The sequence below is a fragment of the Rhodococcus tibetensis genome, assembly GCF_024438035.1.
Lineage (GTDB): Bacteria > Actinomycetota > Actinomycetes > Mycobacteriales > Mycobacteriaceae > Rhodococcus_F > Rhodococcus_F tibetensis.
On the sequence record NZ_JANFQF010000017.1, the window covers coordinates 1 to 115,343 of the forward strand.

At 66.1% G+C, this 115,343-nt stretch carries 99 protein-coding genes and 6 pseudogenes; 66 read left to right on the plus strand and 39 right to left on the minus strand.

The genetic code is table 11. The features are described 5' to 3' along the window. From NOF53_RS19135 to NOF53_RS19170, 8 genes are all read left to right on the plus strand, one after another. Positions 1-642 (plus strand): MCE family protein (locus NOF53_RS19135; protein ID WP_255971599.1); only part of this gene is annotated, 642 nt, incomplete at its 5' end. Further along, the gene (locus NOF53_RS19140) at positions 639-1,718 is read left to right on the plus strand and encodes an MCE family protein (protein ID WP_255971601.1); all 1,080 of its coding nucleotides are present in this window, start codon (positions 639-641) and stop codon (positions 1,716-1,718) included. The genes NOF53_RS19135 and NOF53_RS19140, both read left to right, overlap by 4 nt. Beyond that, positions 1,715-2,710, plus strand: a complete 996-nt coding sequence (locus NOF53_RS19145) for an MCE family protein (RefSeq protein WP_255971603.1) — start codon at positions 1,715-1,717, stop codon at positions 2,708-2,710. Before NOF53_RS19140 ends, NOF53_RS19145 begins: the two co-directional genes overlap by 4 nt. Further along, complete coding sequence (locus NOF53_RS19150) at positions 2,710-3,969, plus strand: MCE family protein (protein WP_255971605.1); 1,260 nt, start codon at positions 2,710-2,712, stop codon at positions 3,967-3,969. The genes NOF53_RS19145 and NOF53_RS19150 overlap by 1 nt, the downstream gene beginning before the upstream one ends. Further along, entirely contained in the window at positions 3,966-5,249 is a 1,284-nt protein-coding gene (locus NOF53_RS19155) for an MCE family protein (protein WP_255971607.1), read from the plus strand. Before NOF53_RS19150 ends, NOF53_RS19155 begins: the two co-directional genes overlap by 4 nt. Continuing rightward, the gene (locus NOF53_RS19160) at positions 5,246-6,493 is read left to right on the plus strand and encodes an MCE family protein (protein ID WP_255971609.1); all 1,248 of its coding nucleotides are present in this window, start codon (positions 5,246-5,248) and stop codon (positions 6,491-6,493) included. Before NOF53_RS19155 ends, NOF53_RS19160 begins: the two co-directional genes overlap by 4 nt. A gap of 134 nt (positions 6,494-6,627) precedes the next feature. After that, the gene (locus NOF53_RS19165) at positions 6,628-7,245 is read left to right on the plus strand and encodes a hypothetical protein (RefSeq protein ID WP_255971821.1); all 618 of its coding nucleotides are present in this window, start codon (positions 6,628-6,630) and stop codon (positions 7,243-7,245) included. 78 nt (positions 7,246-7,323) lie between these two features. Continuing rightward, entirely contained in the window at positions 7,324-8,313 is a 990-nt protein-coding gene (locus tag NOF53_RS19170; RefSeq protein ID WP_255971611.1) for a hypothetical protein, read from the plus strand. A 263-nt stretch (positions 8,314-8,576) separates the two neighbouring features. On the opposite strand, the gene NOF53_RS19175 is transcribed toward NOF53_RS19170, so the two are convergent. Beyond that, entirely contained in the window at positions 8,577-10,748 is a 2,172-nt protein-coding gene (locus NOF53_RS19175; protein ID WP_255971613.1) for an MMPL family transporter, read from the minus strand. Between the two features lie 431 nt (positions 10,749-11,179). On the opposite strand from NOF53_RS19175, the gene rpoB reads away from it, so the two are divergent. Next, positions 11,180-14,686 carry a DNA-directed RNA polymerase subunit beta gene (gene rpoB, locus NOF53_RS19180; RefSeq protein WP_255971615.1) on the plus strand — a complete coding sequence of 1,169 codons (3,507 nt, stop codon included), beginning with the start codon at positions 11,180-11,182 and terminating at the stop codon, positions 14,684-14,686. Positions 14,687-14,805: 119 nt separating this feature from the next. Further along, entirely contained in the window at positions 14,806-18,762 is a 3,957-nt protein-coding gene (locus NOF53_RS19185) for a DNA-directed RNA polymerase subunit beta' (RefSeq protein ID WP_255971617.1), read from the plus strand. Positions 18,763-19,034: 272 nt separating this feature from the next. Here NOF53_RS19185 and NOF53_RS19190 read toward each other — a convergent pair whose 3' ends face one another. Together NOF53_RS19190 and NOF53_RS19195 are read right to left on the minus strand one after the other, a co-directional pair. Further along, positions 19,035-19,547 (minus strand): SixA phosphatase family protein, encoded by a 513-nt coding sequence (locus NOF53_RS19190; RefSeq protein ID WP_255971619.1) that lies wholly within the window; start codon positions 19,545-19,547, stop codon positions 19,035-19,037. Positions 19,548-19,717: 170 nt separating this feature from the next. Further along, positions 19,718-20,734, minus strand: a pseudogene (locus NOF53_RS19195) (aldo/keto reductase). A 135-nt stretch (positions 20,735-20,869) separates the two neighbouring features. Between NOF53_RS19195 and NOF53_RS19200 the strand changes: the two are divergent. Beyond that, positions 20,870-21,702, plus strand: a pseudogene (locus NOF53_RS19200) (helix-turn-helix transcriptional regulator). Here the strand turns inward: NOF53_RS19200 and NOF53_RS19205 are convergent. After that, positions 21,703-22,482 carry an acyl-[acyl-carrier-protein] thioesterase gene (locus NOF53_RS19205; protein ID WP_255971621.1) on the minus strand — a complete coding sequence of 260 codons (780 nt, stop codon included), beginning with the start codon at positions 22,480-22,482 and terminating at the stop codon, positions 21,703-21,705. It abuts the pseudogene before it with no gap. A 187-nt stretch (positions 22,483-22,669) separates the two neighbouring features. Here NOF53_RS19205 and NOF53_RS19210 point away from each other — a divergent pair, with 187 nt between their 5' ends. The 6 genes from NOF53_RS19210 (at position 22,670) to NOF53_RS19235 (ending at position 29,748) form a co-directional block, all read left to right on the plus strand. Next, complete coding sequence (locus NOF53_RS19210) at positions 22,670-24,331, plus strand: FAD-dependent oxidoreductase (protein WP_255971623.1); 1,662 nt, start codon at positions 22,670-22,672, stop codon at positions 24,329-24,331. 36 nt (positions 24,332-24,367) lie between these two features. Beyond that, complete coding sequence (locus NOF53_RS19215; RefSeq protein WP_255971625.1) at positions 24,368-25,342, plus strand: NADPH:quinone oxidoreductase family protein; 975 nt, start codon at positions 24,368-24,370, stop codon at positions 25,340-25,342. 84 nt (positions 25,343-25,426) lie between these two features. Further along, positions 25,427-25,897 carry a MarR family winged helix-turn-helix transcriptional regulator gene (locus tag NOF53_RS19220; RefSeq protein WP_255971627.1) on the plus strand — a complete coding sequence of 157 codons (471 nt, stop codon included), beginning with the start codon at positions 25,427-25,429 and terminating at the stop codon, positions 25,895-25,897. Next, positions 25,894-27,423, plus strand: coding sequence for a DHA2 family efflux MFS transporter permease subunit (locus NOF53_RS19225; RefSeq protein ID WP_255971629.1), 1,530 nt, complete (start codon positions 25,894-25,896; stop codon positions 27,421-27,423). Before NOF53_RS19220 ends, NOF53_RS19225 begins: the two co-directional genes overlap by 4 nt. 161 nt (positions 27,424-27,584) lie before the next feature. Continuing rightward, on the plus strand, positions 27,585-28,682 hold the full coding sequence (locus NOF53_RS19230; protein ID WP_255971631.1) for an LLM class flavin-dependent oxidoreductase: 1,098 nt from the start codon (positions 27,585-27,587) through the stop codon (positions 28,680-28,682). Positions 28,683-28,770: 88 nt separating this feature from the next. Next, a complete protein-coding gene (locus NOF53_RS19235) occupies positions 28,771-29,748 on the plus strand; it encodes a pirin family protein (RefSeq protein WP_255971633.1) in 978 nt (325 codons plus the stop codon). Between the two features lie 10 nt (positions 29,749-29,758). Here NOF53_RS19235 and NOF53_RS19240 read toward each other — a convergent pair whose 3' ends face one another. Further along, on the minus strand, positions 29,759-30,703 hold the full coding sequence (locus NOF53_RS19240; RefSeq protein ID WP_255971634.1) for a serine/threonine dehydratase: 945 nt from the start codon (positions 30,701-30,703) through the stop codon (positions 29,759-29,761). Between the two features lie 30 nt (positions 30,704-30,733). Further along, positions 30,734-30,925, minus strand: a pseudogene (locus tag NOF53_RS19245) (hotdog family protein); the annotation flags it as partial. Positions 30,926-31,004: 79 nt separating this feature from the next. On the opposite strand from NOF53_RS19245, the gene NOF53_RS19250 reads away from it, so the two are divergent. Continuing rightward, positions 31,005-32,231 carry an adenylate/guanylate cyclase domain-containing protein gene (locus NOF53_RS19250; RefSeq protein WP_374212638.1) on the plus strand — a complete coding sequence of 409 codons (1,227 nt, stop codon included), beginning with the start codon at positions 31,005-31,007 and terminating at the stop codon, positions 32,229-32,231. Between the two features lie 195 nt (positions 32,232-32,426). Here NOF53_RS19250 and NOF53_RS19255 read toward each other — a convergent pair whose 3' ends face one another. Continuing rightward, positions 32,427-33,656 (minus strand): PQQ-dependent sugar dehydrogenase, encoded by a 1,230-nt coding sequence (locus tag NOF53_RS19255; RefSeq protein ID WP_255971638.1) that lies wholly within the window; start codon positions 33,654-33,656, stop codon positions 32,427-32,429. A 307-nt stretch (positions 33,657-33,963) separates the two neighbouring features. Here NOF53_RS19255 and NOF53_RS19260 point away from each other — a divergent pair, with 307 nt between their 5' ends. Next, positions 33,964-37,017 (plus strand): UPF0182 family protein, encoded by a 3,054-nt coding sequence (locus NOF53_RS19260; RefSeq protein WP_255971640.1) that lies wholly within the window; start codon positions 33,964-33,966, stop codon positions 37,015-37,017. 100 nt (positions 37,018-37,117) lie between these two features. Beyond that, on the plus strand, positions 37,118-38,776 hold the full coding sequence (locus tag NOF53_RS19265; RefSeq protein WP_308213842.1) for a cation:proton antiporter: 1,659 nt from the start codon (positions 37,118-37,120) through the stop codon (positions 38,774-38,776). A gap of 24 nt (positions 38,777-38,800) precedes the next feature. On the opposite strand, the gene NOF53_RS19270 is transcribed toward NOF53_RS19265, so the two are convergent. From NOF53_RS19270 to NOF53_RS19285, 4 genes are all read right to left on the minus strand, one after another. Further along, positions 38,801-38,974, minus strand: coding sequence for a hypothetical protein (locus NOF53_RS19270; RefSeq protein WP_255971843.1), 174 nt, complete (start codon positions 38,972-38,974; stop codon positions 38,801-38,803). Then, positions 38,971-39,951, minus strand: a complete 981-nt coding sequence (locus NOF53_RS19275) for an alpha/beta fold hydrolase (RefSeq protein ID WP_255971642.1) — start codon at positions 39,949-39,951, stop codon at positions 38,971-38,973. Before NOF53_RS19275 ends, NOF53_RS19270 begins: the two co-directional genes overlap by 4 nt. A gap of 113 nt (positions 39,952-40,064) precedes the next feature. Further along, positions 40,065-42,119 carry an acyltransferase family protein gene (locus NOF53_RS19280; RefSeq protein WP_255971827.1) on the minus strand — a complete coding sequence of 685 codons (2,055 nt, stop codon included), beginning with the start codon at positions 42,117-42,119 and terminating at the stop codon, positions 40,065-40,067. Between the two features lie 86 nt (positions 42,120-42,205). Further along, a complete protein-coding gene (locus NOF53_RS19285) occupies positions 42,206-43,528 on the minus strand; it encodes a glycosyltransferase family 87 protein (protein ID WP_255971644.1) in 1,323 nt (440 codons plus the stop codon). Between the two features lie 284 nt (positions 43,529-43,812). Between NOF53_RS19285 and NOF53_RS19290 the strand changes: the two genes are divergently transcribed. From NOF53_RS19290 to NOF53_RS19345, 12 genes are all read left to right on the plus strand, one after another. Further along, entirely contained in the window at positions 43,813-44,181 is a 369-nt protein-coding gene (locus NOF53_RS19290) for a hypothetical protein (RefSeq protein WP_255971646.1), read from the plus strand. Between the two features lie 106 nt (positions 44,182-44,287). Further along, entirely contained in the window at positions 44,288-45,574 is a 1,287-nt protein-coding gene (locus tag NOF53_RS19295) for an ATP-grasp domain-containing protein (RefSeq protein ID WP_255971677.1), read from the plus strand. Further along, positions 45,571-46,410: a hypothetical protein gene (locus tag NOF53_RS19300; protein ID WP_255971679.1), complete on the plus strand. Its 840-nt coding sequence runs from the start codon at positions 45,571-45,573 to the stop codon at positions 46,408-46,410. The genes NOF53_RS19295 and NOF53_RS19300 overlap by 4 nt, the downstream gene beginning before the upstream one ends. Further along, entirely contained in the window at positions 46,407-47,480 is a 1,074-nt protein-coding gene (locus NOF53_RS19305) for a PLP-dependent cysteine synthase family protein (RefSeq protein WP_374212641.1), read from the plus strand. The genes NOF53_RS19300 and NOF53_RS19305 overlap by 4 nt, the downstream gene beginning before the upstream one ends. Then, the gene (locus tag NOF53_RS19310; RefSeq protein ID WP_255971683.1) at positions 47,477-48,502 is read left to right on the plus strand and encodes an enolase C-terminal domain-like protein; all 1,026 of its coding nucleotides are present in this window, start codon (positions 47,477-47,479) and stop codon (positions 48,500-48,502) included. The genes NOF53_RS19305 and NOF53_RS19310 overlap by 4 nt, the downstream gene beginning before the upstream one ends. Continuing rightward, positions 48,502-49,758: an MFS transporter gene (locus tag NOF53_RS19315; RefSeq protein WP_255971685.1), complete on the plus strand. Its 1,257-nt coding sequence runs from the start codon at positions 48,502-48,504 to the stop codon at positions 49,756-49,758. Before NOF53_RS19310 ends, NOF53_RS19315 begins: the two co-directional genes overlap by 1 nt. After that, positions 49,755-50,582, plus strand: coding sequence for a class I SAM-dependent DNA methyltransferase (locus NOF53_RS19320; RefSeq protein WP_255971687.1), 828 nt, complete (start codon positions 49,755-49,757; stop codon positions 50,580-50,582). The genes NOF53_RS19315 and NOF53_RS19320 overlap by 4 nt, the downstream gene beginning before the upstream one ends. A 50-nt stretch (positions 50,583-50,632) precedes the next feature. Next, the gene (locus tag NOF53_RS19325; protein ID WP_255971689.1) at positions 50,633-52,213 is read left to right on the plus strand and encodes an ABC transporter substrate-binding protein; all 1,581 of its coding nucleotides are present in this window, start codon (positions 50,633-50,635) and stop codon (positions 52,211-52,213) included. After that, positions 52,210-53,160 carry an ABC transporter permease gene (locus NOF53_RS19330; protein ID WP_255971692.1) on the plus strand — a complete coding sequence of 317 codons (951 nt, stop codon included), beginning with the start codon at positions 52,210-52,212 and terminating at the stop codon, positions 53,158-53,160. The genes NOF53_RS19325 and NOF53_RS19330 overlap by 4 nt, the downstream gene beginning before the upstream one ends. Further along, complete coding sequence (locus NOF53_RS19335) at positions 53,157-54,002, plus strand: ABC transporter permease subunit (protein ID WP_255971694.1); 846 nt, start codon at positions 53,157-53,159, stop codon at positions 54,000-54,002. The genes NOF53_RS19330 and NOF53_RS19335 overlap by 4 nt, the downstream gene beginning before the upstream one ends. Then, positions 53,999-55,453, plus strand: a complete 1,455-nt coding sequence (locus NOF53_RS19340; protein WP_255971697.1) for an ABC transporter ATP-binding protein — start codon at positions 53,999-54,001, stop codon at positions 55,451-55,453. The genes NOF53_RS19335 and NOF53_RS19340 overlap by 4 nt, the downstream gene beginning before the upstream one ends. 559 nt (positions 55,454-56,012) lie before the next feature. Beyond that, a complete protein-coding gene (locus tag NOF53_RS19345) occupies positions 56,013-56,726 on the plus strand; it encodes a polyamine aminopropyltransferase (protein ID WP_255971700.1) in 714 nt (237 codons plus the stop codon). A 261-nt stretch (positions 56,727-56,987) separates the two neighbouring features. Here NOF53_RS19345 and NOF53_RS19350 read toward each other — a convergent pair whose 3' ends face one another. Next, positions 56,988-57,878, minus strand: coding sequence for an acyltransferase family protein (locus NOF53_RS19350; protein ID WP_255971702.1), 891 nt, complete (start codon positions 57,876-57,878; stop codon positions 56,988-56,990). 127 nt (positions 57,879-58,005) lie between these two features. After that, positions 58,006-58,260: pseudogene (locus NOF53_RS19355) on the minus strand (MerR family transcriptional regulator); the annotation flags it as partial. Positions 58,261-58,489: 229 nt separating this feature from the next. Here NOF53_RS19355 and NOF53_RS19360 point away from each other — a divergent pair. Further along, positions 58,490-60,031 carry a SulP family inorganic anion transporter gene (locus tag NOF53_RS19360; protein ID WP_255971704.1) on the plus strand — a complete coding sequence of 514 codons (1,542 nt, stop codon included), beginning with the start codon at positions 58,490-58,492 and terminating at the stop codon, positions 60,029-60,031. A gap of 29 nt (positions 60,032-60,060) precedes the next feature. Here the strand turns inward: NOF53_RS19360 and NOF53_RS19365 are convergent, their stop codons facing one another. After that, positions 60,061-61,272, minus strand: coding sequence for a glycosyltransferase family 87 protein (locus NOF53_RS19365; RefSeq protein WP_374212640.1), 1,212 nt, complete (start codon positions 61,270-61,272; stop codon positions 60,061-60,063). Positions 61,273-61,479: 207 nt separating this feature from the next. Here NOF53_RS19365 and NOF53_RS19370 point away from each other — a divergent pair, with 207 nt between their 5' ends. Next, the gene (locus NOF53_RS19370; RefSeq protein ID WP_255971706.1) at positions 61,480-61,896 is read left to right on the plus strand and encodes a MerR family transcriptional regulator; all 417 of its coding nucleotides are present in this window, start codon (positions 61,480-61,482) and stop codon (positions 61,894-61,896) included. Between the two features lie 14 nt (positions 61,897-61,910). On the opposite strand, the gene NOF53_RS19375 is transcribed toward NOF53_RS19370, so the two are convergent. Further along, positions 61,911-62,072, minus strand: a complete 162-nt coding sequence (locus NOF53_RS19375) for a hypothetical protein (RefSeq protein WP_255971708.1) — start codon at positions 62,070-62,072, stop codon at positions 61,911-61,913. Between the two features lie 122 nt (positions 62,073-62,194). On the opposite strand from NOF53_RS19375, the gene NOF53_RS19380 reads away from it, so the two are divergent. From NOF53_RS19380 to NOF53_RS19400, 5 genes are all read left to right on the plus strand, one after another. Beyond that, entirely contained in the window at positions 62,195-62,455 is a 261-nt protein-coding gene (locus NOF53_RS19380; RefSeq protein WP_255971710.1) for a hypothetical protein, read from the plus strand. Positions 62,456-62,588: 133 nt separating this feature from the next. Beyond that, complete coding sequence (locus tag NOF53_RS19385) at positions 62,589-62,804, plus strand: hypothetical protein (protein WP_255971712.1); 216 nt, start codon at positions 62,589-62,591, stop codon at positions 62,802-62,804. Between the two features lie 164 nt (positions 62,805-62,968). Further along, complete coding sequence (nhaA, locus tag NOF53_RS19390; RefSeq protein ID WP_255971832.1) at positions 62,969-64,264, plus strand: Na+/H+ antiporter NhaA; 1,296 nt, start codon at positions 62,969-62,971, stop codon at positions 64,262-64,264. Between the two features lie 139 nt (positions 64,265-64,403). After that, positions 64,404-64,955 carry a TetR/AcrR family transcriptional regulator gene (locus NOF53_RS19395; protein WP_255971714.1) on the plus strand — a complete coding sequence of 184 codons (552 nt, stop codon included), beginning with the start codon at positions 64,404-64,406 and terminating at the stop codon, positions 64,953-64,955. A 226-nt stretch (positions 64,956-65,181) separates the two neighbouring features. Further along, on the plus strand, positions 65,182-66,777 hold the full coding sequence (locus NOF53_RS19400; protein WP_255971716.1) for a GMC oxidoreductase: 1,596 nt from the start codon (positions 65,182-65,184) through the stop codon (positions 66,775-66,777). A 21-nt stretch (positions 66,778-66,798) separates the two neighbouring features. Here NOF53_RS19400 and NOF53_RS19405 read toward each other — a convergent pair whose 3' ends face one another. The 3 genes from NOF53_RS19405 to NOF53_RS19415 form a co-directional block, all read right to left on the minus strand. Further along, entirely contained in the window at positions 66,799-67,653 is an 855-nt protein-coding gene (locus NOF53_RS19405) for an EamA family transporter (protein WP_255971718.1), read from the minus strand. A 61-nt stretch (positions 67,654-67,714) separates the two neighbouring features. After that, entirely contained in the window at positions 67,715-68,515 is an 801-nt protein-coding gene (locus NOF53_RS19410; protein WP_255971720.1) for a crotonase/enoyl-CoA hydratase family protein, read from the minus strand. Between the two features lie 58 nt (positions 68,516-68,573). After that, positions 68,574-69,428 carry an SDR family oxidoreductase gene (locus NOF53_RS19415; RefSeq protein WP_255971722.1) on the minus strand — a complete coding sequence of 285 codons (855 nt, stop codon included), beginning with the start codon at positions 69,426-69,428 and terminating at the stop codon, positions 68,574-68,576. 107 nt (positions 69,429-69,535) lie between these two features. On the opposite strand from NOF53_RS19415, the gene NOF53_RS19420 reads away from it, so the two are divergent. From NOF53_RS19420 to tuf, 14 genes are all read left to right on the plus strand, one after another. Further along, positions 69,536-70,327: a TIGR03084 family metal-binding protein gene (locus tag NOF53_RS19420; RefSeq protein WP_255971724.1), complete on the plus strand. Its 792-nt coding sequence runs from the start codon at positions 69,536-69,538 to the stop codon at positions 70,325-70,327. Next, a complete protein-coding gene (locus tag NOF53_RS19425) occupies positions 70,324-72,030 on the plus strand; it encodes an acyclic terpene utilization AtuA family protein (protein WP_255971726.1) in 1,707 nt (568 codons plus the stop codon). The genes NOF53_RS19420 and NOF53_RS19425 overlap by 4 nt, the downstream gene beginning before the upstream one ends. Further along, positions 72,027-73,175, plus strand: a complete 1,149-nt coding sequence (locus NOF53_RS19430) for an acyl-CoA dehydrogenase family protein (RefSeq protein ID WP_255971728.1) — start codon at positions 72,027-72,029, stop codon at positions 73,173-73,175. The genes NOF53_RS19425 and NOF53_RS19430 overlap by 4 nt, the downstream gene beginning before the upstream one ends. Then, positions 73,172-74,770: an acyl-CoA carboxylase subunit beta gene (locus NOF53_RS19435; protein WP_255971730.1), complete on the plus strand. Its 1,599-nt coding sequence runs from the start codon at positions 73,172-73,174 to the stop codon at positions 74,768-74,770. The genes NOF53_RS19430 and NOF53_RS19435 overlap by 4 nt, the downstream gene beginning before the upstream one ends. A gap of 8 nt (positions 74,771-74,778) precedes the next feature. Continuing rightward, entirely contained in the window at positions 74,779-76,788 is a 2,010-nt protein-coding gene (locus NOF53_RS19440) for an ATP-binding protein (protein ID WP_255971731.1), read from the plus strand. After that, positions 76,785-77,975, plus strand: coding sequence for an acyl-CoA dehydrogenase family protein (locus tag NOF53_RS19445; protein WP_255971733.1), 1,191 nt, complete (start codon positions 76,785-76,787; stop codon positions 77,973-77,975). The genes NOF53_RS19440 and NOF53_RS19445 overlap by 4 nt, the downstream gene beginning before the upstream one ends. Then, entirely contained in the window at positions 77,975-78,775 is an 801-nt protein-coding gene (locus tag NOF53_RS19450; RefSeq protein ID WP_255971735.1) for an enoyl-CoA hydratase family protein, read from the plus strand. The genes NOF53_RS19445 and NOF53_RS19450 overlap by 1 nt, the downstream gene beginning before the upstream one ends. Positions 78,776-78,834: 59 nt before the next feature. After that, on the plus strand, positions 78,835-79,473 hold the full coding sequence (locus NOF53_RS19455) for a TetR/AcrR family transcriptional regulator (RefSeq protein WP_255971737.1): 639 nt from the start codon (positions 78,835-78,837) through the stop codon (positions 79,471-79,473). A gap of 38 nt (positions 79,474-79,511) precedes the next feature. Then, positions 79,512-80,036 (plus strand): DUF3558 domain-containing protein, encoded by a 525-nt coding sequence (locus tag NOF53_RS19460; RefSeq protein ID WP_255971739.1) that lies wholly within the window; start codon positions 79,512-79,514, stop codon positions 80,034-80,036. After that, entirely contained in the window at positions 80,033-80,590 is a 558-nt protein-coding gene (locus NOF53_RS19465; protein WP_255971741.1) for a DUF3558 domain-containing protein, read from the plus strand. The genes NOF53_RS19460 and NOF53_RS19465 overlap by 4 nt, the downstream gene beginning before the upstream one ends. Positions 80,591-80,954: 364 nt before the next feature. Then, complete coding sequence (rpsL, locus tag NOF53_RS19470; protein ID WP_005252198.1) at positions 80,955-81,329, plus strand: 30S ribosomal protein S12; 375 nt, start codon at positions 80,955-80,957, stop codon at positions 81,327-81,329. Next, positions 81,329-81,799 (plus strand): 30S ribosomal protein S7, encoded by a 471-nt coding sequence (gene rpsG, locus NOF53_RS19475; RefSeq protein WP_255971743.1) that lies wholly within the window; start codon positions 81,329-81,331, stop codon positions 81,797-81,799. Before rpsL ends, rpsG begins: the two co-directional genes overlap by 1 nt. 162 nt (positions 81,800-81,961) lie before the next feature. Continuing rightward, complete coding sequence (gene fusA / locus NOF53_RS19480; RefSeq protein ID WP_255971746.1) at positions 81,962-84,064, plus strand: elongation factor G; 2,103 nt, start codon at positions 81,962-81,964, stop codon at positions 84,062-84,064. A 90-nt stretch (positions 84,065-84,154) separates the two neighbouring features. Beyond that, positions 84,155-85,345: an elongation factor Tu gene (gene tuf / locus NOF53_RS19485; RefSeq protein WP_255971747.1), complete on the plus strand. Its 1,191-nt coding sequence runs from the start codon at positions 84,155-84,157 to the stop codon at positions 85,343-85,345. Positions 85,346-85,446: 101 nt separating this feature from the next. Here tuf and NOF53_RS19490 read toward each other — a convergent pair whose 3' ends face one another. From NOF53_RS19490 to NOF53_RS19515, 6 genes are read right to left on the minus strand one after another with little or no spacing between them, the layout of a single operon-like run. Further along, on the minus strand, positions 85,447-85,719 hold the full coding sequence (locus tag NOF53_RS19490; protein WP_255971749.1) for a YciI family protein: 273 nt from the start codon (positions 85,717-85,719) through the stop codon (positions 85,447-85,449). A 36-nt stretch (positions 85,720-85,755) separates the two neighbouring features. Beyond that, positions 85,756-86,334 carry an Asp23/Gls24 family envelope stress response protein gene (locus tag NOF53_RS19495; protein ID WP_255971751.1) on the minus strand — a complete coding sequence of 193 codons (579 nt, stop codon included), beginning with the start codon at positions 86,332-86,334 and terminating at the stop codon, positions 85,756-85,758. Then, positions 86,331-87,314: a DUF6286 domain-containing protein gene (locus tag NOF53_RS19500; RefSeq protein WP_255971753.1), complete on the minus strand. Its 984-nt coding sequence runs from the start codon at positions 87,312-87,314 to the stop codon at positions 86,331-86,333. Before NOF53_RS19500 ends, NOF53_RS19495 begins: the two co-directional genes overlap by 4 nt. Then, positions 87,307-87,486: a DUF2273 domain-containing protein gene (locus NOF53_RS19505; protein WP_109328047.1), complete on the minus strand. Its 180-nt coding sequence runs from the start codon at positions 87,484-87,486 to the stop codon at positions 87,307-87,309. The genes NOF53_RS19500 and NOF53_RS19505 overlap by 8 nt, the downstream gene beginning before the upstream one ends. Continuing rightward, on the minus strand, positions 87,483-87,797 hold the full coding sequence (locus NOF53_RS19510; RefSeq protein ID WP_255971755.1) for an Asp23/Gls24 family envelope stress response protein: 315 nt from the start codon (positions 87,795-87,797) through the stop codon (positions 87,483-87,485). Before NOF53_RS19510 ends, NOF53_RS19505 begins: the two co-directional genes overlap by 4 nt. Continuing rightward, positions 87,794-88,255 carry an Asp23/Gls24 family envelope stress response protein gene (locus NOF53_RS19515; RefSeq protein WP_255971757.1) on the minus strand — a complete coding sequence of 154 codons (462 nt, stop codon included), beginning with the start codon at positions 88,253-88,255 and terminating at the stop codon, positions 87,794-87,796. Before NOF53_RS19515 ends, NOF53_RS19510 begins: the two co-directional genes overlap by 4 nt. Positions 88,256-88,439: 184 nt before the next feature. Between NOF53_RS19515 and NOF53_RS19520 the strand changes: the two genes are divergently transcribed. The 6 genes from NOF53_RS19520 to NOF53_RS19545 all read left to right on the plus strand — a co-directional run bounded on the left by NOF53_RS19520 (position 88,440) and on the right by NOF53_RS19545 (position 92,925). Then, positions 88,440-89,045 (plus strand): Rv1363c family protein, encoded by a 606-nt coding sequence (locus NOF53_RS19520; RefSeq protein WP_255971759.1) that lies wholly within the window; start codon positions 88,440-88,442, stop codon positions 89,043-89,045. Further along, positions 89,042-89,620 (plus strand): Rv1363c family protein, encoded by a 579-nt coding sequence (locus NOF53_RS19525; protein ID WP_255971761.1) that lies wholly within the window; start codon positions 89,042-89,044, stop codon positions 89,618-89,620. The genes NOF53_RS19520 and NOF53_RS19525 overlap by 4 nt, the downstream gene beginning before the upstream one ends. Before the next feature lie 24 nt (positions 89,621-89,644). Continuing rightward, positions 89,645-90,088, plus strand: coding sequence for a hypothetical protein (locus NOF53_RS19530; RefSeq protein WP_255971763.1), 444 nt, complete (start codon positions 89,645-89,647; stop codon positions 90,086-90,088). Between the two features lie 126 nt (positions 90,089-90,214). Next, positions 90,215-91,390 (plus strand): acyl-CoA dehydrogenase family protein, encoded by a 1,176-nt coding sequence (locus NOF53_RS19535; protein ID WP_255971765.1) that lies wholly within the window; start codon positions 90,215-90,217, stop codon positions 91,388-91,390. Positions 91,391-91,399: 9 nt separating this feature from the next. Beyond that, the gene (locus tag NOF53_RS19540) at positions 91,400-92,527 is read left to right on the plus strand and encodes an acyl-CoA dehydrogenase family protein (protein ID WP_255971767.1); all 1,128 of its coding nucleotides are present in this window, start codon (positions 91,400-91,402) and stop codon (positions 92,525-92,527) included. Between the two features lie 191 nt (positions 92,528-92,718). Continuing rightward, complete coding sequence (locus NOF53_RS19545) at positions 92,719-92,925, plus strand: hypothetical protein (RefSeq protein ID WP_255971769.1); 207 nt, start codon at positions 92,719-92,721, stop codon at positions 92,923-92,925. 16 nt (positions 92,926-92,941) lie between these two features. Here NOF53_RS19545 and NOF53_RS19550 read toward each other — a convergent pair whose 3' ends face one another. The 7 genes from NOF53_RS19550 to NOF53_RS19580 all read right to left on the minus strand — a co-directional run bounded on the left by NOF53_RS19550 (position 92,942) and on the right by NOF53_RS19580 (position 101,283). Then, positions 92,942-94,102 carry a VWA domain-containing protein gene (locus NOF53_RS19550; protein ID WP_255971771.1) on the minus strand — a complete coding sequence of 387 codons (1,161 nt, stop codon included), beginning with the start codon at positions 94,100-94,102 and terminating at the stop codon, positions 92,942-92,944. Next, positions 94,099-96,267, minus strand: a complete 2,169-nt coding sequence (locus NOF53_RS19555; protein ID WP_255971773.1) for a DUF5682 family protein — start codon at positions 96,265-96,267, stop codon at positions 94,099-94,101. Before NOF53_RS19555 ends, NOF53_RS19550 begins: the two co-directional genes overlap by 4 nt. Then, a complete protein-coding gene (locus NOF53_RS19560) occupies positions 96,264-97,367 on the minus strand; it encodes an ATP-binding protein (protein ID WP_255971775.1) in 1,104 nt (367 codons plus the stop codon). Before NOF53_RS19560 ends, NOF53_RS19555 begins: the two co-directional genes overlap by 4 nt. Continuing rightward, on the minus strand, positions 97,364-98,839 hold the full coding sequence (locus NOF53_RS19565; RefSeq protein ID WP_255971777.1) for a DUF5691 domain-containing protein: 1,476 nt from the start codon (positions 98,837-98,839) through the stop codon (positions 97,364-97,366). The genes NOF53_RS19560 and NOF53_RS19565 overlap by 4 nt, the downstream gene beginning before the upstream one ends. Continuing rightward, positions 98,836-100,176, minus strand: a complete 1,341-nt coding sequence (locus tag NOF53_RS19570; protein ID WP_255971779.1) for an SWIM zinc finger family protein — start codon at positions 100,174-100,176, stop codon at positions 98,836-98,838. Before NOF53_RS19570 ends, NOF53_RS19565 begins: the two co-directional genes overlap by 4 nt. Positions 100,177-100,238: 62 nt before the next feature. Then, positions 100,239-100,634 (minus strand): antibiotic biosynthesis monooxygenase, encoded by a 396-nt coding sequence (locus NOF53_RS19575; protein ID WP_255971781.1) that lies wholly within the window; start codon positions 100,632-100,634, stop codon positions 100,239-100,241. 121 nt (positions 100,635-100,755) lie between these two features. Next, on the minus strand, positions 100,756-101,283 hold the full coding sequence (locus NOF53_RS19580) for a GNAT family N-acetyltransferase (protein ID WP_255971783.1): 528 nt from the start codon (positions 101,281-101,283) through the stop codon (positions 100,756-100,758). 280 nt (positions 101,284-101,563) lie between these two features. Here NOF53_RS19580 and NOF53_RS19585 point away from each other — a divergent pair, with 280 nt between their 5' ends. From NOF53_RS19585 to NOF53_RS19595, 3 genes are all read left to right on the plus strand, one after another. Next, entirely contained in the window at positions 101,564-102,106 is a 543-nt protein-coding gene (locus tag NOF53_RS19585; protein ID WP_255971834.1) for a MarR family winged helix-turn-helix transcriptional regulator, read from the plus strand. Next, positions 102,099-103,898, plus strand: coding sequence for an AMP-dependent synthetase/ligase (locus tag NOF53_RS19590; RefSeq protein WP_255971785.1), 1,800 nt, complete (start codon positions 102,099-102,101; stop codon positions 103,896-103,898). Before NOF53_RS19585 ends, NOF53_RS19590 begins: the two co-directional genes overlap by 8 nt. A gap of 191 nt (positions 103,899-104,089) precedes the next feature. Further along, the gene (locus NOF53_RS19595) at positions 104,090-104,584 is read left to right on the plus strand and encodes a GNAT family N-acetyltransferase (protein WP_255971787.1); all 495 of its coding nucleotides are present in this window, start codon (positions 104,090-104,092) and stop codon (positions 104,582-104,584) included. 4 nt (positions 104,585-104,588) lie between these two features. Here the strand turns inward: NOF53_RS19595 and NOF53_RS19600 are convergent, their stop codons facing one another. From NOF53_RS19600 to NOF53_RS19610, 3 genes are read right to left on the minus strand one after another with little or no spacing between them, the layout of a single operon-like run. After that, a complete protein-coding gene (locus NOF53_RS19600; protein WP_305087060.1) occupies positions 104,589-105,347 on the minus strand; it encodes an amino acid ABC transporter ATP-binding protein in 759 nt (252 codons plus the stop codon). Next, positions 105,344-106,012: an amino acid ABC transporter permease gene (locus NOF53_RS19605; protein WP_308213844.1), complete on the minus strand. Its 669-nt coding sequence runs from the start codon at positions 106,010-106,012 to the stop codon at positions 105,344-105,346. Before NOF53_RS19605 ends, NOF53_RS19600 begins: the two co-directional genes overlap by 4 nt. A 10-nt stretch (positions 106,013-106,022) precedes the next feature. Then, the gene (locus tag NOF53_RS19610; protein WP_255971789.1) at positions 106,023-106,811 is read right to left on the minus strand and encodes an amino acid ABC transporter substrate-binding protein; all 789 of its coding nucleotides are present in this window, start codon (positions 106,809-106,811) and stop codon (positions 106,023-106,025) included. Between the two features lie 94 nt (positions 106,812-106,905). Between NOF53_RS19610 and NOF53_RS19615 the strand changes: the two are divergent. Next, positions 106,906-108,366, plus strand: a pseudogene (locus NOF53_RS19615) (SulP family inorganic anion transporter). Here NOF53_RS19615 and NOF53_RS19620 read toward each other — a convergent pair. After that, positions 108,363-109,136 (minus strand): deoxyribonuclease IV, encoded by a 774-nt coding sequence (locus NOF53_RS19620; protein ID WP_255971791.1) that lies wholly within the window; start codon positions 109,134-109,136, stop codon positions 108,363-108,365. The pseudogene NOF53_RS19615 and the gene NOF53_RS19620 overlap by 4 nt on opposite strands. Positions 109,137-109,635: 499 nt before the next feature. Beyond that, the gene (locus tag NOF53_RS19625) at positions 109,636-110,115 is read right to left on the minus strand and encodes a nucleoside deaminase (RefSeq protein WP_255971793.1); all 480 of its coding nucleotides are present in this window, start codon (positions 110,113-110,115) and stop codon (positions 109,636-109,638) included. A 122-nt stretch (positions 110,116-110,237) separates the two neighbouring features. On the opposite strand from NOF53_RS19625, the gene NOF53_RS19630 reads away from it, so the two are divergent. Both NOF53_RS19630 and NOF53_RS19635 read left to right on the plus strand, forming a co-directional pair. Beyond that, positions 110,238-111,761: an LVIVD repeat-containing protein gene (locus NOF53_RS19630; protein ID WP_255971795.1), complete on the plus strand. Its 1,524-nt coding sequence runs from the start codon at positions 110,238-110,240 to the stop codon at positions 111,759-111,761. Then, on the plus strand, positions 111,758-112,372 hold the full coding sequence (locus tag NOF53_RS19635) for a DUF305 domain-containing protein (RefSeq protein WP_255971797.1): 615 nt from the start codon (positions 111,758-111,760) through the stop codon (positions 112,370-112,372). The genes NOF53_RS19630 and NOF53_RS19635 overlap by 4 nt, the downstream gene beginning before the upstream one ends. Before the next feature lie 142 nt (positions 112,373-112,514). Here NOF53_RS19635 and NOF53_RS19640 read toward each other — a convergent pair whose 3' ends face one another. The 3 genes from NOF53_RS19640 to NOF53_RS19650 all read right to left on the minus strand — a co-directional run bounded on the left by NOF53_RS19640 (position 112,515) and on the right by NOF53_RS19650 (position 114,685). Beyond that, positions 112,515-113,003 carry an FBP domain-containing protein gene (locus tag NOF53_RS19640; protein WP_255971798.1) on the minus strand — a complete coding sequence of 163 codons (489 nt, stop codon included), beginning with the start codon at positions 113,001-113,003 and terminating at the stop codon, positions 112,515-112,517. A 629-nt stretch (positions 113,004-113,632) separates the two neighbouring features. Next, entirely contained in the window at positions 113,633-113,932 is a 300-nt protein-coding gene (locus NOF53_RS19645; RefSeq protein WP_255971800.1) for a hypothetical protein, read from the minus strand. A gap of 405 nt (positions 113,933-114,337) precedes the next feature. Next, positions 114,338-114,685, minus strand: coding sequence for a histone-like nucleoid-structuring protein Lsr2 (locus NOF53_RS19650; protein WP_255971802.1), 348 nt, complete (start codon positions 114,683-114,685; stop codon positions 114,338-114,340). A gap of 296 nt (positions 114,686-114,981) precedes the next feature. Between NOF53_RS19650 and NOF53_RS19655 the strand changes: the two are divergent. Further along, positions 114,982-115,320 (plus strand): annotated as a pseudogene (locus NOF53_RS19655) (methyltransferase family protein); the annotation flags it as partial. Positions 115,321-115,343: the final 23 nt, after the last annotated feature.

Genomic DNA, 115,343 nt, shown 5'->3' on the forward strand with positions numbered 1-115,343 from the left:
AACGAGCTCTCCACACTGCTGGTATCCCTGACCGGGACGGGTGCGAGCACGGCCGACCTCCTGCAGACCAACGCCGAGTCGATCGTGAACATCGCCGCCGATTCCCGTGAAGCACTGCAGATTCTGGGCCGGTATTCGCCGAGCTTCGGCTGCACGTTCGCCGGTTTCGCGAAGACCGCTCCCATCGCGCGTGCACTGCTGGCGCCGGACGACCCGCACCCGGGTGTGCGTGCCAGTGTGCAGTTCGTCAACCCGAAGGGTCGCTACTTGCCCAACCAGGACGAGCCGCGCCTGCTCGACAATCGTGGGCCCGCCTGCTACGACAACGTGACGGCGCCGGGCGGCAAGTTCCCGCAGTATCCGGGTGGGTCGTCGTACAACGACGGTGCCTACCAGGTGCCTTCGCGTAACCCGGGACCGTCCACCATCGACTTCTTCCCGGCGCCCGCCGGCGTCCCCGATCAGGTCCCGGGGTACGGAGCCGAGGTCACCCCCGCCAGCTACGCGGGTTCGAAGATGGAGCAGGACACGCTCGACGTCGTGTACGGCGAGGCAGGGGGCATGGCGCCGGAGGACGTGCCCAGTTGGACGACACTCGTCGGTGCGCCGACCATGAGGGGGACTGAGGTGAGTTTCAAGTGAGGGGCCTCCTTGCGCCGCTGATCAAGCTGATCATCTTTGCCGTGGTCACGATCCTGGCTACCGGTCTGCTCGCGGCCACCATTGCCAACCTCGGTGGTGGTGGCGGTACCAAGTTCAACGCGATTTTCTCTGATGTCACCTCCCTCAACGAGGGTGACGAAGTGCGCATCGCCGGTGTGCGTGTCGGCCAGGTCGAGAAGATCGCGATCGTCGACGATCGCGAGGCCGAGGTGCAGTTCACGGTGGCTGATCGAGACTGGTTGCCTGCGAGCACCACCGCGACCATCCGGTTCCGGAACCTCGTGGGGCAGCGGTACATCTCGCTGCAGCAGGGCGAGGGCCAGCAGGGTATGAAGATCACCGCCGGCGACACGATCCCCCTCGAGCGGACCAAGCCTGCCGTCAACCTGACGACACTGTTCAACGGATTCCGCCCGCTGTTCCAAACGCTCAGCGCCGAGGATGTCAACAAGCTGTCGTACCAGATCATCCAGGTGTTCCAGGGCGAGTCGGGGACCATCACCGAACTCGTGCGGAACACCGCGAGCCTCACCAACACGGTGGCGGACAAGGATCGGGTGATCGGCGCGGTGATCAACAACCTCAACGATGTGCTCGCCACGGTGAATCAGCGTGACGACCAGCTCGATGCCCTGATCGTGAACACGCAGCAGCTCGTCACCGGGTTGTCCGAAGAGCGCGGTACCGTCGGTTCGGCGGTGACGTCCCTCGCCGGCCTCACCGACGCGACCGCGGATCTCCTCGAACCCACGAGGCCGTCCATCCAGGAATCCATCACTTCGCTCAATACGGTGGCGACCACGCTCAACCGCAACTCCGATACGATCAACGGCGTCCTCGAGACCCTCCCGGTGAAGCTCGAGAAGCTGGGGCGGGCAGCCAGTTACGGCTCCTGGTTCCAGTTCTACCTGTGCGGTATCGACATCGTTGCAGGCCCGGGAACGGCACCTCAACTGAACTTGCCCACCGGCCTGCCGACCGTGAATCAGCCGCTGTACACCAACTCGGCGAAACGGTGCTCGCTGGACGGCCTACGGGAGTTGCAAACACGATGAGAAAACGTCGCAGCCCGGCAGTGGCTGGTGCCCTGGGCATCCTCGTGGTGCTCTTGGCGACCCTGTCGGCATTCTTCCTCGACTCGCTGCCCTTGATCGGCGCCGGATCGACCTACACCGCCCAATTCAGCGAGGCGGCAGGCTTGAAGCCCGCCAACGAGGTTCGCATCGCGGGTGTGAAGGTCGGCAAGGTCACCGCCGTCGAACTCGACGGAGACCACGTCAACGTCGACTTCAAGGTCACCGACGCGTGGGTGGGTAACGAAACCTCGGCGTCCATCCAGATCAAGACGATCCTGGGCCAGAAGTACCTGGCCCTCGACCCCCGGGGTTCGGACACGTTGAATCCCAACGACCCGATTCCGCTCGAGCGCACCACCTCTCCCTACGACGTGGTCGAAGCGTTCTCGGCAGCGGCGGAGACGGTGGGCGAAATCGACTCCGATCAGCTGGCCGAAAGTATGGTCACTCTGTCGCAGGCCTTCGAGGGCACACCCTCGGAGATTCGCGCTTCACTCGACGGTGTCAGCAGGTTGTCGGAGACCATCGCGAGCCGCGACCAGGAACTGCGGAAGTTGTTCGATGCCACCGGGACGACGACCAAGGTGCTCGCCGACCGCAACACCGAATTCAACCGGTTGATCAGCGATGCGGGCCTACTGCTCGGCGAACTCAACAGTCGCCAACAGTCGATCTCTCAGCTGCTGACCGGAACCCAGCGGCTGTCGCAGCAGTTGACCGGTCTCGTACGTGACAACGAGGCCACGATCGGTCCTGCTCTCGAACAACTCAACGGGGTCGTCGAAATCCTCAAGGCCAACAACGAGAATCTGGACAGGGCGATGAAACTGTACGAACCATTCGTCCGCCTGTACACGAACGTGGTCGGCAACGGGCGCTGGTTCGACCAGGTCGTGGTCAACCTCCTCCCGCCGGGCCTGCCGGACATTCCCGGACCCCGTGATCCCGTCCGCACGTTGGGGGGCAACTGATGACTGACGCCGACAACGGAGAAGCACAGGGAAGCAATCGCGGTCGGATCGCACTCGTCGCGGGAATCGTCATCGTCGCTCTGGTGATCGCCGGCGCCCTGTGGTGGGTGTTCACCCGCGCCGGCACCACCAAGATCACTGCCTATTTCGACAAGTCGGTGGGCATCTATGAAGGGTCCGACGTACGCATCCTCGGAGTGAAGGTCGGATCGATCAACTCGGTGGAGCCGCAGGGCGATCAGGTGAAGGTCGAGATGCGGGTCGACCGCGGCATCGAGATTCCCGCTGACGCAAAGGCCGCACAGGTCACACCGTCCGTGGTTGCCGACCGCTATGTCCAGCTCACTCCCGTCTACACCGGCGGGGAGACGATGGAGAGCGGCGCCGTGATCCCTCGTGATCGCACCGCGACACCCGTCGAGGTGGACGAGTTGTACGCGAGTATCGAGAAGCTGTCCGCCGCATTGGGTCCGGAGGGTGCAAACAAGGAAGGTGCGCTGACCGAGTTCGTCGAGACCGGAGCTGCGAACCTCGGTGGCAACGGAGAGGCGCTGGGACAGAGCATCAACCAGCTCTCGGACGCCGCTCGGACGCTCAACGAGAGTCGCGGCGATCTGTTCGACACGGTCAAGAACCTCCAGGTGTTCGTCAGTGCCCTGGCTGCCAACGACCAGCAGGTCCGCAACTTCAACGCGCAGCTGTCCGACCTGTCCGGGTTCCTCGCCGGTGAACGCGAGAATCTCGGTGCGGCCCTGAACCAGCTTGCCATCGCCCTCGGTGACGTCTCGAAGTTCGTGGCCGACAACCGGGAGTTGCTCGCCGAGAATCTCGACGACCTAGTTCCGGTCACCCAGACACTGGCAGACAACCGCGACTCGCTGGTGAATTCGCTGACGTTGCTGCCGTTGGCCGTCAGCAACCTGGCCAACTCGTACGACGCGGAGTCCGGGAACCTGGCGTCCCGCCTGGCCTTACCCGATCTCCAGGACCCTGCCGGCGTGATCTGCAAGTTGATCGACCTCGGAAGGCTCGTGCCCGGTGATCCGCGTTTCGAAGCGCTCGGACGCCAGATGCAGCCGTTGATCGACAACTGCAAGAACATCACGTCGCAAATCACGGCATCGGTGACCTCGCCGACGCTCGTTCTTCCGTTCGGAATCCTGAGCGGTGACAACATTCAGCGGACGGTCACTCCCGGCACGGTGCCGGGTGTCGTGTCGCCACGGTTCGACGACGCAGTAGGCGGTGAGGGCGAATGAAGCGGTCGGTAATTCTCGGTGCCGGGGCGTGCGCTGTCGCCTTGGCGGTGAGTTCCTGCTCGTCCGAGGGCATTTACGGTATTCCGCTGCCCGGCGGGCCGGACGTCGGTAGCGACCCCATGCACCTGACAATCCAGTTCGACGACGTGCTCGACCTGGTTCCCCAGTCGGCCGTCAAGGTGGACGGTGTGCCGGTGGGTCGGGTGGAGTCGATCAAGGTAGCTCCGGACGGCTGGTCGGCAGACGTCGAGATCATTCTCGACTCGTCGGTCGACCTTGCCGCCAACGCGGTCGCGGCGATCGAACAGACCAACCTTCTCGGCGAGAAGTTCGTTCAGCTGTCCGAACCGCCGGAAGACAAGGATCCGGATCGGTTGCAGAACGGTGACACGATCAGCCTGGATCGCACACGCCACGCCACCGAGATCGAGCAGGTCCTCGGCGCGCTGTCACTGTTGCTCAACGGCGGCGGCGTCGGGCAGCTCCAGCCGATCGTGCACGAGCTGAGCACTGCCCTCGACGGTCGCGAAGACCGGGTACGCAGCCTGCTGGAGCAGGCCAACACGCTTATCGACGGTCTCAATCAACAGCGTGACGACATCACCCGCGCGCTCGACGGCCTCGACGCCCTCACCACTCGGGTGAACGAGCAGAACGAGAAAATCGGGCTGATACTGGACGACCTGCCGATCGCTGCCCAGGTGCTCAATGAGCAACGCCCGCAGCTCACGCAGATGCTGGTGCAACTCGATCGGCTCGGTGCCGTCGGCACGGATGTGATCACCCGATCGAAGAACGATCTGATCGCCGACCTTCTGGCGCTTCGTCCGACACTCAAGGCCCTGGCCGACGCCGGCGATGATCTGCCCAACTCGCTGGCGTTCATCCCGACGGTTCCGTTCCCGGACGGCGTCGAGCAGATTGCTCTCGGCGGCTCGGTCAACCTGTTCCTTTCGGTCGATCTCCAAATCGGTGACGCGCTGAGCGCACTCGGTGTCGGGCAGGGCAACCCGGTATACGTGCCGCCGAAATTCGGTGAGCCGAAGCCGATCGTCGACCCGACCAACCCGTACTACAACGGCAACGGTCCGCGACCGGGTTGGCCGACGATCTCGCTGCTGCCGGTTCCCCCGATCGTTCCTGCACCGACGTCAGGTCTGCGGCTTCCGGCACTTCCCGGCACCGCGCCGGCCGGCGCGACCCCGGGTGCGGAGACACCGCCCTCGCAGAACCCGATGGGGGGACTGCTCGAGCAGTTCGGAATTGGGGGTGGACAATGAGATCACGACTGGTCAAGATTCAGCTAGTCGCTTTTGCCGTGGTCGCGCTGGTGGGCCTCGTCTACGTGGGCGCCAAGTACGTCCGGCTCGACAATCTGCTCGGGTTCGGCGAGTACGACGTCAATGCACAGTTCAGGGACTCCGGCGGCATCTTCACCAATGCGGAGGTGACCTACCGGGGCGTGCCCGTCGGGCGGGTCGGCGAGCTGTCGCTCACCTCGGACGGCCTGAACGTCGAACTCAAGATCAAGAAGGGTAGCCCCGAGATCCCGGCTTCGGCCAAGGCCGTCGTCGCCAACCGTTCCGCAATCGGTGAGCAGTACGTCGACCTCCAGCCGGAGAGCGCCGAGGGCCCGTATCTCGCCGAGGGCTCGGTGATCACCGAGGCCAACACCTCGACCCCCGTGCCGGTGGAGCAGGTGCTGATGAGCGTCAATGGACTCGTCCGGTCGGTTCCGACGGACGCTCTGCGTACGGTCACCACCGAACTGGGTGCGGCATTGAACGGCAAGGGTGAAGACCTTCAGACGCTGGCGGATGCCCTGTCCACGCTGACCGACGACGGGCTCGACGTCTTGCCGGAGACACTGACGTTGATCCGGGACAGCCAGACCGTCCTCGCAACGCAGTCGGATCAGTCGTCGGCGATCATGCAGTTCAGCGCGGACCTCGACACCGTCGCCGCGCAGCTGCGTACCAGTGACCCCGATGTGCGCGCGGTCATCGACAACGGCATTCCTGCCAGCGACGAACTCGGCCTGCTGGTCAATCGGACGGGGCCCAGTCTCACGACGGATCTGACAAACCTGTCGGCGTTGGGCCGGAAGCTGGCGCCGCAGGCGATCGCACTGCGACCGATCCTGATGTTCCTGCCCGCTATTGCCGCTTCCGCCTCGACCGTCGCGCCGAACGACGGAACGGTGCACCAGGGCATCGTGCTCGAGACGAACAACCCGCCCCCGTGCACTATCGGTTACGAGGGAACGCACGAGATCCTGGCCGAGATGCAGCGCCAGGATCCGAACTTCGACGACACCCAGCAGGACTTCCCCTTCAACACGGAGGCCAATTGTGACGTGCCTCATGGGAGTGTGACCGGTGTGCGAAGTGCAGACCGAATCGTGTTCGCCGATCCGGACACGATTCAGCCCTGGGATTTCAAGCCGAAGGCCATGCCGGACGCCCTCAACTTGAATCCCATCGCAACGCAGCTCGCTCCGCTCCTCGGGGTTACCCCCAAGTAGCATCACGGGTTCCATTCGAGCGAGCCGAAGAAAACAATCAGTAGGGTATTGGTGTGACGCGAACTACCACGCCCCCGGAGTCGAGCTCATCGGCTCCGGGGAAGGACAGAACTCTGAAGGCCTCGTTTGCTGCGGTGACCGCACTGGTGGTGGTCGCGGTGGTTGCGGCCGGATGGTTTGGCTTCGGGTGGGCGCGGGCGCTCTTCGTGGACAAGCCGATCGCCGACGCACGAGACTCGGCATTGAACGGTGCGCAGCAGGCCGCGATCAACCTCAATTCGGTCGACTCCGCCAACCTCGAGGGTTCCTTCGAGAACATGAGGTCGTCCATCACGGGCGAGAAGATGAACCAGGATCTTCAGGCGACGATGGACGGGTTCACCGACCAGATGCGCCAGTCGGGTGCGACGAGCAAAGCCGAATTGATGCAGGGCACTTTGACGGAGCTGAACACGGACGACGGCCTCGCGAAGGCATTGGTCGTCGTGGCGGTCACCACCACGTGGCCCGATCGTTTCGACAAATCGAAGGTCACCATGAGGTTGGACGTGCAGGATGTCGACGGCGTCTGGAAGGCGTCCTCGGTCGAGCCGGTAGGCGCGCGTATCCCCCTCGAGAACGGGTCACTGCCCGCAGACGGCGCGGCCCCGGCACCGACAGAGCAGGCTCCGGCCGCCCCGGCTCCGACCGAGGCCCCGGTCGTACCCGCGCCCGAGCAGGTTCCGGCGCCCGGTGACACCGGCGGTCAGTAGTCCTGATGAGCCGCGCCGGACCTGTCGCCGCGGCGTCCACGTCGACGAGTTCGTCGTGCAATGAGAAAGTGGTGAATTATGCCCCCCAAGCGCCGTAACAACGTGCCGGACAGCGCTGCAAAGGGCAGGCGTCCCCGGGTAGCGGGAACCCGCAATCGTGCCAACGACCCGACGTCGCGAGTGACACCGCAGCCTTCGCCGACCGTGAACCTCCCGAAGAAGTCGTCGACCCCGCCAGGAACGGAGTCGACGCCGGAGAAGCCGGCGGCCGGACAAGACGATACGGCCGCAACCGCTGCCGTGGACACTCCAGAGGCCGCCGACACCAAGGCCGCCGACACGAAGGCCACAGAGACGGCCACGACCGATACTGATACGGCGACGCCCGCAGATTCAGGCAAGCCGGTATCGATGGCGAAGTCGGCGCCGGCGTCAGCGAAGAAGACAGTGCCGGGGGCGAAGACCGCGTCCACGGCCAAGGCGAGTGCCGCAGGAAAAGCGAAGGTTCCCAACCTGCAGCCGCGTATCAGTACCCAGTCGGCCCAGAAGGCGACACCGGAATCCGGCAGCAGCCGTATCACGTGGAAGCTGGTGGGGATTCTGGGTGCTGTCGCAGCGGTGCTGGGCATCTTCGCGGTCGTGGCGGCCTTCGAGCCGGGCGGTCAGGTCACCAATACTGCGTGGGTGGACGAGAGTGGCACCGCAGAGGTGACCAAGGCGGGCACCGAGGCGATCGAGTCGCTGTACACGTACAACTACGAGACCATCGACCAGGACTTCGAGAAGGCCCGCGGTTACTTGAACGAGGCTAAGCGCGCCGAGTTCGATCAGACTGCGGCGACGACAAAAGACGCGGCCATCCAGACCAAGACGGCCACCGAGGCGTCGGTCACCGACATCGGAGTCACATTCCTCGAAAGTGACCGCGCGGAACTCCTGGCGCACATGAACGTCAGCGCGACGGGAGACGCTGTGGCGCAGGGCAGCGCTGCGACCCCGCTGTCGGTCAAGCTGGAGAAGGTCGACGGCAAGTGGGTGTTGTCCGACATCTCGGATAGCGAAGGCTGAGCGCGATCACCGCTCCCCGGAGTGAACAGCTCGGGAAACAGTGCCGCGTCGAGAGTGGAAGTGGCGTAGCGCATCATCGGATGCCGCCTACACGCAAGATTCGGAAATGATTGAGCTAGAGGGGAGTGGGCCGGCGGCTGGTGTTCGTATTGCCGTGTGCGCGCCCTCGACGTGCTCGACGAATGTGGTTCGTCGCTACGTGACCAAGTGGGTTGAAGGGTGAACTAGCTACTGGCACAGTCGGAAATCGCGATCCTTCGCGCCTATCGTCGCGACGAGTCGACGGGAACCGACTGCGATGCAGCGGATTTCGCCCTTCCGGCCGAGCCGAGCGCTGCGCGACGCCGGGTGAGGAATGCGGGAGCCCACCAGTTCGCCTCACCCATCAGTGCGACGAGGGCCGGGACGAGCATCATCCGAATCACGGTGGCGTCGATGATCAAGGCCACGATCATGCCGAGGCCGATGAACCGCATCATCGTCAGGTCCGAGAGAGTGAAGGCTCCCGTGACGACGATCAGAAGCGCCGCCGCGGCTGTGACGATGCGCCCGGTGTGCGCGGTGCCGATCCGGACGGCGTCTTCCGTTGACGCCCCCTGCTCGTGTGCCTCGACCATCCGCGACATCAGGAAGATTTCGTAGTCGGTGGAGAGTCCGAACACCACGGCGATGATGAGGACGACCATCGTCGCGGGCAGTGGTCCCGGCGTCACGCCGAGTAGTTCCGCGCCGTGACCATCCTCGAAGATCCACGTGAGCACCCCGAACGAGGCGGCGAGGCTCAGGGCAGCCATCGCGATCGCCTTCAGGGGGAGGACGACGGAGCCGAAGGCCGGGACCATCAACGCGAAGGTGACGGCCACCATGATTCCGATCATCCACGGCAGTTTGGCGCCCATCGAGTTCAAGCCGTCGGCGGTGAGAGCGTTGAGGCCGCCGATGTGCTTCTCGGTGCCCGGCGGGGCGGGTAGATCGCGAAGAGTGGCTGCTGTCGTCATCGCGCCCTCCGTCCGATCGGCGTGGTCGAAGATTGCGCGGATCGCGGTGAAGTTTTCCGTGGTGCCGACCGGAACCACGCGCCGGACACCGTCCACGGCTGCGGTCGCCTGATAGAACTCTGCCGTCGCAGACGCAGGCGGCGCCTTGCCGTCGGTGCCGAACAGGACGAGAGTCGCTCCGTTGTTGGCGAGCGGGAAGTCGGTGGCCAGATCGTCGACGGCGAGGCGGGCGGGGTGTCCCGCAGGCAGGCCGGTGTGATCCAGGTCGCCCAGCGAGGCGCCTACGAGCGGGGCGGAGAGGACGATCAGCCCGGCGACAATTCCGGTGGCGACGGCGACGGGCCGCTGCATCACCCGGGTGGCGACGCCACCCCAGAATCGGTGCGCCCGGTCCTCGCTGCGTTCGACTACTCCCCGGCGCCAGGTGAGGGAGTTGATCCGGGGCCCGAGCACGGTGAGGGCGGCCGGCAGCGCCGACAGTGAGAGGACGGCAGCGATGCCGATAGCTGCCATGCCGCCGTAGGCGAACGACCGGACCAGCGCCTGCGGGAAGACGAGCATGCCCACGAAACCGCACACGAGCAGAAGTGCGGAGAACCCCACGGTTCGTCCCGCCGTGGCCAGGGTGCGCCGAACGGCGTCCGCGGTCTCGGCGCCCGACCGCAGTTCCTCACGGAAGCGGGTGACGACGAACAGTCCGTAGTCGACGGACATGCCCAGCCCCACCAGGCTGGCGATATTGATCGAGAACGCGCTGACCTCGGTGAAATAGGAGATTCCCCGCAGCGCACCGAGTGCGCCCAGGATGGCGAGGCCGCCGATGCACAGCGGGACCGCGGCCCCCGCCAGACCACCGAAAATGACGAGAAGCAGAACCAGGAGGATCGGGAAGGAAATGGTTTCGGCCGTGATCAGGTCGCTTTCGGACTCCTCGTTGTACGCATTCGCGATCACGCTGAACCCGCTGAACTCGGTGTGGACGCCGTCGATGGCGAGAAGAGGTGCGACATCGTGGAACGCCGCGATCCTGGTGTTCTCGCTGCCGTGCAGGGATACGACGACGAGTCCCTCGGTGCCGTCGGTGGAGCGCAGGAACTCCTTGGCCTGCGCGGGCGCCGTCCAGTACGAGAGCGGTGTATTGGCGAGCACATCCGGATCGATCTGCGCGAGCCGTGCGGACACCTCCTGCCCCAGATCGTCGATCGACTCTCCGGGACGTGCCGTGTAGGTCACCGCGAGGTCGGGAGTCTGGCGGCCGAACTCCTTCTCGATCAGGCTCTCGACACCTGCGGACTCGCTTCCGGGGTCGGTGTAGCCACCCAGGCTGAGCCGCTCGAACACACCCGAGCCCCATGCGCCGCTCGCCAGCACGAGGAGAACCACCGCCATCAGGACCAGCTTGGGGCGGGCAACGACGAGAGAACTCCAGCGCGTCACGGCTCTCCTTCCCCCAAGGTCCTCGGCGATCGCGTGGGCATATTGTTCACCGCTCCCGGGCTGCAGGGAAGGGACAGCGAAAAGGTGCGATGGGCTGTTCCCGACGACGCGATGACGGCGCGATGACGACGCGACACGCACACTGACTCTTGACGCCAGGGTCATCACGCGTCACTCTGATGCGTGAACATGCGCTCGCGGCGCATGGCCGAGCGCCCGGCTGGGTGCTCCTTCGGCTGCCCGACTCGACATCTACTGAGTTTGGGTGTACTTTTGGACGTTGCGCTGGCTGCCTCCTGTCCACCTCTCGTCTCAACTGCTGTGAAGTGTTCTGCTTCTCGCCACTGTGACGGGTTTCGTTCGGGTTGTAACCAGCGAAATTCAAAGCAGATACAGCGGCGGTCGCAACAGCACAGAGCGGCCCGCGTGAGGTGCTGGAAGGACGCATCTTGGCAGTCTCTAGCCAGACCAAGGCAGTTTCCGGAATCCCCGGAGCCCCGAAGAGGGTTTCGTTCGCGAAAATTCGCGAACCCCTCGAAGTTCCCGGGCTTCTTGATGTACAAACCGATTCGTTCGAGTGGTTGATCGGTGCGCAGAGCTGGCGCGAGCGCGCCGCCGCTCGTGGCGACAGCGCAATCTCCGGAGGTCTCGAGGACATTCTCGCGGAGCTTTCTCCGATCGAGGACTTCTCGGGCTCGATGTCTCTGTCCTTCTCGGACCCGCGCTTCGACGAGGTCAAGGCCTCGACGGACGAGTGCAAAGACAAAGACATGACCTACGCGGCTCCATTGTTCGTCACCGCGGAGTTCATCAACAACAACACCGGTGAGATCAAGAGCCAGACGGTCTTCATGGGTGACTTCCCGATGATGACCGACAAGGGCACGTTCATCATCAACGGCACCGAGCGCGTCGTCGTCTCGCAGTTGGTGCGTTCGCCTGGCGTGTACTTCGACCATTCGGTCGACAAGGGCACCGAGAAGGACCTGCACAGCGTCAAGGTCATCCCTGGCCGCGGTGCATGGCTCGAATTCGATGTCGATAAGCGCGACACCGTCGGTGTTCGCATCGACCGCAAGCGTCGTCAGCCCGTCACCGTGCTGCTGAAGGCCCTCGGCTGGACCACCGAGCAGATCACCGAGCGTTTCGGCTTCTCGGAAATCCTCATGGCCACGCTGGAGAAGGACAACACCGCCGGCACCGACGAGGCGCTTCTCGACATCTACCGCAAGCTGCGCCCGGGCGAGCCGCCCACCAAGGAGAGCGCCCAGACGCTCCTGGAGAACCTGTTCTTCAAGGACAAGCGCTACGACCTGGCACGCGTGGGTCGTTACAAGATCAACAAGAAGCTGGGCCTGAACACCGGGCAGCCGATCATCGCGTCGACCCTCACCGAGGAAGACATCGTCGCCACCATCGAATACCTGGTGCGCCTGCACGCCGGTGACACCGAGATGACCGCCCCCGGCGGCGTCACGGTCCCCGTCGAGGTCGACGACATCGACCACTTCGGTAACCGTCGCCTGCGCACGGTCGGTGAGCTCATCCAGAACCAGATCCGCGTGGGCCTGTCCCGCATGGAGCGCGTGGTTCGTGAGCGCATGACCACCCAGGACGTCGAGGCCATCACGCCGCAGACGCTGATCAACATCCGGCCCGTCGTCGCTGCGATCAAGGAGTTCTTCGGAACCTCCCAGCTGTCGCAGTTCATGGACCAGAACAACCCGCTGTCGGGGCTGACGCACAAGCGTCGTCTGTCCGCCCTCGGCCCGGGTGGTCTGTCCCGTGAGCGCGCGGGCCTCGAGGTGCGCGACGTCCACCCGTCGCACTACGGCCGCATGTGCCCGATCGAGACCCCTGAGGGTCCGAACATCGGTCTGATCGGTTCGCTGTCGGTGTACGCCCGGGTCAACCCGTTCGGCTTCATCGAGACGCCGTACCGCAAGGTTGTCGACGGCCAGGTCACCGACCAGGTCGACTACCTGACCGCAGACGAAGAGGACCGCCACGTCGTCGCCCAGGCCAACTCGGCCATCGACGCCAACGGTCACTTCACCGACGACCGCATTCTGGTCCGTCGTAAGGGCGGCGAGGTCGAGTTCGTGTCGTCCGCCGACATCGACTACATGGACGTCTCGCCGCGACAGATGGTGTCCGTCGCTACCGCGATGATCCCGTTCCTCGAGCACGACGACGCCAACCGTGCCCTCATGGGCGCGAACATGCAGCGTCAGGCGGTGCCGCTCGTCCGCAGTGAGGCTCCGCTGGTCGGCACCGGCATGGAGCTGCGTGCTGCTGTCGACGCCGGCGACGTCATCATCACCGAGAAGACCGGTGTCGTGGAAGAGGTTTCCGCGGACTACGTCACGGTGATGGCCGACGACGGAACCCGTAAGACCTACCGGATGCGCAAGTTCGCGCGTTCGAACCAGGGCACCTGCGCCAACCAGCGTCCGATCGTGGACGAGGGACAGCGTGTCGAGACCGGACAGGTCCTCGCCGACGGCCCCTGCACCGAAAACGGTGAGATGGCCCTCGGAAAGAACCTGCTCGTGGCGATCATGCCGTGGGAAGGCCACAACTACGAGGACGCGATCATCCTGTCGCAGCGCCTCGTGGAAGAGGACGTTCTCACCTCGATCCACATCGAGGAGCACGAGATCGATGCCCGCGACACCAAGCTCGGTGCCGAGGAGATCACCCGTGACATCCCGAACGTCTCCGACGAGGTCCTCGCCGACCTCGACGAGCGCGGCATCATCCGTATCGGTGCCGAGGTTCGCGACGGTGACGTGCTGGTCGGAAAGGTCACGCCCAAGGGCGAGACCGAGCTGACCCCCGAGGAGCGCCTGCTGCGCGCCATCTTCGGTGAGAAGGCTCGTGAGGTCCGCGACACGTCGCTCAAGGTTCCGCACGGTGAGACCGGCAAGGTCATCGGCATCCGCGTGTTCTCGCGCGACGACGACGACGATCTGCCCCCCGGTGTCAACGAGCTGGTCCGTGTCTACGTGGCACAGAAGCGCAAGATCCAGGACGGCGACAAGCTCGCCGGCCGCCACGGCAACAAGGGCGTCATCGGCAAGATCCTCCCCCAGGAGGACATGCCGTTCCTGCCCGACGGCACCCCGGTGGACATCATTCTGAACACCCACGGTGTTCCGCGTCGTATGAACATCGGCCAGATCTTGGAGACCCACCTCGGGTGGATCGGCAAGACGGGCTGGAACGTGCAGATCGCCGGCGACGGCTCGCGTCCCGATTGGGCCGAGCAGTTGCCGGAGGAGATGCTGTCCGCGCCCGCCGACTCCAACATCGCCACCCCCGTGTTCGACGGTGCCAAGGAAGACGAGCTCACCGGTCTCCTCGGTTCGACACTGCCGAACCGTGACGGCGAAGTGATGGTCGCGTCCGACGGAAAGGCCACCTTGTTCGACGGCCGTTCCGGCGAGCCGTTCCCGTACCCGGTGTCGGTCGGCTACATGTACATCATCAAGCTGCACCACCTGGTCGACGACAAGATCCACGCTCGCTCGACCGGTCCGTACTCGATGATCACCCAGCAGCCGCTCGGCGGTAAGGCCCAGTTCGGTGGCCAGCGCTTCGGAGAGATGGAGTGCTGGGCGATGCAGGCCTACGGTGCGGCATACACGCTGCAGGAGCTGCTCACCATCAAGTCGGACGACGTGGTGGGTCGAGTCAAGGTGTACGAGGCGATCGTCAAGGGCGAGAACATCCCCGAGCCGGGTATCCCCGAGTCGTTCAAGGTGCTCCTGAAGGAGCTCCAGTCGCTCTGCCTCAACGTGGAGGTGCTGTCCTCGGACGGTGCGGCCATCGCGATGGCGGACGGCGACGACGAGGACCTGGAGCGGGCCGCAGCGAACCTGGGCATCAACTTGTCCCGGAACGAAGCGGCGACGGTCGACGACCTCGCGAACTAGGGTTCCGGTCCCCGGGTCCCTGAGGAATCAGGGCCCGGGGGCGTAGTTCACATTTGAATTGGCAGTCAGGTATCGGCGGCCACCGCTGATCCACAATCCCTCTGGGGAAAGGAAGTTACGTGCTCGACGTCAACTTCTTCGATGAACTCCGCATTGGCCTCGCCAGTGCAGAGGACATCCGCAATTGGTCCTACGGCGAGGTCAAGAAGCCGGAGACCATCAACTACCGCACGCTCAAGCCCGAGAAGGACGGCCTCTTCTGCGAGAAGATCTTCGGCCCCACCCGGGACTGGGAGTGCTACTGCGGTAAGTACAAGCGTGTCCGCTTCAAGGGCATCATCTGTGAGCGTTGCGGCGTCGAGGTCACTCGCGCCAAGGTTCGCCGTGAGCGCATGGGCCACATCGAACTGGCTGCCCCGGTCACCCACATCTGGTACTTCAAGGGTGTGCCCAGCCGCCTCGGCTACCTGCTCGATCTTGCGCCGAAGGATCTCGAAAAGATCATCTACTTCGCTGCGTACGTCATCGTGGGTGTCGACGAGGAGCTGCGTCACAACGAGCTCTCCACGCTCGAAGCCGAGATGCAGGTCGAGAAGAAGGCGGTCGCCGATCAGCGTGACGCCGACCTCGAGGCCCGCGCGCAGAAGCTCGAAGCCGACATCGCAGAGCTCGAGGCCGAGGGTGCGAAGTCCGACGTCCGCCGCAAGGTGAAGGACGGCGGCGAGCGCGAGATGCGTCAGCTCCGTGACCGCGCCCAGCGTGAGCTGGATCGTCTCGACGAGATCTGGACCACCTTCACCAAGCTGAGCGTCAAGCAGCTCATCGTCGACGAGCTGCTCTACCGCGAGCTGGTCGACCGCTACGGCGAGTACTTCACCGGTGCCATGGGCGCCGAGTCGATCCAGAAGTTGATGGAGAATTTCGACATCGACGCCGAAGCGGAGAACCTGCGCGAGACCATTCGCAGCGGCAAGGGCCAGAAGAAGCTCCGTGCGCTGAAGCGTCTCAAGGTTGTCGCAGCGTTCCAGACGAACCAGAACTCGCCGATGGGCATGGTTCTCAATGCCGTTCCGGTGATCCCGCCGGAGCTGCGGCCGATGGTGCAGCTCGATGGTGGACGTTTCGCCACGTCCGACCTGAACGACCTGTACCGCCGCGTCATCAACCGCAACAACCGCCTCAAGCGACTGATCGACCTCGGTGCCCCCGAGATCATCGTCAACAACGAGAAGCGGATGCTGCAGGAGTCGGTGGACGCACTCTTCGACAACGGCCGTCGCGGCCGTCCGGTCACCGGTCCCGGTAACCGCCCGCTGAAGTCCCTGAGTGACCTGCTCAAGGGCAAGCAGGGTCGATTCCGTCAGAACCTGCTCGGTAAGCGCGTCGACTACTCGGGTCGTTCCGTTATCGTCGTCGGTCCCCAGCTGAAGCTGCACCAGTGTGGTCTGCCCAAGCTGATGGCTCTCGAGCTGTTCAAGCCGTTCGTGATGAAGCGCCTGGTCGACCTGAACCACGCGCAGAACATCAAGTCCGCCAAGCGCATGGTGGAGCGTCAGCGCGCCCAGGTGTGGGACGTTCTCGAAGAGGTCATCGCCGAGCACCCGGTTCTGCTGAACCGTGCGCCGACGCTGCACCGCCTGGGCATCCAGGCCTTCGAGCCGCAGCTCGTAGAGGGCAAGGCCATCCAGCTCCACCCGCTCGTGTGTGAGGCGTTCAACGCCGACTTCGACGGTGACCAGATGGCCGTGCACCTTCCGCTGTCCGCGGAGGCGCAGGCCGAGGCGCGCATCCTGATGCTGTCGTCGAACAACATCCTCTCGCCCGCGTCGGGTCGACCGCTCGCCATGCCGCGTCTGGACATGGTCACCGGTCTGTACCACCTGACCCGGTTGGACGAGGGCGCCATCGGCGAGCTGAAGGCTTCCGACGGGGAGGGCGCCGAACAGGGCGTCTACTCCTCGCCTGCCGAAGCTCAGATGGCCGTCGATCGTGGCGCGCTGGTCGTGCAGGCGAAGATCAAGGTGCGGCTCACGCAGCAGCGCCCGTCGCGCGACCTCGAGTCGGAGCTGTTCCCCGAGGGCTGGAACTACGGTGACGGCTGGACCGCGGAGACGACCCTGGGTCGTGTGCTCTTCAACGAGCTGCTCCCGGCCGACTACCCGTTCGTCAACGAGCAGATGCCGAAGAAGCGTCAGGCGACGATCATCAACGACCTCGCCGAGCGTTACCCCATGATCGTGGTCGCGCAGACCGTCGACAAGCTGAAGGACGCCGGCTTCTACTGGGCCACGCGTTCCGGTGTGACGGTCTCCATCTCCGACGTCCTCGTGCCGCCGGAGAAGGCTCAGATCATGGAGTCCTTCGAGGCTCAGGCCGATCAGATCGAGAAGAAGTACCAGCGTGGTGCTCTGAACAAGACCGAGCGCAACAGCGCATTGGTCAAGATCTGGTCCGAGGCCACCGACCAGGTGGGTAAGGCCATGGAGGCGCACTTCCCCGACGACAACCCGATCCCGATGATCGTGAAGTCCGGCGCCGCCGGCAACATGACTCAGGTTCGTTCGCTCGCCGGTATGAAGGGCCTGGTGACCAACCCGAAGGGTGAGTTCATCCCGCGTCCGATCAAGTCTTCCTTCAAGGAAGGCCTGACCGTCCTCGAGTACTTCATCAACACGCACGGTGCCCGTAAAGGTCTGGCAGATACCGCCCTCCGTACCGCCGACTCGGGTTACCTGACCCGTCGTCTGGTGGATGTCTCGCAGGACGTCATCGTCCGCGAGGAGGATTGTGGAACCGAGCGGGGCATCATCACCACGATCGCGGAGAAGCAGGCCGACGGCACGATGATCCGCGACGCGCACGTGGAGACGAGCACGTACGCTCGTACTCTGTCAGCCGATGCGGTGGACGAGAACGGCAACGTGATCGTCGAGCGTGGACATGACCTGGGCGACCCGGCAATCGACGCGCTGCTCGACGCGGGCATCACGAAGGTCAAGGTCCGTTCGGTGCTCACCTGCACCACGGGAACCGGCGTCTGCGCCACCTGCTACGGCCGCAGCATGGCCACCGGCAAGCTGGTCGACATCGGTGAGGCCGTCGGAATCGTCGCCGCGCAGTCCATCGGTGAGCCCGGTACCCAGCTGACCATGCGTACGTTCCACCAGGGTGGTGTCGCCGGAGAAGACATCACCGGTGGTCTGCCGCGTGTTCAGGAGCTGTTCGAGGCCCGCGTCCCCAAGGGCAAGGCCCCGATCGCCGACGTCACCGGCCGTGTCCAGCTCGAGGACGGCGACCGCTTCTACAAGATCACCATCGTCCCGGACGACGGTGGCGAAGAGGTTGTCTACGACAAGCTCTCGAAGCGGCAGCGTCTGCGTGTCTTCAAGCACGAGGACGGCACCGAACGCCTTCTGGCCGACGGTGACCACGTCGAGGTCGGTCAGCAGCTCATGGAAGGTGCTGCCGATCCCCACGAGGTGCTGCGTGTCATGGGTCCCCGCCAGGTGCAGATCCACCTCGTCAACGAGGTCCAGGAGGTGTACCGGAGCCAGGGTGTGTCGATCCACGACAAGCACATCGAGGTCATCGTGCGCCAGATGCTGCGTCGCGTGACGATCATCGACTCGGGTGCCACGGAGTTCCTGCCCGGTTCGCTGACCGAGCGGGCAGATTTCGAGGCGGCCAACCGTCGGGTCGTCTCCGAAGGTGGCGAGCCTGCGGCCGGTCGTCCGGTGCTCATGGGTATCACGAAGGCATCGCTGGCCACCGACTCGTGGTTGTCTGCGGCGTCGTTCCAGGAGACCACTCGCGTGCTGACCGATGCGGCCATCAACTGCCGCTCGGACAAGCTGATCGGTCTGAAGGAAAACGTGATCATCGGAAAGCTGATCCCTGCTGGTACCGGTATCAACCGTTACCGCAACATCCAGGTTCAGCCCACCGAAGAGGCACGCGCTGCGGCGTATGCGGTTCCGTCGTACGACGACCAGTACTACAGCCCGGACGGCTTCGGCCAGAACACCGGTGCTGCAGTGCCGCTGGACGACTACGGGTTCAGCAACGATTACCGGTAGGGGCGCAGCCCCTGTGAGTGGTTGACGAGTCCCAGGACTCGTCGGCGACTCATCCCAGAGTTGGCCCCACCCCTCTCTCTTCGGGGGTGGGGCCTTTTCTGTCTCTTGTCGGCGGAAGTCGGTGCCAGTCGACCATTCCCGGCCGGCCGGCCGGCTAGCGTGGCGCCGGCACGGGTCCGGGGTCCTGGTGGCTGCTCGGGTTCTGGAGTGCCCACCTGCTGATCGTGGTGCTGGGCATTGTTGCCGTCGTGGGCCGAACGGTGTTCCGAGTTCTACCGCGGAACGTGAAACCTGGTCAGTGACGCCGCGCTCGAGGTCAGTTCGGCCCAGCTACACGGCACGGTGAGTACGGCGAGCGCGGACGTCGGAAACTTCTCGCGCATCGACGCAGCGTCCCCGGTATCGGGATTGCCCGCCAGATCGAGTGCGGTCGAGGGCATTCCGGGGTCGTGTCCGACGACGAGCAAAGTGCGCACCGATGCGTCGGTCTGTGCGATCTCGGCCAGCACCTGTGCCGGGTACGCGCCGTAGAGCGCCTCGGTGAAGGTTGTCGGCGCCGCGACCCCGGTTTCGTCGAGGGTGTCGCGGGTGCGCACGGCTGTCGAGCACAACACCGCATCGACGGGTGGTTGCGTCGCCCGCAGCCAGTCGCCGGCCATCGCGGCCTGGCGTCGGCCCCGTGGGGCGAGGGGTCGGTCGTGATCGGCGACTCCCTCGGGGTATGCCGACTTCCCGTGCCGCATGAGGATGAGCGTGCGGCTGCGCGGCGTGTTGTGCGAGGCCATGGCTAGACGCTAGAGCATGCCGGGGAGATGTCGAGACGGCCACGGCACCGGCGATCCGCGGCCAGCCCGATGGCCCCGACGACACAGTTCCCCGGTCTCTCGGATTGCGGTTGATCACCGCGGACCGACCCGGCGTCGGTGGCATCACTCGACCGGCGGGAAGCCGCGCACTAGCCCTGCCCGACCGTGCTCCGTTCACTGTCGAGCTGGGCCATCTGAGCGGGCGCGTAGCGGTCTCCCGCGACCGCGGAATCGGGAACCGCCGCAGCGAGGCTCGCCAGCTCCGCGGCGCTCAAATGCACGTCGAGGGCGCCGAGCGTTTCGGTGAGGCGGACGACCTTGCGCGCGCCGACGACCGGCACGATGTCTTCGCCCTGCGCGAGAACCCAGGCGATCGCGAGCTGTGCGACAGTCACCCCGTGTTGCGCGGCGATCTCGGCCAGGGTCTCGACGAGGCGCAGATTCTGCCGGAGGTTCTCGCCCTGGAAGCGGGGACTGTGCGCGCGGAAGTCATCGAGTGCGAGCGTGGCACCGGCACGCAGCGAGTCGCTGAGCAGACCGCGGGAGAGCACCCCGTACGCGGTGATGCCGATACCGAGGTCGCGGCACAGGGGAAGGATCTCGTTCTCGATGCCGCGGGAGATCAGCGAATACTCGATCTGCAGGTCGGCGATGGGGTGCTCCGCGGCCGCGCGGCGGATCGTCTCGGGGCCCACCTCCGACAGGCCGATGTGCCGAACGTAGCCGGCCTCGACCAGTTCGCCGATCGCGCCGACGGTGTCCTCGATCGGCACGCTGGGATCGAGGCGGGCGGGACGTAGATGTCGATGTGATCGACGCCGAGCCGCTGCAGCGAGTACGCAAGGAAGTTGCGGATCGAGTCGGGCCGGGTGTCGACCCCGCCCCAAGTGCCTCCCGGTCCGCGCAGCCCACCGAATTTCACACTCAACGTCACGCCCTCGCGCCTGCGGCCGGTAAGCGCCTTGCCGATCAGGGTCTCGTTGTGCCCGGACCCGTAGAAGTCGCCGGGTGTCGATGAGGTCGATTCCTGAGTCGAGAGCAGCGTGGATCGTTGCGGTCGATTCCGCGTCATCCGACTGGCCGTACGTCCCGGACATGCCCATGGCGCCGAGTCCGATCCGGCTGACGGTGGGGCCCGTGGTGCCGAGTGAGGTTCTGGTAGTCATCATGTGCTCCTTGTGGTCGGTCTTGTTGTGGAACTGCCACCAGCTTGATCGGGGTGCGGCATGACAACCAGAGACCCTTCATCGGGGGACCGGAGATCCCTGGCAGTGCACCTACGCGTGGGGCACAGTTTGTCCATGGACCGCACCGAATTGGCCGACTTCCTCCGCCGTCGCAGGGAGCAGTTGGTTCCCGCGGATGTGGGCTTGCCGCCGGGTGTTCGGCGCCGGACACCGGGGCTACGGCGCGACGAGGTCGCATTGCTCGCCGGTCCACCGACTACTACACCCGGCTCGAACAGGCGCGCGGACCGCACCCGTCGACTCAGGTACTGGCCCCCCTCGCGCGGGCGCTGCGGCTGACCGATGACCAGCGTGACCACCTCTACCTGTTGTCGGGGCACGTGCCACCGATGCGTGCGGCAGGGGACAAGCACGTCGGGCCGGGCCTGCCGCATTTGCTGGACAAGCTCGACGACACTCCGGCCTGCGTCATCTCCGACCTCGGTGAGGTGCTGATGCAGAACCGCATGCACGTCGCGCTGTTCGGTGATGCGTCCGCGTTTTCCGGTCTCGACCGCTACCTACCGTGGCGGTTCTTCGCGCACCCGGAGGAACGCTTGATGTTTCCTGAGGAGGAACGCGATCGGCTCGCCGCCAACCAGATCGCCGATCTGCGGGCCACGGCGGCCCGCCGGGCGGGGGACGCCGACGTGACGGAGTTGGTGAACCGATTGCACGAGTGCAGTCCAGAGTTCGCGGCGCTGTGGGACCGCCACGACGTGGCGGTCCGGCGCTCCGACACGAAGAGCGTGCTCCACGTGGGGGTCGGACGGGTCGATCTCGTGTGTGAGACGCTGCTGACCCTGAGCGCCTATCAGAATCTGCTGGTGTACCTGCCGCAGCCGGGCTCCGACGCCCGGGCGAAGCTCGACTTGTTGCGGGTGATCGGCACTCAGCAGATGGTCTGATCAGACGGAGAGGGGTCCTACCTTGGCCACTGCCCGCAGGGTGTCGTCGACGAGAAACCACACCGTCAACGACGTGTCGTCGCGGCGGGCGCGGAGAAGGATCTTGTCTGTCGACACGATGGGTGCCAGGTATTCGAGCACGGCGCGGTGTGGGTTGTCGACGAGGCGGCCGCCACCCGGATGCTCGTGATCGGCCAGCAACTCTTCGACGGCCTGCCAGTAGACGGCATTGTTGACGTGGTCGAACGGGTCGATGTCGGTGCGGCGCAGAGTGAATGCCGTCTCCTCGACGCCCTCCTCGTCGGCGGACGGAGCGTTCTCGACCAGCCAACGCTTCCACTTCAACCGTGTTTCGTTCGCGGACTCACCCAGAGCGTCGATGAACCCGTCCTCGATACGCGTCGGCATCCCGGTTTCGGCGCTGATGTGAATCCAGAATCCTTCGGTCTCGATCAGGGCGCCTTTTTCACCTTCGATCTGTACGCGCATGTTCGTCCAGCGGGTCGACAACCCTGAGCACCAGCGGCGAAGGTGCACGCGTTCGGGCCACACCGCCGGACGCACGATGTCGATGACTGTGCGGCGGACGATCCACAAGGGGTGACTGTCGGCAGCGTCGACGGCCTCGAGGTTGTCCAGTCCGGCGTCCTGCAAGTAGCGGGCGATCCCGTCGAGCCGCAGTCGCTTCGCGGCGTCTATGTCCCCGGTGCGTACGGGCCAGGAGGTCTCGAAAACGCGACCGCGATCGGGGAGCACGGCCAGTGGCTGATCGAGTGACAAGGGGCGTTCCTTCGCTCGTGGACAGTCTCCTGATTCTCGCATTTGCCGGCGAGGGTTGTTCGGGGACGCGTTTCTCAGTACAGTTTCTATAACTGTTACTTCGTGTAACACAAACGAGCCTTGCATGACAAACGAGTATGCAAGGCATCCGAGCTCGATGGTCCGAACAGGTGTGAGGAAACCGCAAATGGCATATGTCATCACTCAGGCGTGCTGCAACGACGCGAGCTGTGTCTCCGCTTGCCCCGTGAACTGCATTCATCCGACGCCGGAGGAGCGGGAGTTCGCGCAGACCGAGATGCTCCACATCGACCCCGAAACCTGCATCGACTGTGGCGCGTGTGTCGACGCGTGTCCCGTCGACGCGATCTTCCCGGAAGACAAGCTGCTGGGGTCGCTCGCCCGCTACAAGGACATCAACGCCGATTACTACACGACCAACCCCATGCCGACGGGGTGGATTCCGCTCACTCCCGCCACCCCGCCGCGCCGCGACCTGGGAAAGCTGCGGGTCGCCGTCGTGGGTGCCGGTCCCGCTGCGTGCTACGCCGCCGGTGAGTTGCTCGAGCGCTCCGACGTCGAGGTGGAGATGTTCGAGAAGCTGCCTACGCCGTGGGGCCTCGTCCGTGCGGGCGTCGCGCCGGACCATCCCGGCACCAAGGAAGTGACGCGGATGTTCGAGTGGAGCCTCGACCGCCCGAACTTCGAGTTCCACCTCAACGTCGAGGTCGGCTCCCACATCACCCACGACGAGCTCCTCCAGAACCATCACGCGGTCATCTACGCCGTGGGCGCGTCGAGTGACCGTCGTTTGAACATCCCCGGTGAGGACCTGCCCGGAGTGCACGCCGCCACCGAGTTCGTGGCCTGGTACAACGGCCACCCGGACTACGCGAACCGCACGTTCGACCTCTCCGGGAAGCGAGCAGTGATCGTCGGAAACGGCAACGTCGCGCTCGACGTCGCCCGCATTCTCACGCTGAACGTGGAGGAGCTGGAACGGACGGACATCGCCGACCATGCTCTTGCTGCGCTGCGAAACAGCAACATCGAGGAGGTCGTTCTCCTCGGCCGCCGCGGCCCCGCTCAGGCCGCGTACAGCAATCCCGAGTTCCTTGCGCTCGGCGATCTCGAGAACGTGGACATCGTCATCGACGACGCCGAACTCGAGCTCGATGCGGGCAGTCGCGCGCTGCTCGACGACCCGGCCACCGCCATGAAGGTCCGGCTCGCGCAGGAGTTCGCCGCGCGCACCCCGCGGCCCGGAAACAAGCGCATCGTGTTCCGCTATCTGACGTCTCCGCTCGAGATCACGGGTTCCGAGAGGGCAGAGGCCCTGTGCTACGGACGCAACGAACTCGTCGTCGACGAGTCCGGTGCTCTCATCGCCCGGCCTCTCGGCGAGTCCGGCTCGCTGGACGCCTCTCTCGTGCTCCGCTCCATCGGCTACCGCGGCAAGCCCGTGGGTGGTGTCGCGTTCGACGAGAAGAGGGGCGTGATTCCCAACGAACGCGGACGGGTGTCCGACCGGGTGTATGTCACCGGGTGGATCAAGCGTGGTCCCAGCGGCGTCATCGGGACCAACAAGGCATGCGCCAAGGAAACGGTCGCCGCACTGCTCGCGGACTTCGAGGCGGGCAAGCTTCGCGGCGACGTCGGAACCCGTAAGGACGTCAAGAAGCTCGTCGAGCGCCGGCAACCGGAGCGGATCGGTTTCACCGGCTGGCGGGCGATCGACAAGGTCGAGACCACGCGTGCGGAAGGCTCCGGCCGACCCCGGGTGAAGATGACGGACAAGGTCGAGATGGTGGCCGTCGCCCGCAAGCGGAAGCGTCTGTTTGCTCGTTGATCACTTCCGTCACCACTACGCGTCTAGTCTTCGAGAATGCGCGCAGTGGTGGTAACGGAACTGTCCGGGCCGGACGGCATGACGGTGCGGGAGGTGCCCGAACCGCCGGCTGACGGTGCAGTGCTCATCGACGTCCGAGCTAGTGGGGTGTGTTTCCCCGACCTGCTGATCAGCTACGGCAAGTACCAGATTCGGCCCGAGCCGCCTTTCGTTCCCGGGGCGGAGGTGGCGGGGGTTGTCGTGTCGGCGCCGCCGGACTGTGGGTTGGAACCCGGCAGGCGGGTGCTGGCCGTCTCTCACGTCGGGGGATATGCCGAGCGGGTGGTGGTGCCACCCGCTCAGGTGTTGCCGATCCCCGACTCTTTGAGTTTCGAGGCTGCGGCGTCACTGATCGTCAACTACCAGACGATGGAGTTCGCACTGGAGCGGCGGGCGCAGTTGCGGTCCGGCGAGACGGTCGTGGTGCTGGGAGCGGCGGGCGGTGTCGGTACGTCGACGATCCAGCTGGCGAAGGCGCACGGCGCCCGGGTGATCGCCGTCGTCCGACGCGACGGTGCCGAGGACTTCCTCCGCGAATTGGGGGCGGACGAGGTCGTGCAACTCCAGGAGGGCTGGGGCGAGCATGTGCGCGCGCTGACCGGTGGTGTGGGCGCACAGGTGGTTGTCGATCCGGTCGGCGGTGACGCATTCGACGAAGCGGTGCGGGTGCTGGCTCCGGAAGGCCGGCTGGTGGTCATCGGGTTCGCGGGTGGAGCGATCCCCGAGGTGAAGTTGAATCGTGTGCTCTTCCGCAACATCAGTATCGTCGGAGCTGCGTGGGGCGAGTTTCTCCGTACCGAACCCGGCGCATTGGCGGAGGTACACGCTGCGCTTCTCCGGCACGTCGAGCAAGGGTTGACGCCATTGGTGAAGAGTCGATATTTGCTCGACGATGCCGCTGAGGCCCTCCGCGACCTCGAGGCGGGGCGGGTATTGGGCAAAGCCGTGCTCGTGCAGGACCGCGAGCGCTAGTGCCGGTGTGATTCCCGACACCGAGAATTCGGTTGCGTCATAGTTGCTCTTGGGCAATAGTTGCATAAGCGCTAGCATTTCGGGGTGGCCGAGAACTCTCCTGCTCTTCTCTTCGATGTACTGAACGATTTCTTCTCGCAAGTGTTGAGTGTGGGGGAGTCGGAGTCCATGGACGCCCTGATCGAGCTGGACCTCACGTTCTCTCAGGTACGGATGCTCTTCGCGCTGTCGCAGCACGGTGAGCCACTTCCGATCAACGAGGTGGCGGAACGGTTACGGCTCTCGGTGGCAGCAGCCGGTCGGAACGTCGACCAGCTCGTGAAACTCGGTCTCGTCGTTCGTCAGGAGGACGACCGTGACCGACGGGTCAAGCGAGTGTCCTTGTCGGAGGCAGGAAACAAGGTGGCCAACCAGCACATCGAATGCAAGCGTGATCAGTTGCGACAGTTCGCATGGCGGGTTCCGGAGAATGAGCGGGCTCGACTGATCGAGGCCTTACGACCGATCCTCGCAGGAAACTGCCTGCGAGGACCCAACCAGGAGATACCCCGATGACATCGCCGAACGCCGCGCCCGCGGTGCCCGACAAGCTCGACGGCACGGTCCTCAAGATCGCGTCGGTGGTGGTGCTCGGCGCCATCATGTCGATTCTCGACGTCACGGTGGTCAGCGTGGCGCTGCCTACGTTCGCCTCCGAGTTCGACACCACCTACGCCACCGTGGCGTGGACGATGACCGGGTACACGCTCGCGCTCGCGACCGTCATTCCCCTTACCGGGTGGGCGGCCGACAGGTTCGGCACCAAGCGTCTGTACATGACCGCACTGATCCTGTTCGTCCTCGGCTCGGTGCTGTGTTCCTTCGCCTGGGACATCACGACGCTGATCGGGTTCCGCGTGCTCCAGGGTCTCGGCGGCGGCATGTTGATGCCCCTCGGCATGACGATCATGACGCGGGCAGCCGGGGCGGATCGAGTCGGGCGCGTCATGGCGGTGCTCGGTATCCCGATGCTGCTCGGACCCATCGGCGGCCCGATCCTGGGTGGCTGGCTGATCGAGGCCGCCAGCTGGCACTGGATCTTCCTGATCAACTTGCCCATCGGCATCATCGCCCTGGCTGCTGCGTTCATCATCCTGCCGTCCGACAACGCGTCGCCGTCGGAATCTTTCGACTTTCTGGGGATGCTGTTGCTTTCGCCCGGCCTGGCGCTGTTCCTTTTCGGTGTGTCGTCCATTCCCGAGGTCGGGACCGTTGCCTCGGCGAGAGTGCTGGTGTCCGGCGGGATCGGGCTGGTGCTCATCATCGCGTTCGTGTTCCACGCGCTCCGCAAGGATCACCCGCTCATCGACCTCCGCCTGTTCAAGAACCGGCAGTTGTCGGTTGCGGTCATCACGACGTCGCTGTTCATCGTCGCGTTCATGGGTGCCGGGCTGCTCTTCCCGAGCTACTTCATTCAGGTCGGGGGTCACACCACCCTCGCTGCCGGCTTGCTGATGGCTCCGCAGGGTATCGGTGCAATGCTGACCATGCCGATCGCCGGACGGCTCGTCGACAAGATCGGTCCGGGCAAGATCGTGCTCACGGGTCTTCCGCTGATTCTGATCGGTCTCGGGGTATTCACTCAGGTGTCGGCGGACTCGCCGGCATGGCTGCTGATGGGCGCACTGTTCGTGATGGGCCTCGGCATGGGTTGCACCATGATGCCGCTGATGACCGCAGCCATCGTCACGCTGTCCCACGAGCAGGTGGCGCGCGGTTCGTCGCTGATGAACATCGTTCAGCAGACCGCGGGTTCGATCGGTACCGCCGTCATGTCCGTGGTGTTGACCAACCAGCTGCTCGACCGTGGTCTCGACAACCAGACCGTTGCCATGCAGCACGTTCCCGAGGTGGCCGCGCAGCAGCCCCCCGGCACGGTCGACAGCATTCTGAACGCCGCCGCCGACGCGTTCGGCAACACCTTTATGGTGGCAACAGTGCTCATCGCGCTGACCCTGATCCCGGCGTTCCTGTTGCCGCGCAAGAAGACGGTCAATCCGGCACTCGAAGACGAGAGCGCGCCGCAGGTCATGATGCACTGATCGGCTGCGCAGGCGATTTCGAGGTCTCACGTCGAAGGGCGGCAAGCACTCTGGTGCTTGCCCCCCTTCGGTGTTGCCCGAAGGTTCCGGAATACCCGCACATGGTTGAATGTTGTATCAGATGCAGGTAAGCGCACGACGTTATGGTCGGGAGGACTCTCATGCAGTTCGGAATCTTCACAGTCGGCGATGTGACGACGGACCCCACTACCGGTCGCACTCCCTCCGAGCACGAGCGCATCAAGGCGATGACCACGATCGCCGCGCATGCCGAAGAGGTCGGGCTCGACGTCTTCGCGACCGGCGAGCATCACAATCCGCCCTTCGTCCCGTCGTCTCCGACCACCATGCTGGGCTACCTCGCGGCGAGGACGGAGAAGATCATCCTGTCGACGTCGACAACGCTGATCACCACCAACGATCCGGTGAAGATCGCCGAGGACTACGCCATGCTGCAGCATCTCGCGGAGGGACGCGTGGATCTGATGATGGGCCGTGGCAATACGGCTCCGGTCTATCCGTGGTTCGGTCAGGACATTCGTCAGGGCATTCCGCTGGCGCTCGAGCACTACCGGTTGCTGCGCCGACTCTGGGACGAGGAAGTCGTGGACTGGAAGGGGCAGTTCCGTAGCCCGTTGCAGGGCTTCACCTCGACGCCGCGACCGCTCGACGGTATCGCGCCGTTCGTGTGGCACGGCTCCATCCGCAGCCCGGAAATCGCGGAGATCGCCGCATTTCACGGCGACGGCTTCTTCGCGAACAACATCTTCTGGCCGAAGGAGCACTACATCGCGCTGATCGATCTTTACCGCGAGCGCTATGAGCACTACGGTCACGGGCGCGGCGATCAGGCAATCGTCGGATTGGGTGGGCAGGTGTTCATGCGGAAGAACGCGCAGGACGCCGTCGACGAGTTCCGGCCCTACTTCGACAACGCCCCGGTCTACGGGCACGGTCCGAGCCTCGAGGACTTCGCCGACCAGACGCCCTTGACGGTCGGGACGCCGGAGCAGGTGATCGAAAAGACGCTGACGTTCGCCGACTTCTTCGGTGACTACCAGCGGCAGCTGTTTCTGGTCGACCACGCGGGGCTTCCCTTGAAGACGGTGCTCGAGCAGCTCGACCTGCTCGGAGGCGAGGTGGTTCCGGTGCTGCGCAAGGAGTTCGCGGCGCGCCGTCCGGCTCATGTGCCGGAGAATCCGCCGACACATGCGTCGATGACGGCCGATCGGGCGCTGACCGATGCCGCCCGTCTGTAGAACGGATGTGGCGCCTGTCGGCCGGTCGAGACTCGCAGCGTCACTACACTTCGTACCGCGCTGAGCCGACGAAAGGCACCATGGAACTGTGAGCAATCTGGAATCGAATTCGGTGGAGAAGCGGTGCGAGTCCCGTCCCGGGGACGAGGGGATCGAGGTGTTGAGCGCACGGGAGGTTCCGCTGGGCGGCCCTCGTGCGATGCCGGTCCGGCGCACTCTGCCGCAGCGCGGGCGTTCACTGATCGGGGCGTGGTGCTTTGCCGATCACTACGGCCCGGACGATGTCGGACTCACCGGTGGGATGAACGTCCCCCCACATCCGCACACCGGGTTGCAGACCGTGAGCTGGCTGTTCACCGGGGAGATCGAGCACCGCGACAGCATCGGCTCACACGCCATGGTGAGACCGGGCGAACTGAATCTGATGACGGCGGGGCGGGGCATCGCACATTCGGAGGTGTCGACTCCGCAGACCCGCATTCTGCACGGTGCCCAGCTGTGGGTGGCGTTGCCCGCCTCGGCGCAGGACGCGCCGCCCGCTTTCGAAACCTATGCGCCCGAACCGGTCGAACGGGGCGGCGCAACGGTCCGGGTGTTTCTCGGTACGACGGCGGGGTCGACGTCGCCGGTCCGAACGTTCACGCCGCTGCTCGGGGCGGAGGTCTTGCTGGATCCGGGTGCCGACATCACGCTCGACATCGAACCCGGTTTCGAGGTCGGAGTTCTGGTCGACGAAGGTGATGTGCGGCTACGCGGAACACCGTTGAAGTGGTCGGAACTCGGTTATCAACCGCCGGGTTCATCGGTGGTGGCGTTGCGGAACACGGGGGAGACTCGCGCCCGGCTGCTGCTGCTCGGCGGCGAGCCACTCGGCGAGCAGGTGATCATGTGGTGGAACTTCCTCGGTCGTAGCCATGACGACATCGTCGGCTACCGCCGGGACTGGCAGTCCGAACTCCGTGGCGCCGTGTCCACCGACCACAGGTTCGGGACCGTAGAGGGGTACGACGGACCCCCTCTTTCCGCGCCCGAACTACCGAACAGCCGGTTGAAACCCCGCGGGTGATCCCTCGCCCTCAGTAACTGGTGAGCGCGGTATTGGCACCACAGAGGACGACACAGAGTGGTCGGTCCGAAGGCGGCGCGAGTTCGCCGGTGATGATTGCCGCGAGTGCTGCCGCAGTGCCGTGTTCGACAACGATCCGGAACTCCTCCCACAGGAGCGTCCGGGCGTCGAGCAGTGCACTGTCGTCCACGACGAGGCTTTCGACGGGCCGCGCCGACACCGTGGCCCAGGCGATCGAGCCGATCTGGGTGGCCCCGAGCGAGTCGCCCGCGATGCTGTCGATGTCGATGTCCACGGGACGGCGTGCGGCGACGGCCGTGTGCAGGGTTGCCGCGCCGCGCGGTTCCACTCCGACGATGGCGTCGTCGTCGCGGCTGCCGGCGACGATGCCCGAGAGTAGTCCGCCGCCGCCCACCGCGACCACGTAGGTAACCGGCTCGGGGATATCGTCCTGGACCTCCAGTGCGACCGTGCCCGCTCCCGCGACGATGTCCGGAAGGTCGTAGGCGTGCAGGGCCAATGCGTTCGACGATTCGGCGAGTTCTGCCGCGTACGCTGCGGCTTCCGCGTAACGGTCTCCCACTGTGCGGACATCCGCGCCCAGCGCCCGGAGTTTCTCGATTTTGATGTCGGGTGCGGTGGTCGGTACCACCACGGTGCACGTCACACCGCGGAGCCGTGACGCCCACGCTGCGCCGATCGCGGCGTTCCCGCCGGAGGCGATGACGACGCCCGCTTCCGCGAGCCGGCCCTCCTCCTCCGCGTGGAGCAAGGCGTTGAGACTGCCGCGGACCTTGAACGATCCGCCGTACTGGAGGAATTCGAGTTTGAAGATCACCGGGATGTCACCATGGGCTGTCGGAACGGTGGCACGGAAGGTGGGAGTCCGCCGGATGAGCCCGTCGATGCGCGCGCCGGCGCGGATGACGGAAGCGTGGTCCATCGTGTCTGCCATGACATCCATCGTGTCATCTCGAGGTAGGCGCTAGCGCGACTGCTCGACCGTCGCCGTCCCCTGGGCGGCCGCGCACAGCACCGCCGAACCATCCTCCTGCACTGTGTAGAGGTCGCAGCGGCACAGTGCCTGGCGCCGGGTCGCGGAGTCGGCCCGCGCCTCGGCGCGGAGCGTCACACCCTGCGCGGGACGTAAGTAGGTGATGGTGAATCCCGCTGTCATATGTTCTGTCGGGTGGTCGGAGGAAAGCACTTCATGAAATCTTGGCGCTGACGACCGTGATGCCTGCGACGATGAGAACGTGCTCAATCCCCGCACGAGACGACGGCTTCCGCGGCGACTCGGCGTACGGCTCGTGCCGCGACCGGGAGGGCTGGTGTCGCCGGCGCCTCGCTCGCTGCGCCATCCGGTTCCGCATCGCGCGCGGTGGGAGGATTTCGAACGCGCGGGTCTTCTCGACGGGCTGTCGGGTCCGGATCGTTCTACCCGGATCGGGGTACTCGAAACCCTGGTGGACGAGAACGTGACGATCGATGAACTACGCGCTGCGTCCCGAGACAACCGGCTCGCTCATCTGTTGCTCGAGCGTGCCTTGTCGCCGAAAGGCAGTTACGGCATCGAGGAAATCTCGCAGCTGGCCGGTGTCACCGTCGACGATGCCCGCCGGTGGTTTCGTGCCATCGGTAGAGGAGTGTCCGAGGACAATGCGTACTACAACGAGGGTGATGTGAGCCTTGCGCGGGGGCTGAAGCAGTACCGCGATCTGGGGCTCGACGAAGGCGGGGTGTTCGCGGCCGCGCGCGTTCTCGGCCGCAATATCTGGACTGCGGCCGATGCTGCGGAAGCCCTCCTCCAGGACCGTCTTGCGGCCGCGGGTGATCACCCGGAAGTCGCGCTGCGGTACGCGGTGGAGGTGCGCCGCATCGCAGATTTCGAGGCGCAGATACTCGCGCACATTCTCGCGACGAACCTGCGTCAGCAACTGCGTTCGGACGCGGTGGGTATCGCCGGTGACTCGAACCTGCACATCCGGGGTTCGCAGCAGATCGGGGTCTGTTTCGCAGACCTGGTCGGGTTTACGCTGCTCGGCGAACAGGGCGCGGCGGACGATCTGAGCCGGGTCGCCGAACGGCTCGACCGACTCGCCACTGACGTGGTGGCCTCACCTGTGCGGTTGGTGAAGACGATCGGGGACGCCGTCATGCTGGTGTCGTCGGATGCCACCGCGCTCGCGTGCGCCGCACTCGACCTCGTCGATGCCGCCCGCGTGGAGGGTCTGCCACCGCTTCGGGCAGGCATCGCCTGGGGAACTGCTGTGCCGAGCGCGGGCGACTGGTTCGGTCGGCCGGTCAACATGGCGTCCCGCGTGGTTGCCGTCGCACCGGCCCACGAGGTGGTCGTCACCGGCGAGTTCTACGACGAACTGGAGACCGAGGAGTTCTGGTGCGAACCGGCCGGCAGCCACAGGTTGAAGGGCATCGATTCGCCTCAGAGGCTCTTCGGGATCGGCCGCCGATCCGTCGCGTGAGGGACAGCGGGAGTTCGACCTCGAATCGGTGTTGGTTTCAGAGATGTCGTTCCTGCCTACCGACACCCGGAAGCCGTACCTGAAAGACAGATATGCGGCAGTACGGTGCGCCACAACAACGCCGTGGTGCGCAGTTTCTACGAGTACCGGATCGAACGCGGCGAGGGCCCGTTGCTCAATCGGGCTAAACCCCGCTCATCGCCGGGTTGCGGGTGTCACGCGGAGCACCTTGTCGTCGTCCCCGTTGTCGGTGGTGAGGAGCATCGAGCCGTCGGGCTGGGCGGCAACGGTACGGATGCGACCGTATCGACCGGACAGTTCCGGTGGTGCGCTCTCGGCGCGAACACCGGTGCCGGCGGGGTCGAGTTGTAGGAACAGCACCTGTTGTCCCTTCAGTACGCCGACCGCGAGGGCGTTGTCCCACTCGCCCCAGCGGGGGCCGATGACGACGGCACTGCTGGCGGTGGCGATGGTCGACGGACCCGAACTCCACACCGCCGCAATCGCCGAGGGGACGCGGTCGGGGTCGGTCATCGGGACGGATTCGTCGTAGTGGCCGTCGCCGGTGTCCGGTTTCCATCCGTAGTTTCCGCCGGGGGTCAGGAGGTTGACCTCGTCGTCGCGATGAGTTCCCTGCTCGACGGCATAGATCTCGCCGGTGCCGGGGCGGATCGTCAGCCCTTGGACGTTGCGGTGCCCGAGCGTGTAGACGGCGCTGCCGGGGAACGGGTTGCCGGCCGCGGGTGCCCCGGTGGCGGCGTCAATCCGCAGTACTTTGCCGCCCAGGGACCCGAGATCCTGCGGCGCCGCCGCATCGGTGGCATCGCCGGTGCCGATCAGGAGCGTTCCGTCCTGGTATGGGAGGACACGGCAGCCGCCGTGCCGACCGCGTGTGCTCACCGGCAGGCCGTCGACGAGGACGGCGGTGGGTGTCAGCGCGGTCCACTGCGCGTCCACCGTCCAGGACTGCACCCGAATATCGGTCACCTCACCGGCGACATGGGTGCGGCACACGTACAGGGTACGGGTGAGATCGAAGTCGGGGGCGAGGGCGATTCCCATCAGACCGAGTTCACCGTGGACGACGAGGTCGGACAGATCCGCGGCGAGCACACCGGTGGAACCATCCGGCCGCTTGACTACGAACCGGCCGGAGCGCTCACCGGTCAGTAGGGTGCCGTCCGGCGCGGACACCACGTCCCAAGGATGGTCGAGACCGCCGATCTCGGTCACGACGTCCAACGCCGGGAACGGCGGTGCACTCTCCGGTGACGACGCACCACATCCCGTAGCTGCCACCGCGTAAACGGCGATCAAAGCCAATCGCGCCACCTGCCGCCGCGCTCGTGTCTGCCCTGGACAGTGACTGGGGCGGGGGTGCGGACGGAAAAACGAATCGACGTCGGCGCGCTGCGTGACGGGCATCGCCGTCCGATCCTTCTCGATTGGACGAACCCCGCCCACTCATGGGACGGAGGCGGAGGCTCACTGCTGCACTTGCAGCTGATTGGACGGTAACCCGATCCAGAGTAATGTACAAGTAGATCTAAAGTAATGCTGAAGTAAATTCGCCGCGGGGATGGCCCGGCTCAGCGTTCCGCCGCCGTCGCTGATCCCGAGCTGTGACAGGCGAGTTCGCACTGGCATGGCTATCCATGTGTGTGCGGGCGGCGGCGCCTCTAGAATGGGATTAATCGGACATCGCGAACTGGGCGAGCGCCGGGAGGCGAGCATGGCATCCTCCGAGTCGGAGCGGTTGCTGTCGCGGCGCGCGTCGGTGTCGGTCGTGGTGCTCCTCGCCTTCGCGGCGTTGCTGGTAATCGGGCCACGGTTGGTGGCGGTGTACGTCGATTGGTTGTGGTTCGGGGAGGTCGGGTACCGGACGGTGTGGGGGACCGTCCTGGTGACCCGGTTGATTCTGTTCGTCGTGGTGACGCTCGCCGTGGCCGGTTTGATATTCGCGGTGCTGGTGTGGGCGTATCGGTCCCGGCCGCTGTTCGCCGCCGCGGCGTCGTCGAAGGACCCGATCGAAGAGTACCGGACGGTGGTGATGAGTCGGCCGCGGTTCTTCGCTATCGGTGTTCCGCTGCTGATTGCCGTGCCCTTCGGGTTGAGTGCCCAGGCGAACTGGGCCACGGTGCAGTTGTTTCTGCGCGGCGGCGATTTCGGGACGGTGGACGCGGAGTTCGGCCACGACATCGGCTTCTATGTGTTCGATCTGCCGTTCTACCGGTTGGTGCTGACCTGGCTGTTCGTGGCGACGTTCCTGGCGTTCGTGCTGAGCCTGGCAACGCATTACCTGTTCGGTGGGCTGCGGGTGTCGTTCAAGAACAAGGCCCAGAACCAGGACCAGGACCAGGACGACACCCGGGACAGGAGCCCGGGTCGGGGCCGGGACGGGGCCGGGACGGGCGCGAGTGCGCTGACCCGGGCGGCACGGATTCAGCTCGCGGTCCTGGCCGGGACGTTCATCGCGCTCAAAGCGGTCGCGTACTGGCTGGATCGGTACGCGTTGCTGTGGGGAAGCCGGAAGGAACCCACCTTCACCGGAGCCGGATTCACCGACATCAACGCGGTGCTGCCGGCGCGGCTGATCCTGTTCGCGATCGCCATCCTGTGTGCCGGTGCCTTCTTCGCCGCGATCTGGGTGCGGGATCTGCGCATCCCGGCGATGGCTGCCGCACTGTTGGTGCTGTCCTCGATCCTGGTCGGCGGGATCTTCCCCGCGCTGATGGAACAGTTCTCCGTCCGCCCGAACGCCGCCGACCGCGAGAGCCCGTACATCGAACGCAACATCGACGCCACCCGGCTGGCGTACGGAATCGGCGCCGACCGGGTCGAATACCGGGACTATCCAGGGGTGGGCACCCGACCGCCCCGGGATCTGCCCGCTGATGTCACCACCATCGCCAACGCCCGCCTGCTCGACCCGAACGTGCTCTCCCGCACGTTCACCCAGCAGCAACAATTGAAGAACTTCTACGGCTTCACCCCCACCCTGGACATCGACCGCTACAGGATCGACGGTGAACTCGCCGACTACATCGTCGCGGTCCGCGAGTTGTCACCGAACAGTCTCAGCGGCAATCAAACGCAGTGGATCAACCGGCATCTCGTCTACACCCATGGCAACGGTTTCATCGCGGCACCGGCGAACCGGGTCAATGCCGCGGTGCGCGATGCGGCTGGTCAGAGCGCGAGCAGCGACAGTGGTTACCCCATCTACACCGTCAGCGACATCGCCTCCCAGGGCACCGACCGTCAACTGATCCCGGTCGAGCAACCGCGCATCTACTACGGCGAACTCATCGCGCAGTCCGACAGCCCGGACTATGCCATCGTCGGTGCCGGGGCGGGAGCTACGCCGCGCGAGTACGACACCGACACCGCCACATACACGTACACCGGGACCGGTGGGGTGCCGATCGGGAACTGGGTCAACCGGCTGGCGTTCGCCGCCCAGTATGCAGAGCGGAACATCTTGTTCTCCGGCGCAATCGGGCCCGAGTCGAAGATCATCCTCAACCGCGACCCCGCGACCCGGGTCGAACACGTCGCCCCGTGGCTGACCACCGACGCCAACCCCTACCCGGCCGTCGTCGATGGGCGGATCACTTGGATCGTCGACGCCTACACCACGCTCGAGCACTACCCGTATGCGCAGGCCGGGGCACTGAGTGAACCGGTCGTCACCGACCCCGACACCGGACGGATATTGCCCCGGGAGCAGGTCTCGTACGTCCGTAACTCGGTCAAGGCCACCGTCGACGCCTACGACGGCACCGTCACCCTGTATCAGGTCGATCAGGACGATCCGGTCCTGTCCGCGTGGATGAGCGTATTCCCCGGCACGGTCAGGCCTGACGAGGCGATCTCCGACGACCTCCGCGCCCACTTCCGCTACCCCGAGGACCTGTTCCGGATCCAGCGTGAACGTCTGGCCAAGTACCACGTCAACGAGCCGCGAGAGTTCTTCACCAACAACGCCTTCTGGTCCGTTCCCAGCGACCCGACCACGGACACCGGCGGCCAGCAACCTCCCTACTACATCCTGATCGGGGACCAAGCCACCGCTCAGCCGTCGTTCCGGCTCGCGAGCGCCATGGTCGGATTCAACCGCGAATTCCTCTCCGCCTACCTCTCGGTGCACTCGGATCCCGACAACTACGGCAGAATCGAGGTCCTGCAACTGCCGACGGATACCCTCACGCAGGGGCCGCAGCAGATCCAGAACTCGATGATTTCCGATACCCGGGTCGCGTCCGAGCGCACGCTGCTCGAGCGGTCGAACCGCATCCATTACGGCAATCTGCTGACGTTGCCGATCGCCGACGGCGGCGTCCTCTACATCGAACCCTTGTTCACCGAACGATTGTCGACCGCCGCCGACGGGTCGACGTTTCCACAGCTCTCCCGCGTCCTGGTCAGCTACCGCGAACCCGGCACCGGCGGGGTCCGGGTCGGCTACGCGCCCACCCTCGCCGAAGCCCTCGACCAGGTCTTCGGGGCCGGCACCGGACGCGTCGCGACCGCACCCGGCGGTGACGCGGCCACCGCACCGCCACCACCCGCACCGGAGGCCACACCACCGGCCGACGGTGCGGAACCTGCACCGCCGCCCGCCCTCTCGGAGGAATTGACCACCGCCGTGCTCGAACTCAACGCGGCACTGGGTAGCCTGCGCGAGGCCCAGCACACCGGCGACTTCACCTCCTACGGCACCGCTCTCGACCGCCTCCAGCGGGCCATCGACGGTTACCTGGCCGCTGGAGGAAGCCTGAATTGAACTCCCCGGCGCACTGTGAATCCTGGCGGGCTTCCCGTCCCGCTTTGCCCGCTTCCTCCGCATCCGGCAAGTTACGGTTCGAGTCGCGAAGGGACTAACCGTGGTGGACCTGCACGACTTCGCGTTGATCGCGGTCATCCTGGCCATCGCCGCCGTGGCCGGGTTGCTGGCTACCCGGCTGCGGCAGCCGATGATCGTCGCGTTCATCGGGGTCGGCATCCTGGTCGGGCCCGCGGGCACCGGATGGGTGGTCGCCGACAGCACGATCGAGCTCCTGGCCCGCTTGGGGATCGCCATCCTGCTGTTCCTCGTCGGTCTGAAGCTCGATCTGCATCTGATCCGCAGCACCGGTCCCGTTGCTCTCGCGACCGGTCTGGGGCAGGTCTTGTTCACCTCGGTGGTCGGGTACCTGATCGCGATCGCCTTGGGGATGGACTCGGTGACCGCGGTGTATGTGGCGGTCGCCCTGACGTTCTCGTCGACGATCATCATCGTGAAGTTGCTGTCCGACAAACGCGAACTCGAACAACTCCACGGTCGTATCGCGATCGGATTCCTCATCGTGCAGGACATCGTCGTGGTGCTGGTGATGATCGCGCTCAACGTCTTCGGGCGGCAAACCGGGGACTCTCTGGCCGTGAGCATCACGTTGGTCGTCGCCAAGGGCATCGGCCTGCTCGCCGCCGTCGCCGTGTTGATGCGCTACCTGCTGCCGTGGCTGCTGCACCACATCGCCCGATCTCAGGAGTTGCTGGTGCTGTTCGGGGTGGCCTACGCCGTCTCGATCGCCGCGGTGAGCGATACGCTCGGTTTCAGCTCCGAGGTCGGGGCGTTTCTGGCCGGAGTCTCGTTGGCATCCACGCCGTACCGTGATGCGCTCGGGGCGCGGCTGGTGAGCCTGCGTGATTTCCTGTTGCTGTTCTTCTTCCTGGACCTGGGGTCGCGGCTGGAATTCACCCACGCGGCCGATCAGATCCCCGAGGCGCTGATCTTCTCGCTGTTCGTGCTCATCGGGAACCCACTGATCGTGGTGGTGATCATGGCTGCGATGCGGTACCCGGTGCGGGTCGGGTTCCTGGCCGGTCTGACCGTCGCCCAGATCTCGGAGTTCTCCCTCATTCTCGCGGCGCTCGGGCTCAGCCTCGGCCACATCACCAGCGCCACCGTCAGCCTGATTACCGTCGTCGGGCTGGTCACGATCGGCGGCTCGACCTACCTGATCTTGTACTCGCACCAGATCTACCACCGGATCGAACGGTGGTTGAAAGTGTTCGAGTGGACCGGCAGCCGCGCCACCGCGATTCCCGACACCGATTCCGAGGTGTATGCCATCCTCTACGGGCTCGGCCGGTTCGGCCGGCACGTCGCCGACCACCTCAGCCGCGCCGGTCACCGGGTGCTGGCTGTGGACTTCGACCCTCAGCACGTGGGGGGCAACACCCGGGACGGAGTCACCGCCGTCTATGGCAGCGCGGAAGATGTCCACTTCTTGGAAACGCTGCCACTGAAGCAGGCGCGGTTCGTGATCAGCACCATCCCGTTGCTCGAAACGAACAAGGCACTACTGCACGGTCTCCGGCACCACGAGTACCAGGGGCGGATCGCACTCACGGCACATACCATTCACGACGCCGATCAACTACGGGCGGCGGGTGCCGAGATCGTCCTCGAACCCTTCTCGCTCGCCGCGGAGGCCACGACCGCTGTACTCAACCAACTCGTCGACGGCGACGACCCCCCCGGGGACGCGCCGAACTGACCGCAGGTAACCCCGTCACGCCGTTCACTCCCGAAGATTGATTTGGTAGACGTCGGGGATTCCGTCGTGATTCTGGTCGACCGCTTCCTGTTCGGCGATGCGCCAGTACGCCTGATTCCGCAGCCGCAGGATGGCGGCGGCGAGGACCGCGGCGATCAGCGGGAACAGGGACGCTTTGGCGGTGGGATGGGTGCTCACACGGCTTCTCTCTGATTACTCGGAGCGGAGGTGATCAACTCGGCGACGGCGTCGGGGGACTCACGTAACGCCAGGTGTCCCACCTGGGGGAGGGTGTGTATGTCGACCCCGAGCAGCGACCGCACTCGTGGGCGCAGCAGCTGTGGAGGCACCAGTCGGTCGTGTTCCCCGGTGGCGACGACGACCGGAATACCTGACCAGCGGCGCACGATCCGGGCGGGCAGGCGGCGCGGCAGCCGGCACGGGAAACAGAGGTCGGCGACCATGCTGTACCAGGAGACCAGGCTCATGTCGGGGATGAACCGGGGCGACATCAGATACGACAGCAGTTGTTCGCTGTGCTCGAGTGTCGGGTGGAGTCTCCATTTCGTCCGCAGCCAGGTCAGCTCTCGGGTGCGCCGCATCGTGACGATACCCGCCGGGTTGAGCAGGATCAGCTTCGTGACACGGTCGGACGGCGTGGACGCCAGGGCGATGCCGGCGCCGAGGGAATGGCCGACCAGGGTCACCGGGTCGGGGCACAGCTGGGGGAGCAGCTCGTCGAGCCAGTGCCCATAGACCGGGAGCTGGTGCCGATACCGGTGCGGGCGCCGGGACGAACTCAGGCCCGGCGCACCGGGAATGTCCGGGACCAGTACACGGTGCTGTCCCCGCAGCGCGCACACGGTGGCCAGACTCATGGCCGCATTCAGGTCGGCGCCGGGCAGCAGCACCACCGGCGGACACCCGGTACTCGTTCCGGCCGAGACGACGGTGGTGACGCCCAGGGAGGTGTCGAACCGGTGCAGTGCGTGGGGAACGTGCCATTGCTCGAGCCGGGCCCGGCAGGTGCGGCGCACCGGGACACTGCCCCCGCTCTCGTAGTAAATGCCGTGTGTGGCAAAGGGAAGGTGTTTCATCGCGCTCACCACGCCACCGCTGGCGAAGGGCCGGTCCGGTGTCGGAAGCTGACAGGCTGCAGAGATGATGTGATCCACATGATGCGGTCCTCGTCCGGTCGATAGCAACGACATTCTTTTTGCCGACCAGACTTCCCGGCGCACCACTGTCACCCTATCGCGGCGGACGGCGTGTGCACGAACGCGGACTGCTACCACCAGCGGGTGGCTGCTCCGATCTGCCGGTCGAGTGCGGGGGCGAGGCTGCGCACGTAGGTCGCCGACAGGTGGTGGGAGTCGTGGTAGATGAGGATGTTGCCCTCGACGACACGGCAGATCGTCACGTCGCAGACGGCGTCGGACAGATCGATCAGATGCACGTCGGGGAAGTCCGCGGCAGCGGCCGCGGCGGGATTGTCCGCGGCCAGTACCGCGTCCCGGGGCATGCCACACGTGTCGGCGTCGCCGCCGTCGGCCAGGCAATCGATGGCCCGGTAGGGCACCCCGTCCCGGTGCAGCCAGGGGGTGTCGCGGATCCCCAAGAACGGCAGCCCGAAGTCGGCGTATTTCGTCCACACCTGGATGTAGTCGTCGGGGGTGATGTCGCCGGGCCCGTCGGGGTTGGGGCGGGTTGCGGTGGACAGCACCCAGTCCGGGCGGTCGTCGCGGAGTCGGTCGAGGACCTCGACGGACCAGTCCCGGCAGTCGGGGTAGGGCTGGTCCCCGAGCATCGGCTCACCCAGACTCAGCGGGCAACCCATCTTCAGATACGACACGATCCGGATGCCGCGAGATTTGCCGATGGCGTCGAGAGCGGTGAGCCAGTGTTCGGTGTGGGAACTGCCCACCACCGCCAGTGTCCGCACCGCGTGGGGGTCACCATAGGTGCAGGCGATCACCGCCCGGGTGCTCATGTCCGAGATGCACCCGTCGAAACTCGACGGCGGCAGATCCCCGGGCGCCTCGAGCAGACTGGGCCGCATCTTCGCGTGCGGGGTGAAGGCACCGTCGAGCAGTTTCGCTGCCCCGGGGTAAATCTTCGGGTCGAGTTGACCGACCCGGGACGCGGTTTCCGGATTGTGCCTCAGATACCACTGCCAGGAACCGACCGCGACGATCATCGTGATCCCGACCGCGGTCACCGCCACGACCACGATTCGGGCCCGCCGATGCCGGCTCTGCTCATGCTGCGCGGATGCGGGTGTGGACCGGGCGCGCAAGGGCGTTTCCACCCACACATGGGTCAGCCGCGCAAGGATCAGCGAGACGGTGAGCACGATGAGCCCGCCCACCAGACCTACGGCGGGCCGCTCACGCCAACCGAGATAGAAGATCAGAACCGGCCAATGCCACAGATACAGCGCATAGGCGAGCGCACCGAGTTCGACGAGCGGCCGCGAGGCGAGCAGCCGTGTCGCAGTGGGTGCGCTGCGGGCGCGGGAATCGGCTCCGGCACCGGCCAGGATCAGCGCCACCGCCGCGCCGACCGGGATCAATGCGGCCGGTCCGGGGAACAGGTGCGCCCCGTCCACCATCAGCCCGCAGCCCGCGATCACCGCGAGGCCGGTGGTCGCGAGCACGGCACGAACGCCACGAGGGAGCGAGATCCGGCCGATCATGCACGCCAGCAGGGCACCGGCCAGGGGTTCCCACAGCCGGGCTGCCGTGTCGTAGTATGCCCAACCCTGGTGCCGGTGAGAGACCGCTGTCGCATACAGCAGTGACGCCCCACCGGCGACCACGACCACCATGGTGATGACCGCCTGCAGCGCGGTAGGTCTACCGATCCGCCGGCACCCGGCGGCCAGCACCCCTACGAGCGCGAGAATCAGCAGGTAGAACTGGCCCTGCACGGACATCGACCACAGGTGTTGCATCGGGCTGACCGACGCGTCGGCGGCCTGGTAGTCGGCCGCGGTGCGCGCGAGTTCCCAATTCTGCACATACAGCAGGGAGGTGAGCACCTGATCCGCGGCCGCGCTCCACTGGGTGAACGGGCGCACAATCACGGTCATCGCCACCGTCGCTGCCAACACCACCACCAGGGCAGGCAGCAGCCTCCGCGCGGTGCGGCTGAGCACCTCCCGCACCGCAGGGCCACCGTCGCCGGACCTGCGCAGCAGCATGCCGGTGAAGAAGAACCCGGACAGCACCAGAAACACATCGACCCCGCCGGACACCCGACCGAGCCACAAATGAAAGATGACGACCAGAGCGATGGCCAGTCCCCGCAGCCCATCGAGGTCATATCGGTAGCCGTCGGACACCGGGACAAGCGGCTGGGGCGAAGCGGCCGCCCCGGCAGCGGGGCGGTCGTGCCGAGCGGAGCCGTCACGGGTCTGGTGATCGGTATTCAACGTCCGCCGCCGGGTGTCGTCGACCGAGTCCGCGGTGCGTGGCGGGTCTGGCCAGGTCGGGGGCGCGCCCGAGGACCGAACCGAAACCCTGATCCCGTCACGGGGCCACCCCGTCCCCGGCCCTCGGGCACGCAGACCTCGGTCTGCCGCGCGGCGACCCGGCGGTGCAGCAGCACCCCGAAGATGACGATCAGCAGCAAACTCCACCCGAAGGTGGTCTTCATGTATTCGGCGGCACGCCCGGCCTCGGGGAATCGGACCGAAAGCCAGCTGTCGTAACTGAGGAACCCGTAGGCAGCCAGCCAGGCCGGCCAGTTCCGCATCACCGAGTTCGGCAACACCACCGACAGCAACAGCGGTGCCAGCATCATCGAGTAGTACATCTGCCCGAGCGAGCCGAGCAGGAAAGACCCGGTCAACAGCACCCCGGAGGTGGTGGCGACGAAGAACACCTCATCACCACGGTGATACCGGCACAACAACCACACCGAGCCCATCACCAACAGCGCGAACAACACTCGCAACCCCGTGATCAGCAGCGGCGGAAGCCCGTAGTAGGTGCCGTTGCCGACGATGGCACTGTTGAAGTAGTCCCGCGACTGCATCAGATACGGGGCGGTGTGGGTGACAAACGCCCACGGGTCCGCCGCCAGCGGCCACGCCACCGCGGTCAGCACCAGAGGAATCCCGAGCGCGGTGACGAACACCCGCCACTGTCCCCGTACCAACGGCAGCAGCAGCAACGGCGCCAGGATCGGCTTCACCGCGAAGGTCAGCCCGATCGCCACCCCCGACCAGTAGTCGCGGCGGCGCAGTAACAGGAACAGGAAGGCGATCTCACCGAGCAGCACGAGACCGTTGATGTTGGTGAAGACCAGCGTGTTGGTCACCGCCTCCGAGGAAAAGGCAGCGAACAACAGAACCGGTGCGGCGACCGCTCGCAGGCCGAGGCCGAACATGCGCAACAACAGGTACAAGGCCACCACGATCGCCGCGGTGTTGGCGAGGATGAACGCCCACCTGGACAACTCCGGCGGCAGAACCGCGATCGGGGCGATCAGCAACGTCCCACTCGGCGGATACAGGTAGTGCGGATCGACCGAGGAGAAGTCTGCGGTATAGACCTCCCGGCCGTTCCAGAACTCCACCGCCGCCGCGTAGACCGGGGCGAAGTCGTCGGTGATGTAGCCGTTCACCGCCTTGATCAATACCCGATGCAACGCCGTCATCACCGCGACGGGCCACAACACCACAGCGACTAGTTCGGCCGTGCTCCGCGGGCGAGTAATGGATGGGTGCACCAGAGACGGTGAATACATGAGGAAGTCCTTGCCGTTGCGTCGCCGAATTCACGCCGACCAGACTTCCCGGCACACCGTCGGTCACTCTAACCCGTTCTCCACCCATCCCGAACCCGGGACTCGGCACACACCACCCGTCACCGACGGGGCAATGCGGGCAGGACGCGACACTCGTTTCACCATTTCCGGTCCCGGCTTCGGCTCCGCGCCGATCGTGGTTACCGCGTCAATCCTGTGGCGCCTTGTGGCGTCGTCGACTAGGGCACCGGCGTGTGCACGCGCCCGATGTGAACGGAGCTGTGATGGCAGTACAACTCGACCCACCCGCGGAGACCATGTCGGTCCGGGCGGCGCTGCGGTCACCGCGCCGGTCCACCATGGACACGCTCTCGATCATCGCCCCCTACGCATTGGCGATGGCCTTGGTGGGGCTGCTCGAATCCCTGATGACCGCGAAGCTGGTCGACGACGTCACCGACACCCATTCGGACAAGACCCGCAAGGGCTGGGGCAGGGGTGACAGATCATCGGTGCCCGTGAACCGCAGGCCGCTTTGCCGGTCGTGGTCACCCACTGTGGCGGGCAGGGCGGGCGACGGAGCGGATGCGCCGACGAGCAGCAGAGTGGTGGTCAGGGTCACCGTCGACGCGCGGGCGTGCGGACGAACGTAGAGAGCCGGTTGCCGGTATGTCGGCACTCCGTATTGCAAACGATAACGATTATCAGTAGCTTTTGCGGGGTCGGGAATTGCGGAAGAACGCGAGCGGAAGGTCACCTGTGGCACACCTGTTGCTGGTGGAGAGCTGGGTCGGCGCGATGGGAACGTTGTTGCCGAGGACGGTTGCCGATCAGGGGGTCGAGTTCACGTTCCTGACGCGACGACCGGAGCACTACCCGGAAACCCTGACCGATGGATCTCCGCATCCGTTGCGCCTGGGCCGGGCCGTGGTCACGGCCGAGACCAATGACCCGGTCGCGGCCGTCGATGTGGCGCGCCGGATTCACGCCGAGGCGCCGATCGCTGGGGTTCTGACCAGCTGCGACTATTACCTGCCCACTGCCGCGAGAATCGCGCGGGGGCTGGGGCTTCCCGGTCCTGCGCTGGAGGCGGTAGAGATCGCCTGCGACAAGTCGCGTACCCGGGCGGCGTTGGATCGGATGGGGATCCCGGGGCCGCGCCACGCGACCGCGCCTGTGGCCGACTCGGCTCGGCTCCACGCCGCGGCCGAGGCCGTGGGATACCCCCTGGTGGTCAAGCCGACGGATCTGTGCGCGGGAATGTTCGTGCGACGCGCCGACGACTGGCCGACGGTGAAGGATGCGGTCGATGACTTGCGGGGTTTCGCGGTGAATGCGCGTGGACAGCAGCGCAGTCCGGTGGTGTTGCTCGAGGAATTTCTCGACGGCCGAGAGTTCAGCGTGGAGAGCTGGATTCGGCAGGGCGATATCCACACGGTGGGGGTGACCGACAAGAGTTTGGGCGGGGTGTCGGGTTTCGTAGAGACCGGGCACATGTTCCCGGCCGACCTGGCCGCCGGGGACCGCGCAGTGTTGGTGGCCGCCGCCGAGGCCGCGATCGGTGCGATCGGGCTCGATCACGGGGTAGTGCACACCGAGCTGCGGTTGACGACCTTCGGTCCGCGGATCATCGAGATCAATCCTCGTCCGGCGGGCAATCAGATCACCGAGTTGATCAGGCACGTCACCGGCATCGACCTGCCGCGAGTGGCTGTCGAGCTCGCGCTCGGCCGTGAGCCCGCCACTGTGGCTTCGGAGGCCGAGAACGGTGTCGCGCGACCGCGCAGTGCCGCGGTGCGCATGCTGGTACCCGAAGAGGCGGGAATCGTCGCGGAACTGCACGGGGTGGATGCGGTCGCGGCGCACCCGGCGGTGGCGTCATCGGCGTTCAAGGCGCCCGGACATCACACGGGCGCCGGGGTGGACAACAACAGCTACCTGGGCAGTGTGGTCGTCGTTTCTCCGGATCGGGCCGGGGCCCGGCCACTTGCCGAGGAACTGTTGTCGTCGATCTCGGTCACCTACGGCGAGGTTTCCGCGCGATGACCATGAGCGCAGAGGCGAATACCGGCACCATTGCGTCGCTGCTGGACCGTTATCGCACCGATCCGAGGCTTGTCCCGGCCAGTGATATTGCGGTGTCCGTCGCCTTCACCACTTATCAGGGGGTTCGGCACGGCGGGCGCAGCGGTGGCTACCGCAATCAGGTGCTCAGCCTGCGGGTGGGTGCGGCGACCGGCTCCTGCGCGGTCGAACCGGGGTCGATGGATCCGGAGGTGGTGCACGCCTGTGCGGGGGTGCCGGTCACCGATCTTCTCCACCATGAGGATTCGGCCGTGCGGGTCGCTGCTCTCGACGCATATCTGGCGCATCTGCGTCCCCACACCAGCGATGCCCGCGTGGAGACGATGCAGGTACCCGCGGGCGATTCAGTGCAGCGCTCACTTGCCCGCGCATGGGCTGTTACCGGGTTGGTCAATTCTCCGCAGAACGGACAGGTGCTGGTCATCGGGGTGGTCAACTCGCTGCTCGCCTGCTTACGTGATCGCGGTCTGCGCTATGTGCCGTGCGACCTGAAGGGCGGGGTCACCGAATGGGGCGAGGCGATCGTCACCGACTTCACCGAGGCACTCGACGACTGTGATGCGGTGCTGGCCAGCGGAATGATGCTCGGCAACGGCACCTTCGACCGGCTACTCGCCCTCGTGGCGGCGTCCGGCCGGCCGATTCCGATCGCGGTGTTCGCGCAGAGCGGGGCCGCGGTGGCCCGCGAGCTGCTCGGGCGCGGAGTCGATGCCCTCTCCGCGGAGCCGTATCCGTTCTTCTGGCTCACCGGAGAGGCCAGCCCGGTCCACCTGTATCGCGGGTCATGTCCGCGATGACCGTGATCGGACCGCTGGCACGGGTCGGGCACAGCCCGCTCGTGCGGATCCACACCCCGGTGCCCCGGCCCCATCCAGGCTATTTCGCGAAGATCGAGTCGCTCGGCTTCGGCGGCCTCAAGGCACGGTCGGCGCTGTCGATGCTGGTCGGTGCCCGCCGGCGCGGTGAGCTGCGGGTCGGCGCGCGGATCGTCGAATCCACCAGCGGCACCCTGGGAGTGGGATTGGCGTACGTGGCACAACCACTCGGTCACCCCCTCACCCTGGTGGTCGACCGCGAACTCGAACCCTCTATGCGCAATCTTCTGAAGGCGCTGGGCGCGACCCTCGAGATCGTCGAGACACCCCATCCCACCGGCGGGTGGCAACAAGCCCGACTCGACGCCCTGCACCGCATCCTGGCAGCCGATCCGGGTGCGTACTGGCCCAACCAGTACGACAACCCCGACAACGCCGCCGGCTACCACGGCTTGGCCGACGAAATCGTCGAGGGCCTGGCCAGGCAAGGTATCGATCGGGTCGATGCACTGGTGTGCAGTGTCGGGACCGGCGGTCACAGCAGCGGTGTCGGACTGCGGTTGCGGCAGGTATGGCCGGACCTGCGGATCATCGGGGTCGACGCGGTGGGGTCGGCAATCTTCGGTCAGCCTGCCGCCAGCCGGGTCATGCGTGGTCTCGGCAGCAACGTGCACCCCGGCAACGTGCAGTACGGGATGTTCGACGAGGTCCACTGGGTGGGCCCGCGCGAGGCCGTGCACGCCTGCCGGGCCCTGGCCCGCGGCGGCTTCCACACCGGCGGCTGGTCCACCGGTGCGGCCGCGACCGTCGCCGGGTGGGCCGCCGCCCGGTGGCCCGGCACTGTGGTCACCATCTTCCCGGACGGCCCGGACCGCTACCTGCGCAGCATCTTCGATGACGACTGGTGCCACCGGCACCGTTTCCTCGACCCTCCACGCACATCACCACACGAGATCGACGACTGTCACGACCCCACCGGGTGCTGGACCCGATGCCAATCGGTGCAGCCGCCGCACCCGATCACCGATAAGGCGGAGGTATCGACGGTATGAGGCTGACCTGGACCGTCGGGACCCTCGACCTGGCAACCCCGTTCCGGATCAGCCGCGGGGTGATGTCCACGCGCGAGGCCGTCACGGTCACCGCGACCGATCCCGCGACAGGGTTGTGTGGCCGCGGCGAGGTCGTCACATCGGTATACGCGCGACTGGATGTAGCGCGCATCGACACCGAACTCCGTGCAGTCGACGTGCGGGACGACGACTCCATCAGCCTGGACGACGCTCTCGCCCAGATGCATCCGGCGGTCGCGGCAGCGGTGTGGTCCGCGATCGCCGACCTGCAATCCTGTATGGACGGCGTGGCGGTGGCCACCCACCTCGGGTTGCCGCTGCCCGCTCAGGTGCCGATCGCCCGCACCGTCGGAATCGGGACACCGGAGGAGATGGGCGCAGAGGCGGCCGATCTGGTCGGGCACGGATTCGGCCTGTTGAAGGTCAAGGCGGACAGCGACGCGGCCGAGTCGGTGCGGCGGCTGACGGCGGTGGCTGTGGCAGCGCCCGGCGCTGAACTGATCGTCGACGCGAACGAGGCCTGGACCGTGGGAAGCGCCCTGTCTGTGCTTGCCGACATACGTGGGTTGCCGGTCGTGGCGCTCGAACAACCGCTGCCCGCCCGAGACCGCGACGGGATACGGGAGCTGCGCGGCCGCACCGAGATTCCGATCATCGCGGACGAGGGCCTCCACGCCATGGCCGATCTGGACGGGCTCTGCGGTCTGGCGGATGCGGTGAACATCAAGCTGCCCAAGTGCGGCGGCATCTACCGGGCCCACGAACTCGCCACCGCGGCCCGCGACCGCGGCATGGACGTGATGCTCGGCTGCCTGGTGAGCAGCTCGCTGAGCATAGCGCCCGCGGTGCATTTGGCGTCGCTGGCGCGGTGGTGCGATCTGGATGGGCACCTGCTGCTCGCCCGGGACCCGTGGACCGGGCTGGGCGGCGAAGACGGCGTGTTGCGCCCGAGCGGGCGGCCCGGCCTGGGCGTGCAGCGCCCCGGGAACGGGGGATCTTGATGACCGAAACGCAGTCCGCTACAGGAACACTCGCGCTGCTGCGCAGCTTTCCCCGCTCGGTGCAGCTGCTGGTGCTCAACCAGTACGGCGTCAATACCGGCTTTTACATGCTGGTGCCCTATCTGTCGATGCACCTGACCGGGAATCTGGGCCTGTCCCTGGCGATCACCGGCCTCGTCCTGGGTGTCCGCACCCTCAGCCAGCAAGGATTGTTCCTGATCGGAGGCACCGCCGCCGACCGGCTCGGACCGCATCGGGTCATCATCGCCGGCTGCGCCCTGCGGTCGGTGGGTTTCGCGGTGTTCGCCTTCGGCACCAGCGTGCCGCTGCTACTGCTCGCCTCCGTCCTGTCGGGACTGGCGGGGGCACTGTTCAACCCGGCCGTGCGCTCCTACATCGCGGTCGCCGAACCGACCCGGCGCGCGGAAGCGTTCGCGGTGTTCAACGTTTTTGCCCAAGCCGGGGCGCTGTCCGGGCCGCTGATCGGCAGCGCCCTGCTGGCGGTGGACTTTCGCACCGTCGCGATCGCGGCGGCGGTGATCTTCGCCGCCCTCACGCTGGCGCAGCTGCGGTTCCTGCCCGCCCACCCGGTCGAACGCGCCGACACGACGGTGCTCCGCGGTTGGGGTGCGGTCCTGGCCAACCGCAGGTTCGTGCTGTTCACCGTTGCCATGCTCGGAATGTTCGCCCTGCAGACCCAGATGTATCTGGTGTATCCGGTACTGGCCGGGCGGATCACCGACTGGGGTGGTGCGGTCGCGGTGCTGTTTCTGAGCACCACGGTCTTCAGCCTGCTAGCTCAGGTTCGGCTGACCCGTTGGTTCGATCGCCGCACTCGCCGGGGCACCGCCATCACCGCGGGGCTGGCGTTGATGGGGGCCGCGTTCGTGGCAGTACTGCCAGTCCTGTGGGCCGACCGCGGTCACAGCGTCGGTGAGATCGTCCTGGCGTTGACGCCGTTGGTGCTCTCCGCCCTGATTCTCGAGGCGGGGATCATGATCGCCCAGCCGTTCGTGATGGAACTGATTCCCTCGTACGGGGATTCGAGTATCTCGGGAACCCTGTTCGGAATGTTCTACCTCGTCTCCGGGATCGCCGCCGCCGGCGGCAACGCCCTGATCGGGTACGGCATCGACCTGGGCAACGGGTGGCCCGGCGCACTGGTGTGCATCACCCTTGCCTGGGGATCGGCGGCCGCAGTGTGGTTGCTGCACCGTCGCAATCTGCTCGCCGACCCGGCCGGAGCACCGATATGACCGCAGCCGAGGCGCGGAACCTGCTGACCGACAACCCAGCACTGTACGAGGCCCGCTTTCCCGACCCCGACCACACCGCTGCCAGGTTCGTCGACGACATCCTGCGGGCATATTTGCGCTCCGAGGTGGTCGGCGAGGGGACCCGCCCGACGTCGGTGCTGGACCTGGGCTGCGGCACCGGCCGCGACCTGGGATACCTGGCCCGAAAGGGGTATCGCTGCCACGGCATCGACCAGTCCCCGGCGATGGTGCGCTACGCGCAGCAGAAATACGAGGGCGTCACCGCCGCGGTCGGTGACCTGCGGGACTTCCAGGTCGGTGCACGGTTCGACGCCATCACCTGCCTGGACAGTGCCCTGCTTTACTGCCACACCGACGACGAACTGGAATCGTGCCTGCGCTGCGCCCGGGCTCACCTGCGCGCCGGTGGGCTCCTGATCGCGGAGATGCGCAACGGCGCCTTCTTCCTCGGCAGCACCGAACTCCTCGACGCCCCCACCCACTCTTCCTTCACCTGGCACGGGCACAGCTGGCGGGCGGAGACCACCCTGTGGATCGACCATGCCGCCCAGCTACTGCGCCGCCGCAGGCAGTGGCAGATCCCCGATTCCGTCGAACCGCTCGTCCAGACCTCGGCCTGGCGGTTGCTGTTCCCCGTGGAGCTGACCGGCCACCTGCGCCGCGCCGGATTCGCGGTGCGCGCCGTGTTCGACACACACGGGCCCCGCACCGAGACCGGCTGGCCAGGCCCAACCGCCCTGGCCGATGCCGGTGCGAGCACGTTGTCCGGCGACCGGATGCATGTGATCGCCGAGGCTATCTGACCATTCCGCCGACCCCGCTTTCGAATTCACTGTTCAAGGAGAAACCCCCGATGAATCCGGTCCCCCGATCCGCACTGCCCCCGCTGCCTCACCTGAGTCGGCGTTCGTTCCTCGGCCTCGGCGCCGCCGTCGGCGGCGCCGTGCTGCTCGGGGCCTGCAGCACCGGCGGTGACACCGCGCCCTCGACGACCGAGGTACCCCGGGACGGCGGCCGACTGCGGGCGGTATTCTCCGGCGGCGGCGCACAGGAAGTGCTGGACCCGCACAAAACCAACCTGTACGCCGACGTCGCCCGCGCGAACGCGCTCTACGACAAGCTCGTCGAATATGGCGACGACCTCGGCCCGGTTGCCAGGCTGGCGACCGCCTGGCGACCGAACGCCGACGCCACCATGTGGACCGTGGAGTTGCGCCCGGCGGTGTTCCACGACGGGCGCCCGGTGCGGGCCGCGGACGTGCTGTACTCCTACCAGCGGATCCTGGACCCGAAGAACGCGCTGCGGCCGCGGGCCTCGCTCGAAATGATCGACATCGGCCGCTCCCGTGCCATCGACGAGCGCACCATCGAATTCGTGTGCGCCCGCCCGTGCGGGGACCTGGCGAATGTGCTCGCCGCGTTCGGCGCCTACATCATTCCCGAGGGCACCACCGACTTCACCCGACCGGTCGGCTCCGGGCCGTTCACCTTCGTCTCGTTCGAGCCGGGCCGATCCTTCGTTGCCGCCCGGTTCGGTGATTACTGGGACGGTGCCCCACATCTGGAGGAACTGGAGATCCTCACCGCCCCGGACGAGACCGCGCGGATCAACGCCCTGCTCGGCGGGCAGGTGGAGTACGCCGACGACCTCGGGGTGACCTCGGCCCGCACCTACGCCACCGATGCCCGCGTGCAGATTCTGCGGTCGCCACGCAGTGCGATGTCCGGGTTCGCGATGAAGGTGGACCGGCCGCCCTTCGACAACCTGGATCTGCGGCGGGCGATGTTCGCCCTGGTCGACCGCGACGAGCTGGTGTCCACCGTGCTCGGTAGTACCGGTGTGGTCGGCAACGACCTGTTCGGTAAGGATGCCAAGTACTACGCCGATGATCTGCCCCAGCGCAGCCTGGACCTGGATGAGGCGAAGGCGCTGATCCGCAAGGCCGGCGCCCTGAACACCACCATCGACCTGCAGACCACCGGTGCCACCAACGGTTTCGTCGAGGCCGCGAACATCCTCGCCGAACAGGCCGGACGTGCCGGACTGAAGATCGACGTGAAAGTCGGTGAGGGCTCGACATATTGGACGCGGACCCTCGACGAGGGTGTGCTGTCGAGTTTCCGGTCCGGGGCCATGCCCATCGAAACTCATCTGGCGCAGCGGATGCTCACGTCGTCGTCGAAGAACTACACCCAGTGGCGTCGCCCCGGCTTCGATGCGTTGTTCGCCACCGCGAGTGAAACCACCGACGAGGACGCCCGGGCTGGCGCGTACCAGCAGATGCAGTCGCAACTACACAGCGAGGGTGGCCTGCTGGTGTGGGGGTTCTCCGACGGTCTGCACGGTCTGGCACCGAATCTGGCCGGGATGGCCCAGAATGCTCCCACCAACACCCTCGGGTACGCCCGATTCGACAAGGCCTGGCTGGGGTGATCCTCGCCCGCTACGCCGGCACCCGGCTCGCGGTGGGACTGGCCCAGGTCCTAGGGGTGGTCGTCGTCGTCTTCACCATCGCCGCCGCGCTGCCCGGTGATGCCGCGGTGGTCATCGCCGGTGACGACGCAGACCCGAAGCGGATCGCGCAACTGCGCGAGCTCCTCGGCCTGGACCGGCCGCTGCCGGTGCAATTCGGTCACTGGCTGACCGGGCTACTGCACGGTGACCTGGGCACCTCGGCGGTTTCCGGGCGACCCGTCGCCGACATGCTGGGGGTGGCGCTGGCGCCGACACTGACGCTCGCCGCCCTGGCGTTCGTGGTGCTCGTGCCGCTGGCGCTTCTCCTCGGGGTGGCGGCCGCGGCGCGCCGCGACCGCCCGGTCGACCGAACCATCACCGCCCTGGCCGTAGCCCTCTACGCGGCACCGGAATTCGCGATGGCGATCGTGCTGGTCGCGGTGTTCGCGGTCTGGCTGGGATGGTTCGCCCCCACCGCCGTCGGCGCCGGCGGGTCGCTGCTGCTGCAACCCCAGTTATGGGTGCTGCCGGTGCTGGTGTTGGTGATCCGGCCTGTGTGCTCGCTGACGCGGCTGGTGCGCGCGTCGATGATCACCACGTTGGAATCGGAGTACATCCGGCACACCCTCCGGCTCGGGGTACCGATGCGCCGGGTGATCTGGCGGCACGCCCTGCCCGGCTCCCTGACCCCGGCCTCCCAGCACCTCGCGCGGGTCACGGACTGGCTACTCGGCGGCGTCGTGGTCGTCGAAGCGGTTTTCGCGCTGGGCGGACTCGGCCAGGTGCTGGTCGCTGCGGTCAGTAGCCGCGACCTCCCGTTGTTGATGGGGTTGGTGGCGGTGTTCGCCTTGGTCACGGTGACGGTGAACACGGTCGCGGACATTGTGGCCTACCAGCTCAATCCGGTGGCAGGAGTCGCCGCATGAGCGCCCCCGATCGGTCGCAGCATGTCCGCCGGCCGAAGATCCCGGCACGGATGCTCGTCGGTGTCGGGCTGACCGCGGTCCCGCTCGCGGTCGCGGTACTCGGCCCCCTGATCGCCGGTGACACCAGCCGGGGCCCGGCGTTCACCCAAGGCGAGAAGTGGCTGCTCGGCACCGATTCCGAGGGCCGCGACGTCCTGACGCAGGTACTGCTCGGCGGACGCTCGCTGGTGATGGTGGCCGCGGCCGCGGTAGTGCTGACCTATCTGCTCGCCGTGCCCTGGGGAGTGGCGGCCGCGACCGCCCGCCGCCGGATCGTCGACGAGATGCTGATGCGACCGTTGGATCTGCTGCTGTCGCTGCCGTCGATGATGCTGCTCCTGCTGATCGTCGCGATCACTGACGCCGATCAGGTTGTGCTGGCGGCGGTGGTGGCGGTGCTGCTTTTCCCGGATGCCGCGCGTCTGGTGCGGGCCAGCGCGCTGCACGGCGCGCACACCCCGGCCATGGAAGCGCTGATCCTGCAACGCGAAACCTGGTGGCGCCGCCACCTCGGCTACCTGGGCCGCTCACTGTTGCCGGTCCTCGCCGCGGACGCCGGCCTGCGGTTCGTCGGCGCAATCTATCTGGTCGCCTCCGCCAGCTTCCTCGGTGTGAGCGCGGACTCCGCTGGCACCGACTGGGCGGTGATGATCGACCGCAACCGCGCCGGCCTCACCCTCGTCCCCTGGGGGGTGATCGTGCCCGCGGTGCTGATCATCACCCTCGCAATGGGCGTGAACCTGCTGTTCGACTCCGGGGCCCGCGCGGCCGCCCGCGAACTGCTGACAAGGAAACAGCATTGACCGACATTCTCCCGGCAGCCGCGTCCGCTCCTGCCCGTGACACCGCGATCCGGGTGCGCGGGCTCACCGCCCGCACCCGAGGCCGGATCCTCGTCGACGATATCGACCTCGACATCCCCGCAGGTGTCGTCACCGCCCTCATCGGCGCCTCCGGCAGCGGAAAGACCACCACCGCACTGGCCCTGATCGGTGAGCACCGGCCCGGCGTCGAGGTGAGCACCAACAGCGTGCGCGCGGACGGGGTGCTGTTCGGGTACGTGCCCCAACAACCCTCCTCGGTGCTCAACCCGGCACTGCGGATCGGCACCGTACTCGGTGACATTGCCCGCGCCGCTCAGCGGCAAGGTAACCGGGCGAGCGTCCCCGACGCTCTCGAGCGGGCCGGATTCCCGTCGGATCCGGGCATGCTGCGCCGCTACCCCCACCAACTCTCGGGCGGACAGCAACAACGCCTCGTCATCGCGCAAGCCCTGCTGACCAACCCTACGTGCCTGATCCTCGATGAGCCCACCACTGGACAGGACCCGATCAACCGGGCAGCCATCCTCGACGAAATGCTGCGACTGCGCGGCCAGGGGCTCACGATCGTGCTCGTCACCCACGACCTGGACGCCGTTCACCAGGTAGCCGAGCACGTGATCGTCATGGCCGAGGGGCGCGTGATCAACGCCTGCGACACCACGATCCTGCCCGCCCCGGCCCCGTCACCGGTCCCACGGGCGGGCGCCGCGACGAGGAACCGCACCACCCCGGCCGCCAACCGACTGGAGCTGAACGCTGTCACCGCCGGGTATCGCGCGACCGCCGTACTGCAGGGCTTTTCGCTGTCGATAGAAGCGGGGGAATGCGTGGCCTTGGTCGGCCGGTCGGGGTGCGGCAAGTCCACCGCCGCGCGGGTGGCCGCGGGCCTGCACCCACCCACAGCCGGGGGCGTGTTCCTCGACGGGGTTCCGGTGGCGGGATCGGTGCGTCGGCGTACCCGCGATCAGCTGGCCGATATCGCGTACGTCTTCCAGGACGCCAAGGCCGCGTTCGACCCGTACCGCAGCGTGTGGGGACAGATCGTGCGCGGGCCGAGACGCCTGCGCGGCGACACTGACCGGGAGGCGGCCGCGGCAGCCCGTCGCGCGCTCGATCGGGTCGGCCTTCACGAGCAGATCGCGCACCAGCGCCCCGGAGCCCTCTCCGGCGGCGAGGCGCAGCGCGCCGCGCTCGCCCGTGCCCTGGCAGCGGCACCGACGGTCCTGATCTGCGACGAAATCACTACCGGCCTCGACCCGATCTCCCAGCGGCGGGTGCTTGACGTTTTGGCGGATCTCACGCGCAGCCAACACCTGGCTCTGCTGGTGATCAGCCACGACGCGGCCGTGGTGGACCGGGTCGCCGACCGGGTCGTCGACCTGCACAGCGGCGCCAGCGACCCCGGACGCCTCCGGTTCGTCGAGGAGTGACGACCCTGAGTCGAGGTTGTCGATCCAGTAGCGCGGACATGTTCGATACTGCGTCGTCGAGCATGTGCGGCGGTGACCGGGAGGTGCGGGTCCGCCTCACCCCGAGATCCCCGGCGCGCACTTGTACGGAGTGCTATGGGATTTCGTCCTTGGAACCAGCTTTCGACGACGGCGGGGGTGTCGCGTGCACCGATTCGTCGTGCGGTATCGAGGGCGACCTGGGGTCGGTTGAGGGCAGCTTGGTCGGGGAGCGGGCCGGTGCCGTCCACCCATCCGCGAAGGGTGGCGGTGTCGTGTGCTTCAGCCAGGTATGCAATGAGTTTCGTGCCCAGAAGTGATCTCAGCTCGGTGATAAGGGTGCGTGCTGTGGTTTCAGATCCGGTGTCTGAGTTGATCACTCGCATCTCCTCGGTCAATCCTCGTGTGTGCTTTTCGCCTACTCGGGTTCAGGCCGAGGCCGTCAATTCGCGTTTGCGCACGGTTGCCTGGTCAAGGTTTCTTCCGGTGACCGAGCTGCGTTAGCGTGAAGGAATCGGAGGCTTGGTCTATCCTCGTGGCGATGAGCGCGCACTTCGAGGAGCTCGGTTGGCGGCAGACGCCGACGGGTGTGATCAGCTTGCGGCGCCGGTTCGATTCGACGGTGCGCGCCGACGTGTACGAGGTGAAGCTCGACGACGAGTTCCTGATGTCGAGCCTGTTCACCGTCGCCGAAAAGGAATTGGCGAGACTGGGTCTGGCGCGGACGCCGGGCGCGGATCTCGACGTGCTCGTCGGCGGTCTCGGTCTGGGTTACACGACGCGGGAAGCGCTGGCCGATCCCCGGGTTCGCTCGCTCACCGTCGTCGAATACTCCGACGCGGTGATCGACTGGCACGAACGTAATCTGTTGCCGGACACCACCGGCCTGGCCGCCGACGACCGAGTCGTCATGGTATGCGCGGACTTCTTCGCCGCCGCAGGCACAGCGGGTTTCGATCCGGAGCATCCGGGCCGGGTCTACGACGCAATCCTGCTCGACATCGACCACTCGCCACGGCACGTGCTCGATCAGGCCCACGCCGCGTTCTACACCGGGGACGGCTTGCGGGCGGCGTCCGCGCATCTCACCCCGGGCGGCACCTTCGCCCTGTGGTCCGACGACCCACCGGACGACGAGTTCTGCGCAGTTCTCGACACCGTGTTCGCCGACGTCGAGGCCCGCGAGGTGTCCTTCCACAACCCGTTGACCAAAGGGCGGTCCGCCAACACCGTCTACCTCGCGACACGGCCGTGAGGCGTCGCGCAGCCACGCTGTGTGGGGCCACCTCCCGATCGGTTTCCGCCCGGGAAGGTGTCGCTCGCGCACGGCGATCGACCGGCTCATCGCTCGCCGTGGCATCGGCTGCGCGAGCAGACCCAGCGGCGGATGGTCTACGAAACCTGCTCCCGCACAGAAGAACTGCTCCAGATCAACATCGAAGAACTCGATCAGACCGGGCGGTGCGCCCCGGTGAAGTCCACGGGGTCATTTTCGGCGATTACGACCGGGACCCCGTCAGGCGGGGAGGCGAAACAGCCAGCCTTGCCGTAGGCGGGTGAGCAGGCTGTAGGTCAGCAACGAGCCGCCGATCGCGGCGGCGGTCACCAGGAGCGGGCCGAGCAGTAACCGGTGCCGGTCGGTGAGGTCGGCGCCCAGGTGTGTGGCACCGACGACGCGGATGCCGAGCGCGATCTCGTGGAGCAGGTAGACGGCGGCGAATCCGGTGGCGGCGAGGGCGGCGCGGGCCGCGGTGGAGGCGGCGGCGAGCAGGTGGATCAGGGTGGGCAGGTGTATCCCGAGGATGAAGAACACCAGGAGCGAGACGATGTTGTCCCAGGACCAGCTGAGGATTTCGATCCGGGAAGAGGACACCGCCAGCACGGTCGCTGCCAGTAGCTGTACCGGCGGGGCGATGCTGCGGGCGAGCCGGGTGAGAGCGGTGAAGACGATGAGGGCGTAGAGGAACCACAGACCGTTGTGCGGCACGATCAGGGCCGTCAGCAGATTCCAGGGACTCGATGTCTCACCGGTGCCGGAGGTGGCCGGGAACACCGTGAAGAACGCGAATCGCAGTGCCGTCCAGAGCAGGTACAGGTAGATCAGCGGCAGCAGCCGCCAGCGCAGCACCGTCGACCACGGCAACGCCAGCGTGGAGGCGGCGAACAACCCGGCGGTGAGGAAGAACAGGGGCATCCGGATGGGCTCGAGGGCGGCGTTGACCTCATGCCAGCGACCGTCGGCGAAGCCGCGGACCACCATGAAGTTGGTGCTGTGCAGCAGCACGACCAGCGCGATGCTCGCACCCTTGGCGACATCGACCCAAGGCACCCGCACCGCGGTGGACCGGGCGGCGGGCAGGGAAGGAAGCGGGGGTGGGGTCGGGGCGCCGTTGGTGGCGGAGGGCACAGCTGATCACAGTTCCTTGCCGGGGAAGGGGAGGGGGCGGTTGGCGGGTGTCTTCAGTGCGCGTCGAGGAAGCGGCGGGAGCGGTCGAGTTTGTCCTGCATCCGTTCCAGACGTTCGCGCGCCGACGTCAGCAGATGTCCACGCGGCGGCGTCCGGTGTCCGCGACCTCGGGGTCGGTGGCGGAGCGGCACTGTTCGATCCCGTCGATGATGTCCCCGACTTCGTCGATCCTCAGGCCGAGGAAGCGCAGGCATCGGACCTCCTCGAGTCGGTGCAGGTCGACTTCGGTGTAGAGCCGGAACCTGCCGTCGGATCGGGCGCTGGGGCGCACCAGTTCGACCTCGTCGTAGTGACGCAGTGTCGGCAGCGAGACTTTGGCGCGGGCGGCGGCCGATCTGCATCATGGTGCGGTCCTTCGAGACGAGGTGGTGGGGTGAGGTGCTTCACCCCAACTCGACCCTACCCTCCGGTGAGGGTAGGGTCTCGTGTCGTTGTGCGTCGCAGCGCCCGGTCGGTGCGTGATCGGCCGCGACCCTTCTGCAAACACCCGGCGTAGCAGTACGCCTCGACGCCGCAGGCCGCATTGTGCCCGTGGTCGAATGGAGCTTTCGATGGACAAGAGCACTGACGGTGCCGCGCCGAATGTGCGGGAGGCAGGGGAGGCCGACACCTCGGTGCGGGCGGCGTTGCGGTCCCCGCGCCGACTCAAGACGGAGGTCCTCGCCGGACTGGTCGTCGCGCTGGCGCTGATTCCGGAGGCGATCTCGTTCTCGATCATTGCCGGAGTCGACCCGCGGGTGGGATTGTTCGCCTCGTTCACCATGGCGGTGACCATCGCGTTCGTCGGTGGCCGGCCGGCGATGATTTCCGCGGCCACCGGTGCGATCGCGTTGGTCATCGCCCCGGTTGCCCGCGAGTACGGGCTGGACTACTTCATCGCCACGGTCCTCCTCGCCGGTGTGTTCCAGATCCTGCTCAGCGTGCTCGGGGTGGCGAAGCTGATGCGGTTCATTCCGCGCAGCGTGATGGTCGGGTTCGTCAACGCGCTCGCGATCTTGATCTTCACTTCGCAGCTGCCGCACCTGCTCGGGGTGCCTGCCTTGGTGTACCCGATGGTCGCGGTCGGTCTGCTGATCATGATCTTCCTGCCCCGGCTGACCGCCGTGGTGCCGCCGCCGCTGGTGGCGATCGTGCTGCTGACCGCGGCGGCCATCGTCTTCACGCTGAACGTCCCGAACGTCGGGGACGAGGGCGAGCTGCCGTCGTCGCTGCCGTCGTTGTTCTTCCCCGATGTGCCGCTGAATCTCGAGACGCTCTCGATCATCGCCCCCTACGCGCTGGCGATGGCCCTGGTCGGGCTGCTCGAGTCGCTGATGACCGCCAAGCTGGTCGACGACATCACCGACTCGCATTCGAACAAGACCCGCGAAGGCTGGGGCCAGGGTGTGGCGAATCTGGTGACGGGATTCTTCGGCGGCATGGGCGGCTGCGCCATGATCGGGCAGACCATGATCAACGTCAAGGTCTCCGGTGCCCGCACCCGCATCTCGACCTTCCTGGCCGGGGTGTTCCTGCTGATCCTGGTCGTCGGCCTCGGCGATATGGTCGCGCTGATCCCGATGGCCGCCCTGGTGGCGGTGATGATCATGGTCTCGGTCGGCACCATGGACTGGCACAGCCTGCACCCGAACACCCTGAAGATGATGCCGCGCAGTGAAACCGTGGTCATGTTGGTGACGGTGGCGGCCACGGTGATCACCCATAACCTGGCGATCGGGGTCATCCTCGGTGTGCTGACCGCGATGGTGGCGTTCGCCCGCCGGGTCGCGCACCTGACCAATGTCGAAAAGGTCGCCGAGGCCGACACCGACCACGATGGCGCCGTCGACACCCGCGTTTACCGGGTCACCGGGGAACTGTTCTTCGCCTCCAGCAACGACCTGATCTACCAGTTCGACTACGTCGACGATCCACGCAACGTGATCATCGACCTCACCGCCGCCGACATCTGGGACGCCTCCACCGTGGCCACCCTCGACGCGATCCGGCACAAGTACGAGGCCAAGGGCAAGAACGTGACGATCGTCGGGCTCGACGGCGCCAGCCTGGAACGGCTGGACCGGATGTCTGGCAACCTCGGGGCCGGTCACTGATCTCGCGCCGCCCGCGGCGCCTTGCGCCGTCATCGGGCGGCCGGGGTGTTCTGCGTTCGGACGGGGGTGAGCGGTGTAGGTGTGGCGGCGGGTCCGCGCCGGCGGGCGGCGAGGACCGCCGCTGCCAGCAGGGCGAGCGCGGCCAGGCACTGGGCATTGCCGGCGACCTGCGCCCACACCGCCTCCGCCCACCCGGACGGCTCGCCGGTCAGCGCGAAGTGCGGGCCGACCAGGAAGATCACCAGCGCACAGGTGAGCAGCGGTCGCCAACGGCGATATTGCGGGGCCAGGGTGAGCGGGATCAACAGCACGCAGTAGACCCAGTGGTGGGAGACCGCGAACGGTGCCGCGAGCAGGGCGGCCAGGGCGACCACTCCCAGGGCGGCCATGTGGTCCCCGGAGGCGGTGAACCGGAGCGCCGCCCACCCCGCCGCGGCCACGATCACCACCGCGCTGATCAGCCACGGCAGATCTTTGACCAGTCCGCTCGCACCCCACCTGGCCAGCAGGCCCGTCACCGCCTGATTGCGGGAGAAGTCGTGGCCGCCGGCCCGGTCGGACCGGCAGCACTCGGTCGCCCAGAACCAGATCGAGGCCTGGGGCAACAGCCAGAATCCGATCCCGGCGGTGGCCGCCACCGTCACGACCGCCCGGGCGATCGAGCGCAGGTCGCGGCGTACGAGCAGGACCAGCCCGAACGCGGCGGGGGTGATCTTGATGGCGGCGGCCACCCCGATCCCGATACCCCGAAGCCGGCGTGGCAGTACGCCGGCGCAATCGGCGACCACCAAGGCCATCAGAACGATGTTGATCTGCCCGAAACCGAAATTCGACCGCACCGGTTCGAGCAGCAGTGCAACACCGAGCGCCGCGGCCGCCACCAGTGGTGCCTTGCCGACTCCGAGACGGACGAGGAGCACCCGCAGAATCCACCAGACCAGTGCCGCGTTGAGCACGCTCCACAGCACCTGCAACACGTTCGGCTGCACCCACGCCAGCGGCGCGAACACAATCGCCGCGAAGGGGGCGTAGATGAACCGGAAGCCCGAGGTACTGGGGAAATCTTCCGAGTACAGCGGCAGGCCCTCCGTGAAGGCGACCCCGGCGTCCCGGAAGACCGACAGATCCAGCAGAAACCCGGTGCCCGCCTGCACCAGGTAGGCGGCGGTCACCACCGCCGACAGGACGAGACCGGCACCGAGGAGCACGCCGCCCGATCGAGCGCGCAGGATCTGCAGCAAGAAGTTCTCCTCGTCGACGAAAGGCGTGTGGAAGCGACTAAACGGACAAATCTACTCGGACGTCACAGTAGAGTTCATGAAGGGCTCAAGCGGCCCGTCCGGTGCGGGCAGGCGGTGTGGACGGACCCGATCGCTAGAGTGGACCGAACGGGAGTTGGTGTGTCGCATCAACCCACCGGGGCCGGTATGGAACGCGGAGGTGCACGGATGCAGGTCGACGACGGCTCGCATATGCAGATCGGTGAGGTCGCTCAGCGCACCGAGCTGTCGATCCGCACGGTCCGCCATTACGACGACGTCGGGCTGGTGACTCCGTCGGCGCGCAGCGTGGGCGGTTTCCGGCTCTACACGCAGGCCGACGTCGAGCGGTTGCTGGTGATCCGTCGGATGAAGCCGCTGAACTTCACACTGGCCGAGATGAAGGACCTGCTCGCCGCCCTCGACGTTCTCGACGACCCCGAGGCGAGCGACAGCGCCCGCCGCAGCGCCGCAGAGTTTTTGCGTGAATGTCACGCGAAGGCGGAGCAGAGCTGCGCCACCCTGCGCCGGCATCTGACCTTCGCCGAGGAGCTGACCACCCTGCTCTCCACCCGCGGCGAGGCGATCTCCCACCCCGCGCGCTGATGCGCCCGGGCCGATCACAGGGGAAAGCAGTGCGTTCGCGGGCGTTCCGCCGGCCCGGTTCCGGGGTGGGTGAACAACACGCGCAGCGACTCGACGATCCCGGCGAGGGACACCCACGTGTTCGCGTCGGCGAACGCGACGTTGACCTCGGCGCAGCGGCGTACCTGGGCGATCACCGTGACTTCTCGTGGGCGAAGAACCGGAACGTCCCGTCGAACTGCGGCAGCATCGGCTGGCTCACCAGCTGGTCGTCCTCGTCGGTCGTGGCGAGTAATGCCACAGTAGACGGTGCGAGACAGTGCCACAGCGTATTTCGGTGGCCCACCGCATGGCCGCCGAGTTCAGCTCACCCCTGGAACTCGGGCACCTGAACTACACCCTCGCCCGCCGCACCCACCCCACCGACATCGCATTCCTCGACCAGCAACGGTCCGTCGAGGTCCTCACCCGCACCGACGGAGCCCTCCTGGCACTGTTCTCGGACCAGTGGCGACTGGCCTCGATCGAACGCGAACATCCACACCTGCACCTCGACGAACTCGTCTCCGCCGCGAACTGATCACCCGAACTCGACTGCCACGCCGCACACGGCCACGCCGCAGAAACCACTACGGCCGAGACCTCGGTGCCTCGCGAGCTGGGCCGTCCACACCGATCGACGGGATATAGCGGCGAACCCATAGAATGGGTTCGTGCAGCTCAAGTACGCGACCGCCCGCAACGGCCCGGATGCTGCGCTGATCGACCCCGCCTCACCGGTGGCGACCACGGCGCCGATCAGGTTTCACGAGCCGTCGATGGTGTTCTTGGAGGAGAACCTGCGCCCCGGCGGCACCAACGGATACACCACCTCGTGGGGAACGAACGCGCACGGCAAACTCGCCGGCTGCCCACCCTCGACCCACTGACCCGTCCATACCTGCGAGTGCGCCGAAAACTGTAGCGAGCGTGCAGCTCACCCCCCCGCCCGTCTCGTGGACCCTGGCCTGTCCTCCTGCGAACCGCATACCTACCGCGGTTCGTCGCCTGCGCACCCCCGAAGGGGGACGTGCGCCAACACCGAAAGTCCGTGATGAACTCACCCTTGTCCCGTCTGCCGTTGCTCTCCCGTGGGTCTTGGCCGGAAACGCAGCGGATCGCGGAGATCCTCCGTAAAGAAACCGTCGGTGGCGTCTTGCTGCTGATCGCCGCGGCCGCCGCCCTGATCTGGGCCAACACCCCCTGGTCGGACGCTTACCACTCGCTGCGCGAGGTCACGGTCGGCCCGGCGAGTCTGCACCTGAATCTGACCCTGGGTACCTGGGCCGCGGACGGATTACTCGCGATCTTCTTCTTCGTCGTCGGTCTCGAACTCAAACGTGAATTCGTCGCTGGGGACCTGCGCGATCCGCGCCGGGCTGCGCTGCCGGTGATGGCCGCGATCGGCGGGATGATCGCCCCGGCCCTGATCTACGTCGCGGTCAACACCGGTAGCGGCGGTGGCCTGAACGGATGGGCGATCCCCACCGCCACCGACATCGCGTTCGCCGTCGCGATCCTCGCGGTGATCGGCTCACACCTGCCGACTGCGCTGCGCACCTTTCTGCTCACCCTCGCCGTCGTCGACGATCTGCTCGCGGTGACCGTGATCGCGATCTTCTACACCGACGACCTCGACTTCACCTACCTCGGGCTCGCACTGATCCCGTTGGCCGCGTTCGGATTCGCGGCCCAGAAGCGGATCCGGTCGTTCTGGATTCTGCTGCCCCTGGCGGCAGCGACGTGGTGGCTGGTCCACGAATCCGGGGTGCACGCCACCGTCGCCGGGGTACTGCTCGGGTTCACCGTTCCCGTCATCCGCAGTGCCGCCGCCGGTGGCCCGGACGCCGGACCGGGACTGGCCGAACATTTCGAACACCGCATCCGGCCGCTGTCCGCGGGGTTCGCGGTGCCGGTGTTCGCGTTCTTCGCGGCCGGGGTCACCATCGGCGGGCTGGATGGGTTCGTCGACACTCTCGGGGACCGGGTCGCTCTCGGCATCGTCGCCGGCCTGGTGGTCGGCAAGGTTCTCGGCATCGTCGGGATGAGCCTGTTGACTGCGAAGTTCACCAGAGCCGAACTCGATACCGACCTGACCTGGCTCGACGTGATCGGGGTGGCGATGCTCGGCGGTATCGGGTTCACCGTGTCCCTGCTCATCGGGGAACTCGCCTTCGCCGGCGACATGCTTCGCAGCGACCACGTCAAAGTCGGAGTCCTCACCGGCACCCTCATCGCAGCCCTGCTCGCAGCGATCGTGCTGCGGATACGGAATCGGGCCTACCGGATCATCGCCGAACGCGAAACCGCCGACGCGAACCATGACGGCATCCCTGACGTCTACCAATGAACGGCCCCGGCCACGGTTGGCGCAAACACTTCATCCTCCACTCCCGGAAGAAGGACGAGCTGCACTCGATATCTGAGCACGTCGATCGACCGCTCAGAATGCCAGGAACTGGGCGCCGGCGGTAACTGATAATGGCCGTATGCGGTCGCGGAGAAAGATCCTGGAAGCCACACTCGGGTTGATCAGGAGTGACGGCTTCGACGGGGTCAACATAGCTGCCGCCGCTCAGGCCGCAGGCGTCACGCGACAAACCGTGTACTCCATTTTCGGATCACGCGAGGAACTGGTGTCACAGGCGATTGCCGGCCTTGCGGTGGAGGTGGTGGGCGGTATCCGTTCCCGCTTGGACGCCACTGACACGCCCTTCGAGCTCGTGGTCGAGCTCGTCGTCGCCAGTCGGGCTGCGGTGCACGCAGATCCGGTCCTGGCGGCACTGCTCCACGCTGAGCAGGGAAACCCGCTTTTCGACGCGGGAATGATGGGTCGCGCCAAACCGGTTGCACGTGAGTTGCTTTCCCCTCTGGTGGAGCGCTACCCCGAGGTGGAGACGTGCTTGGACGACATCGCCGAGATCCTGGTTCGCCTCGGCCTGTCTGTCATCATGTTCGACGACGAAGCCGTCCACGCCGACGACGACTTGCGCAAGTTCCTCACCCGCTGGCTCTTGCCGGCGATGCCGTTCAACGCGTGACGCTCCACAACGGTGTTCGCCGCGGGTTCCACCTTCGTGGCGCCGGAGAATCCTATTTCTTGACACATGTTCCCACGGGTGTCTAGTTTTGACCTCGCCCGAGGTACGTCGCTTCGGGCGCTCCGCCCGGACAGTACGTCCGGTTGGCCGGTTTCCGTCTGACGTGATCATGTCAACCCGTCTTGTCGTCTCGCCGAGTACGTCTTCACAGATCTGGGGAAAAGCTGTGTCTGCACTCAATCGCCGGTCCTTTCTGACGGGGGCCGCTGCCGCGGGCGTCGCGCTGGCGAGTCCGCGCATTGCCCAGGCCAGTACAGGTCGCGCGGACCGTGGCGCGAGAACATCTGTCACCCGCGAGGATCACCGGGCGATCGTCGTCGGTTCCGGTTTCGGGGGTGGTGTCGCGGCCCTTCGACTTGCGGAGGCGGGCGTGCCAGTACTCGTGCTCGAGCGCGGAATGCGCTGGCCCACAGGGCCCAACGCAGAAACATTCCCGCGGGCGAGCGCTCCGGACAAACGTATGCTCTGGTACCAGTCCAGCCCGCAACTCTTCGGTAAGCCGGTGGCTGTGGAGCCGTACACCGGTCTCCTCGAGGCAGTGCTCGGTGAGAACATGACCGCGCTGTGCGCAGCGGGCGTCGGCGGTGGGTCCTTGGTATATCAAGGGATGACGCTGCAGCCCGACGAGGCCGTCTTCAATTCGCACTTCCCGGAGGCGCTCGACTGGACCACCATGGACCGAGTTCACTATCCGCGGGTCGCGCGAATGCTGCAACTCGCGGTCGCGCCCGACGAAGTGATAGCAAGTCCGAACTACCGAGCGGCAAGGGTATTCGAGCAGAACGTGAAGCGTGCCGGTCTCCCCGTGTCGAAGATTCCGATGCCGATCGACTGGAACTACGCGCTCGACGAGGTCCACGGGCGGGTTAAAGCGTCGTACACCAACGGCGACGGCGCCTTCGGCGTCAACAACGGCGGCAAACACTCGGTCGATGTCACGTACATCGCCGCCGCCGAAGCGACCGGCCGTGTGACCGTGGAAATTTTGCACCAGGTCACCGACGTCGAGCGGGCCAAGGATGGCCGCTGGACCGTGTACGTCGACCGGATCGACTCCTCCGGCACGGTGCTCGAGAAGAAAATACTCACGACTACGGCCCTGGTGATGGCCGCCGGCAGCGTGAACACCACCAAGCTGCTGATGCGCGCGGCGGCAAAGGGGCAGATTCCGGACCTCCCCGACGAGTTGGGCGCCGGGTGGGGCACCAATGCCGACCGCATCTATGTCTGGACAAGTCTCGAAGAGGAATTCGGTGCTCCGCAGGGTGGCCCGGTCATCTACGGCAGCCTGAACTGGGACGACCCTTCCTCCGCACACACGGTCATCCAGGCGTCGATTCCACCGCTCTCCTTCGACGCACGCAGCACCATGCTGGTCGGGTACGGCGTCAGTGACGGTCGTGGCAGGTTCGTATACGACTCGGCCGATGACGACGCCATTTTGCGTTGGCCGAAGGAGGGTGACGCCGTCATTCAGCAGGGTCATATCGATCCGACCGTGAGGAGAATCGCCGGGCCGGGCAGCATACTCACGGATACCAATTCCGGATTCCCCTCCACCTGGCATCCACTGGGAGGTGCCTGCATGGGTACGGTGTGCGACCTCGAAGGCCGCGTGCACGGCCAGCGCGGGCTGTACGTGCTCGACGGTGCACTGATGCCCGGGAACACCGCCGCGTGCAACCCGTCGATGACCATCGCTGCTGTGGCCGAACGCGCGATGGACCGCATAGTCGCCACCGACGTAGGCACGTTGATCTGAGAGCCGACGGGGTCAGAGGCGTTACCGGGCGCTCAGCACCGACCCGATTCCCGCAGCGACGACGAGCGCGATCGCGGCCAGCGCCTGCAGTCCCAATACCTGTCCGAGGACGACGACCCCGGCGAGTGTCGCCGCAGCCGGCTCGAGGGCGATGAGGACAGCGAACACCTTCTTGCTCATCACTTGCAGCGCACGCAGTTCGAGTGTGTACGGGATGACGGAAGACAGCAGGGCCACCGCCGCGCCCACTGCCAAAATGAGGGGATCGAACAGTGCCGTTCCACCCGAGATCGCGCCCAGAGGAAGCGTGAGCACCGCGGCGACGATGCTTGCACCGGCCAGGCCGTCGGCGCTCGGAACCGTCGCCGCCAGATGGGACCCGGCGATGATGTAACCCGCCCACGCCGCCCCCGCGGTGAGGGCGAAAGCGACACCGACGGCGTCGAGCGCCTCGGCGTCTGCAGTGTCCCGTAATCCGAGGAGAAGGACGCCCGCGAGAGCTGCCAGCACCCACACGCCGTCGCGGATTCGTCGCGACAAGACGGCGGCCAGGGTGAGCGGCCCCAGAAACTCGATCGTCACGGTGGTGCCCAGCGGTAGTCGTGCCAGCGCCTCGTAGAACGCCGAGTTCATTACGGCGAGCGCAATTCCCAAGGCGAGGATGCCCTGTTGTTGCGGCCGCGTCCATCGACGCCATCGCGGGCGAACCAGAAGACCGAGGATGAGTGCCGCGATGGTGAGTCGCAAGGATACGGCACCGGACGCGCCCACCGTGTCGAACAGGGTGCTCCCGAAGGCGGCTCCGAATTGGACGGACAGCACCGATCCGAGGACCCACAGGACAGGTACGAGCCGGCTGGGGGACGTCCCGGTCACAGATGCACGGTCCCCGCAACTACCGCCCGGTGGATGTGAATCCCTGAGCGGTAAGACCGATTCATTGTCCCGTGAAGTTCGGTGCCCGGCGATCGAGCATCGCCTCGACCGCTTCGTGATGATCTGCGGTGTGGTGGGCGAGCGACTGCATCGCGGCCGAGAGCTCCAGCAGGCTTTCGAGGCTGTGGTGGCGTCCTTCGCGGAGCAGCTTCTTGGTCATCCGCAGCACCTGGGGCGGGTTGACCGCCACCCGGTCGGCCAACGCCCGCGCCGCCGGCAGCAAGTGATCGGGCTCGGTCACCTGGGAGACGAGCCCCCATTCGAGGGCCTTTGCGGCGTCGATCGCGTCGCCGGTGAACGCCATCTCGCTGGCGCGCGCCATGCCGATCGCCTGGGGCAGGAACCAGGCGCCTCCGTCGCCCGGGACGAGCCCGACCTTGACGAAACTTTCGGCGAACACGGCGGCCGTGGACGCGATCCGCATGTCGCACATCAACGAGAGGTCACAGCCTGCGCCGATTGCCGGTCCATTGACGGCGGCGATGGTCGGCACCTCGCAGTGGTACAGGGCGAGCGGGATCCGCTGGATACCGTGCCGGTAGCCCTGCCGGATTTCGGCGGGGGAGCCGCCGAACATTCCTGCGCGGTCACGCATGTGCTTGACGTTCCCGCCGGAGGAGAACGCCGAACCGGAACCGGTGACGATGGCGGCGCGCACACTGGGGTCACGGTTCGCCTCGACCACCGCGGTCTCGAGCGCCTCGATCATGTCGGGCTCGGAGATCGGGTTGCGGGCCTCGGGACGGTTGAGCGTCCAGGTGACGATATCGCCCTCGCGGGTAGTGAGCACAGCGTCGGTCATGAACGGCTCCCTCAGGGTGTGTGCGGCTTTCGAAGACGAGCCCAGTGTTTCATTTCGGCTAGATGCCGGCCCGCCGCACCAACGTGTCCGTGACGGTCGGCGCGAAGAAGCCCAGAACCCGGAACAGCTCCCCATATCCTGGGAGCAGCTCCACCGGCCGCGTCCGGACGGCGGTGACGAACCACTCGGCTGCCTGCTCCGGGGACAACGCCGGCATGGAGTCGTAGTCCGTGGTCGGGGCGATCATCGGCGTCCGCACCAGCGGCAGGTCGAGAGTGGTGACAGAGATGCCGCGATCGCGAAGTTCGGCGCCGAGACTGCGGCCGAATGCGCCGACCGCCGCCTTCGACGCGTGGTAGGCGGAGAACTTGGGCATCACACCCGCGGGCACACCCCACGTTGCGACGTTGATGATGTGGCCGTCACCACGCTCGAGCATCGACGGGAGCAACGCGAGAGTCAGGCGCGTCGAGCCGAAGTAATTGATCGCCATGGTGCGCTCGTAGTCGTGGAAACGATCGAGCGAGTCTTCCACCGTCCGGCGGATCGAGCGTCCGGCATTGTTGACGAGGACGTCGACAGGTCCGATGTCGCCGAGCACCCGGGACACCATGGCGTCGATCGAGTCGAGGTCGGTCAGATCGCACGGGACGGCGTGCGCGTCACATCCCGAACGCAGGATGTCGTCGCGGACTGCTTCGAGGGCCTCGGCTCCGCGGGCAACGAGCACGACCTCCGCGCCGAGATGTGCGAGTCGGCGTGCCGCAGCCTCACCGACACCAGAGGAACCCCCCGTGACGAGGATGCGCTTCCCGGCCACGCGGTGGCCCGACTTCGGTATAAGGCGTGCGGCGAGTGCCCGAGGGGAGGGAAGGGGGTTCAGTGCCGCCTGGGTGAGTAACTGTCGGATCACGTCCCCAGGGTGGCAGGAGACCCCTCACATTGCATCCGGCGACACGGTGAAGATCAAAACAATCAATCGCGCTTGCTTTTTTCCAGGCCTGGTGTGATGCTGGTCGCATGGCTGAACTGCAGAGGTTCATCGATGACGTGTGCGCCGAAAGTGAATCGTTGGATGCGCTGGTCGCAGACCTCCCGGACTCCCGATGGGCCGACCCCACACCCGCAGAGGGGTGGACGATCGCTCATCAGATCGGGCATCTGCTCTGGACCGATCGAGCCGCGCTTCTGGCGATCACCGACCCCGACGGCTTCACCGCCCAAGTGACGGACGCCGCTGCCGATCCTGCGGGTTTCGTCGACGCCGGCGCCCAGGAGTGTGCGAGCCTGCCACCGGCCGAGTTGCTCGCGGAGTGGCGGGCGACCCGTGAGAGGCTTGCCGACGCTCTCGGGGCGGTGCCGCCCGACCGGAAGATCCTCTGGTACGGACCGCCGATGAAGGCGGCCTCGATGGCAACTGCCCGGCTGATGGAAACGTGGGCGCACGGACAGGACGTGGCCGACGCCCTGGGAGTGGCACGGACACCGACGGCGAGGCTGAGAAGCATTGCCCACCTCGGTGTCCGCACCCGCGATTTCGCTTACGCCGTCAACGGACTCACACCGCCGGCTGAGGAGTTCCGCGTCGAACTCACCGCCCCCGACGGAGTGTTCGTCTGGACGTGGGGCCCCGAGGACGCCGCGCAGAAGGTCACCGGGCCCGCCGAGGACTTCTGCCTCCTCGTCACCCAGCGCGCGAACCGTGCAGATCTCGCTCTCGTCGCCACCGGACCGAACGCCGACGAATGGCTCGACATTGCACAGGCATTCGCAGGTCCTGCCGGCGATGGACGGAAGGCGGGAACCCGATGACAGTGCGGATCGGCAACTGTTCCGGCTTCTACGGTGACCGCCTGTCGGCGATGCGCGAGATGCTCGAGGGCGGCGAGCTCGACTACCTGACCGGTGACTATCTCGCCGAGCTGACCATGTTGATCCTCGGCCGCGACCGCATGAAGGACCCGATCCGCGGCTACGCCAAAACGTTCCTCCGTCAGGCGGAGGACTGCCTCAGGCTGGCCCTGGACAAGGGCGTCCGCATCGTCGCCAACGCCGGAGGCCTCAACCCGGCCGGTCTCGCGGACGCGTTGCGGGAGGTGAACGACAAGCTGGGGCTGCAGGCGAAGATCGCCCACGTCGAAGGCGACGACCTGATCGGCCGGGCCGCCGAACTGGGGCTGGGCAGCCCGCTGACCGCCAACGCCTACCTCGGGGCGTGGGGCATCGTCGACTGCCTGAACGCCGGCGCCGACGTCGTCGTCACCGGGCGTGTAACCGACGCGTCCGTGATCGTGGGTCCGGCTGCCGCGCACTTCGGCTGGCAGCGAGATGCTTTCGACCAGCTTGCCGGCGCCGTGGTGGCGGGGCACGTCATCGAGTGCGGCACCCAGGCCACCGGGGGCAACTATGCGTTCTTCACGGAGATCGACGACCTCGATCGTCCAGGTTTTCCGATCGCCGAGATCGACGTCGACGGTTCGTCCGTCATCACCAAGCACCCCGGGACCGGCGGCGCCGTGAACGTCGGCACCGTCACCGCACAGCTGCTGTACGAGATCACGGGCGGCCGCTACGCCGGTCCCGACGTGACGGCCCGCATCGACACTGCCGAGCTGTCCGACGACGGCGCCGATCGGGTCCGCATCAGCGGGGTCACGGGTGAGCCGCCGCCGCCGCAGCTGAAGGTTTCGTTGAACACGCTCGCGGGATTCCGCAACGAGGCCGTGTTCGTTCTGACCGGCCTCGACATCGAGGCCAAGGCGGCGCTGGTGAAGCGGCAGCTCGAAGGATGGCTCCCCGCCCGGCCGGCCGAACTCGACTGGTCACTCGCCCGCACCGATCACTCGGACGCCGACACCGAGGAGGCCGCGAGCGCGCTGCTGCGCTGCGTGGTCCGCGATTCCGATGCCAACGCGGTCGGGCGCGGATTCTCCTCCGTCGCAGTCGAAATGGCCCTCGCGAGCTACCCCGGCTTCACGCTGACGGCACCGCCCGGGCAGGGGCAGCCCTACGGGGTGTTCACACCCGGATACGTGTACGCCAAGGAGGTGCCGCACGTCGCGGTGCTGCCGGACGGCACGCGCGTCGACATCGAGCCGTCCACCCAGGTGCGGGAACTCGCGGACGTCGACGAACCCGCGCTCCCGGAGCCGCGGGGCGCCGAACCCACGGTCCGGGTCGCGCTCGGCACCATCGCCGGAGCGCGCAGCGGAGACAAGGGCGGCAACGCGAACGTCGGCGTGTGGGTGCGCACCGACGAACAGTGGCAATGGCTGGTTCACACGCTGACGGTCGACGAAGTGAAGCGGCTTCTCCCGGAGGCTGCCGACCTCCCAGTCATGCGGTATGTGCTGCCGAAACTGCGCGCCGTCAACTTCGTGATCGAGGGAATCCTCGGACAGGGCGTCGCGTCCCAGGCCCGCTTCGACCCGCAGGCCAAGGGTCTCGGCGAATGGCTGAGATCCCGGCACCTCGACATCCCGAAAGCGCTTCTCCCCGAAAGGACAACGTTGTGAGTGTGTGGGACACACCGGAACGGCAGGAGTTGCGCAAGACGGTGCGCAGCTTCGTCGAGAGAGAGATACTTCCGCACCTGGCGGACTGGGAGCGCGACGGTGAAATTCCCCGCGCACTGCACCGCAAGGCAGCCGAACTCGGGCTCATGGGCGCCGGATTCCCTGAGTCCGTCGGCGGCGAGGGCGGAGATCTGGTGGACGCGGTCCTCATCTGCGAGGAGATGCACCAGGCCGGGGCGTCCGGGGGTCTGTTCGCCTCCCTGTTCACCTCGGGCATCGCGCTGCCGCACCTGGCCGCGGCTGGTGACCAGGAGCAGATCGCAAAGTGGGTCCGCCCCACCCTGCGCGGGGAGCTCATCGGCTCGCTCGCCATCACCGAACCGGGCGGTGGTTCCGACGTCGGACATCTGCGGACCACCGCGGTCCGCGACGGCGACCACTACGTCGTCAACGGGTCCAAGACGTTCATCACCTCCGCCGTGCGGGCCGATTTCGTGGTCACCGCCGTCCGCACCGGCGGTCCCGGCGCATCCGGGGTCTCCCTACTCGTGATCGAGAAGGGCACACCGGGATTCGAGGTGGCACGCAAACTCGACAAGATGGGCTGGCGTGCGTCGGACACGGCCGAGTTGTCGTTCGTCGACGCACGGGTGCCCGCCGCCAACCTGGTCGGCGAGGAGAACAGCGGGTTCGCGCAGATCGCCCAGGCGTTCCTTACCGAACGCATCGCGCTTGCGGCCCAGGCATATTCGAGTGCGCAGCGCTGCCTCGACCTCACGCTGCAGTGGGTCCGCGACCGCGAAACCTTCGGGCGACCCCTGATCAGCAGGCAGGCAGTGCAGAACACGGTCACGGAAATGGCCCGGAAGATCGATGTTGCCCGGGTGTATACCCGGGCCCTGGTCGAGCGGTCGCTGGAGTCGAACGAGGACTTCATCGCGGAGGTGTGCTTCGCGAAGAACACCGCGGTCGAGGCCGGCGAGTGGGTGGCCAACCAGGCCGTCCAGCTGTTCGGCGGCCTCGGCTACATGTGCGAGAGCGAAGTGGAACGGCAATACCGCGACATGCGCATCCTCGGAATCGGTGGCGGTACCACCGAAATCCTGACGGGGCTCGCGGCCAAGCGATTGGGGTATCAGTCATGACAACGATGAAGTCCACCCTGGACACCGGTTCCGAAGAGTATGCGGCGGCCGCGAAGGCCATGACGGAGAAGCTCGCCGAGATCGACACCGAGCACGCCAAGGCGCTCGCGGGCGGCGGCGAGAAGTACACCGAGCGCCACAAGAGGCGCGGCAAGCTCCTCGCGCGGGAGCGCATCGAACTGCTCCTCGACCCCGATTCGCCGTTCCTCGAACTGTGCCCGCTCGCGGCGTGGGGCAGCGACTTCCCGGTCGGCGCCAGCACTGTCATGGGCATCGGTGTGGTGGAAGGCGTCGAGTGCCTGATCGTGGCCAACGACCCGACCGTCCGCGGCGGCACCAGCAATCCGTGGACGTTGCGGAAGGGGTTCCGTGCCAACGACATTGCCCGGCAGAATCGGCTCCCCGTCATCTCCCTGGTGGAATCCGGCGGCGCGGACCTGCCCACCCAGAAGGAAGTGTTCATTCCGGGTGGCCGCATGTTCCGCGATCTCACCCAGCTCTCCGCCGCGGGTATCCCCACCATCGCGCTGGTCTTCGGCAATTCGACGGCGGGCGGCGCGTACATCCCGGGTATGTCCGATCACGTCGTCATGATCAAGGAACGGTCCAAGGTGTTCCTCGCCGGTCCGCCGCTCGTGAAAATGGCCACCGGTGAGGAATCGGACGACGAAACGCTCGGCGGTGCCGAGATGCACGCCCGTAAGTCCGGTCTCGCCGATTATTTCGCTGTGGACGAGCAGGATGCGATCCGCATCGGCCGCAGCATCGTCAAACGTTTGAACTGGACGAAGCAGGGCCCGTCCCCGAGGGTCGAGGTGATCGAACCCCTAGAAGATCCCGAGGAACTGCTCGGCATCGTCCCAGCCGACCTCAAGATCCCGTTCGACCCGCGCGAGGTGATCGCCCGCATCGTCGACGGCTCCGACTTCGACGAGTTCAAGCCGATGTACGGGTCTTCCCTCGTCACGGGCTGGGCCGAACTGCACGGGTACCCGATCGGCATCCTCGCCAACGCGCAGGGTGTCCTCTTCAGTGAGGAATCACAGAAGGCCACCCAGTTCATCCAGCTTGCCAACCGCTCGAACACCCCGTTGCTGTTCCTGCACAACACCACCGGCTACATGGTGGGTAAGGAGTACGAGGAGGGCGGGATGATCAAGCACGGCTCGATGATGATCAACGCCGTCTCCAACTCCACCGTCCCGCACATCTCGATCCTCCTCGGAGCGTCGTACGGGGCAGGGCACTACGGCATGTGCGGCCGCGCGTTCGACCCGCGCTTCCTCTTCGCCTGGCCCAGCTCCAAATCCGCCGTCATGGGCGGGGCGCAGCTGGCCGGTGTCATCTCCATCGTCAGCCGTGCCTCCGCCGAGGCCCGCGGGCAGGCGTTCGACGAGGAAGCCGACGCCGGGATGCGGGCAATGATCGAGAACCAGATCGAGGCGGAATCGATACCGATGTTCCTGTCCGGTCGTCTGTACGACGACGGTGTGATCGATCCCCGAGACACCCGCACCGTGGTGGGAATGTGCCTGTCGGCCATTGCCAACGCCCCGATCGAAGGCGCCGAGAACTTCGGCGTCTTCCGGATGTGAGGCCCGACATGATCCAATCCGTATTGGTTGCCAATCGGGGCGAGATCGCCCGCCGCGTCTTCGCCACCTGCCGCCGCGCAGGCATCGGGACCGTCGCCGTGTTCTCGGACGCGGACGCGCTCAGTCCGCACGTCGCCGAGGCCGACACCGCGGTCCGGTTGCCGGGCAACAGTCCCGCCGACACATACCTGCGCGGCGACCTCGTCATCGAGGCGGCACTGCTCGCCGGTGCCGATGCCATCCACCCCGGCTACGGGTTCCTCTCCGAGAACGCGGACTTCGCGCGCGCGGTCCACGACGCGGGGCTGACGTGGATCGGGCCGCCCGCGCCCGCCATCGAGATGATGGGTTCCAAGGTGGAGTCCAAGAAGATGATGGCCGCCGCCGGAGTCCCGGTGCTGGCCGAACTCGACCCCGGCGCTGTCACCGAAGCCGACCTGCCCGTGCTCATCAAGGCGTCCGCCGGCGGCGGCGGACGCGGCATGCGCGTCGTTCGTGAACTCGCGGACCTCCCGGAACAGCTGGAAGGCGCTCGCCGCGAAGCTCAATCGGCCTTCGGCGACCCGACCGTGTTCTGCGAGCGGTACCTGGAAACGGGCAGGCACATCGAAGTCCAGGTGATGGCCGACCGCCATGGAACGGTGTGGGCGGTGGGGGAGCGCGAATGCTCCATCCAGCGTCGGCACCAGAAGGTGGTCGAAGAGGCACCGTCGCCATTGGTCGAAGCCACGCCCGGGATGCGCGAGCGGCTGTTCGAGGCCGCCCGGCTCGCCGCGAAGGCGATCGAATACGAGGGTGCGGGGACCGTCGAGTTCCTGGCTTCCGGTCGAGCGGAGCGAGGGGGAGATGACCCGCACCAGGGAAGCTTCTTCTTCCTCGAAATGAATACCCGGCTGCAGGTGGAACATCCGGTCACCGAGTGCACCACCGGCCTCGACCTCGTCGACCTGCAGTTGCAGGTCGCTGCAGGCGGCAGGCTCGACCCTGAACCGCCCGCCGTGTCCGGCCATTCCATCGAGGTCCGGCTGTACGCCGAGGATCCGGCACAGAACTGGCAGCCGCAGAGCGGACCGGTCCACCGCCTGGACCTGCCCGAGAACGCGGTCGAATTCGACGTGCTGCGCTCCCCGGGCATCCGCCTGGACTCCGGTGTCGTCGCCGGATCCACCGTCGGCGTGCACTACGACCCGATGCTCGCGAAGGTCATCTCGTTCGCGCCCACCCGCACGCAGGCGGCCACCCGGCTGGCGACAGCACTGAGCCGCGCGCAGATTCACGGACTGCGCACCAACCGCGACCTCCTCGTCAACGTGCTCCGCCACCCGGCCTTTCTCGCCGGCGACACGGACACCGCCTTCTTCGACACCCACGGTCTGGACGCGCTGGCGCGTCCGCTGGCCTCGGCCGACACCGAGCGACTGTCGGCGCTGGCCGCCGCACTCGCCGATGCGGCGCACAACCGTGCGGTCGCATCGACGAACGCCACACTGCCCAGCGGGTGGCGGAACCTGCCGTCCGCACCGCAGAGCAAGACGTTCCGCGCAGGCGACCGCGAGATCGAGGTCCGGTATCTACTCACCCGGTACGGGCTGAAGGCCGAGGGCTTCGACGACGTCGCGCTCATGTCGGCCACCGCGCGGCACGTCGCACTGGACGTCGCGGGGCTGCGCCGCTCGTTCGCGGTGTCCCGGTACGGCGGCGACGTGTTCGTCGACTCCGCCCTGGGCCCGGTGAGCCTGCACGCCGCACCGCGATTCACCGATCCGAGCGTCGTCGTCGCCGAGGGTTCGCTACTCGCGCCGATGCCGGGTTCCGTCATCCGCCTCGGCGCCGAGGTCGGCGACTCCGTGACCGCCGGTCAGCCGATCGTGTGGCTCGAGGCGATGAAGATGGAACACACGATCAAGGCGCCGGCCTCTGGTGTCCTCACCGAACTTTCCGTGACCGCCGGTCAGCAGGTCGACGTGGGAACGGTCCTTGCAGTAGTCGAAGCAGCGCAGCCTGGAGGAGAGTCATGAGCTTCATCGAGACCGAAGAACAGAAGGAACTCCGCGCCTCCGTGTCGAGGCTCGGGGAGCGTTTCAACTACCTTGACTACGTGCTGCCACGGGCGCGGCGCAGCGAACCGCTGACCGAATTGTGGAACGAGGCGGGCAAACTCGGCTTCCTCGGCGTCAACCTCCCCGAGGAATACGGGGGCGGCGGCGCAGGCATCTACGAACTCGCCCTCGTCCAGGAAGAACTCGCCGCACACGGTGCCGGGCTCTTGCTCGTGGTGGTGTCGCCGGCCATCTGTGGCACGATCATCGGCAAGTACGGCACCGAGGAGCAGAAGCAGAAATGGCTCCCAGGCCTCGCCGACGGGTCGAAGATCATGGCGTTCGGCATCACCGAGGCCGACGCGGGGTCGAACTCGCACCAGATCACGACCACTGCGCGGCGGGTCCGGCCGAGCGGAGCGAGGGGTGATGATCAAGCCGAGGATTGGCTGCTGTCGGGGAACAAGATCTACATCTCCGGGGTCGACCAGGCCGACGCCGTCCTGATCGTCGCGCGGACCGAGGACTCGAAGACCGGGAAGCTGAAGCCCGCGCTGTTCATCGTCCCCACCGACGCCGAGAACTTCGTGAAGACGCCGATGGAGATGGACATCGTCGAGCCCGACCACCAGTTCATGCTGTTCCTCGACGATGTCCGGCTGCCCGCCGACGCGCTCGTCGGCGAGGCCGATGCGGCGTTGATGCAGCTGTTCGCGGGTCTCAACCCCGAACGCATCCTCGGCGCCGCCATGGCGATCGGCATGGGCCGCTACGCGCTGGACGCGGCGGTGCGGTTCGCGAAGGAACGCACGGTGTGGAAGGAGCCGATCGGCGCGCACCAGGGCATCTCGCATCCGCTGGCGCAGATCAAGATCGAACTCGAACTCGCCAAGCTGATGATGCAGAAGGCGGCCGTCCTCTACGACAGCGGCGACGACTTCGGGGCCGCCGAGGCCGCCAACATGGCCAAATACGCTGCCGCCGAGGCCAGCATCAAGGCACTCGACCAGGCCGTCCAGACGCACGGTGGTGCAGGCCTGACCAAGGAATACGGTCTCGCGGCGATGCTCGGCGCGGCACGCATCGCCCGTGTGGCCCCGGTGAGCCGGGAAATGATCCTGAACTTCGTCTCCCAGCACTCGCTCGGGCTGCCGAAGTCGTACTGATGTCGAACGGACAGCACATGACCGACGTGGAAGCCGACCGGTACGTCCGGTACGCGGTGAATCGGGGGTTCGCCACCCTCACCCTCGATTCGCCTCACAACAGGAACGCGATCTCCGGCCGGCTCGTGGACGAACTGCTGCAGGGATTGCGGGACGCCGCCGCGGACAACGACGTCCGCGGCGTCGTGCTCACCCACACCGGCGGCACGTTCTGCGCCGGGGCCGATCTGAGTGAGACGGGTGGAGACGTCAGCTCTCGGACCCGGCAGATGGCCGCACTGCTACGGGCCATCGTCGAGTTGCCGAAGCCGGTGATCGCCCGGATCGACGGTCACGTCAGGGCCGGGGGCATGGGATTGGTCGGGGCCTGCGACATCGCCGTCGCCGGCCCGCGCAGCACGTTCGCGCTCACGGAGGTCCGGCTCGGACTCGCGGCGTCGATCATCTCGTTGACCGTGCTGCCGCGTATCGATGCGCGCGCGGCGAGCCGCTACCTCCTCACGGGCGAGAAGTTCGGTGCCCACGAGGCGGAGGCCATCGGGCTGATCAGCGAGTCCGCCGAGGATCCCGAGGACACCGTCGAGGAATTACTCGACCAGTTGCGGCAGGCGTCGCCGCAGGGTCTGGCCGAGTCGAAGACCCTGACGACCCGGAGCGTGCTCGCCGATTTCGACCGCTACACCGACGAGCTGACCGCCCAGTCGGCGAGGCTGTTCGAATCCGAGGAGGCGCGGGAGGGCATGATGGCGTTTTTGCAGAAGCGGCCGCCGAGATGGGCCTCCGGCCCCGTGCGTGGTTGACGAGTCTCAGGACTCGTCGAGCGCGCACGGGCGCGCAGCGCAACGAGAGGAAGTGACGCATGACCCGCGAACCGAAGCAGGACCGTAGCCGGGTCACGCGTGAGCACCTCCTCGAAGTCACCATCGACTGCCTCGCCGAACTCGGGTGGGGCGCCACTACCGTCAGCCTGGTCGCGCAGCGCGCCGGGGTGTCGCGTGGTGCGACTCAGCACCATTTCCCCACGCGGGAAGACCTCATCACCGCTGCGCTCGAGGTGATGTTCGACGCGCGGATGGAACAGGCCCGGCGGGAGGCCACCGATTTGCCGTCGGGCGCCGGCCGCACCGAGGCGGTGGTGACGCGTCTCGTCGACTACTACACGGGCACTCTCTTCAAGGCGGCGTTACAGGTGTGGACTGCCGCCGCTGCCGATCCGGAACTGCGGGCGCGGATCGTGCCCCTCGAGGAGCGCTTCGGACGTGTCGCCCACCGCACCGCCGTCGAGCACTTCGGCTTCGACGACTCCGACCCGGTGGCGCACCGCCTCGTGCAGGCAACCTTGGACCTTGCTCGCGGGCTCGGCCTTGCCGACGTACTCACCGACGACTCGAAACGCCGTGCAGAGGTAGTACGTCAGTGGGCCGCACAACTCGATGCCGCGCTCCCGCGGGGCACTGGGGCAGTCGAGCCGACACTCGACGCGGTGGCAGTCGACTGACCGGGCGCACCGCGGCGGGATCGGTAGAGTCAGCGTTCATGGGCAGGAAATGGGGAGTGCTCGCCGCGGTAGGTGTCGTGGCTGCCCTGGCCGGGTGTGGGGGCGGCGACGGCTCCGGGACGGATACTGCTGCCCCGCCTTCCACCGGGCAGATCACGGACCCGGGGCCGTTCTTCGGGCAGTGCGGCTCCGTCACCGACGACGAAGTGTCGAAAGCGTTCGGCATGCCGTCGTTCACGGGCGTCACCCGCAACTCCGTCGGCTGCGAATGGGAAACCGCAGGAATCGGCGGCCCCAGCGTGACGTTCTCCTGGTACCGAGGCAGTCCCATCGGTCGAGAACGAGCAGGATCGGAACTGATCGGCAGGCCGGCCACCGACATCGATGTCCGGGGACACCCCGGCTTCATCGCTTCCTCGGAGGGGATTCTGTGCGAACTCGGTGTGGAGTTCGGCGGCGACTTCATCCACTGGTCGGTGATGTATGCGGACGTCCAACCGGCGGCCGACCCGTGCAAGGTCGCGCGGGACCTCGCCGAACTCAGTGTGTCGAGGGCCAAATGAGCGGGGGAGTGGTGAGCAGCGTACGTCGGCGCTCGGCCAGGGCAACGGCCGCGATCGTGTCGGTGGTCGGGCTGATCGCGGGTTGTGGATCGTCGATCCAAGGCTCACCCAGGCCCGAAGGTGCCTCGTCCACCGGTGACACGGAGAAGTTCACCGCCCTTCTCGAGGAGTGCGACGCGGTCGCCGACGAACAGATCGCCGAGACCGTCGCCGCCGACGCCATCGAGCGCGGCTTCTTCGGCGCAATCTGCCGATGGGACGCCGTCGGGGCCAACGGTCCGGTGAAGATTACCTTCAACTGGTTCGAGACCGGTTCGCTCGACACCGAGAAGGCGACGGGCGAGGACTTGGGTTACAAGGTGGAGTCGTCGACCATCCAGGGCCGCAGAGCCGTGGTGATGCGACCACCGGACGATCCCGGAGCCTGCGGGGTGAGCGTCGGCTCGCCGTCTTCGGGTGTGGTCGGCTGGTGGGTACAGTTCACTGCCGCTGCGGCGGATCCCTGCGCGGCGGCGTCTACCCTCGCCGATCTGACGCTCAACCTGAGCAGCTAGTGTGCTCGCACTCGACCGAAAGCCCTCCCTGTCGCGCCGCAGCCATTACCACCGCCCGCCCACTTTGACCTTCCGGCGCGCCGCCGGGTATCGTTGTGGGTCGTGTCCGGCATGCCCGGACCGATCTGTGTGCCTAGCGAGGTATTGCCGTGCGCGCGTTCGTGCAGTTTCACTGCATGGAACGAGCATCCGGCTGCCTGTGTGGGGGTATGCGACACACCCGACCGTGGGGTGCGTGCACGTCACGCATCGTCGATCGAGTGCGGGGCAGTAGCTTCCTTGCCCCAACTGCTAGATCCCTAATTTCAGAACAGCCAAGGTTGCTTGTCCAGAGCAGTCTGTTCAACACGAAGAAAGCCGGTAAATGCCAACCATCAATCAGTTGGTCCGCAAGGGCCGCCGCGACAAGACCGCCAAGGTCAAGACGGCAGCTCTGAAGGGCAGCCCGCAGCGTCGTGGCGTGTGCACCCGCGTGTACACCACCACCCCGAAGAAGCCGAACTCGGCGCTCCGTAAGGTCGCGCGTGTGCGCTTGACCAGTTCCGTCGAGGTCACCGCTTACATCCCGGGTGAAGGCCACAACCTGCAGGAGCACTCGATGGTGCTCGTCCGCGGTGGTCGTGTGAAGGACCTCCCCGGTGTGCGCTACAAGATCATCCGCGGCTCCCTCGACACCCAGGGTGTCAAGGGTCGCAAGCAGGCACGCAGCCGCTACGGCGCCAAGAAGGAGAAGAGCTAATGCCACGTAAGGGCCCCGCTCCGAAGCGCCCGCTCATCAACGACCCGGTCTACGGTTCGCCCCTGGTGACGCAGCTCGTCAACAAGATCCTTATGGACGGCAAGAAGTCCACCGCCGAGCGCATCGTCTACCAGGCGCTCGAGCAGGCACGCGAGAAGACCGGCACCGATCCGGTCGTCACCCTCAAGCGCGCTCTGGACAACGTCAAGCCTGCCCTCGAGGTTCGCAGCCGCCGTGTCGGTGGCGCCACCTACCAGGTGCCGGTCGAGGTCCGTCCGGGCCGTTCCACCACCCTCGCACTCCGCTGGCTTGTGACCTTCTCGCGGCAGCGTCGTGAGAAGACGATGGTCGAGCGTCTTGCCAACGAGCTCCTCGATGCCAGCAACGGCCTCGGTGCCGCTGTCAAGCGCCGTGAGGACACGCACAAGATGGCTGAAGCCAACAAGGCATTCGCCCACTACCGCTGGTGACGTCACGTCGGAGCAGTCACCTCACCGTGACTGCTCCGGCGCCGTTGCTACGTCGGGCCCTACCCGGGCCCGGCTGATCTACAACTCGAGACAATGGCCCCGCTGGTGGAACACCGGGGAGGCCGACACCCGATACACGAGCTACGAGCGGGGAAGAATCCTGTGGCACAGGAAGTGCTGACCGACCTGAACAAGGTCCGCAACATCGGCATCATGGCGCACATCGATGCCGGCAAGACCACCACCACCGAGCGCATCCTGTTCTACACCGGTGTCAACTACAAGATCGGTGAGACGCACGACGGTGCGTCGACGACGGACTGGATGGAGCAGGAGAAGGAACGCGGCATCACGATCACCTCCGCCGCGGTGACCTGCTTCTGGAACAACAACCAGATCAACATCATCGACACCCCCGGTCACGTCGACTTCACCGTCGAGGTGGAGCGTTCGCTCCGCGTGCTCGACGGCGCTGTTGCCGTGTTCGACGGCAAGGAGGGCGTCGAGCCTCAGTCGGAGCAGGTGTGGCGTCAGGCCGCCAAGTACGACGTTCCGCGCATCTGTTTCGTCAACAAGATGGACAAGATGGGCGCGGACTTCTACTTCACGGTCCAGACCATCATCGATCGTCTCGGTGCGAAGCCGCTCGTCCTTCAGCTGCCGATCGGCGCCGAGGACGACTTCGACGGTGTCGTCGACCTGGTCGAGATGCGGGCCATCACCTGGCGCGGTGTCGTGCCGACCGGTGCCGAGCCCACCATCGAGGAAATCCCCGCGGATCTGGCCGACAAGGCTGCCGAGTACCGCGAGAAGCTGCTCGAGACGGTTGCCGAGTCCGACGAAGCTCTCATGGAGAAGTACTTCGCCGGCGAGGAGCTCTCCGTCGAGGAAATCAAGGCTGCCATCCGCAAGATGACGGTCGCGTCCGAGCTGTACCCGGTGCTGTGTGGTTCCGCGTTCAAGAACAAGGGCGTTCAGCCCATGCTCGACGCAGTCATCGACTACCTGCCGAACCCACTGGACATCGGCGAGGTCCAGGGTCACGCCCTGGGCAACGAAGAAGAGATCCTCACGCGTAAGCCGAGCAAGGAGGAGCCGTTCTCGGCTCTGGCCTTCAAGATTGCTTCGCACCCCTTCTTCGGCAAGTTGACGTTCGTCCGCGTGTACTCCGGCCGGATCGATCCGGGCGCCCAGGTCATGAACGCGACCAAGGGCAAGAAGGAGCGCATCGGAAAGCTCTTCCAGATGCACGCCAACAAGGAGAACCCGGTCGACGAGGCTGTGGCCGGCCACATCTACGCCATGATCGGTCTGAAGGACACCACCACCGGTGACACCCTCTGCGATCAGGGCAGCCCCATCGTGCTCGAGTCCATGAGCTTCCCGGACCCGGTCATCCAGGTCTCGATCGAGCCCAAGACCAAGTCTGACCAGGAGAAGCTGGGCACCGCGATCCAGAAGCTCGCCGAAGAGGACCCGACGTTCTCCGTCGAGCTCGACGAGGAGACCGGCCAGACCGTCATCGGCGGCATGGGCGAGCTCCACCTCGACATCCTCGTCGACCGCATGCGTCGCGAGTTCAAGGTCGAGGCCAACGTCGGCAAGCCGCAGGTCGCCTACCGCGAGACCATCACCAAGAAGGTCGAGAAGCACGACTACACCCACAAGAAGCAGACGGGTGGATCGGGCCAGTTCGCCAAGGTGATCATCGCGCTGGAGCCGTTCGTCGGCGAAGACGGTGCCACCTACGAGTTCGAGAACAAGGTCTCCGGCGGTCGTATCCCGCGCGAGTACATCCCTTCCGTGGATGCAGGCGCGCAGGACGCGATGCAGTACGGCGTCCTTGCCGGCTACCCGCTGGTGAACTTGAAGCTGTCGCTGCTCGACGGTGCATACCACGACGTCGACTCGTCGGAAATGGCCTTCAAGGTTGCCGGTTCGCAGGCACTGAAGGAAGCCGCCCGCAAGGCCGGCCCGGTCATTCTCGAGCCGCTCATGGCTGTCGAGGTCACCACACCCGAGGAATACATGGGTGACGTGATCGGCGACCTGAACTCCCGCCGTGGCCAGATCCAGGCCATGGAGGAACGCAGTGGTGCCCGTGTCGTGAAGGCGCTGGTTCCGCTCTCGGAGATGTTCGGATACATCGGTGATCTGCGGTCGAAGACCCAGGGCCGGGCGAACTTCTCCATGGTGTTCGATTCCTACGCAGAGGTTCCCGCGAACGTCTCGAAGGAAATCATCGCCAAGGCGACCGGCGAGTAACCTCGGTTCCAGCCGGCCGAAAGCACGACCCAGTAATAACAACCGCACTGCTGCATACCGCAAGCATCAATCAGTCCAGGAGGACACACAGTGGCGAAGGCGAAGTTCGAGCGGACGAAGCCGCACGTGAACATCGGCACCATCGGTCACGTCGACCACGGCAAGACCACGCTGACCGCGGCCATCACCAAGGTTCTGCACGACGCGTACCCGGATCTCAACGAGGCCTCGGCCTTCGACGAGATCGACAAGGCTCCTGAGGAGAAGGCTCGCGGTATCACGATCAACATCTCGCATGTTGAGTACCAGACCGAGAAGCGCCACTACGCGCACGTCGACGCTCCCGGTCACGCCGACTACATCAAGAACATGATCACCGGTGCGGCCCAGATGGACGGTGCCATCCTCGTGGTCGCCGCCACCGACGGCCCGATGCCCCAGACGCGTGAGCACGTGCTGCTCGCCCGCCAGGTCGGCGTGCCGTACATCCTCGTCGCCCTGAACAAGGCCGACATGGTGGACGACGAAGAGATCATCGAGCTCGTCGAGATGGAGGTCCGTGAGCTCCTCGCTGCGCAGGAGTTCGACGAGGAAGCTCCCGTCGTCAAGGTCTCCGCTCTGAAGGCGCTCGAGGGCGACCCGGAGTGGACCAAGAACATCCTCGAGCTCATGGCTGCGGTCGACGAGTCGATCCCGGACCCGGTCCGTGAGACCGACAAGCCGTTCCTCATGCCCGTCGAGGACGTCTTCACGATCACCGGTCGTGGCACCGTCGTCACCGGTCGTATCGAGCGTGGCTCGGTCAACGTCAACGAAGAGGTCGAGATCGTCGGCATCAAGGAGACGGTCACCAAGACCACGGTCACCGGTATCGAGATGTTCCGCAAGCTCCTCGACTCGGGCCAGGCCGGTGACAACGTCGGTCTGCTCGTGCGTGGTATCAAGCGCGAAGATGTCGAGCGTGGACAGGTTGTCGTCAAGCCCGGCACCACCACCCCGCACACCGAGTTCGAGGGCCAGGCGTACATCCTGTCCAAGGACGAGGGCGGCCGCCACACGCCGTTCTTCAACAACTACCGTCCGCAGTTCTACTTCCGTACCACGGACGTGACGGGCGTTGTGACGCTCCCCGAGGGCACCGAGATGGTCATGCCCGGTGACAACACCGAGATGTCCGTCAAGCTGATCCAGCCCGTCGCCATGGACGAGGGCCTGCGCTTCGCGATCCGCGAAGGTGGCCGCACCGTCGGCGCCGGCAAGGTCACGAAGATCAACAAGTAGGCATCCGCCTGCCTGTGATCGACTGATTCAGCGCACTACACGCCAGTGGCGCTCATCCTCTGGGATGGGCGCCACTGGCGTTTTCGTCCTACCTCTGCGCATCAGCGGAAGCTCAACACGTCCCACTCCCGGATGCCGCCGGGGATTGCGATTCCCTCGAGGACGAAGGGATCGTTCGCGATGAATTCCTCGGCTTGCTCCCTGCTCGCAAAGAGGGCCATCGACCCGTTTGTCACGGGGTCGTCGAACGGGCCGATACTCAGCAGGCCACCGCGGGCCGCGAACTCGTCGAGGTACGCCCGGTGACGTGGGTAGACGTCGGGGATACGCGCTGCGCTGTTCGGATCGGTCGCATAGAACACCACATACTCCATGGATTCGAACGTACTGAGTGCGCTGGGTGCCGCGGGTCAGCTCTCGGAATTTTGTGCCGGTTGATCGGCACGGTCGAGGTGGAGCAAAATTTGAGTGGCTACTGGGTTGTCGCCGACCGTCGCCGCGATCCAGGCGGCGAGGTCTTCCGATCTACGGGTGAAATCGGAGAGATCAATCGTCGGGTCGGCGGTCACGACGACGGAGAGGGTGGGTAGTCCGCGTTCGTTCACTGCCCGCGCACGTGTCTGCCGCACTCCCGGGTATCGCGCAAGTTCACTCGACACGCCGCTGGCGAGCGACCCGAGGTCCACGGTGACGAAGGTTCCGGAGTCGCGGTCCGGCACCGCAACGGGTGCGGTGCGCCGCCTGGTGAGATCGAGAGCCAACAGCACGGTTCCGAACAGCACACCCCCGACGACCGTTGCGGCGAGCGCCCACGCCCACCACTTCTCCTCGGGCAACGAGGTGACCCGTGCGCGGTCGTAATGCGACACCCACTCCCGGACGATCGGTACGCCGAGGTCCCACGCGATGGCGTAGGCGCCGAGTCCGAAGAGGATGAGCCCCACGAGAAGAACGATCACACGGTTGACGGCGGCGCTGCGATGGGTCATGGCTTCACCTGCACTCGAAGTTCGGGTGCGGTGCCGAGCAGCGAGAGGGTCGGTTCCACCGCTTCGCGGACCGAGATGGCGACGTCACCTGCCGAAAACGCCTCGCTGCGCACCACTCGGACAGTGACGTGCTTGCGGTCGACCGTGGTGTGCGCGGACTGCACGCCCGGTGCGGTGTGTGCGTGGCTGCTGCAATGGCGAGCGAGGTCGGTGGGCCGCAACCAGACGGTCGGTGTGTCGCCGACCCGTAGTGGCAGGTGTGTGCGGGGACGAGGCTTGACAGCCGCGACGATGAAGACGACGCCGAGCACGATCGCACTCACTGCGGCTGGGACTATCCACTCCGACCAGTGCAGTCGTCCCAGCCATTCGACGGTGTTCCGTATCCAGGGCGCATTCGCGAAAGTGCCTCGCAGGATGAGGAGTTCGCGTGCAGAGACGAGTGCGAGGCCGAGAGCTGCGATGGCAATGATGATCGCGGCGGGGACGGCGGCCGGTGTTGCCCGCGGTGTGTGTGGTCGGGGCGGGACAATGGGCTCGTCCGGAGCACGGGAATCGTCGTCCGAATACGGCGTCTCCGGTGAACCGTCGTCGTCGGGAGCTGATTCCGTTCCGGCGACCACGATGTTCAGTTCGCACACGGGCATTCCGGTCAGGTCCTCGATGCGACGACTCACCTCCGAACGGAGACGGCGGCTCAGAATGTCGAGTCGGCACGGCCAGCCCATCGCGATGTAGAGGTTGATTGCGACGGCGTCGGCGCCCGTGGACACGTCGGCGCGGGGGAGTTCGCGACCGGTGAGGCGGGACAGCCCGCCCGACTGTTTGACGACGCCCGGCACCTGCAGGGCCGCGGCGACGGCAATCTTCACGATGGCGCGCTCTTTGATCTCCAACTCGCCGCGCAGGCCGGACGCGTCGTAGTCGGCGGCCGCCTGGTCGACACCGGCAGCCGATACGGGAGGGGAGGGTTCAGCCACGGCCGCGGCTTCGGAGGATGGCGCCGAGATCGAGGTGACCGTCGCGGTGGGCCCCGACCGCCATGCCGACCGCGCCGAGGAGGACCGCGAAGACGAAACCGCTGAATCCGCCGAGGATTCCGGCGATCGCCAGGAGCAACCCGACGACCAGCCCTGTGACTGTACTGTTCATTGCGCTTGTCCTGTCTCTGTCAAGAGATCTTCGATGGTCACGTCGACGGGGACCTCTACCAGCGATTCGACTGCAGCCCGTACTTTTTCGGCGGTATCGACCACATTCGCCGGGTAGCGCACGGCTACGTGAACGGCGCACGACGCCGGGCCGATGGTCACCCCGGTGACACGCCGGCCAGGCAGGTAGGTAGCGATTTCCCCGAATTGGCCGCCGTGGAGGGCGGCGACCCCGGGAGTGGCGAGGACGGCGGCGGCAACTCGTTCCGACAGATCTTCGGTGCCGGTGTCCGGCAGCGGCGACCCTGTCACTGCACCCTCGGTTTGAGGTCCGAGTCGGCCACGATTTCGGGTTCTTCGAACAGCATGACGTCGAAGACGGTGATGTTCACTTCCGTCACCTCGAGCCCAGTCATGCGCTCGACGGCGGCGATGACGTTGCGGCGGATACCGACGGCGAGTTCGTGGAGTGCGACGCCGTATTCGGCCACGATGCCGATGTCGATGGCGGCCTGCTTCTCGCCTACCTCGACGGCAACCCCCTGAGCGTGATTGACCCGGGCGCCGGGGATTCGGTCACGGAGTGCGCCGACCGCGCGGGCTGTGCCGCCTCCCACGTCGTAGACACCGTTGATCTCGCGAGTGGCGATGCCGGCGATCTTGGCGACCACGGCGTCGGCGATGATGGTCCGACCCTGGGAACTGACGAGCTCCGGCGTCGCTCCGGCACCGAACTGCACGCGGCTGCGCGCGCCTGAATCGCTGGTCATCGTGGATCCTTCCGAGTCGCCTGCCTTGTCTCCAACAGTAGTGATACCCGACGGTACGTGTGGTCCGACACAGCCTTTACGTCGGAGAAGGGCATTGGCGCCCATGGGGCAGAAATATCTGATATTCGGCCGGGGTAGCATTCGGCGTGATCCAGGTAACAATACGGTCGACCGAAGGAACTCGATGGCTGACGAGCCCGGCGTGGACAACGCCCCGCCAGAAGTGCCAACTCCGTCGAAGGAGGACACTGCGGTAGGCGCGCCGCCGGCACTGGCCGAGGAATCGGGTAGGCCGTCGGCCGGGCGGACGTCCGGGGCAGCAATTGCCGCTGCCGTGCTGTCGGTGGCAGCTCTGGCGCTCGTGGCCCTCAGCGGGTACTTCGGCTACTCGCATTGGCAGGCCGAGCGCGATGCCCACGAACGGTCGGAGATTCTGGACGCAGCCCGGCAAGGGGTCGTGAACTTGACGACCATGAATTTCGAGCACGCCGATGAGGACGTGCAGCGAGTACTCGACGGCGCGGCGGGAGAATTCCGCGACGAGTTCGAGGCTCGCTCGAAGGACCTCGTCGCCGTCATGCAGGAAGCGCGGGTCCAGTCCGAGGGGGAGGTGCGGCAGGCTGCGATCGAATCGCAGAGCGGCGATTCCGCTGACGTGATCGTCGCTGTCGCACAGAAGGTGTCCAATGCCGGCGGCCCCGCGCAAGAACCCCGCGGACAACGGATGCGGGTCACGGTGCGACTCGACGACGGCCGGTACAAGATCGTGAAAGCGGGGTTCGTCCAGTGAGCGCAGAACAGAAATTGCCAGTTGCCACACCGCCGATCACAGAGTCGAAGTCGAACGATGAGCCCTCTGCCGCGGCCCGATGGTGGTGGCGGAAGCCGCGCAGGTCGGTCACGGTTCTGGCCGCACTCACTGCCCTGGCAGCCGTGCTCGCAGCAACCCTCTACCTCACGATGTATCGGCCGGACAAACGTGTCGACGACGACGCGCGCGCGGCGGTGACCGATACCGCGTCACAGGGCGCGGTCGCGCTGCTGTCCTACACGCCGGACACCGTGGTGAGCGTCGTCGACACCGCCCGAGGTCGGCTGACGGGTGAGTTCCTCGACTACTACTCGAAGTTCACCACGGAGGTGGTGGTGCCGGCCGCGCAGGAAAGTTCGGTCGCCACCCAGGCCACGGTCTCTGCAGCCGGTCCGGTCGACGTACAGGCCGACACGGCGACGGTCCTCCTGTTCGTGAACCAGACGACCACCAGTTCCGCGGAACCCGAACCGGCCACGACGGCGACGAGTATCAACGTCGAACTCACCCGTTCCGGCGACGACTGGCTCATCTCCGGCTTCGATCCCCTCTAGTCGGCGCGAGTAGCGTTTGCGCGCATGAGCACTCTCCAAGAGGTCGGCGAACGCGCATCGTGGCGCTGCTGGCTGTGTGACGAACCGGTGGATCCGGACATGTCGGTCAACGACCCGCGCGGCCCCAGCATCGACAGCGTCCTCACCGCGAAGAAGGCGAAGGCCAAGGGTGGCGTCGAACGTCTGGCGCACCGCGCATGCAATACGAAAAAGGGGGCGGTCAAGCCGGTCGTACCGTGGCCGGACAAGTTGTTCGTCGTCGATCCCGCACCGATCATCGGCGTGGTCGAACAGCTGAGTCGCAAGGGCGGACGCGTCGCCGTGGCGCGCTGCCCGGAAAAGTCGGATGCGCAACAGGCGTCGGAGTGGTTGCTCGACCGGTTGTCCCGCTTGGCTCCGGACCTGCGGGTGGAGTCGCGGATCGACGCGGCGGGGGGCGCCTTCCTTCTCGTCCTCTACACGCCCTGACCTGCTCCGCCGTGTCCGCCATCGCCGGGGGCACGGAGTCACGGCGGGATGCCGTGGTGCGTCGGGGGCGGGCGGGGTACCGTCGGACCAGAACATGAATCCGACCTCGAGTGCGAAGGAATCCCGATGAATTTGGCCTTGACCGACGAGGAGCTGGCGTTCCGTGACGAGATGCGAACGTTCTTCACCACGCAGATTCCGGCGGAGATCCGTGAGCGGTACGCGCGCGGAGAAGAGGTGGGGAAGGAAGGGTTCATCGAGTCGCAGCGGATTCTGAACGCCAACGGGCTCGCGACGCCGCACTGGCCGGTCGAGTGGGGTGGCCGGGACTGGACGCCGGTGCAGAAGCACATCTGGCTCGACGAGCTGCAGCTCGCCTCGGTGCCCGAGCCGCTCGCATTCAACACCGGCATGGTCGGCCCTGTCATCGCGGCATTCGGTTCGCAGGAGCAGAAGGAGAAGTTCCTTCCCGCGACCGCGAATCTCGACATCTGGTGGTGCCAGGGATTCTCCGAACCCGAGGCCGGCTCCGACCTCGCGTCGCTCAAGACCCGCGCCGTCCGCGACGGCGACGACTACGTGATCAACGGTCAGAAGACGTGGACCACCCTCGCGCAGCACGCCGACTGGATCTTCGTCCTCGCTCGCACCAACCCGGACGCCCCTAAGAAGCAGGCCGGTATCTCGTTCATCCTCGTCGACATGAAGACGCCCGGCGTCACCGTGCGTCCGATCAAACTGATCGACGGCGGCTACGAGGTCAACGAAGTTTTCTTCGAGGACGTGCGGGTGCCTGCGGAGAATCTCGTGGGCGAGGAGAACCAGGGCTGGAGTTATGCGAAGTTCCTGCTCGGCAATGAGCGCACCGGGGTGACCCGGCTGGGATTCTCCAAGGTCCGTCTCGCGCAGGCGAAGAAGCGCGCCGCGGAAATTGCGGTCGGGGAGGGGACCCTGCTCGACGATCCGCTGTTCGCCGCCCGGATCGCGGAACTGGAAAACGAGGTCATCGCGCTCGAACTCACCCAGCTGCGGGTGGTCGCGAGCTCGGCCGACGGAAAGCCGAACCCGGCGTCGTCGCTGCTGAAGCTGCGGGGGTCGGAGTTGCAGCAGGCAACCCTCGAATTGTTGACCGATGTCGCGGGACCCGACTCCCTGCCCTTCGCCGCCGGTGACGGAATCTCCTCGCCGCTCTGGGCGCAGCGGACGGCACCGACGTATCTGAATTACCGCAAGGTTTCCATCTACAGCGGATCGAGCGAAGTGCAGCGCAGCATCATCGCCTCCTCGATCCTCGGATTGTGAGGGCGTGACATGGACTTCGAACTGACCGACGAACAGAAACTGCTGCGCGACACCACCCGGGAGCTCCTCGGCGGCAGCTATGACGCGGAGAAGCGTAATGCGGTCACCGACACCGAGCTGGGGTGGAGCCCGCAGGTGTGGAAGCAACTCGCCGAGGTGGGACTGCTGGGCCTGAGCTTCGAGGAGGAAGACGGCGGAATGGGCGCCGGACCGGTCGAGGTCGCTTCGGTGATGACCGAGATCGGCCGCCGCCTCGCCCCCGAACCAGTCCTCGACGCGGTGCTGGTGCCGGGCGGGTTGATCGCTACGGTCGGTAGCGCGCAGCAACGCCGTAGGATCCTGCCGGAGGTATCGGAGGGCAACCTCCTGCTGGCGTTCGCCGATCGGGAACCGGGTGTGCGGTGGCCGTCGACCCGGGTGTCGACGACCGCGAAGAAGGACGGTGACGCGTGGACCCTCACCGGTACCAAGAACCCCGTCCTGCACGCGGGTAGTGCGAACATGCTGGTCGTCACGGCGGCACTCCCGGACGGTGGGGTCGGACTGTTCCTCGTCGACGCGGATGCCACCGGGCTGTCCCGCACGGGCTATGCGACCCATGACGGACTGCGGGCCGCGCAGGTGGAACTCTCGGACGCCCCGGCGGAACCTCTCGGTGAAGGCGGCGACGCGTCGTCGGCGATTGAGAGCGCGCAGATCCGGGCGCAGGCGGCGTTGTGTGCGGAGGCGGTCGGTGCGATGGAGGAAGCGCTGCGGCTGACCACTGAGTACCTGAAGACGCGCAAGCAGTTCGGGGTTCCGATCGCGAAGTTCCAGACGCTCACGCACCGTGCGGCCGACATGTACGTGCTGCTGGAGTTGGCGCGCAGCATGAGTCTCTACGCGACGATGTCGCTTGCCGACGGAACCGTCGATCCGGTCGTCGCCTCCCGCGCCAAGCTGCAGATCGGCCGTTCGGCCCGCACGATCGGGCAGGAAGCGATCCAGATGCATGGTGGTATCGGTATGACGGCGGAGTATCCGGTCGGGCACTACGTGAGTCGGCTTACGGCCATCGAGCACACCCTCGGCGGCATCGACGACCACCTCCGCGTCCTCGCGTCGGCGACCACCCAGGGGACCATCAGCATCATCTGAACCCGCTCGTGAGTGCTTGTCAACCGCCCGTGGTTGACAAGCACTCACGAGTGCTCGGTCTCGGCTTGGTATCGGATTGTGGCGTTTCCGACGTGTCGCGCGGGCAATGCGGTTGTGACGCGGATAGCGTTCTGCGCGCAACACCGGAACTCACGGGGGATGTTCGTCAATCTCGGTGAAGGAGCATTGCAATGGGAACCGCCCCAGTCAAAGCGATCATGTGGAGCCTGTTCGTCCTCGGCCTCGTCGGGGCGAGTCTCGGAGTGTCGGAGCTCCACGTTTATTGGACGGTGGCGTCGTTGATAGTCGCTTCCGTATCCGGGCTGATCCTCTTGAGGATCCGTGCCGATGCCCATCCGGAACTCGAGCGCACCGACCGCAGGATGGCCGCCGGCTGATCCCGGTCACCGTCAGTCAGCCCGAACGCACACTTTCCACCCACTTGCCGATGTCGCCGCGCTCGAGTGCGAGCGCCAGCAAATCCGGGAACATGTCCGGGGTGCAGGCGAATGCGGGGATTCCGAGTCCGCTCAATGCCGCGGCATTGTCGTGATCGAACGAGGGCGCGCCGTCGTCGGACAGTGCCAGCAGGACGATCACCTGAACCCCGGCGGTCTTCATGGCGGATATTCGCCGCAGCATCTCGGTGCGGATCCCGCCCTCGTACAGGTCGGAAATCAACACGAACAGTGATTCCGTGGGCCGGTCGATCAACGACTGGCAGTACGCAAGGGCCCGGTTGATGTCGGTGCCGCCGCCCAACTGGGTGCCGAAGAGAACATCGACGGGGTCGGCAAGCTTTTCGGTCAGATCCACGACCACCGTGTCGAATACGACCAGCGATGTCTTCAGCGCCCGCATCGTCGCGAGAACGGCACCGAAGACGGAGGCGTAGACCACGCTCGACGCCATCGACCCCGACTGGTCGATGGCGAGAACGACGTCGCGGTGCACCGATTGGGATCGACGTCCGTACCCGAGCATCCGTTCGGGTACCACGGTCTTGTACTCGGGGAGGTAGTGCGCCAGGTTGGCGCGGATGGTGCGATTCCAATCGACATCGCGCAGTTTCGGATTGGTGGTGCGCGCCGCACGATTGATTGCGCCGGTCACCGCGGCCCGGGTTTTGTGCGCGATGCGTTCCTCGATCTGCCGGACTACCTTGTCGACGACCGTACGAGCTGTAGCTTTACTGGTCTCGGGCATCACCCGGTTGAGGCTCAGCAGGGTGCCGACGAGATGGACGTCGGGTTCGACGGCGTCCAGCAGTTCGGGTTCGAGAAGTAACTCGGTGAGCCCGAGCTGGTCGACGGCGTCCTTCTGCATCACCTGGACGACGGTGCTGGGAAAGTACGTCCGGATGTCACCGAGCCAGCGCGCCACTTTCGGCGCCGAGCTTCCCAGGCCCGCACTGCGGCGCCGGCTACCGGTGTCTTCGTTGCTCGCGTCGTAGAGGGCGGACAGCGCTCCGTCCATCGCGGCATCCGATTTCGACCCCAGCCCGCCGGTCGATTCCTCGGCGGCGTCACCGAGCAGCAGCCGCCACCGACGTAACCGTTCGGCGTCTTCGCTCACGACGTCACTCCCAGAATGTCGGCCACCGTCCGGATCGCAATGGTGCCCCGCCGCGCGTCGAACGGGGCCGCCGCCTCGCTGCGGCCTCCGCCCTGAATCGACTGCCCGATCGCCTGACGTTCCCCGGTCTCGAAAGCGCCGAATGTTCGCCGCAGCAACGGCAGCGTGTCCACGAAGTCCTGCTCACCCAGTCCCGACACCCAGGTGTCGAGCAGGCGCAGCAGTTCCCGATCGTGGACCAGGAGTAACCCGCCGCCGCCGAGGAACCCGTCCACCCATCCTGCTTTCGCAGACGGTGTGGCTCCGACGGACAACGCCCGCGACAGCCGGGTCGCGGATTCGGTTTCGCTGACCGCACCGGCGTCGCGGAGCAGCCGGACCATCCGACCGATCACACGGCCGTTCACGTCCCTGCGATCGACGAGCCCGGTGAGCGTGGCCAGCCATCGTTTCGACGCATGATCCTCGTCTCGCAGCATCACGGCGGAATGGACGCCGTCGACCGCCCGGCGCATCTCGAGCGCACTGTCGTCGTCCAACCCTGACAGTGCCGATCCGAGTCCCGCGCAGATGCGTACCAAGAGGCTGTCGCTGACGCGGGAGAGGGAGGAGACGTCGGTGCCGCGGACGTCACCGTAGCGAAGGGTTCGAGTCAGGGACGGCAACGCATCCATCAGATGCATCACATCGTGGTCGAGGGCGGCGGCGGTCTCGAGCGCGCGTAACAAATCGGGCAACGCCTCGGTGAGATTCGACAGCAGCGCCTGCTCGAGGAGAACGGTGAGCTGGGCGAGGGAGACGGCCTCGGCTGCCGCCTCGGCACCTACCTTGGCGGTGGCCGCAGCCTCGACCGTCGTTCCCCACAGCGACGCCTCGATGACGGCGACCGCGAGTTCCGGATTCCAGGTGAGTGACCACGTCTCGCGGAACGTCCCGGTGCCACTGATCTCACTGTCCGCGGGGATGCCCCAATCGACTCCGAGGAGCTGCAGGCGGTGGAGCAACCGGGAGCGCGTGACGTCGATGTCCTTGCGGAGATCGAGGTCGAGTGTCTTCTCGGCGGCCTGCTGCTTCAGACGCAGCGATTTTGCTCGGGCCCGCAGGTCGGCGTCGAGCGGGACCGTGGGTGTCTCGTCCGGGACGGTGCCGAGTGCCTCGCCGACCACGAGGCGCCGGGTGATCAGGTCGAGGAGGACGTCGTTGCCGTCGCACATCACCGCACGGGTAGCCTCGGTGACCTCGGACAGGCCGGCCAGGGGACGTGAACGCATGGCGGCCAGTGTGTCTGCCAGGCGTACCGCTTCGATGACGTGCGCGCTCGACACCGGAAGGTCCTCGGCGCGCAACACACGGGCCACCTTCGTGAGCCATCGCGGAATCGTGCGGTCGGTGGCGGTGAAGAGGTGGTGGTACCAACCCGGTGAGGTGATACCTGCTCCGTACCCCGAGGCAGTGGACAGTCGCGAGTGGGTCCACGGAACCCACGTCAGCGACGTCTTGATCTTGGGCATGCCCTTGAGGATTCGGGTGTCCGCGCTGGCGGGGTCGAGGGTTCCGGAGAGCGCGGGAGCGTGCCACGCACCACAGATCACTGCAACACGCTGGGCGCCGCCCTTGATCGCCTTACGCAGTGTCTGGCGCATGTAGGCCTCGCGTCTGCTGGTCTCCTCGTCGAGTTCGGTGGCCTCGCGCAACGCTGACATGGCTTCGGTGATTGCGTCGAACGATTCACCGCCGGTATCGGATTCGATGACGGCATCCCACCAGCGTTCGGTGTCGTCGTATCCGGCGGCCGCGGCGAGCTGTGCCAACGGGTCGGCGCGGCCCGCTTCGGCGGAGTCGGCGGCGAGCGTGTGAGCGGCCGGAAGATCACAGAACCGCACGTCGACTCCGTGCTCAAAGGACCACGACAGTGCCTGCCACTCGGGGGAGAACACCGCGAACGGCCAGAACGCGGCCGTCTTCGGTTCACCGGTGGCGTAGGCAAGCAATGCCACCGGCGGTTCCATGGCCTCGGCAGCGGCCAGTGCGATCAGTGGATCCGCGTCGGCTGGCCCCTCGATCAGGACAACATCGGGAGTGAACGCGTCGAGCGCACGTCGCACCGAGCGTGCCGAGCCTGGCCCGTGATGGCGAATGCCGAAGACACGGACATCGGAACTCACCCGGTGACCTCCCGGCAGGCTCGATAGAAGTCCGACCAGTCCTCGCGTTCGCGGACAACCGCTTCGAGGTACTCCGTCCACACCACCTTGTCGGCCACCGGATCCTTGAGTACGGATCCGAGGATGCCCGCTGCCACGTCGGACGGACCCAGAATGCCGTTGCCGAAGTGTGCGGCGAGCGCTAATCCGTTGGTCACCACGGAGATGGCCTCTGCCGTCGACAATGTGCCGGACGGCGACTTCAGCTTGGTGCGGCCGTCCGCGGTGACCCCGGACCGCAACTCGCGGAACACGGTGACCACCCGGCGGATCTCGTCGACCGTCGCAGGAATTTTCGGCAGTTCCAATGAGGCACCCAGTTGCTCGACGCGTCGCGTGACAATGGCTACCTCGTCCTCCTCGCTGGCCGGCAGCGGCAGGACCACCGTGTTGAAACGCCGGCGGAGTGCGGAGGAGAGATCGTTCACGCCGCGGTCGCGGTCGTTGGCGGTGGCGATCAGGTTGAAACCCTTGGCTGCCTGCACTTCGATGCCCAATTCGGGGACAGGCAGAGTCTTCTCCGAGAGCAAGGTGATCAGTGCGTCCTGGACGTCGGCCGGGATACGCGTCAGTTCCTCGACGCGGACGATCCGGCCGCTCTCCATGGCGGTCATCACCGGCGACGGAACGAGCGCGCCCGTGGTGGGGCCTTCGGCCAGTAGCCGGGCGTAGTTCCATCCATACCGGATGGCCTCTTCCGGCGTTCCGGACGTTCCCTGGACCAGAAGTGTCGACGTTCCGGAGATCGCGGCCGAAAGATGTTCGGACACCCATGTCTTGGCCGTCCCCGGGACGCCGAGCAGTAGAAGTGCCCGATCGGTGGCCAGGGTAGCGACCGCGACCTCCAGCAACCGCCGGGGCCCGACATACTTCGGGCTGATCACCGTGCCGTCCTCGAGTTCGCCCCCGAGTAGGTACGTAACGACGGCCCACGGCGACATTTTCCACGACGGCGGCCGCGGGCGCGTGTCCTGAGCGGCGAGGACAGCGAGTTCTTCGGCGTAGTCCTGCTCGGCGTGGGGACGCAGCAGGTCGGCCCGGCCGGCCACGATCTCGGTCACTCGAGCTCCTTCAGCAGCGTTCTGCGGTGGTCGATATTGGCGGCAGCCGTCGAGAACGCCTGTTGCCAGCCCGGGTCGCGGGTGCGTTCGGCGGCGGCGTGTAACAGCGGAGCGGCGCTGAACGGGAAGTGTGTCTCTGCACTGCGCAGCGTCGAGTAGTGGCTGTGCCGGGAGAACTGCCCGAGCTCCTTGCCCGTCGAGGCGTGCCGACCCGCCATGTCCTCGAATCGCGTGATGATTCGTTGCGCGAGATCGAGGGGCCACGGGTGCGGAAGATCTTCGAACAGCGCCGTCCCGTCCACGCCCAGCAAGTAGGAGTCGGCGTGCCCCGCGAGTATGTAGTCGAGCCGCTCACCGGCGGGAACGAGGGGGACGACACGTCGTTCGGTCTGCCTGCCTTCCTTGTGTAGGAAGGCGGACGCCCATCGCGGGTTACGCTGCAGCACTGTCGCGTTGACCCAGGCCTCGGTCATCACGTCACGCCATTGGTCCTCGATGCGGATGTCCAGAGCCTGGGACGCGGATCCGATCATGTCTTCCCACACCGACAGGGGTGCCGCGGTGACCACCATTCGCAGCCACCAGCTCCGAATCCCCTTGTTCTTGAAGTGGACGTTCTCGATCCCGTCGCGCCGCGCCGAGTCATCGAGCGAACCCGGCATGTTTACCACCAGACGGGTGCGAAGCGGCTTCTTTTCCACCCGCACCCACGCGCGGGCGCGGGCAGCCATCCGCTGCGCGTACGCGGAGCGGGGAAGCTGGCGCAGCAACTGGACCGCCTGCTGGCGAACATCTTTGCGTCGGTCGTCGAGTGCGTGCTCGAGAAGTGCGGCGTCCGAATCGCCGAGCCCGGTGGCCAATCCTGTGATGAACGCTGCCCGGTGCTCGCCGCGTTCGGTATCCCACGTACGTCGCAGTTCCGCCGCGGCGGCAGCGGGATTTATCGAGCGCATCGCCGTGAGCCACTGCAAACGTTCCGGATGGGAGCCGTGCTGCCACACCTCGAGACGATCGGCCGTCCGCCGGAGCTCCGACCATTCCGGGTTCTGGGCGGCCAGCCACTGTCCGCGTGGTCCCGCGAGTCGGAGAATGTTCTCTCGGTGAGTGTCGTTACTGCGTGCCGCGGACAACAGATCGGCGACGAGATGATCCGGCGCTCGGTATCCGCGCTCGACTGCGACGGCAAACCACTCCGGCAGAGTCCACGACTTGGCGGCGAGCAGTTGCATCAGGTGGCCGGCCGCCGCCGGGGGAAGTTGCAGCCGGTCGTCGTCGGCGGCGGGTGCGGGCAAGACGTACACGGAAGCGGTGACCCCGCCGTCCCGGTAGGCGTTTTCCAAAGCGGCCGCGCCCAGCAGTACTTCGGCGGGATCGCCGGTAATCGAATGTGCCAGTTCGCCCGTGGCGAGATCCTGCAGTGCGGGAGTGGACCGGGCTGTACCGAGGAGGGCTGTCGACAGAAGTTCACTCATCGACGTCTGCCCACCGTGCGCATCGCGCCGGGCCGGGCTGTTCCGGGTCCGAGCGAGTGCACGACGCCGCGGTCGAATACGGAGACCGGAGTCAGTGCCTCACTGTTCCAGTCACCACACACCGTGACCGGATGGCCGCCCGAGATCCCGAGTAGCGTCCACAGAGTCCTCTCGTCGCCGGTGACCGGCAACGCTCGCCCCTCCGCATCGACCAGCAGCCAACCGCCTTCCGTGACCGTCGGCGTGACATCGCCCAGCAGCACGGGCCACGAGCGGATCCACGGGTCGGCGCCGATGACGTCGGCGAAGGCGTCGAGTGCCGTGTCGATGCCTCCCGCGCGAAGCGTCGTGAACGGCTCTGCCTGACCGTGGCACGCACCCCATTGGGCGCGCAGCGGCGCTGCGCCGGGGTAGAAGTGAATATCTGCGTCGACGAGCGAACCGAGCGGCGGAACGGCGTTCGCGAAGTTCGGTGCGCCGTGTGTGAAATCCAACAGTAGTGCCCAGCGGCCGCGGTCCCGGGCGCGTAACCACACCTTGCGGGTGAAGAGTCGTTTCTCTTCGGTGGTCTGGACGCCCAGCACCATCCAACGATCACGCACAGCCGGTTCACCACGCACCTTCTCGGTGGAGACCGGGTATCCCACGTGGGTGCGGACCGATGCGCGCAACGGCTCCGGCAGTTCGGTGAGACGGCGATGCGCGACCACGAGCAGATGCAGCTTGGCGTACTCACGAAGCAACCGGGCGGGCCAGTCGGCTCGCATCGCGACGGTGACGGAGAGCCGACGCAGGGCGGACGCGACGCCAGGAGCCTGCGCGTCGACCATCCGGGCGGCAACCGCATCGAATGCGGCGGGTGAGGTGTCCGTGGATCCCAGCCCACCGCGGATCTGATCGGTGAGCCACAGGTCGAGTTCGTCGAGGCCCGCGGCGACCCGATCGGCGCGGCGTTCGGCGGCTTTCGCGAGCGCGGCCGACGGGGGAGTGGGCGGACCGGACTCGCTTGCGCTCGCAGCTCGTCGCCCCAGCCAGTCACTTGCGAACGGCGGAGAATCGGCGGTGTCCGGGACCCCGCCCTGCGACCACGACAGCAGTAGCCCGAGAGCGTGCTTGCAGGGAAACTTGCGGCTCGGACACGAACACGAAAAGGCAGGCCCGTCCAGATCGACCACCGTGCGGTACGGGCTCTTGCCGCTGCCTCGGCACAGCCCCCACAGCGCAGTGCCGGTGTGTCCCGTTTCCGACCACGACGCCGAGAGCGTGCGTGCGGCAGCGAGCGAGCCGGCATCGGCGGCGACCGATGCGACCTGTCCCTCCGACCAAGGCGACGTCACGTCAGTCACCGTAGGCGAGTTGTCCGACAGGCAGCGAGGAGGGTGCGGGCACCTGGCACGGTCTAGGTAGGTGTGGGTGAACCGGCGTGGGGCAACTGGGCCGCAGGCCGCGGTGGTTCGAACAATCCCGCGACGCTCGACACCCGATCCGTGGAGTCTTCTACGGCGATGTTTTCGCCGGTCCGTAACCACCCGTTCCGCAGCGAAGATGTCAGCCAGTTGTCCAGCGCGGCCTGAGTCTCGAATTTGAGGACGATGACGCACACGTCGGACGTGCTGCTTTCCTTGAGCCATCCGCCGCCGAGAAATCCGGGGAAGAGGCGTGCCAGGCCGAGGCCGACCTGAATCCAGTCAGCGAATTCCTCTTCGCACCCGTGGCTGACGCGCCGAACGATGGTGGTCGTCACGGAAGCATCGACTACGTCGCCTGTTCGGACGCTGTCGGCGGCGTTCGTCACTGTGGTTACCTCGGATCCTGCTCGTCTGCGCGAGACGGTGGTTGCAAACGGAAGTGGTGGTGGCGACTCGGGCAATTCCCAAATTACCAGCGGCTTTGTGGCTGCGGACAGTCCACTGGTCTCAGAGTTGGTAGAACGGCGCGGCGTACCGGAACATTCCCGACACGGCGGCGTCCCATGCCGTGAGACGGCGAACCTGGAAATGGGACGACCAGGACGGCTCGTCCGGTTCGATTCCCACGGACGTTCCGGAGACGAATCCGAATCGGGGGTAGTACTCGAGGTGGCCGAGCAGTGCTACCAGCGGTTCGTCGCGGGAGTCTGCGGCGCCGAGCGCGGCATGCATGAGCGCCGAACCGACACCTCGGCGCTGGTGTCCGGGCAGCACACCGAGGGGACCGAGCGCGAGCACAGGGGTCGAGGTAACGGTGGCGCGGGTCAGGCACACGTGCCCCACTACCGACTCGTGCCACTCGGCGACGAAGGTCAGCGGCGCAATCCATGCGTCGCTCGCGCGCAGCTTCTCGACGAGATCGACCTCGACGGGGGCGTCGAGATCGACCTCGACGGGGGCGTCGCCGCCGAAGGCCTGGCGATGGACGTCGGCGACCGCGGCGACGTCGCGGGCAGTCTCGAGTCGGATGAGCATGCTCGACAGCGTGCCGTGCAGGATTCGCCCGCCGCAACGAATTAGTGAAAACGTTCTGCTGCTGGCGGATAGCTGGACCCGCAGACCTCCGCAGAGGGTCCACGGGCTATCGGCGGACTGCCCGCGCGACACTGTGAGCCGGTACAGGCCGAAGCGTTCTCTAATTGTGACCGTCGACGGTCTGGTGCTTCTGGGTTTTTCCGGCTCGGCGGTAGCAGTATGGGCATCACAGGTGACCGGGTCGGCCGCCGCGGCGGGTCGTGGAGCGGCAGGGAAGTGGGTGCGAGTGGCCGAGTCGCGGGTGACTCGATATAGTTGCAGTGTGCAACACAACGACGTCGAATCGGGTGAGTCGTCCGCCTCGGGCGTCGTGGCTGTCCACGACGAACTCGTCCGCCTTGTGCGTCAGCTCGTCGCAGGAGACGGAACTTCGGTGGATTCGCCGACATTCGCTCAACATTCGCTGCTGTCGTACATCTCCCGCAATCCTGGGTGTAGAGCCACTCAGATCTCCGAGGCCTTCGGCGTGCACCGCTCCACCGTGTCGCGTCAATTGCGCGTCTGCATCGATGAGGGATGGGTACACGCCGAGGCCGGACCGCTCCGCAGCGGCCATCCACTGAGCCTTACCGACGCCGGTGTCGCCGTGCTGGCGGGCGCGGACGCCCGACGGGTGGAGGAAGTGCGCGACCGGATGGCGTCCTGGTCGGACAGCGACATCACCGCGTTCGCCGATCACCTGCGCCGATTCCGCCACGGCGGCGACGACTCATCGCGGCGCATCTCAGCCCACGAGAGCAACGGAGACGACACCCGTGCGTGAGTACACGAGCCCACCGACCTTCACCGTCGCCGAGCACGAGAACGCGGTCTTGACGGTGTTCGCGCATGCCGAGACCACGCCCGACCGGGTGATGTACGCCCGACCGGAGGCCGAGGGCTGGGTCGATGTGACGGCGAAGGATTTCGCCGCGCTCGTCACCGGAGTCGCGAAGGGCCTTATCGCCAACGGTGTCCGGCCGGGCGACCGGGTAGCACTTCTGTCCTCCACCCGATTCGAGTGGTCCTTGCTCGACTACGCCATCTGGGCCACCGGTGCGGCCTCGGTTCCGATCTACGACTCCTCTTCACCTGATCAGATCCGGTGGATCATCGAGGATTCGGGCGCGGTGGCTGCGTTGGTGGAAACGCCGGCTCATGCGGCGAGCTTCGAGGGCGACGGCATCCCGTACACGTTGAAGAGCATCTTCACCATCGACGAAGATGCGGTGGGCACCCTCATCAAGGACGGACGCTCGATCGACGACTCCGAGGTGTTCAAGCGAGTCGTTGCGCTGACTGCCGGCGATCTGGCATCGCTCGTCTATACCTCCGGAACCACCGGACGGCCCAAAGGGTGCATTCTCACGCACCGCAACTTCTTGTCCGAGGTGCGGGCACTCCTCGCTGCGCCGATCGGTGACGTGGCGCGTCCAGATAACCGTGTCCTGACATTCCTTCCGCTGGCACACGTCCTGGCCCGTGCGGTGTCACTCGCGATGTTCGAAGCGGGTGCCACCCAGGCACACTGGTCCGACTTCGGAACGGTCACTGGGGAATTCGAACGGTTCCGCCCCAACGCCATCCTCGGCGTTCCGCGCGTCTTCGAGAAGGTACGCGACGGCGCGGCCCGCAAGGCGGCGTCCGGTGGCGTCCTGCAGAAACGGATCTTCGACTTCGCCGAGGCGACCGCCATCGAGTACAGCCGGGCGCAGGACAACGGTGGGCCGGGACCGCTGCTCACGCTGCGTCGCGCAGTCGCCGACAAGCTGGTCTACGCCCGGCTGCGGTCTGCCTTGGGTGGGAACTGCTGGTGGGCGATCTCAGGTGGCGGAGCACTCATGCCGAGCCTCGGCCATTTCTTCCGCGGGATGGGTGTCCCCGTGTATGAAGGTTATGGACTCACCGAATCCACTGCCGCGCATTGCGTGAATGTTCCCGGCGCCCAGAAGATCGGAACGGTGGGCAAGCCGCTCGGGGGAAACGGTGTGCGCATCGCCGACGACGGTGAGATCGAACTGTGCGGTGACGTCGTCTTCGGCGGTTACTGGCGCAACGAGCACGCCACCCGGGACGCGCTGCACGACGGCTGGTTCCGCACCGGTGATCTGGGCGACCTCGACGAAGAGGGCTATCTCACCATCACCGGGCGCAAGAAGGATCTTCTGATTACTGCCGGTGGGAAGAACGTCTCCCCGGGACCCCTCGAGGATCGGCTGCGCTCGCACACCTTGGTGTCGCAGGCGGTGGTCGTGGGCGACGGTCGTCCGTTCATCGGTGCGCTACTGACCGTCGAACCGCAGGAGTTCGACAAGTGGAAGGCGGCCCACGGGAAACCGGCCGACGCATCGGTCGCCGATCTGCGCGAGAACGAAGCCCTGCGAGCGGAGCTCCAGGATGCCGTCGACGATGCGAATACCGCAGTCTCCCATGCCGAGTCGATCAAACGGTTCATCGTTCTCGAACGCGACCTCACCGAGGCGGACGGCGAACTGACGGCAACCATGAAAATCAAACGTCCGGTGGTGACGGAACGCTTCGCTGCCGACATCGATGCGCTGTATCGCCGGGCCTGACCGGTTACTGTGGCGACATGACGACCGCCTTCGTCCTTTCGGCTGGGGCGAGCGTCGGAGCCATCGAGGTCGTATTGCTGCAAAAGCGATTCGGGACCCACGCTCGCACACTGTAACTTCGGTCACATCAACGCAATCGACACGAGTGCAGTGGTGACTTGTTTTCGTCGCGGGGTGGCTACTGTGGGTGCATGGCGGTCACGGTGGAGCGGGCAGTGCTGGATCAGGCGGAAGACATAGTTCAGATGCACTGGGACGCAGAGGATTGGCTTGCAGCGCAGCAGATCGACCCGCCGTGCCGCGGTGACGTGTCGCTCGCCGATGTGCGTGAACAAGTCGAGGCTGGTGAATGGCGCGTCGCACGATCCGGCGGATTCGTGGCAGGCGCCCTCCGCGTGTTGCGCGCCGATCCTGACATTTGGGCCGAGGATGATGTTCCCGCCACCTACGTTGCGCGGGTGATGACGGATCGCCGCCACGCGAGCCCGGGGTTGGGTGCGCAACTTCTGCGATGGGTGGACGAGCACGCCCGGACAGAGGCCGCGTCCGTCGTCCGACTCGAGTGCGTGGAGACCAACAGTCGACTACGCACCTACTACGAGGAGCAGGGCTTTTTCCTGGTGGGCCGCCGCGACTTCGAGGTCGAGTGGCCCAGCGTCGTGCTATTGGAAAAGGCGATTCGCTGACTGATCACAGGGGATCGAGGATGCGGTGCAGAAATTGCCGTAGTCGCGCCCCGGTAGGGTTCGTGAGCACATCCTTCGCCGTGCCCCGTTCCAGGACGACGCCGCCGTCGATGAACAACACCTGATCGGCCACCTGCTGGGCGAACCGGATCTCGTGGGTCACGATCACCATCGTCCAGCCCTCGGTCGCGAGATCGCGGATCACGCGTAGGACCTCGCCGACGAGTTCGGGGTCGAGTGCGGACGTCGGTTCGTCGAACAGCATCAGCTTAGGTTTGAGTGCGAGCGCCCGGGCGATGCCGACGCGCTGCTGCTGACCACCCGAAAGTTGGTACGGGTACTGATCCGCCTTTTCCGCCAGTCCCACCTGGGTGAGCAGTGTCAGGGCGCCGGCACGCGCCTCGTCCCTCGGCCTCTTCTGGACGACCACCGGACCCTCGGTGACGTTCTGAATCACAGTTTTGTGCGGAAACAGATTGTGCGCCTGAAACACCATGCCGCTCTGTGCCCGGAACCGGGCCAGGGTCGACCGGTCCACCTTGACGGCGAAGTCGACCGACACGTCACCGATGGTGATCACACCGCCGTCCGCGAGGTCCAGCGCATTGAGTGTCCGCAACACCGTGGTCTTGCCCGAACCGGAGGGGCCGATGATGACGGTGACGGTGCCGGGCTGGACGTCGAAGCTGATGTCGCGCAGCACTTGATGCTCGCCGAACGATTTCTCGACGCCGGAAACCTGGAGCAGCGGGGTGTCGGTCATCTGGCCACATACCTCTCGAGTCGGGCTTCGAGTCGGCCCTGAACGGCCGAGAGGACGATGCAGATCACCCAGTAATACAGCGCTGCGACGCCGTAGAGGGCGAAGAAGTCGAATGTCGGTGCTGCGGCGAGCTGGGCGACGCGGAGCAGTTCGGTCACCAGGATCGTCGACGCCAGCGAGGTGTCCTTCACCAGTGAGATCAGTGTGTTGGACAGCGGCGGGACGGCCACCCGCGCGGCCTGCGGCAGCACGATCCGCTGCAGTGTGGTGGTGTAGCCCATGCCGATGGTCTGCGCGGCTTCCCACTGTCCCTTGGGGATCGACAGGATCGCCGACCGGATCACCTCGGCTGCGTAACCGCCGACGTTGAGGCTGAACGCGATCACAGCCGCCGGGAACGGTTCGAGTGTCACCCCGAACTGCGGCAGCGCGTAGAAGACGATGAACAACTGCACCAGCAGCGGTGTGCCGCGGATGATGGAGATGTAGAAGCGGGCCACCACCGACAGCGGCTTGATCGACGAGATCCGCGCGAGCGCCACCAGCAACGCGATGACGAGCCCGATGGTGAAGCTGATGATCGTCAGCGGAATCGTCATGGTGACCGTGGCCTTCAGCATCGGCCACAGGTTGTCCAGAATCAGCTGGACTGTTGCGTCGTCCACAGGCAGGCTCTCAGTTGCTCGGTGCCGAGACGTCGGTGCCGAAGTACTTCTGCGAGATCTGGGCGAGGGTTCCGTCGGCGCGCAGTTCGTCCAGGGCCTTGTCGATATCGGGCATCAGGCCGCTGTCCTTCCTGGCCGCGAATGCCTGCTCGCTCGTGTCACCCGTCTCGGCGGCCACCTTCACGCCGGTGTCGCTCGTCTGCTTCTGGTATTCGGCGACGGCCAGATTATCGTTGACGGTGGCGTCGACGCGACCGTCCTTGAGCAGTGTGATGGCCTGCACGAAGCCCTCGACGGATTCGACGTTCGCGCCCGCATCCCTGGCGACCTGCGCCCAGTTGCTCGTCGCGGACTGCGCCGTCGTCTTGCCGTTCAGGTCGGCGAGCGAGGTGATCGAGTTGTCGTCGGCGCGGGTGACGATCACACCCTCGGAGTAGGTGTACGGCGTCGACAGGTCGTACTTCTGGGTGCGTTCGTCGTTGACGGTCACCTGGTTGGCGACGAGGTCGTAGCGTTTCGCTTCGAGGCCCGCGAAGATCGAGTCCCACGGTGTCTGCGTGAACTCGACGGAGACGCCGAGTTTGTCACCGACAGCGCGGATGACATCCACGTCGTACCCGGTGAGCTGACCGTCGGGGCCCTGGTAGCTGAACGGTGTGTACGTACCCTCGGTGCCGACCTTCAGTACCCCGGCCTCGCGAACCTGGTCGATGACCGGCCCCGAGTCTGAGTTCCCACACCCCGCCAGCGACAGCGCGGTCAGGACGGTGATCAGGACGGCCGGAAGTGTGCGTCGCACGGGGTTCCTCCTCTGTCGGCGGATCAGCTAACCGTACTGGTCGAACGCCACCCGGATAGGATCTTCCGAGTCCCCTCAGAAGAATTGTCTCGCCGTGCCCTCTCTCGCTCTCCGACGGCCGGTGTGGCTGCATCCGACAGTGTTTCGTATCGAGTCGTTGTCCGCGCTCGTCGTGGCGATGGCCCTCATCCCGGAGGCGTTGTCGTTCTCCATCATCGTGGGTGTCGATCCACGGGTGGGACTGTTCACCGCCGCGATCATGGCGATGACCATCGCGTTCACCGGTGGCCGTCCCGCGATGATCTCCGCGGCCACCGGTTCGGTGTCGCTGGTGCTCGCCCCGCTCATGGCGTCACACGGATTGCAGTGCCTCATCGCGGCCGTCTTCCTCGGCGGTGCGATGCAGATCCTCCTCGCCGTCCTCGGGGTGGCGCGGCTCATGCGGTTCCTGCCTCGCAGATGGTCGGGTTCTGCAACGCGCTGGGAATCCTCATCTTCGTTCACCAGTTCCCGTATCTGACGAACGTGCCGTGGGCGGTGTACGCGCTCCTCGCGGCCGGTCTGGCGCTGCTCGTGTGGATCCCGAAGCTGACCACGGCTGTGCCCGCCCCGCTGCTGGTGATCGTCGGTCTCACCGCGTTCACCGTTCTCGCCGGTGTGGCGGTGCCCACCGTCGGCGACCAGGGTGAACTGCCCGACGGACTGCCGACTCTGATCGGACTGCCTGGCGTTCCGATCACGGTCGACACCCTGAAGATCATCGCGCCGTTCGCGTTGGCGATGGCCGTCGTCGGACTGCTCGAATCGTTGATGAGCGCCAAGCTCGTGGACTCCGTCACCGACACGCATTCGGACAAGACGCGGGAGTCGTGGGGTCAGGGCGTCGCGAACATCGTCACCGGACTCTTCGGCGGCATGGGCGGGTGCGCACTGATCGGGCAGACCATCATCAACGTCAAGACCGGCGGGGCGCGAACCCGGTTGTCGACGTTCCTGTCCGGTGCGTTTCGGCTGATTCTCGTGGTCGGGCTAGGCAACGTGGTGGGGACCATTCCGATGGCGGCGCTCGTCGCCGTGATGGGCTGGTGGCCGCCACGACCTTCGACTGGCACAGCGTGCGCACGCTGCGGCGCATGCCGGTAAGCGAAACGATGGTCATGCTCAGCACCGTGGCGGGCGCCCTGGCCGGGCCGACAACCTCGCGGTCGGTGTAGCGGTCGGTGTAGTGGTAGCCATGGTGCTGTTCGCCCGCCGGGTGGCCCACATGGTGGAGGTGGACGGCCGACTCGAGGGAGGCGTGAAGACGTACCGCGCGCGGGGACAGCTGTTCTTCGCCTCGTCCAACGACCTCGTGTTCTCGTTCGACTACGCCGACGACCCCGACCGTGTGGTGATCGACCTGTCCGGCGCGACCATCTGGGATGCGTCCACCGTCGCGGCGCTCGACGGCATCACCACCAAGTACGCCAGTCGCGGCACCGACGTCACCGTCGAGGGGTTGAACCCGGCCGGCGAGGAACGCTACAACAGGTTGACCGGCCGCCTCGGCGACTAGCTACCGACCGTCTCCCGCAGAAACGCCAGATCCTCGGCGAGACCTTCGCCCGGCGTTTCGAGGACTACGGGTGCGTCCGCGGTGCGCACGACCTCGGCGAGCAATTGCGGGTCGATGGTCCCGTCGGCCAGGTTGGCGTGCCGGTCCCGCGCGGAGTTGAACTCGTCACGCGAGTTGTTGAGGTGCACGAGGTCGATGCGTCCGGTGATGGCTTTGATGCGTTCGACCACACCGACCAGGTCCTCACCGCCGGCCCAGGCGTGGCAGGTGTCGAGGCAGAAGCCGGCACCGAAATCGCCGACTTCCTGCCATAGCCGGTCGATGGCGTCGAAGTGCCGTGCCATCGCGAAGTCGCCGCCCGCGGTGTTCTCGATCAGGATGGGCACCGGGAAACCGCCCTTGTCGGCTTGGCGTTCGAAGAGTTTGCGCCAGTTGACGATCCCCTCCTTGACGTCCTCACCGTCGCGGACGTGGCCGCCGTGCACCACCAGCCCGAACGCCCCGATGTCCGCGGCAGCCTGAGCCTGCTGCGCAACAGCGTTGCGTGAGGGCATGCGGAGTCGGTTGTTGAGGCTCGCCACATTGATGACGTACGACGAGTGGACGACGACGTCGATGGGGCTGTCGCGGATCTCGTCGGTCCGCGGATGCGTGGGCGGTTTGTTCCACTTCTGGGGGTCGGTGAGGAACATCTGGATGATGTCTGCCCCCAGTCGCTCGCCGTATCCGATCGGATCGTCGTCCTGGCGGACATGTGCTCCTATGCGCATGCACTCAGGGTAGGGGGTGGGTGTCGGGTGTGGGGAGCAAGACCTGGTCCGGACACGCCGACACTCCTCGCCCCGTGTTCGGGGCGAGGAGCTCTGTGTCGGCTGGTCTTGGTCACGCGGGCGGCGGCGGTGGGGGCGGCGGCGGAGGGGGCGGTTTCGCCGGTCCGCCGGGCGTCGATGTGCAGAACTGGCAGCTGTCTCCGAGGTCCTTCGGAAGTGGCTTCGGATTCGGCTGATGGCAGTTGATCCGGCAGGGAGGCTCGGCGGAAGCCACAGCCGCCGGACCCACCAACCCGATCGACAGCGCAGCGGCGGCTCCTATGACCGCTGCAATCACGCGGTTGCGGGGTGAACGACTCTTCGACATCGGGTGTTCCTTTCGGAGGCGGCGAGGGTGACAGCTCGGCGTTCTGACGTGATTCCATCCTGTGTGAACGCGATCGGAACCGACACCGACCCCGGGGTGAGGATCAGGCCACCCTGCGGAGAGCACGCCCACTCAGTCGGCTACTCCGATGTCCTCGTTCCACAGTTCCGGCTGGGATTCGATGAACTCGGTCATCAAGTCGATGCAGTGCTGGTCGCGGAGAACCGTCACGTCGACCCCGTGCTCTCGGAGCCATTCGTGCCCTCCGGTGAAGGTGACGCTCTCCCCGACGACGACCGCCCCGATGTTGAACTGACGGACCAGCCCGCTGCAGTACCAGCACGGCGACAGCGTCGTCACCATGACGGTCGATCGATAATCACGCTGACGTCCGGCCGCCCGAAAGGCATCGGTTTCACCGTGCACCGAGGGGTCGTTGTGTTGGACCCGGCGGTTGCGCCCACTGCCCAGGAGTTCTCCGTTTCCGGAGAAGAGGGCGGCACCGATCGGAATGCCGCCTTCGCGGGCCCCCAATTCGGCTTCGGTAACCGCAGCTGCGAGTAGTTGCTCCGGGTCGAGGGCGAGCCGCGTGGGCTTCGGTGAGATTGGCATGCGTCTACCTTGCGTCTCCCCGTTGGCTGCGACAACCTGCAATGCGTCGAGCCCACGCTCCTTGGGCGCGCATTCTCCCAAAACGACGTTGTTTTTCTTGCGAAATACCTACCATGGCGCCCATGGGTTCACACCGCTCGCACCGACGTCGTCGGGTTGCCGCGTTGGCTGGCGTTCTCGCTGTCTGGCTCGTTGCCGCGCCGGCGGTTGCAGACCCGGTCACGGATTTCGTTGCCGTCCAGCGTACGGCGGTCGATCGCGCCGAGTGCGGCCCAGGATCGGACCAGGAGTCGGGAATGCAGGGGCAAGTGCCCCTCGGTGATCGCCAGAGCGGACGCAGCCAGGAACCGTACTCGTGCAACCTCGGACTGGTCGGCCAACTCCAGGGTCGAGGGGCGGGAATTGTCAGCGCCGCATACGGCAAGTGCGTCTATGTGGGATCGAATATCCCCACCCGGCTCGACCGCCCAGGCCCTGGCGTCCAGGTACTGGATGTATCCGATCCTGCCCACCCGCGTCACACCGGGACCCTGCTCGAACCGCCCATGCAGGCCGGCACCTGGGAGTCACTCAAGGTCGATCCGGGACGCGGTTTGCTCGCTGGTACGGGTGTGGGATTGCTGACCGGTATCGGCGGATTCTCCATCTACGACGTGTCGCAAGATTGCACGCGCCCGAGGCTGCTCAACCCGGCGACGGGAACGCAACTGTCGCTACCACTTCCGATCACGACGCACGAGGGCGGCTTCTCGCCGGACGGCCGAACATATTGGGCTGCCGGCACAGTCGGTGGCCAGTTGTCCGGGATCGATGTCAGCAATCCGGCTGAGCCCCGCGTCGTCTGGACGGGCCTGACCGGTGTCTCGAACCACGGCTTCGGGATCACGCCTGATGGCAACCGGATGTATATCTCCACGCTGGCGGGCATCACTGTGCTGGACATCAGCGCCGTCCAACGTCGCGATCTCTTTCCCGTGGTGCCGCATGTGGGACGCAGGCTGTGGTCTGACGGTCAGGTCACGCAGCACACCATCCCCGTCACTGTGGACGGCGCACCGGTCATCTTCACCGTGGACGAAGGGGGATCGGGCGGCGTGAAAGTGATCGACTCGTCCGACGATGCGAACCTACGGTTGATCAACACGATCAAGCTCGAGGTGAACCTGCCACAGAACATGGACGTGTGGGCGCAGGACAACGGTGGCAATGGCGCCTTCGGTTACGACGCGCACTACTGCAGTGTCGACAGGCCCGTGGATCCCACCGCGCTGGCTTGTGGCTGGATCCAGTCCGGTATCCGCGTTTTCGACGTACGCGACCTGCAGGACATCGACGAAATCGCATACTTCATCCCACCGGGGCAGCCGGCCAAGGCCGGTCAGCTCGAGAATTCGACGCACGCGACCCTGGGTTCGATAGTGGGCCTTCCTCTGTTGGGGTCCATCGCGGTCGCGCGGGCCGCGTTGGAGGGTGATATCAGCGGAGCGGACACGGTCGGGCCGGGCACCCGGCCGATCGGAATCGACATGTCCAGCGATTGGTGCATGTCGCCCCCGGAATTTCGCGGCGACCAATTGTGGGTGACGTGCATGGACAACGGGTTCCTTGCCCTGCAGTTCCAGAACGGTGTGTACCCGCTGACATGAAGCACCTTGCTCGCACGGCGGCGGCCGTCGCATGCCTGCTACTCGGCGTGGTCGTCGGGGCGTGGTGGCAGGGGCAGCCGGCTCAGCCCCGCGAAATCAGCATGTCGCTCGAACCGATGGAAGTCGGCTTCGCGCAGGATATGTCGACCCACCACCTGCAGGCGATCGAGTTATGTCACGCACTCGAGTCGCCGCGTGATCCCGTGGTCGACGCATTGTGCGCGCAGATCACCTCCAGCCAGAACCAAGAAATCGGAGTGCTCAGCGGATGGTTGATGTTGCTCGACCAACCGCAGACATCGTCGCATCCGATGGCATGGATGGGTACTGATCATGGCCATGCCGGTGCCCACATGCCGGGAATGGCGAGCTGGACCGAGATGGACGAGCTCCGTCGACGCTCGGGACTCGCAGCTGAGACGTCCTTCCTCCAGCTCATGATCCGCCACCATCGTGGTGGCCTCGACATGGCCTCCTACGCCGCGCAGCACGCCACCACGCGAGCGGTGGCGCAGCTGGCGACATCGATGATCAAGGAGCAGAGCGAAGAGATCGGCGTCATGGAGCCGCTGCTGGCGGCCAGGGGCGGAGAGCAGCTTGCGTATCCGTAGTCCGGATGACCGAACGTTACCTCGACGCTCTTCGGCGCTGATCGGATCGCATCGTCGGCGCGAACGACCGCGGCCTGCAGGGCCTCTACCTCCGAATCAGGACGGGCGGCTGACGAATTGCACGACGGGCGAGGTGGTTCGATCAGCCGACGATGCGTGCGATGAAGGCGTTCACATTGTCACGGACTCGTTCGATCCTCTCTTCCGGGTCGAGATCCTCGCGGTAGTGCCTGCCCAGTGCGGGCGTCTTCTTTCTGCGCGCGTACAGCGAACAGGCGAGATCGGCGCACATGTAGGTGCCGATCGAGTTACCTCGGCGGCCGGATTCTCCGGCCTTGTGTGCGGCCATGAGGGAGACCCCACCATTGGTATGTGTGGTCATGCAGATCGTGCACATTTGCGCCCGGCGAGATCCGCCCGTTTCGTAACGGAGAGCGACACCGACGAGACGATCGTCCTGGGGCACGACAACATAGCACCGGCCAGGAAACGACGGGTCACTCCAGCCGAGGAAGTCGAGGTCTGCCCAGGGTCTGTCAGATAGATCCTGGGGGAGGGGCAACCGCTTGGCATCGCCCTTGGAGCAGTTGACGAACGACGACCTGATGTCGCGTTCACTGATGGGTTCCATGACGAGAAGCACTCCCTCTGTTCGTGGTGGACAAAGCGAAGCGACCTTACGGATGTCGGTCGCCGCTGAGCAACGGATTTATCGAGGACTGGCCATCCCGCCGCAGTGGAGAGCGCGGCGGCCACAGCGAAGATTCAGCGCGTGCTGAAGGCAATTTCACATGGAGTTTCTGCGCTGATGCCGCTCAATCCGAGGCGAAAGGCGAAGACTGCGCCCAGATCCAGCGTCCATCGCACTCCCGGCGATGGGTCGCCCAACGGCGGCACGAAGCCCGCGATGGATTACCCTCCCCAATGTTCGAGCCCGGCGCAGAGTTTCCGATGGGGGAATGCCGTACCGTTCGCGGTATGCGGCGGCGAGTCTGCCGAATCTACGCGAAGCGCTGGAGTTCAGCGTGTCCGACAGTTCCCGGGGCAGCACTGCGGATCGCCGGTGCTCTCGCACAATTCCTGGCTGTCCCAGGGCTTGTTGGGCGGGGAGTGGTGCTGGCAAGCGTCGACCACCCTCGTTGAGAAGAAACGTTGTGTGCATCCGCCCGGGCCATGCGGGAGTGGAGGTCTGCTCGACTCCCGCAGTGGGCATCGAGAACTTCCGGTGCCGAGCAATATCTGAGCAGGGGCCTGAACAGATCAGATGTTGCTGAGATCGGTCATCACCTGATCGAATGCGCCGGTGCGACCGGGTGTCACAACTTTGTGGAACACCGTGAGTATGCACTCGTCGAGGGCATCCGTCGCCGCAAGGGTCTTCCGAGTGACGGTAGTAGCACGAGACCAACGGCCACGTACCATGCGCGCCAATGCGATTCCGTCACGCAGGGCCGTTGCTTTTCGACCCGATGAATGAGCGAAGAGATACGTCCGGTCCGAGATCACGACCTCGCACCGTTTGTTCTTCCGACGCATCGCCTTGGGTTTCTGGTCGGTCACGGTTCCGATCGTTCCGTCGGACAGTCGAAGTGTTGCCGGCTTACCTTTGCGGAGTGCGGGCACGTGTTGTTTCATACTTTCGGCGACCGATTCCCTCTTCCAGCCGCTGGAAGCTCCATCGATCCCGTCGCCCGGGGTGGGAAACAGTTCGCCGCGGACAACCCCCGACGGATCGAATATCGCTATGGCCGAACCATCTTCGGCGGGTTTCACGAACCACCCGGTTTCTGTAGGACTCCGCCAATTCATGCGGAGAATTATTCCCCTCCCTCTCGAGGCCGTCGCCGGTGCGGAGGCGGACTCCATTCCATCGCACGATCAACTGGTTCCGGTCGCGGTGGTAGTCATTCGGAATATACCGATCAGGTGCCACGAACCACCCCACCGACGAGGCGGACGCGGACGTCAGTGAGCGTCGTGGAAGGCCTGCTCGATCTCGGTGGGAATGCGGCCGCGAGAGGAAATCTCGTATCCCTGCTCGATCGCCCAGGCGCGGATCTTCTTCGTTTCGCCGGATTGCCGCCTCGCAACGACTGGGTTGGCCTGCAAGTCCGCGCGGTGCTTGCGGCCGCCGACCCGGGTGGAGTGCGCGATGTAGTACTCGAAGGTCTCTCGGAGTTCCTTCGCGTGCTCGTCCTTCAGATCGATCACGTACTCGACGCCGTCGACTGCATAGCTGATGCTCTCGCCATCCTCACCAAAGGCGGTGCCGTCGATGTCGTCGACCAGCTCAACCACGACCTTGCGTGCCACAGATTCCACTCCTCGGGTTCTTCGGTACGGACCAGACGACAGTACTGGCAGCACCGGGAAGGCGGGGCGCGTGTCCGGTCCCGCTGCCGCACGGTCATGCAGAACCTGAACGCATTGTTGTTTGTCTAATGGGAGTCTAGCGTCGTCTCATGCATATAACGCTCGCCAGTGGATAGGCGAGCAGGGAAGCCTCTGATCTCGTTAGTACCTAGGCGCTCAGCTGGGAGTTGGATTTCCATGTCTCCGGTTGCACTTGTGATCGTTGGAAGAGAGGCGTCCGACCGGTTGGTTTTCAGCTGGCAGCGACGTTCGCCATCGACCACTTCGATTTGTTCGGGCTGCGCCAGGTGCTGCGGAATCAGAGCGGAAAGTCGGCTCTTCCCAGTCGCTTTCGGACGCCGATGCTGTACCGGGTAATCCGGCACCCGCTGTACGCCGGTTTCGTGATCGCGTTCTGGGTGGCGCCGACGATGACCTGGGGCCGATTGTTGTTCGCTGTCGGGACCACCGGTTTCATCCTGGTGGCGGTGCGCTTCGAGGAGCATGACCTGGTCGATACGTTCGGTGACGACTATCGCACCTACCGCTCGCGGGTGCCGATGCTCGTCCCGCGGATCGGCTCGCGAGCGCGGTAGCGTCCTCAGCGGCAGCCGGCGAC

What these genes read in the sequence shown, in the direction of transcription:
- NOF53_RS19145 (WP_255971603.1), top strand. Translation starts at nt 1,715, where the DNA reads ATGAGAAAACGTCGCAGCCCGGCAGTGGCTGGTGCCCTGGGCATCCTC.
- NOF53_RS19150 (WP_255971605.1), top strand. Translation starts at nt 2,710, where the DNA reads ATGACTGACGCCGACAACGGAGAAGCACAGGGAAGCAATCGCGGTCGG.
- NOF53_RS19155 (WP_255971607.1), top strand. Translation starts at nt 3,966, where the DNA reads ATGAAGCGGTCGGTAATTCTCGGTGCCGGGGCGTGCGCTGTCGCCTTG.
- NOF53_RS19160 (WP_255971609.1), top strand. Translation starts at nt 5,246, where the DNA reads ATGAGATCACGACTGGTCAAGATTCAGCTAGTCGCTTTTGCCGTGGTC.
- NOF53_RS19170 (WP_255971611.1), top strand. Translation starts at nt 7,324, where the DNA reads ATGCCCCCCAAGCGCCGTAACAACGTGCCGGACAGCGCTGCAAAGGGC.
- NOF53_RS19190 (WP_255971619.1), bottom strand. Translation starts at nt 19,547, where the DNA reads ATGGCCTCGCACAACACGCCGCGCAGCCGCACGCTCATCCTCATGCGG.
- NOF53_RS19210 (WP_255971623.1), top strand. Translation starts at nt 22,670, where the DNA reads ATGGCATATGTCATCACTCAGGCGTGCTGCAACGACGCGAGCTGTGTC.
- NOF53_RS19215 (WP_255971625.1), top strand. Translation starts at nt 24,368, where the DNA reads ATGCGCGCAGTGGTGGTAACGGAACTGTCCGGGCCGGACGGCATGACG.
- NOF53_RS19225 (WP_255971629.1), top strand. Translation starts at nt 25,894, where the DNA reads ATGACATCGCCGAACGCCGCGCCCGCGGTGCCCGACAAGCTCGACGGC.
- NOF53_RS19230 (WP_255971631.1), top strand. Translation starts at nt 27,585, where the DNA reads ATGCAGTTCGGAATCTTCACAGTCGGCGATGTGACGACGGACCCCACT.
- NOF53_RS19240 (WP_255971634.1), bottom strand. Translation starts at nt 30,703, where the DNA reads ATGGCAGACACGATGGACCACGCTTCCGTCATCCGCGCCGGCGCGCGC.
- NOF53_RS19255 (WP_255971638.1), bottom strand. Translation starts at nt 33,656, where the DNA reads ATGCCCGTCACGCAGCGCGCCGACGTCGATTCGTTTTTCCGTCCGCAC.
- NOF53_RS19260 (WP_255971640.1), top strand. Translation starts at nt 33,964, where the DNA reads ATGGCATCCTCCGAGTCGGAGCGGTTGCTGTCGCGGCGCGCGTCGGTG.
- NOF53_RS19285 (WP_255971644.1), bottom strand. Translation starts at nt 43,528, where the DNA reads ATGTATTCACCGTCTCTGGTGCACCCATCCATTACTCGCCCGCGGAGC.
- NOF53_RS19290 (WP_255971646.1), top strand. Translation starts at nt 43,813, where the DNA reads ATGGCAGTACAACTCGACCCACCCGCGGAGACCATGTCGGTCCGGGCG.
- NOF53_RS19300 (WP_255971679.1), top strand. Translation starts at nt 45,571, where the DNA reads ATGACCATGAGCGCAGAGGCGAATACCGGCACCATTGCGTCGCTGCTG.
- NOF53_RS19305 (WP_374212641.1), top strand. Translation starts at nt 46,407, where the DNA reads ATGACCGTGATCGGACCGCTGGCACGGGTCGGGCACAGCCCGCTCGTG.
- NOF53_RS19310 (WP_255971683.1), top strand. Translation starts at nt 47,477, where the DNA reads ATGAGGCTGACCTGGACCGTCGGGACCCTCGACCTGGCAACCCCGTTC.
- NOF53_RS19315 (WP_255971685.1), top strand. Translation starts at nt 48,502, where the DNA reads ATGACCGAAACGCAGTCCGCTACAGGAACACTCGCGCTGCTGCGCAGC.
- NOF53_RS19320 (WP_255971687.1), top strand. Translation starts at nt 49,755, where the DNA reads ATGACCGCAGCCGAGGCGCGGAACCTGCTGACCGACAACCCAGCACTG.
- NOF53_RS19325 (WP_255971689.1), top strand. Translation starts at nt 50,633, where the DNA reads ATGAATCCGGTCCCCCGATCCGCACTGCCCCCGCTGCCTCACCTGAGT.
- NOF53_RS19335 (WP_255971694.1), top strand. Translation starts at nt 53,157, where the DNA reads ATGAGCGCCCCCGATCGGTCGCAGCATGTCCGCCGGCCGAAGATCCCG.
- NOF53_RS19345 (WP_255971700.1), top strand. Translation starts at nt 56,013, where the DNA reads ATGAGCGCGCACTTCGAGGAGCTCGGTTGGCGGCAGACGCCGACGGGT.
- NOF53_RS19360 (WP_255971704.1), top strand. Translation starts at nt 58,490, where the DNA reads ATGGACAAGAGCACTGACGGTGCCGCGCCGAATGTGCGGGAGGCAGGG.
- NOF53_RS19370 (WP_255971706.1), top strand. Translation starts at nt 61,480, where the DNA reads ATGCAGGTCGACGACGGCTCGCATATGCAGATCGGTGAGGTCGCTCAG.
- nhaA (WP_255971832.1), top strand. Translation starts at nt 62,969, where the DNA reads ATGAACTCACCCTTGTCCCGTCTGCCGTTGCTCTCCCGTGGGTCTTGG.
- NOF53_RS19395 (WP_255971714.1), top strand. Translation starts at nt 64,404, where the DNA reads ATGCGGTCGCGGAGAAAGATCCTGGAAGCCACACTCGGGTTGATCAGG.
- NOF53_RS19410 (WP_255971720.1), bottom strand. Translation starts at nt 68,515, where the DNA reads ATGACCGACGCTGTGCTCACTACCCGCGAGGGCGATATCGTCACCTGG.
- NOF53_RS19420 (WP_255971724.1), top strand. Translation starts at nt 69,536, where the DNA reads ATGGCTGAACTGCAGAGGTTCATCGATGACGTGTGCGCCGAAAGTGAA.
- NOF53_RS19425 (WP_255971726.1), top strand. Translation starts at nt 70,324, where the DNA reads ATGACAGTGCGGATCGGCAACTGTTCCGGCTTCTACGGTGACCGCCTG.
- NOF53_RS19435 (WP_255971730.1), top strand. Translation starts at nt 73,172, where the DNA reads ATGACAACGATGAAGTCCACCCTGGACACCGGTTCCGAAGAGTATGCG.
- NOF53_RS19440 (WP_255971731.1), top strand. Translation starts at nt 74,779, where the DNA reads ATGATCCAATCCGTATTGGTTGCCAATCGGGGCGAGATCGCCCGCCGC.
- NOF53_RS19445 (WP_255971733.1), top strand. Translation starts at nt 76,785, where the DNA reads ATGAGCTTCATCGAGACCGAAGAACAGAAGGAACTCCGCGCCTCCGTG.
- NOF53_RS19450 (WP_255971735.1), top strand. Translation starts at nt 77,975, where the DNA reads ATGTCGAACGGACAGCACATGACCGACGTGGAAGCCGACCGGTACGTC.
- NOF53_RS19455 (WP_255971737.1), top strand. Translation starts at nt 78,835, where the DNA reads ATGACCCGCGAACCGAAGCAGGACCGTAGCCGGGTCACGCGTGAGCAC.
- NOF53_RS19460 (WP_255971739.1), top strand. Translation starts at nt 79,512, where the DNA reads ATGGGCAGGAAATGGGGAGTGCTCGCCGCGGTAGGTGTCGTGGCTGCC.
- NOF53_RS19465 (WP_255971741.1), top strand. Translation starts at nt 80,033, where the DNA reads ATGAGCGGGGGAGTGGTGAGCAGCGTACGTCGGCGCTCGGCCAGGGCA.
- rpsL (WP_005252198.1), top strand. Translation starts at nt 80,955, where the DNA reads ATGCCAACCATCAATCAGTTGGTCCGCAAGGGCCGCCGCGACAAGACC.
- rpsG (WP_255971743.1), top strand. Translation starts at nt 81,329, where the DNA reads ATGCCACGTAAGGGCCCCGCTCCGAAGCGCCCGCTCATCAACGACCCG.
- NOF53_RS19490 (WP_255971749.1), bottom strand. Translation starts at nt 85,719, where the DNA reads ATGGAGTATGTGGTGTTCTATGCGACCGATCCGAACAGCGCAGCGCGT.
- NOF53_RS19495 (WP_255971751.1), bottom strand. Translation starts at nt 86,334, where the DNA reads ATGACCCATCGCAGCGCCGCCGTCAACCGTGTGATCGTTCTTCTCGTG.
- NOF53_RS19505 (WP_109328047.1), bottom strand. Translation starts at nt 87,486, where the DNA reads ATGAACAGTACAGTCACAGGGCTGGTCGTCGGGTTGCTCCTGGCGATC.
- NOF53_RS19515 (WP_255971757.1), bottom strand. Translation starts at nt 88,255, where the DNA reads ATGACCAGCGATTCAGGCGCGCGCAGCCGCGTGCAGTTCGGTGCCGGA.
- NOF53_RS19520 (WP_255971759.1), top strand. Translation starts at nt 88,440, where the DNA reads ATGGCTGACGAGCCCGGCGTGGACAACGCCCCGCCAGAAGTGCCAACT.
- NOF53_RS19530 (WP_255971763.1), top strand. Translation starts at nt 89,645, where the DNA reads ATGAGCACTCTCCAAGAGGTCGGCGAACGCGCATCGTGGCGCTGCTGG.
- NOF53_RS19535 (WP_255971765.1), top strand. Translation starts at nt 90,215, where the DNA reads ATGAATTTGGCCTTGACCGACGAGGAGCTGGCGTTCCGTGACGAGATG.
- NOF53_RS19540 (WP_255971767.1), top strand. Translation starts at nt 91,400, where the DNA reads ATGGACTTCGAACTGACCGACGAACAGAAACTGCTGCGCGACACCACC.
- NOF53_RS19545 (WP_255971769.1), top strand. Translation starts at nt 92,719, where the DNA reads ATGGGAACCGCCCCAGTCAAAGCGATCATGTGGAGCCTGTTCGTCCTC.
- NOF53_RS19565 (WP_255971777.1), bottom strand. Translation starts at nt 98,839, where the DNA reads ATGAGTGAACTTCTGTCGACAGCCCTCCTCGGTACAGCCCGGTCCACT.
- NOF53_RS19580 (WP_255971783.1), bottom strand. Translation starts at nt 101,283, where the DNA reads ATGCTCATCCGACTCGAGACTGCCCGCGACGTCGCCGCGGTCGCCGAC.
- NOF53_RS19595 (WP_255971787.1), top strand. Translation starts at nt 104,090, where the DNA reads ATGGCGGTCACGGTGGAGCGGGCAGTGCTGGATCAGGCGGAAGACATA.
- NOF53_RS19600 (WP_305087060.1), bottom strand. Translation starts at nt 105,347, where the DNA reads ATGACCGACACCCCGCTGCTCCAGGTTTCCGGCGTCGAGAAATCGTTC.
- NOF53_RS19620 (WP_255971791.1), bottom strand. Translation starts at nt 109,136, where the DNA reads ATGCGCATAGGAGCACATGTCCGCCAGGACGACGATCCGATCGGATAC.
- NOF53_RS19625 (WP_255971793.1), bottom strand. Translation starts at nt 110,115, where the DNA reads ATGCCAATCTCACCGAAGCCCACGCGGCTCGCCCTCGACCCGGAGCAA.
- NOF53_RS19630 (WP_255971795.1), top strand. Translation starts at nt 110,238, where the DNA reads ATGGGTTCACACCGCTCGCACCGACGTCGTCGGGTTGCCGCGTTGGCT.
- NOF53_RS19635 (WP_255971797.1), top strand. Translation starts at nt 111,758, where the DNA reads ATGAAGCACCTTGCTCGCACGGCGGCGGCCGTCGCATGCCTGCTACTC.
- NOF53_RS19640 (WP_255971798.1), bottom strand. Translation starts at nt 113,003, where the DNA reads ATGGAACCCATCAGTGAACGCGACATCAGGTCGTCGTTCGTCAACTGC.